Source organism: Mesorhizobium sp. 01N446 (assembly GCF_056399285.1).
In genome coordinates, this window is the sequence record NZ_JBFTRA010000002.1 from 557,758 (window position 1) to 671,580 (window position 113,823).

Sequence of the window (113,823 nt, forward strand, 5' to 3'; positions counted from 1 at the left end):
GCACATTGGCGCTGTCGGCCTGGTCGGACCCTTGCACCTTGTAGCCGAGATTGTGCAGCACCTCGGCGATGCCGCTCATGCCGATGCCGCCAATACCGATGAAATGCACAAGGCCGATGGTCTGCGGCATCTTCATGCTTGCGTGCCCTTCCTGAAATCCGAAACGGTTTTTTGGGACGCAATAGCCTCTGTGAGATCGGCGAGCAACCGTGCCGCGTCCGGCCTGCCGGCCGATTTCGCGCCCGCGGCCATCGCCGCCAGCCGCTCAGGCTTGTCCATCAGCCCGCCAATCAGGGTTGCGATGCGCTCGGGCGACAGTGTCGATTGCGGGTGAACCTCGCCGCCGCCGGCAGCGGCAAGGGCCGCCGCGTTCGCCGCCTGGTCATGGTCGAGCGCATAGGGATAGGGCACCAGCAGCGCCGGCCGGCCGATGACGGCGATCTCCGAGACGGTCGAGGCGCCGGAGCGCGAGATCACCAGATGCGCCGCCGCCATGCGCGCCGCCATGTCGGTGAAGAAGGGCGAGACCTCGACGGCGACGCCAAGGGCGGCGTAGGCCGCCTTCACCCGCGCCACGTCGTCGGCGCGGGCCTGCTGGGTGATCACCAGGCGCTTGCGCTGCGCGTCGGAAAGCAGCGCGATGGCGCCCGGCATGGCATCGGAAAAGAACTGGGCGCCCTGGCTGCCGCCGAACACCAGCAGGCGGAACGGCTCCTCGGCGGTCGACGCGACGTAAGGCGTCTTGGCTGCCTCCAGCACAGCCGGCCTGACCGGATTGCCCGTCGTCACCGTCTTTTCACCGGTGGCACTCGTATCCTGCGGCAGGAAGCCGCCGGCAATGGCATCGACGCGGCCGGCCAGCGCCCGGTTGGCGCGCCCCATCACCGCGTTCTGCTCATGGATCAGAGTCGGCACCTTGCGCCGCGTCGCCGCATAGAGCGGCGGCAGGGTCGGGTACCCGCCAAAACCGACCACCGCATCCGGCTTGATGCGGCCGATAATAGCGGAGGCCTGGCGCACGCCGCGCCAGATTTTCCAGAACGCGCCAAGCACGGCGATCGGATTCTTCGAGCCCATCGTCGCCGACTGGATCGGATGGACGGCGGCAGCCGGGAAATGACCGGCGAACCGCTCGGCGCGGTCGTCGGTCGCCAGATGCACCGTCCAGCCGCGCTCGTTCAGCTCGTGCGCCAGCGCCTCGGCCGGAAACAGATGTCCGCCGGTTCCGCCCGCCGCGAGAAGGATGACACCCCTCGCCATGTCACTCCGCCGGCAAGGCGCGCTGCGGCAGCGCAAAACCCATCTGCTTGCGCTTCTCCGGCCGCTTGCGCGTCAGCGCCAGCACCATGCCCATCGAGATGGCGATGGCGATCTGCGAGGAGCCGCCATAGGAGATGAAGGGCAGCGTCATGCCCTTTGCCGGCACCAGTTGCAGGTTGACGCACATGTTGATGACGGCCTGCAGGCCGAACACGGTGACGAGACCGCCGACCGCATAGCGGGTGAAGTCGTCATGTTCCTTCAGCGCCGTGTTGAGGCCGCGCAGCACGATGAAGGCGAAGATTGACATGATGAAGAAGCACATGATCAGCCCGAATTCCTCGCCCGCGACCGAGAAGACGAAGTCGGCATGGCTGTCGGGGATGACCCGCTTGACCGTGCCCTCGCCCGGACCGACGCCGAACCAGCCGCCATTGATCAGCGCGTCGCGTCCCATGTCGACCTGGAACGTGTCGCCCTCGCCGGTAAGGAACTTGTCGATGCGCAGTGCCACGTGCGGAAACACCGTATAGGCGGCGAAGACGCCGCCGACGCCGGCCGCGCCCAGCACGATGATCCACAGCCAGGGCAGCCCCGCCATGAAGAACATGATGCCCCAGGTGCCGGTCGTCAGCATGGTCTGGCCGAGGTCCGGCTGCGCCACCAGCAGCGACACCACCAGCACCAAAAGCAGCATGGCGAACAGATTGCCCGGAATGTCGGGCTGGCGCTTGTGCTCGGCGAACAGCCAGGCGCACATGATGACGAAGGCCGGCTTCAGGAACTCGGACGGCTGGATCGACAGGCCGGCGAGCGAAACCCAGCGCCGCGCGCCCTTCACCTCGACGCCGACATAGAGCACCGCCACCATCAGCACCAGCATCAGGCACAGCATGATCAGCGACATGCGCCGTATTTGCCTGGAATCGAGGAAGGAGACGGCCAGCATCACGCCGAGCGCCGGCACGGTGAAGATGATCTGCCTTGTGGCGAAGTGGAAACTGTCGAGGCCGATGCGTTCGGCCACCGCCGGGCTGGCGGCAAAGGACAAGACGATGCCCAGCCCCATCAGCGACAGGAATGCCGCCAGGAACCAGCGATCGATCGTCCACCACCAGGTTGCGACAGGACTTTTGTCGAGACGGCTCTGCATTATCGTGCCCCTCCGATGGGTTTGACGCCATCTATAGCGCTCGCAGCTTGCCTGAAGGCTTCGCCGCGAACTTCGAAATTCTTGAACTGGTCGAAACTGGCGCAAGCCGGCGACAACAGCACCACCACCTCGCCGCTGTCGTCCTTGGCCGCATCATGCGCGGCATGCTCCACCGCCGCCGCCAGCGTGCCCGAGATCTCGTAGGGCACCGTCTCGCCCAGCGTCGCCGAAAAGGCGGGTGCCGCCTCGCCGATCAGATAGGCCTTGGCGATGCGCGGGAAGAAGCCGCGCAGTGGCTCGATGCCGCCTTCCTTGGGCAGGCCGCCGGCGATCCAGTAGATGCGCGGAAAGCTCGACAGCGCCGGTGCTGCCGCGTCGGCATTGGTCGCCTTGGAATCGTTGACGAACAGCACATGATCCTTGCGGCCGACCTGCTCCATGCGGTGGGCGAGGCCCGGAAAACTTTCGAGCCCCGACTGGATTTCGCCGAGGTCGAGCCCGACCTTGAGGCAAGCGGCGACCGCGGCAAGCGCGTTCTGCGCATTGTGCTGGCCGCGCAGCGAGCCGATGCCCTCGAGGAAGGCGACCTTGCTGTAGCGGCCGTGCACGGCTTCCATCAGATTGGTGCCGTCGGCGAAATAGCCGTCGGTCAGCGGTAGCCGCTTGGAAATGCGGATGACCTGCTGGCCTGCCCGCTCCAGCCGCTCGGCGATCTGCGCGCACCAGGAATCGTCTATTCCGATGATCGCCGTCTCGCTGCCGGCCACCAGCCGCTCCTTGATCGAGGCGTAGTGCTGCATGGTGCCGTGGCGGTCGAGATGGTCCGGCGTCAGATTGAGCAGGATGCCGGCCGTCGGGTTGATCGAGGGCGCGAGGTCGATCTGGTAGGATGAGCACTCGACGACATAGTGGCGATCGGGGTTCGGCGGATCGAGCGTCATCACCGCGCGGCCGATATTGCCGCCCATCTGGGTGTCGCGGCCCGCCGATTTAAGGATATGCGCTGTCAGCGCCGTCGTCGTCGACTTGCCGTTGGTGCCGGTGATGGCGATGAAAGGCGCCGTCGGGGCTTGCAGAATCCGCTCACGGCAGAAAAGTTCGATGTCGCCGATCACCTCGACGCCGGCGCCCTTCGCCAGTTCCACCGTCCAATGCGGCTTGGGATGCGTCAGCGGCACGCCGGGCGACAGCACGAAGGCGGAGAAAACAGCCCAGTCCGCACCCCGCAGATCGGCGGTGGCGATGCCGGTGGCGGCCGCCTTGGCGACGCTGTCGGGATTGTCATCCCAGGCCAGCACCTGCGCCCCGCCCTCGATCAATGCCCGCGCGGTCGCGATCCCCGAGCCACCGAGCCCGAAGAGCGAAACATGCTTGCCTGCGAAGGATGCGGCGGGGATCAAGGAGGCTTCCTATCTCAGCTTCAGGGTGGAGAGGCCGACCAGCGCCAGGATGACAGCGATGATCCAGAAGCGGATCACGACCTGGCTCTCGGTCCAGCCGAGCTTTTCGAAATGATGGTGGATCGGCGCCATCAGGAACACGCGCTTGCCGGTCATCTTGAAGTAGCCGACCTGGATGATGACCGACAGGATTTCCACGACAAACAATCCGCCGACGATCACCAGCACGATCTCGTGCTTGGTCGCGACCGCGACGGTGCCGATCAGGCCGCCCATGGCCAGCGAACCGGTGTCGCCCATGAAGATCGCCGCCGGCGGTGCGTTGAACCAGAGGAAGCCGAGGCCGGCGCCGATGACGGCGCCGAGCACGACCGCCAGTTCGCCGGTGCCGGGAACGAAATGGATCTGCAGATACTCGGCGAACACCGCGTTGCCCGAGAGATAGGCGATGACGCCGAAGGACGCCGCCGCGATCATGATCGGCACGATCGCCAGACCGTCGAGGCCGTCGGTGAGGTTCACCGCATTGCCGGCGCCGACGATGACGAAGCAGGAGAACGGGATGAAGAACCAGCCGAGGTTGACGATGAATTCCTTGGCGAAGGGGAAGGTCAGCGATGACGAGAACGGCGCCTGGCCGTTGTGCATGATCACCCAGGCGGCGATGCCCGCGATGATGAATTCGAGCCCCAGCCGCGCCTTGCCGGAGAAGCCCAGATGCGACTGCTTGGTCACCTTCAGATAGTCGTCGTAGAAGCCGATCGAGCCGAAGCCCAGCGTCACCAGAAGCACCACCCAGACATAGATGCTCGACAGATTCGCCCACAGGAGCGACGAGCCGATGATGCCGGACAGGATCATCAGCCCGCCCATGGTTGGCGTGCCGGCCTTCTTGAAATGCGTCTGCGGCCCGTCGGCGCGGATCGGCTGGCCCTTGCCTTGCCTGAGCCGCAGCGAATTGATGATGGTCGGCCCGAAGATGAAGACGATCAGCGCCGAAGTGATCAGCGCTCCGCCGGTACGGAACGTGATGTAGCGGAAGACATTGAAGACCGAGATCTTGTCCGCGAAATCGACCAGCAGTGTAAACATGCGCTTTCGTCCCCCGACTTGACCTAGGTCAGTTTGCTGGTTGTCGTTTCAGCCGGATATTTGCCCAGCAGCGCATCGACCAGTTTTGCAAAACCGATGCCCTTCGACGATTTGATCATCACCACGTCGCCCGGCTTCAGCGCGGCAAGCAGCACCGGCTTCAATTCCTCGACGCCGGCGCGGTATTCCGTTTTGATGTCTTCAGGCAGCGCTTCCGCCAGCGCCCGCATTTCGGGGCCGCCGAGAAAGACCGTCTGCGTGCCGGTGCCGACGATGAGATCGGCAAGGGCGACGTGCAGCTTCGCCGAATGGTCGCCGAGTTCCAGCATGTCGCCGAGCACGGCGATGCGGCGCCCCTCGCCCGTCACCGGCGTCGCGTTGAGCAGCGCCATCGCCGCCGCCATCGAGGCCGGATTGGCGTTGTAGCTCTCGTCGATCAGCGTGATCGGGCCGCCGGGATGCCGCAACACATGGCGTTTGCCGCGGCCGCGCTCGGCCGAGAGATCGTTCAGCGCGATTGCCACCTTGTCGAGATCGGCGCCAACCAGCTGTGCTGCGCCCAGAACCGCCAGCACATTCTGCACCATGTGCCGGCCAGGTGCGCCGATGCGGGCGATCATGTCATGGCCGCCGATCCTGGCGGCGATGTCGGAATGGTCGGCGTGCAATTCGCATTTGGTCAGTTTGAAGGTCGAGCGCGCATTCTCGCCGAAGCCGTAGACATGCTCGACGCCGGCGGCATGCGCCATCTTGTCGAGAAGCTTGAAACGCGCATCGTCGCGGTTGAGGACGGCGGCACCTTCGGGCTCCAGCCCTTCGAAAATCTCGGCCTTGGCCTTGGCGATCTCGTCGAGATTGCGGAAGAAACCGAGATGCGCCGCCGCGATGATGGTGACGATGGCGACATGCGGCCGCACCATCTTCACCAACGGCCGGATCTCGTCGGGATGGTTCATGCCGATCTCGAAGATGGCATAGTCGCAATCCTCGGGCATGCGCGCGAGAGTCAGCGGCACGCCCCAGTGGTTGTTGAAGGACTGCGCCGAGGCATGCACCTTGCCGACGGCCGACAGCACATGGCGCAGCGCTTCCTTGGTCGTGGTCTTGCCCGCCGAACCGGTGACCGCGATGATCTTGGCCTGGGAGCGGGCACGCGCCGCGACGCCCAGCTTTTCCAGTGCGACCAGCACATCCTCGACGACGATGATCGGCGCCGTCAGCCGGCCGAGCGAAGGCAGCTTGCCTTCTGCCACCACCAGCACGCCGGCGCCGGCCTTGATGGCGGCGGTGGCGAAGTCATGGCCATCCATCGCCTCGCCCTTGATGGCGAAGAAGGCGTCACCCGGCTGCAGGCTGCGGCTGTCGATCGAAATGCCCGATATGCCTTCCGGCATAGGCCCGAGCGGCCGCCCGTCCATGGCGGCAACCAGCGCCTCGGAGGTCCACAGCAAACTCATGCGGCACGCTCCCGAAGCGCCGCGCGGACTTCCTCGTGGTCGGAGAAATGCAGGGTTTCGGAGCCGATCGTCTGGCCTTCTTCGTGGCCCTTGCCGGCGACGATCAGCGTGTCGCCGGCATGCAGCATGCCGACGGCCTCGTGGATCGCCTTGCGCCGGTCGCCGATCTCGATGGCGCCTGGGGCGGCGGCCAGAATGGCGGCGCGGATCGTCTCGGGCACTTCGGAGCGCGGATTGTCGTCGGTGACGATGACGACATCGGCAAGCCGGGTCGCGATCTCGCCCATGATCGGTCTTTTGCCCCGGTCGCGGTCGCCGCCGCAGCCGAAGACGACCATCACGCGGCCGGTGGTGAACGGCCGCACCGAAGCCAGCACGTTTTCCAGCGCGTCGGGCTTGTGGGCGTAGTCGACATAGACCGGCGCGCCGCTGGCGGTGGTGCCGACGAGGTCGAGCCGGCCCGGGGCACCCTTGAGTTTCTCCAAGGACATCAAGGCCTTGGCGACAGGTGTTCCGGTGGAAATGGCAAGTCCCGCCGAAACCAGCGCGTTCGAAATCTGGAAATCGCCGGCCAGCGGCAGGTCGATTTCGTAGAGCACGCCCTCGGCCTCGACCTCGGCGCGCTGGCGATGGCGTTCGTGCTCGACCCGCTTCAGCGTGAGGAAATCGCCATGGCGGCCAACCGTCAGCACCTTGAGCCCGGCAGCCTGTGCCGCCTGGATGGTCGGCGCCGACCACGGATCGTCGGCGAAGATAACGGCCGGCGCGCCCTTCGGCAGCAGTGTGTCGAACAGGCGCAGTTTGGCTCGATGATATTCCTCGACCGTCGGGTGATAATCCATATGGTCGCGGCCGAGATTGGTGAAGCCGCCGGCGGCGAGCTTCACGCCATCCAGGCGGCGCTGGTCGAGCCCATGACTGGACGCTTCCATTGAGGCATGCGTCACGCCGGCATCGGCCAATTCCCGCAGCAATTGGTGCAGGGCGACCGGATCGGGCGTGGTCAGCGAGCCATATTCGTTGCGGCCGGGCGCCACCACGCCGGTGGTGCCGATAGAAGCCGCGGCATAGCCCGCCTGCTCCCAGATCTGCCTGGTGAAGGCGGCGACCGAGGTCTTGCCGCTGGTACCGGTCACCGCGACCATGGTCTGCGGCTGCTTGCCGAAATAGCGGGCGGCACTCAGCGCCAGCGCCAGGCGCGGATCATCGACCGCCAGCACCGGAACCGGCAGTCCGGCGATGGAACCGCCCTTTCCTGCCACAACCGCCAGCGCGCCGCGCTTGGCCGCGTCGGCAGCATAGGCCGCACCGTCCGCCTTGGTTCCGGCGAGCGCAAAAAAGACGACGCCCGGTTTTACCTGGCGGGAATCGGACGAAATCCCGGTTACCTCCAGATCGGCGGAAGCTGTTCCTTCGACTGGCAGGACACCGGCTAGATCTCTGAGCTTCATCGAGTTCCGTTCACCGCAATAAAATAGCGCGCAGTCGCCGGCGCGCCCTAAGAATCACTCATAGGAAACCAACGTTGCACCATTTTCATGGCTGAAATCTGGTTTCACGCCAAGCATGGCCGCCGAACGCCTGATGATATTACCCGCCATGACCCCCGCATTCGCGGCCGCGACATCGGTCATCCCAGGCTTTTCCGGGTGCGGAGCATCGGCAATCGTAAACACCAGATATTGCGGGTCGTCCATCGGGAAGGCGGCGACAAAGGTGTTGAAATTCAGTTCTTTAGAGTAGCGGCCGTTGATGACCTTCTCGGCCGTTCCGGTCTTGCCGCCAACGCGGTAGCCAGGCACTCTGGCGTTTCTGGCCGAGCCCTTCTCGGCATTGAGCGAATAGAGGTAGCGCATGCCCTCGACCGTCTTTTCGCTCACAACTTTCTTGGCGGTTGCCATCGCTTCTTCCTGCGTACGCACCAGGAAGGTAGGATTCATAAGGAAACCGCCATTCATCAGCGCCGCGCAGCCGACAGCCGCCTGCAGCGGCGTCGTCGATACACCATGGCCGAAGGCGATGGTGAACGAGTTGACCTGTTTCCAGATCTTCGGCTCGGTCGGGCGGGCGACTTCAGGCAGCTCGGTCTGCATCCTTTCCAGAATGCCGAGGCGATGCAGGAATTCCCGGTGCCCCTCGATACCGACCAGTTCGGCCTCCCTGGCCGACCCGATGTTGGACGAATAGAGGAACACTTCAGGCAACGACAGCACACGGTTCTTGCCGTGGAAATCGTGAATGGCCTGATGGCCGACCCGGATCGGGTGCGAGGCGTCGAAACGACTGTTCATCGTCGCCTTGCCGGAATCGAGCGCCATGGCCGAGGTGAAGCTCTTGAAGGTCGAGCCCATCTCATAGAGGCCCGCCGACATCCGGTTCAGCCGGTCCTTTTCCTGTGCATTGTAGGGATTGTTCGGATCGAAATCCGGCACCGAGGCCATGGCCACCACTTCGCCGGTCTTGACGTTGAGCACGACGGCGCCGGCGCCGAGCGCGCGGTAGCGCTCGAGGCCGGCGGCGATCTCGTCGCGCACCACATGCTGGACGCGCAGATCGATCGACAGCTTCACCGGCTTGAGATCCTTGGCCACCGCCAGGCCCGACGCCTGCAGGTCGCTCAGGCCCTGCTCGTCGATATATTTCTCCATGCCGGAGATGCCCTGATTGTCGATGTTGGTCAGGCCGACAATGTAGGACGAGGTTTCGCCGCTGGGATAGAAACGGCGCTTCTCCGTGCGGAAGCCGAAACCGGGAATGCCGAGCTGCATGATGTCGGCCTGCTGCTTTGGCGTCAGCTGCCGCTGCAGCCAGACGAAGCCGGCGCCGCTCTTGAGCTTGTGGTAGGTCTGCTCGTAATCGATCTCGGGCAGCACGGTCGACAGCTTCTCGATCGCCTCGTCGGCATCGACGATGCGGCGCGGCTCGGCGAACAGCGACGCCGTCTTGATGTCGGTCGCCAGCACTTCGCCATTGCGGTCGACAATATCGGGCCGCGAGGCGGTGATCCGGCTCTGCGGGCCGCCCGACAAATCGGGGGTCTGGAAGCCGAGATAGACCAGCCGCCCGGAAATGGTCGAGAAGATGCCGAAGAACACCGCCATCGTCATCACGATGCGCGCCTTGCCCTTGCCGCCGGTCGCCTTGCGGGCGCCCTCGACGACGATCGATCCGTCTTCACCCGTCCTTGCGCGACGCTTCAGCAATTTGCCGATCATTGGGCGATGCCTCCGGTCACGACGGGATCCTTGCCGTCCGCGGGCGCCTTGTCGGAATTGTCGGCCATGCCGCCCTGGCGTCCGTTCAGAATGTCCTGGATGTCCAGGGCCTTGGCCGGCAGGTCGCTCAAGCCGACGATCTGGCGCGCGCTGACCGGCTCGAGCGCAAGCTGCGACTTGTATTGTTCGGCGAGCTTCTGCAGCCGCGACGGCTGGGTGAGCAGACTCCAGTCGGCCTTGAGGAGGTCGATCGTCTCCTCCTCGTAGCGTATCTGGTTATGGATTTTCTGCACCGCCGCCAACTGGTCCTCGGCCTCGCGCTTGGTCTTGTAGGTCAGGGCCGCCGCCGAAACCATGACGGCGATCAGGACAATGTCGCTGGTACGGAACACGTGCTTACCTCTCCCCCGGCGGGTTGATGCCGGGAAGCTTTGGAAGGCCGAAAATCGAAAAGTCGCCGGTGCGCGCCGGTGCCTCGGTGCGGATCGCCGCGCGCAGCCTGGCCGAGCGGGCGCGCGGATTGGCCGCGACCTCGGCGTCATCAGCCGTCACGCCGCCGCCGGCCTTGCGGAAGGTCGCGGTGCGCGCATGCGCCTCGGGCAGGTGACGCGAGCCAGTGGCGACGTCGGCCCGGTCGGCGATGAAGCGCTTGACGATGCGGTCTTCCAGCGAGTGGAAAGTCACCACGACGAGCCGTCCGCCGGGCTTCAGCGCGCGCTCGGCCGCGAACAGCGCCTTGGCCAGTTCGCCGAGTTCGTCGTTGACGTAGATGCGTAGCGCCTGGAAGACGCGGGTCGCCGGATGGATCTTGTCCTTCGGCGCGCGGCCGATATGCGTCTCGATGGCGTCCGCCAGTTCGAGCGTACGCTCGAACGGCCGCTTTTCACGGCGCGCCTCGATCATGCGGGCGATGCGCCCGGCATGTCGCTCCTCGCCGAGAAAGCCGAAGATGCGGGCGAGATCACCGGGCTTGAAGCTGTTGACGACATCGGCGGCGCTGAGGCCCGACTGCGCCATGCGCATGTCGAGCGGCCCATCGAAGCGGAAAGAAAAGCCGCGCTCGGCCTGGTCGAGCTGCATGGAGGAAACGCCAATGTCGAGCACGACGCCGTCGGCGCTCTCGACATGTTCGTCCAGCGTCGAGAACGGCGCCTGCACCAGTCTCAGCCTGCCGCCCGCTTGCGCCTCGAGATCGCGCCCGGCCGCGATCGCATCGGGATCGCGGTCGATCGCCACGACCGAAGCGCCCGTCGCCAGAATGGCCCTGGTGTAGCCGCCGGCGCCGAACGTGCCGTCGATGATGATGTCGCCCTCCTCCGGCGCCAGTGCTTCGAGCACTTCGCCAAGGAGGACCGGAATGTGGCGGACCGGTCCGCCAACGGCGTTCGTATCATCGCCGTGGCCCACCGTCATTCCGGTCGCTCCCCAGGCTTCGTCCCCTGCCGAAGCTGCAAAAGCCTGGCCCGCGCCTGCGCCCCATAGGCCGCAAGCCGTCCCGGCTCCCAGATCTGAAAGAAATTGCCGCGCCCGACAAACGCCACCTCCGCCGAGATGCCGGTATGCTCGCGGATGAAATCGCTCATCGTGATGCGGCCGTCCTGGTCGAGTTTCAGGAAGGTCCCATCGCCATGACAGAAGAACGACATGTCGTCCGCCGTCTGCAGGAAGGGATCTTCCAGCGCAATGCGCTGCTCGTAGCGATCGAGCAGATCGAGCCCGCCGACATCCATCGCTGGCAGGTCCAGGCAGCGCAGTGCGTAGAGTTCCGAATAGCCGCGCTTCTGCACGACGGCGCGGAAATGCGCCGGAACGGACACCCGTCCCTTCGCATCGATCCTGCTCACCGTGTTCGACAGAAACCGGTCCATTAAACGTTACAGCCGCTTGCGCCGCCGCACCCCTCTTCATTGTCTTGCACGCGCCACCGCCGCGCGTTCCCTGCCCCGTATCAGCCTCGCCCGCACGGGCAAAAACCGGCAAACGGGCAGCCGCCGCGGCTGCCCGATTGGCGTACGCTTTACCCTGACGCGGAACGAAGGCTTTGATGTCTTGATGGGATATCATGGGGTACTATGGGCGTCAACGGGAATGGGCTTCACAAACACGCGCAGCGCGACCAATCCGAGCAGCCGTTACGGCACGTCTCGTCTTTATGGATCATTAAGCCTAACGAAGCGTTTAGAGCCCTCTGGCCCAAAAGACTTGGGCTTGCCGCAAATCATCCGCCCGCATAGCGTCGAGCGGCGTCTTCCGCCCAAAAAAGCAAGGATCGAGCTCATGTCCGAGACGGCAAAGTCACGCGCCGCCGAACTGTCCCATTTGCGCAGCCGCGACTTCGCCAGCGGCGATCCGATCCCCTTGCCGCTGACCATGGCCTCGATCTTTCACACGCCGGGTGCCGAGACCGGTGTCGATCAATATGGCCGCTACGACAACCCGACCTGGCGCGCCGTGGAACACGTGCTCGGCCATCTGGAAGATGCGCAATGCGTGAGTTTTCCCTCCGGAATGGGCGCGATTTCGTCGGTGTTTTTCGCGCTGCTGAAATCGGGCGATCGCGTGCTCCTGCCCTCGGACGGCTATCACGCCACGCGTGCGATGGCCGAACGCTTCCTGAAGCCGCTCGGCATCACCTGCGACGTCAGGCCGACGCCGACCTTCCTCGATGGCGGCTTCGAAGGTTATTCACTGGTTTTCGTGGAAACCCCGTCCAACCCGCGGCTGGACATCTGCGACATCTCGGCCATCGCCAAGGCTGTCCACGAACAGGGTGGGATCCTTGTCGTCGACAACACGACGATGACACCGTTCGGCCAACGTCCGCTCGACTTCGGCGCCGATATCGTCGTCTCCGCCGACACCAAGGCGGTCAACGGCCACTCGGACGTGCTGTTCGGCCATGTCGCCAGCCGCAACGCCGACATCGTCACCAAGGTGACGGACTGGCGCAGCATTGTTGGCGGCATTCCCGGACCGTTCGAAGCCTGGCTGGTGCATCGCGGCCTCGAAACACTGGAGGTTCGCTTCGACCGCATGTGCGCGTCGGCCGAAACGATCGCGCAACGGCTGAAGCAACATCGCGCAGTGCGTGGCCTGCGCTTTCCCGGCCTCAACGGCGACCCATCGCACAACCTTGCCCACACCCAGATGGAACGCTTCGGCTTCCTCATCTCCTTCGAACTCGCCTCGGAGGAGAAAGCCGAGGATTTCATCAACAATTGCCAACTGATAGAGGCCGCAACCTCCTTCGGCGGCGTCCACACCTCGGCCGAGCGGCGCTCGAAGCGAGGCGATGCGGTGCCGCCGGGCTTTATCCGCCTCTCGGTCGGCTGCGAACCGGTGGAGGAGCTCTGGAAAGCGATTGAGGTGTCGCTGGACAGGGTCAGCGGTTGACGCCTTGGACGTGACGTCCTCGAGATTGACCAGCATCAGCGCTGTCACTGGTGATTTCGCCAACTACCAACGTTGAAGAAGGCATGCCGACATCGAAGCGCTCCCTTCTCCCCGTCACTATACGGGGAGAAGGTGCCGGCAGGCGGATGAGGGGCAGCGCCAACCTCCGAGGCGATAATTCTGTATCACTTCTGAAAGTCGCCGGCCTCGGTCACCGCGACATATTTGGTCCGCAAGCGGTCCATGAATTGAGGCCCGTCCACCATCGTCTCAAGGCCATTGAACAAGCTGTGCTTACGTGCCTCGGCCTTGATTTCATCCATCGATGCAAATCGACCCGGCCCACTGTCGATGCCTTCCTGCACCAGTCTGCGCAACTCCTCGATCGTATAGCCGAAGAGATCGCGGCGGTCCTTCCATTGCCGCAGCGCATCGCGGATCACTTCGCTCGCCGAGGCATATTCGCCGGCAGCAACCACATCGTCCACCGCTTGCGCCAGTTCCGGCGACAGCGTGATGCTGCGTTTGTCGACCTGTCCCATGAAAGGCTCCCGATATCGTCCTCGAACCATGGTACGATTTAATCGCACCAGGTTCAAGCATTCGGCCCGTACCAGACCACCAGGGATTGGCCAGAGAAGCTTGAATCGGCAGGCGCGCCCGAGGGCGCAACCTGCTGATCTCAAAAGATTTTCCTTCAGGGAAGAAACTGCCAGCTGGCCTGTAAGCCGGGTTCTGTATGGCCCTCGCCCCTTGCGGGACGAGAACGTGGCGGCCATTCATCTTGGGCGCATGTTGCCATGCGCCTCACGCAACCTACCCGGACGGTGAGCCGGAAACAGCCCTCGAGGGTTTCCCCTCGCACCGCCCCTATTCGGTTTTGCTCCCGGTGGGGTTTACCATGCCGCTCCTGTTGCCAGTCGCGCGGTGGGCTCTTACCCCACCCTTTCACCCTTACCCCGACAAAGTCGTGGCGGTTTGCTTTCTGTGGCACTTTCCCTGGGGTCGCCCCCGCCGGCCATTAACCGGCACCGTGTCTCCATGGAGCCCGGACTTTCCTCACTCGCGGCCTTTCGGCGTTTGCGAGTGCGGCCGCCCAGCCAGCTGGCTCGGCGTATAAAGGGGTTCAGCCGGGAAAACGCAAACGAAAAAGCCGGCTTGTCCGCCGGCTCTCGCACCTTGCGCTCAAAGCGAGGCCATCTGAACCTTGACCTTGCTGCAATAGGCGGCCGAGATCGGGTTCATTCGCGTCGCGGCATGGCCGGCATTGTATTTCAGGATCGTGCCACAGGTCGTGCCACCACCAAGGTTCTGCGCCAAGGCGAGATACTTCATCCCGTATTTGATGTTGGTGTCGGGATCGAAAAGGCCCTTGGCCGAGCCGTTGTAGCCCATCATCCGCGCCGTCGCCGGCTTGATCTGCATCAGGCCGATCTCACCGGCGCTGCCGACCATATTCGGCCGGTAGTTGCTCTCGATCTTGATGACGGCATTCGCCAGCGACACCGGAACGCCATAGCTTGCCGCATAGCGGGCGACGATCGCGGAATACTGGCCGCTGCTGGCCACCGCCGCCGTCGACGCGGCGACATTCCTGAGGCCGATCGATGCCGTTGTCGTCATGTCGACGGTCTTGCGGCCACGCTTCGTCTGCCTTTTGGCGGAGGATTTCTTCGCCTTGGTCCAGCTGGCCTTTTCCACCTTCGCGGAAGCCTGCTTCGCCATCGCCTTTGCACTTCTGCCGCTTTTGGCCGAAATGGCCTTGCCTTTGGCGGTCGCCGCGACGAGTCCCTGGTCGGCCCGTGGGCTCAACGGCGTGGCGTGAGCCGCGCTGAAGGCAAAAGTCATTACGCCGGCAGCAAGAGCTGCCGTAACAACGGTCAATTTCTGCATGTGATCCTGTTCTGTCTGGACCACGCGAAGATGTTCGCGCGGTGCGGCTTGACTACTATCGGAACATCCGGGGGGCTAGAGGTCCGACAAACTGTACGAATTGCCCTTTGGGGCCCGAATTGGCGCCAATGAAGGCGGGGCAAGTCACTTTGAGTGACAGTTTGTAACCTGGCGGGGAAAAAGATTACTTGGGCGGCGCCTCGCAGCCCGCGTTAGCCGCTCATCGAAGCAAGCAGCTTCCGCAGCGTGCGCATGGTCGAGCCATCGGCCAGCCCGTCGACCAGACGGGGCCGGAAATGCCGTTGGAAGGCCTCGACGACAATCCGTGTCTGATGGTCGAAAACACCCGATATCTCGACACCATAGCCGTAAAGCGCCAGCATCGACTGCAACGCCTCGACATCGGCACCGCTGTCGCCGGGCTTCAGCCCAGCCCCGCGCCTGATGGGTGCAGCCGGCACGAGATGGCCGACACCGGCCCTGAACAAGTCAGCCCACGGGAACTTCTCGCCCGGATCGATCTTGCGTCCCGGCGCCACGTCGGAATGCGCCAGCACCCGCATGGCGGGGATCGCGTGCCGCGCGGCAATCCCCTTGCAAAGGCCGATCACCGCCACGATCTGGCGCCGGGGAAACCCGGGATAGCCCAGCGAATGGCCGGGATTGACGATCTCGATGCCGACCGAGCAGGAATTGATATCGGTGCGTCCGAACCAGGAGCTCTTGCCGGCGTGCCAGGCGCGGTCGCTTTCCCGGACCATCTGCACGATGTGGCCATTCTCATGGACGAGATAGTGCGATGAAACCTCGCTCGCCGGATCGCACAGCCACGCCTCAGCTCCGGCTCCCGTCGCCATGCCGGTATAGTGCATCACGATCATGTCGGGCTTCGGCGTATCGCGCCTTGGTCCGAAATTCGGCGACACCCTGACCTCGGCGCTCGGCTCGTCGGGCAGGAAGCCGCTCATACGTGCCGCAGTCCCCGCTCGATCATCTCATAGGCGGCGTTGATCGCCGCGACCCTGGTCGTGGCAATCTTGATGAATTCCTGCGGCAGGCCGCGCGCGATCAGCCGGTCGGGATGGTTGTCGGAGACAAGCTTGCGGTAACGCTTCCTGACCTCCTCGAACGGCTTGCCGCGCTCGATGCCGAGCACGAGATAGGGATCGCCGGCGCCAAGATTGACGTGCCGGGCCAGGATCGATTCGTAATGCGCCTCGTCGATGCGGAAGATCTCGGCGATACGATGCAGGAAAATGCCTTCGCGCTCATGCACCAGCCCATCGGCCTTTGCGATGTGGAACAAGCCGTCAAGTATGTCTTCCAGCATCACGCAATTGGAATGGCCGGAACCGCACAATTGCGCCATGCGCTCGGCATAGGTTTCGAACCCAGCCACGTCCTGCTGGGCGAGATCGAAGAGCCTCGCGACATTGCGCGTCTCCTTCGGCGGCACTTCGAATATTTCCTGGAAGGCGCGCACCTCATCCTGTGTGACGATGCCGTCCGCCTTGGCCATCTTGGCCGAGAGCGCGATCATGGCCACCGAGAAAGCAACGCGGCGGCGCAGGTCCGCATCGCCGGAGAACACCGTGCGCACAGCCTCGACCACGTCGGCAACACCCGACGTCGCTGAAGACGATACCCGTGTGATAAACTCGCCGAGGCGGTCCCAAATCGACATGGCCCGCTTCATAGAACCAACCGGTCCCCGCTATCAAGCCATTAACGGCCTCTGTCAGGTTCGTGAAACAGAGGCGCCTTGGTCGGTCCCGGTGGCTGCCTTTTGCAAGAAAAGGCCGGCGAGACGCCGGCCCTTCCTCCCAAGACACGCTTTACAAACTACTGCGCGGGCGCAGGAGCAGGCGTTGCCGGAGCCGGCTCGGCAGGCTTGGTCGAATTATCGGTCGGAGCCGCAGGCTTCATCGGCTGCTCGGCAGCCGGCGGATTGGTGCTCTGCGTGGTGGTGGTGTCAGTTCCCTTGCCGCTGTCGCTACAGGCCGCGACGCCCAGCAGGGCAAGGGCGGACAAGGAAGCCAGAATGAGCTTTTTCATAATATCTCTCCTTCAACACACGCGCTCACGTTGCAGTGAACGGTTACAGAGGAAATGCGCCACGCGGCCATGAGTTTCGTAACGTTGCGTTTCCGCGTGTAACATCAACGGGATGCGTTGCTGCCGGCGCATTGGCGCATTAACAACGAAAGCTGAAAACGGAAAAATGTCGGAGACAGCCATGGCCGCGAAATGGGATTTCTGGATCGATCGCGGCGGCACCTTCACCGACGTCATCGGCCGCGACCCGCAAGGGGGGCTGCATCCGCGCAAGCTGCTTTCGGAGAATCCGGAAGCCTATGCCGATGCGGCCATCCAGGGCATCCGCGAGCTGCTCGGCCTGGAACCGGGCGCGGCGGTTCCGTCCGGCCTGATCGGCGACATCAAGATGGGCACGACGGTCGCCACCAACGCGCTTCTGGAGCGCAAGGGCGATCGCGTGCTGTTGCTCATCACCAAGGGGTTTCGCGATGCGCTCAGGATCGCCTACCAGGCGCGGCCCGACATTTTCGCCAAGGAGATCATCCTTCCAGAACAGCTCTATGAGCGCGTCATCGAAATCGACGAGCGCGTGCTCGCCGACGGCTGCGTCGAACGGCTGCTCGACATCGCTGCGTGCCGGCCGGCGATCGAGCAGGCGAAGGCCGACGGCATCGATGCCGTGGCCATCGTTTTCATGCATGCCTGGAAATACCCCGATCACGAGAAGGCGGTGGCCAAGGTCTGCCGCAAGATCGGTTTTGCCCAAGTCTCGGTCAGCCATGAGGTCTCGCCGCTGATCAAGCTGGTTGGCCGCGGCGACACCGCCGTGGTCGACGCCTATCTCTCACCCATCCTGTCGCGTTATGTGCAAAGGGTTGGCCAAGAGCTCGGCGTCCTCTCCCCCCTCGAGGGGGAGATGGCCGCAAAGCGGTCAGAGGGGGTCCTCTCAGAAGGCACCGCCAAAACGTCGAGCCGGGTCGATCCGACGCCACCCGGCGGCCTGGCCGCCACCCTCCCCTCGAGGGGGAGGGAAAGTCCCCATCTCATGTTCATGATGTCGTCGGGCGGCCTCACCGCCGCCGACATGTTCCAGGGCAAGGATGCGCTGCTGTCGGGTCCGGCCGGCGGCGTCGTCGGCATGGTCGAGACGGCGAAGCTCGCCGGCTTCGAAAAGGTTATCGGCTTCGACATGGGCGGCACCTCCACCGATGTCGCCCACTATGATGGCGAGTATGAGCGCGCCTTCGACACCGAAGTCGCCGGTGTGCGCGTCCGCGCGCCGATGATGCGCATCCACACCGTGGCCGCCGGCGGCGGTTCGATCCTGCACTATGAGGCCGGCCGTTTTCGCGCCGGACCGGATTCCGCCGGGGCCAATCCCGGCCCCGCCGCTTACCGGCGCGGCGGCCCGCTCGCCGTCACCGACGCCAATGTCATGCTCGGCAAACTACAGCCGGATTTCTTCCCGGCGATCTTCGGCCCCGACCAGGACCAGCCGCTCGACGTCGATACCGTGCGCACGAAATTCGCGGCACTGGCCGCCGAGATCGGCGACGGCCGCTCTCCGGAAGCGGTTGCCGAGGGTTTTATCACCATCGCCGTCGAGAACATGGCCAATGCCATCAAAAAAATCTCCGTGCAGCGCGGCTACGACGTCACCGAATATCTGCTCAACTGTTTCGGCGGCGCCGGCGGCCAGCACGCATGCCTGGTCGCCGATGCGCTCGGCATGGAAGCGGTGCTGATCCATCCCTTCTCCGGCCTGCTCTCGGCCTATGGTATCGGCCTCGCCTCGGTCTTTGCCTCACGCCAGCAGGCGCTGCTCAAGCCGCTTGCCGAGGAGTCCCGAACCGAGATCGCCAGCCTCATCGCCACCTTGAAAAAGGCCGTGATCGCCGAATTGGCGGTGCAAGGCATCGCCGAGGACGCGGTTGCCGCCAAGCCGGTGCTGCACATTCGCTACGACGGCACCGACACGACACTGCCGGTGAATTTCGAAAGCGACTCGATTTTCCAGGCAAAGCGCGATTTCGAAATCGCCCACAAGGCGCAATTCGGTTTCGTCTATGACGACAAGCCGATGATCGTCGAGACGGTTGGTGTCGAGGGCAGCGAAATCGGCGAAAGCAGCGCCGAGGCCTATGCGCCGGCCGGACCGGCAAGGATTGAAGCCGGCGCTTCTGGAACGCGGCGCATCTACACCGAAGGCCGTTGGCATGAAGCCGGCATCCATCGTCGCGAGAACCTGCGCCCATCCAATCTGGTCGCAGGCCCCGCTCTCATCATCGAACCGAACCAGACCATTGTCGTCGAACCGGGCTGGCGGGCTGAAATAACCAATTTCAATCACGTCGTGATCCGCCGCACCGAAAGGAAAGCCCGCGCCGCCGCTCTTGGCACGTCAGCGGATCCGGTCATGCTTGAGGTCTTCAACAACCTGTTCATGTCGATCGCCGAGCAGATGGGTGTCACGCTGCAGAACACCGCCTACTCCGTCAACATCAAGGAAAGACTGGATTTTTCCTGCGCCGTCTTCGACCACACCGGTGCGCTGGTCGCCAACGCGCCGCACATGCCGGTGCACCTTGGCTCGATGGACCGCTCGGTCGAAACCATCATCCGGCTGAACTCCGGCGACATCCACCCCGGCGACGTCTTTGCCCTGAACGCCCCCTACAATGGCGGCACGCATCTGCCTGACATCACCGTGGTGACGCCGGTCTTCGACGACGCCCAGAAAGAGATCCTGTTCTGGGCGGCCTCGCGCGGCCATCACGCCGACATCGGCGGCACCGCCCCCGGCTCGATGACGCCGCTCGCCACCACGGTCGACGAGGAGGGCGTGCTGTTCGACAATTTCCGCATCGTCGATCGCGGCAAGTTCCGCGAAAATGAGCTGCATGCGCTGCTTACCGACCACCGTTACCCGGCCCGCAACCCGCACCAGAACATCGCCGACCTCAAGGCGCAGATCGCCGCCAACGAGAAAGGCGTCGCCGAATTGCGCAAGATGGTCGCGCATTTCGGCCTCGATGTCGTCGAGGCCTATATGGGCCATGTCCAGGACAACGCCGCCGAGAGCGTGCGGCGCGTGATCGAGCGGTTGCCCGACACATCGGCCTATGAATATGCCACGGATACCGGCCAGGTGATCAAGGTGAAGATCTCGGTCGACCGGCAAAAGCGCGAAGCGACGGTCGACTTCACCGGCACGTCGCCGGTCATGAAGAACAATTTCAACGCGCCGGAGCCCGTTGCCCGTGCGGCGGTCCTCTATGCCTTCCGTGTGATGGTCGAGGACATGATCCCGATGAATGCCGGGTGTCTCAGGCCCATCAACATCGTCATTCCCGACGGCTGCATGCTGAAGCCCGCCTACCCCGCCGCCGTTGTTGCCGGCAATGTCGAGACCTCGCAGCACGTCACCAATGCGCTGTTCGGCGCCATGGGCGCGATGGCCAACGCGCAGGGAACGATGAACAACCTGACCTTCGGCAACAAGAAGTACCAGTACTACGAGACGATCTGTTCCGGTTCGCCGGCCGGCCACATGAACTCCGGCCGCGGCTTTGCCGGCACGTCGGGCGTGCACACGCACATGACCAATTCGCGCCTCACCGATCCGGAAGTGCTGGAATTGCGCTTCCCGGTCGTGCTGGAGGATTTCCACATCCGCGAGGGATCCGGCGGCAAGGGCAAATGGAACGCCGGCGACGGCACCAAACGCAGCATCCGCTTCCTCGAACAGATGGAATGCGCCATCCTGTCCTCGCACCGCAACCGCCCGCCGCAGGGGCTGGATGGCAGCGGCGACGGCGAGGTCGGCTCGACCAAGATTCGCCGCAAGGATGGCACGATCGAGGTGCTGAAAGCCTGCGACCAGACCGTGCTCGATGCCGGCGATGCCGTCATCCTGACGACGCCGACGCCGGGCGGGTTTGGTAAGCTGTAGCGCGCAACTTCGGATGGCGTCTGCCGGCTGAGGCCGGTGCGCCACGCGCTGCGGCAGGAATCAGGCGGCTGCCGACCTCGCTGCGACGGTCAGGGCAATAGCTGTTGTCTAACCATGTATGTGGTGACCATGGCCGCCCCGTCCGTCGTAAGGTGGCCGTAATCCCAGGATGTGAGCCTGGTCCGATTTGCCGGAACATGCGTCAAACAGCCGGCTTTGTTGCAAAAGAGATCAGCCAACGAAACATAGGAAACCCCTGCCGCCTTGGCGATATCAGCCATCTTGGCGCTGTTTTCAAAGATGTCCGCCTTGAACCCATGGCTCAGTCGGTCGGGCAATGACTTGCCGGAATCCCGCCATGACAAATATACGAGTTTCGGCAAGGCATCGGACCACACAGGCGCGGGTCCTACGACCACTATCTTCGCGGGCACGGATGCTTTTATCCCGGCAATGGTCTCCGCAAGATCGTGTCGAAGGGTGGCGCCATTTCCCCAATCTCCATACAGGCCCCAGACTGCGAAGAGTATGACCGTATCGGGATTGCTGCGTCGAATTTCATCGAGAACGGAGCGGTTACTGTCTCCGCATGGTCCGCTCAGATCCAGCAAGGGTGGACAACTGTCCTTGGTGAATTCTGCGATATCAACATCAGGCGGTAGTTCGGTTCTCATACCGGCATAAAGCCGGGCGGCATGGGAATCGCCCCACACAAGTAACCTTTTCTGTCCGCCGACCGACGGTTTGAGGGCGCACTCAGGGGCAAAAGCCGTGAACGGATCCTCGTTTCTTATCCAGCACTCCACGGCACGCCCGTCCTTGGCATGCTCATAGTGCCCGTAGGCGAGGACATCGCGAATTTCTGCTGGAAATCTCAGAGGAAACCCCTGTGTGAAAACGCCGGCAAACCCTGATAACCCCAGGAGCGCCGCGGCCGCCACCAGAGGCTGAAGGCTCCATCGCCTCCACGCTCCAAATCTGATGGGCTTTTCGACAAACCAATACGTCGCTGCCGCCAAACCAAGACTTGCCCCCAGACAGACAAATGTTTGCGGGGCAGAAAGCGGGCTGCCTTCATATGCTCTTGCGAAGACGAGGAGCGGCCAATGCCAAAGGTACAAGGGATAGCTGATCAATCCGATCGCGACCAACAGCCTGCCGCCAAGCATCCGGTTCACTGATCCGGACGAAGCCCAGATCAGCGCCGCGGTGCCCAGGGTAGCGGCGATATTCGGCAGAAGGGTTTTGGAGCCGAGGACAAACGCTGCCGCCGATATCGCCAGGATCGCGGCGATGCCGAGAAGATCTGCCCGGTAAGATGACGCGTGACGACCGCCAGCGCTGAAACTCGCGGTTGCGATAATCCCCCCCAACGAAAGCTCCCAAGCCCTCGACCACGGGGCATAGAAGGCAGCATTTGGATCTCGGACAGATAACCAGATACTGACCGCCAAGGACACCAGCGTAACCAGGATGAGAGGCGCCAAAACGGGCCGTTTCAACCAGACCAGGGCGCCTAAAAACAACGGCCAGACAACGTAGAATTGCTCCTCAACCCCCAAGGACCAAAGATGCAGCAGCGGCTTTGTTTCGGATGCGGCATCGAAATACCCGACTTCGCTCCAGAATTGAAAATTCGGAAAGAATAGCGATGAGGCCAGAATCGACTTGCTTAATCTGGCCATCTCTTCAGGGTCGAAGAGAAGCCACCCCAGAGCAAAAACGCTCGCCAACACCAGGACAAGCGCCGGAACTATCCGGCGGACGCGGTTTGCGTAGAAACGCTTGTATGTGAACGTGTCCCTGACAATGATCGAAGTGATCAGGTAGCCAGAGATCACGAAGAAGATGTCGACGCCGATGAATCCGTTTGGAACAAGAGCCGGGAAAGCGTGAAACGCCAGGACCAAGATGACGGCGACGGCACGTAACCCGTCTATGTCGCGTCTATAGCCGATCGCAGACGGCATCTTCACCGGTTCCCGCTTCTGCCGGGTCTCGACATCGCTGCCTGCCTGAACGCCGGCGGGCCTCTCGGAGTCGCCGCAACGCAATACTGAACTGTGAGACTCCCATCGGCCCGCTCCCGCGCAGACCATAACCAATCACCGTCTTGCTCCCATCCTTCGAATGAATATCCGAAAACAAGGTGGTACCAAATGACGTTGCGGTGAGGTGCCAACCGATCTTGCGTGCGACGGCTGTAAAGAACACGTCAACAGGCTGTCACCGGCCTGTCATGACCCTGGGTTACCCGCTTGCGCCAGAGCAAATGGGGAATCAATTTGTCATGACCGACGTCTCCTCGGATCTGGTTTTTCGCCGCGGCAAGGAAGTTGGAAAGGCCGTCTACCAGAACCGCGCGCTTTCCAAAGCCGGCATTTCCGAGCGGCTGTTCGCCTTCCTGTTTTCCGGTCTCGTCTACCCGCAGATCTGGGAAGACCCCGATGTCGACATGGAGGCCATGCAACTCGGCCAAAACCATCGCGTCGTCACCATCGCTTCCGGCGGCTGCAACATCCTGGCCTACCTCACCCGTTCGCCGGCAAGGGTCGACGCCGTCGACCTCACCACCGCCCATGTCGCGCTGAACCGCATGAAGCTTGAGGCGGTGCGCCGCCTGCCCTCGCAGGGCGATCTGTTTCGTTTCTTCGGGGCCGCCGACACCAGCCACAATTCGCAAGCCTACGATCGTTTCATCGCGCCGCATCTCGATCCGGTCAGCCGTCAGTACTGGGAGCGCCGCAACTGGCGCGGCCGCCGGCGCATCGGCGTCTTCGACCGCAATTTCTACCAGACCGGCCTGCTCGGCCTGTTCATCGCCATGGGCCACCGCACGGCGAAATTCTTCGGCGTCAACCCGGCCCGCATGATGGAAGCCAAAAACATTGGCGAACAGCGCCGCTTCTTCAACGATGAGCTGGCGCCGGTCTTCGACAGGAAGCTGTTGAAATGGGCGACCTCGCGCAAGGCTTCGCTTTTCGGCCTGGGCATTCCGCCGGCGCAGTATGATTCGCTGATCACATCAGGCGACGGCACCATGGCCAGCGTGCTGAAGGCCCGGCTGGAAAAACTCGCCTGCGATTTTCCCCTGGAAAACAATTACTTCGCCTGGCAGGCCTTTGCTCGCCGCTATCCCGAGCCCGGCGAGGCCGCCCTGCCCGCCTATCTGGAAAAGCAGAACTACGACACCATCCGCGGCAACATCGACCGCGTCGCCATCCACCACGCCAATCTGATCGAGTTCCTGGCCGGCAAGGATGCGGGCACCGTCGACCGCTTCATCCTGCTCGATGCGCAGGACTGGATGACCGATGACCAGCTCAATGCGCTGTGGTCGGAAATCAGCCGCACCGCCTCGACCGGCGCCCGCGTCATCTTCCGCACCGCCGCCGAGCCCAGCCTGCTGCCGGGCCGCGTCTCGACCTCGCTGCTCGACCAGTGGGATTATCAGGACGAAGCCTCGCGCGAATTCTCGGCCCGCGACCGTTCCGCCATCTATGGCGGCTTCCACCTCTATGTGAAGCGCGCCGCATGAGCACGACGGAACTGCCGGCCAGCCCCGAATTCAAGGCCAACCATGCCGAACTGATGGACGGCGTCTACCGCTGGCAGCGCCACATCTACGACCTGACCCGCAAATATTATCTGCTCGGCCGTGACCGGCTGATCGAGGGGCTTGAGGTACCACCAGGCGGCACCGTGCTGGAGCTTGGCTGCGGCACCGGCCGCAACATCATCCTGGCCGCCCGCCGCTACCCCGATGCCCGCTTCTTCGGCCTCGACATCTCGGCCGAAATGCTGGAGACGGCCGGCAAGGCGATCGACCGCGAAGGCCTGTCCGGCCGCGTCATGCTGGCACGAGGCGACGCCACCGATTTCGATGCGGGTTCCCTTTACGGCATCGAACGTTTCGACCGCGTCTTCGTCTCCTATTCGCTGTCGATGATCCCCGGCTGGGAAAAGACGGTGTCGGCGGCACTGGCGGCACTCGCCCCCAACGGTTCGCTGCATGTCGTCGATTTCGGCCAGCAGGAAGGTCTGCCGGGCTGGTTCCGGACGTTGCTGCGCGGCTGGCTCAGAAAATTCCACGTCTCGCCGCGTGAATCGCTGCGCGAAGTCCTGGAATCGGAATCTCGGCGAACCGGTGCAACCTTCCGTTTCCGCACGCTTTATCGCGGCTACGCCTGGCATGGCGTGATTGGACCGCGCAACCTCGCCTCCCCCTCGACGACGGAGATCGCGCCAAAGGCGCGGGTGGGGGTGAAGCGCTGAGGCACCCCACCCCGGCGCTACGCGCCGACCCTCCCCATCAAGGGGAGGTAAGGGAGCTAATGCAGCGCCTTCACCAGCGCGCCCACCATCGTCTGCGGGCGATAGCCTAGCTTGGCCGGGGTCAGCCCGAGCCGCACGATCACCAGTTGCTCCGAGGGAATGATGGCGACCGTCTGTCCGTCATGCCCTTCCATCCAATATGTGTCCTTGGGCAGGCCGGCAGCGACACCGGCGCCTGGATTTTCCTCGTCGCCAGGCGCCTCGATCCACAGCTGGCCCTTGCCATAGACTTTCGAAGCGGGCGCCGGCTCGCGCATCCAGTCAACGAAGCCGGCGGGCAGCACCTGGTTGCCGTTCCACACCCCGCCTTGCAGCAGGAACTGGCCGAAGCGAGCCCAGTCATGCGCCGTGGCGTAGAGATAGGACGAGCCGACGAACGTGCCCTGCTCGTCGGTTTCGAGCACGGCGCTGTGCATGCCGAGCGGCTCGAACAGCGCCGTGCGCGGCCATGTCAGGGCCTTGGCCTTGTCACCGATCGCGTCCTGCCACAGCCGCGACAGCATCACCGCCGTGCCGCTCGAATAGGAAAACACCTTGCCGACCTCGCCCGTCAGCGGCCTTGATTCGGCAAACCCCGCCATGTCGGGTTCGAGATAGAGCATGCGCGTGACGTCGGCGACGTCGCCATAATCCTCGTTGAACTCCAGCCCGCTCGACATCGCCATCATGTCGGCAAGGCTGATCGCCGCGCGGCCGTCCGCCTTCCACGGCGCGAACAGGCCCTTATTGTCGATGGCCATCTTGCCGTCCTTGACCAGCGTGCCGATGATGGCGGCGTTCACCGTCTTGGTCATCGACCAGCCGAGCAGCGGCGTCTTGGCGGAAAAGCCGTCGCCATAGCGTTCGGCGACGACACGGCCGTTCTTGACCACGACCACCGCGCGCATGCCGGTGCCGGTCAGCGCCGCATCGTCGAGCAGCTTGGCAATCACCGGATCCTGCGATGCCTCGACCCCATCGCCCTCGGGCCACAGCACATCCTGCTTGGTCGCCGCGGGTTCGACATGGATCGCCGTGCGCCGCGCCTTGCCGACATCGCCGTCGGGAACCGAGGCGCAGCCCAGCCCGTCACGGGAAACCGCCTCGCTCTTGCCGAGGAAGCCCAGCAGGCCCGCCGAAACCGTCCCCCGGTTCTTGTCGACCGAGACCCGCATCAGCCGCAGCAGCGGGTGGCCGGGCGCCTGCACGTCGACGGCAAGCACCTCATTGGCATCGCGCCCGGCGATGAAGACGTTGGAGCAGACGATCTTGGCCGAATAGCCCGAACCGACGCGGATCAATTCGGGCGGCGCGATGTAGAGCCAGGCAAACAGCGCGGCGACCGCCAGCACGATCAGGCCAAACAGCCATTTGACGATCTTGACGACGATGCGCATCTATTGCCTCCCGGGCTTTCGCCCGCCTCTTATGTCATCGAATTGCCGCCATTGCTTCCGCAAAATCGTGGCGCCTGTCGAGCGCCGTCAACGGATTATCAACCATGATCGGCGATCACATGGATGCATGTCGCCCAAAACTGCGCAGCGGTTTTGGCACAACGACATGCACAAAAAGGATATACTGGGCGATGCTGTGGGGCGATCGCCTGGAGGGGCTCGACCAATCGTCGGCCATCGGTTCACAGACCCATCAGCGACCGGCTGATTCCGGCTTGGAAGTTGTGATGCGCCGTCTTGCGGCCCTTTTCATGCTGACGCTGCTTGGCGCCTGCTCGACCGTGGACGATCTGTCGCCGCTGTCGCCGTCTTCATCCAGCAGCCCGACGGTCGCCGTGCGAGCGCCGCGCTTCGAGGATTCCAAGCCGCATGAATGGGACAGCGGCGCGCCGTGGAACTATGCCGTTCACGGCACCGACGTTTCCAAGTACCAGACCTCGGTCGACTGGCCGACGGCCAAGGCGAGCGGCATTTCCTTCGCCTTCATCAAGGCGACCGAAGGCGGTGACCGTTTCGACGAGTATTTCAACGAGCACTGGGCGCGCACGAAGGCCGCCGGTGTCCCCCGTGCGGCCTATCATTTCTTCTATTTCTGCACCCCGGCCGCCCAGCAGGCGCGCTGGTTCATCCAGAACGTTCCCGTCGACCGCTCGGCCATGCCGCCGGTTCTCGACATGGAATGGAACCCGAAATCGCCGACCTGCAGGCTGCGCCCCGACGCCGCCACGGTGCGCGCCGAGATGACCACCTTCCTCCAGATCGTCGAGCGCCACTACGGCAAGAAGCCGATCATTTACACCTCGGTCGACTTCTTCGACGACAACCAGCTGTCGACCTTCCGCGGCTATCCCTACTGGCTGCGCTCCGTCGCCGGCCACCCCCGCGAAAAATATGGCAGCCATCCCTTCACCTTCTGGCAATACACCGGAACCGGTATCGTTCCCGGCTTGACCGGCAAATCAGACATCAACGTCTTCAACGGCTCGGAAGCCGCATGGAATAAGTGGCTGCGGCAGAATACCCGTTGAACCGGGTTCAACGGCAGCACCAACCTAGATAATCATCGATCCAGCACAACTGCCGTTGAACCGGGCGACAGCGGCGTCGGCGGCAACAAGAGGCTGGTGGATAGAAGCTGACGATTGGTACCCGCCCAAGGCTGTGCGCACGCCTCCTTGAAGAGCGAAGCAGCTCTTCGCGCTAGCAGACGCTCGGACGGTCGCCGGAATTGTTACCAGTACTTGGCGTCCGCATCCGAACCTCCCTTGTAGGCTTCGCACGCCGGGCGCATCCTTATCGCCTCACAGAGGAGCGATATCCACCAAGGGCGAACTCGACATGGGAACCGCAACCATCCAGGGCCCGCTTTGGGGCGCGAAGGCTGAAGACTGGGCTCTCGTGCAGGAGCCTTATTGGCGCCCTCTCTATGACGAGGTGTTGCGCCAGACCCGCGCAGGAAGCCATACGCGCATGCTGGACGTGGGTTGTGGCGGCGGCGAAGCCCTCCTGGCGGCGCTTGAGCTGGGGGCCGAGCCAGTCGGGCTCGATGCGTCCGAGGCGCTTGTAGCGGTAGCGCGCCGTCGACTGCCGAAGGCGCGGATTGAGGTCGGTGAGATGGAGGCCCTTCCATTCCCTGACCGTCAGTTTGACCTGGTCACGAGTTTCAATGCGTTCCAATTCGCAGGCGACCTGCTCGGCGCCTTGACAGAAAGCAGCCGGGTCTGCCGACCGGGCGGCTCGGTTGTGATGTTTGTCTGGGGACCACCCACCGACTGCGACATAATCTCGAGGATCGTCCCCAAGGTGATGGCGCTGCTTCCGCCCGCGCCTGCCGGCGCCGCCACGGCTCCAGCCTTCCATCAGGAAGGCGTTATGGAAAGCTGGATGCGCAAGGTCGGCCTGTCGCCGATCGGCACCAAGGAAACCGACAGTGTGTTTGTCTATCCCGACTTGGAGACAGCCAGGCGCGCGATCGGCGCGGCCGCGCCCGTCACCCGCGCCGAGCGCCATGCCGGCGTCATCGCGGTGCAGGATGCGCTATGTGACGCGCTCACCCCTTTCCTCGATGGCGACGGATCGCTCCGTGTGAGAAACCGGTTCCGCTATGTGATCGCGCAGCAGCGGTCTTGAGGAATAAGGGGCTGCGGCAGAAGAACCGTTGACACCGGGCCTGCCGCCTGCTTTTCGACACAGCCAGCGGTAAAGAGTGCAACCGCCGGTAATTCAGGGCGTTGGGTTTCCAGCCAGCACGACAATGCCCTCTTCGTTTCGAAAGGAAGCTGATGCGACTGCGTTCCCAAGCCCTCGCGGCGCTATTCCTGTGCGCCACGGCCTTGCCGGCGATGGCGCAGCAATGCGGCGGCGACTTCGAAACCTGGAAACAGGGCGTGGCGGCGGAAGCCAAGGCGGCCGGTGTCGGCGCCGTCGGTCTCGACGCCCTGGAAGATGCCGCCTTCGACGAGCGGGCGCTGGCGCGCGACCGCGCCCAGGGCGTCTTCACCCAGACCTTCATCGAGTTCTCCAACCGCATGATCTCGGCCTACCGGCTGAAGCAAGGTGCGGCGAACATGAAGAAATACGCCGATATCTTCGCCCGTGCCGACCAGCAGTTCGGCGTGCAGGCGCCGGTCATCACCGCCTTCTGGGCGCTGGAAACCGATTTCGGCGCCGTGCAGGGCGATTTCCACACGCTGAGCGCGCTGGTGACGCTTTCGCATGATTGCCGGCGCCCGCAGTTGTTCCGCCAGCAATTGGTGCCGCTTCTGGAGTTGATCGATCGCGGCGTGCTGCCGGCCGACGTCAAGGGCGCCTGGGCCGGCGAGATCGGCCAGACGCAGATCCTGCCTTCGGACTATCTGGCCCGCGGCGTCGATGGCGACGGCGACGGCAAGATCGACCTGCGAAGCAGCGTGCCGGACGTGATCATGACCACGGCCAACAAGGTGCTGTCGCGCGGCTGGAAGCGCGACGAGCCCTGGATCCAGGAAGTGCGTGTGCCCGACGAGATGCCCTGGGACGAGACCGGGCGCACAAACAAATTGCCGCTGACGCAATGGGCGCAATGGGGCGTCACCAATCCCGACGGCTCGCCGCTCGTCGACAAGGGCCTGAAGGCCGGCCTGGCGCTGCCCATGGGCCGCAAGGGCCCGGCCTTCCTGACCTACGACAATTTCGACGTCTATCTCGAATGGAACCAGTCCTTCACCTACGCGCTGACCGCGGCGAACCTCGCCGCGCGGCTGGCGGGCGCGCCGCCGCTTGATCCGCGCAACCCGGAACAAGGCCTCAACAACGAGCAGATGAAGGCGCTGCAGACCAAGCTCGAAGCCCGCGGCTACGACGTCGGCACGGTCGACGGCATTCTGGGCACCAACACCCGGGAAGCCATCCGCAAGGAGCAGATGCGGCTTGGGTTGCCGGTGGACGGCTGGCCGACGCCGGAGCTGCTGGGGAAATTGTAGGGCAGTAGGGCAGTAGGGCAGTAGGGCAGTAGGGCAGTAGGGCAGTAGGGCAGTAGGAAAAGACTGGTCCGAAAGCAGATATTGTAAACGCCTTAATTCCCTTGTTTCCCCTACTGCCTTACTGCCGTATTCCCCTATTCCCCTATTCCCCTACTTCGTTAATCCGCCATGGTCTCCAGGCTGGCAAAGCCCTGCGGCGCGTCGCCCTCGTCGAACGGCGTGGTCACCTCGACGAATGTGTCGGGATAGAAGCCGTTGAAGCGGGTCCTGAGCGACAGCGAATAGGCGCCGATATGGCCGATCTCGATCCAGTCGCCGGTGTCGACGGTCTCCGGCAGCCAGAACGGCCGGGACAGGATGTCGACGGAATCGCAAGTCGCGCCGCACACCTTGAACGGCACGATGTTCTTTTCGACGCCATTGCGGGTCCTGATCGCCGGATCGGGAATGAAGCGCGCCGGCAGCGTGATCTTGCCGGTCCAAGAATCCGACAGCGACGCCCAGATGCCGTCATTGATGTAGAGCCGCTTGCCCTTGCGCAGGAGCACGCGCACAATCAGCGACAGGCAGCGCGCGACGATCACCCTGCCCGGCTCGGCCACCAGCGGCATCTGGTCGAACTGGTATTCCTTCAGATCGCCGGAAAGCCGTGACATGATCTGACCGAGCGACGGCATCTCGATCTGCTTGCGGTTGGGATCATGCCCGTATTCGGCCGGAAAGCCGCCGCCGACGTCGAGCCCGGCAATATCGAAGGTCAGCCGGTTGCGCACCCAGTCGGCCGAGGCCAGCGCCCGCTCATAGGTGTCGGGATCCTCGATCTGGCTGCCGACATGGAAACACAGGCCAACCTTGTAGCCGGTGCGGTTCAGCCGCTCGGCGAGTTCGACCGCATAGGCCGGCCCGGCGCCGAACTTCTTCGACAGTTCATAGGCCGCCGACCCTTTCGTCTGGATGCGCACGAACACGCTGATCGAACCCGGGTCGATGTCGAGTGCCCGCACCACCCGCGTCAGCTTGGTGATTTCGTCCTCATGGTCGAGCGAGATGACGCGGATGCCGTATTTCTCCAGCGCCAGCTTGATATCCGACTGCGCCTTGACCGGGTGCATGTAGAGCATCTCGGCATCGGGGGAGACCGCGCGCACGGCGGCGAATTCGCCAGGCGAAGCAACGTCGAAGGCGGTGACACCGGCCTCGACCAAGGTCTTCAGCACGATCTGCTCGCCATTGGTCTTGACCGCATAGGCGGTCTTGCCTGGGAACATGCCCATGAACTGCCTGGCATCGGCCTTCAGCACCTGCGGGCGGAAGCAATAGACCGGATCGTCAGGACGAAGCGCCAGTGCCGCCTCGCGGGCATTCTCGAATCGCTGCATTGACGAATCCTCGATCTCGGCTGCGCACAATTAATCCAAGCTAGCGGCTAATGAAAACAATTCTGTGTCTCGTGCCCCTGACGCATCGTCGCTAGTTTTTGGCGGTGTCGCTTGCCAGCAATCAGGTTTCGGGTGGCCCTTGCGATCAGACCGGCAATGCCATCTTCCTGATCGGCCGGCATTCGGGCCGGCATGTCGGCCATCGGGGGAGGACGATTCACATGGCAATAGCCTCTACATCCGCGCCACGCGGACCGATGACGCTCACCGACTGGGGGCAGTTGCTGCTGCTTGGCGCCATCTGGGGCGGTTCGTTCTTCTTCGCCCGCATCGCGGTTGCGGAACTTCACCCGCTGGTGCTGGTGCTGTTTCGCGTCGCCATCGCGGCAATCGCGCTGCAGATTTATCTTGGCTTGCGCGGTCCGTCCTTCCGCCTTGCCTTTCCCCATGCCGGCCTGTTCTTCCTGCTGGCCTTCACCAACAACGTCGTCCCCTTCTCGCTGATCTTCGCCGGCCAGACCGAGCTGGGCGCCGGCGTCGCCTCGGTGCTGAACGCAACGACGCCATTCTGGACGCTGATCCTCGCCAACGCGCTGACATCGGATGAAAAGCTGTCCTGGAACAAGCTGGCCGGCATCGGGCTCGGCGTCGCCGGCACCGCGGTTATGATCGGTCCCGGCCTGCTTGCCGGCCTCGGCGGCCCGGTCTGGGCGAAATTCGCGCTGATCGGCGCCTCTCTGTCCTATGGCGTCGCGCTGATGGTCGCCCGCCGCTTCAAGGGCGTGCCCTCGCCGGTCATCGCCACCGGACAGCTGACCGCTTCGACCATCATCATGATCCCGGTCGTGCTTTTGGCGCACGGACCCGCCGGCCTGTTTTCGGCCTCGCCGCCGGTCTGGGCGGCGGTGCTGGCGTTGGCGCTGCTGTCCACCGCTTTCGCCTACATCCTCTATTTCAACCTCGTCGCCTCGGCTGGCGCCACCAACGCCTCGCTGGTCACGCTGGTCGTGCCGGCCAGCGCCATGCTGCTCGGTTTTCTTTTCCTGGGCGAGYGGCTGGAACTGTTCGAGATCGGCGGCGTGGTGCTGATCGGCCTCGGTCTTCTCACAATCGACGGACGCGTCCTTGGAAGACGGTAGATCGAACCGCATTCTCGCGAAAGTCGAAGTCGACTTCCGCCGCGGTAGCGCTGCCATGACACAGCATCGACACGCCGCCGCCACAATTTATTCACAGGCGTGAAGCGGGTTTTTGCCGAAGAGTTTCAACGGCTAACGGCAAAACGCGGGTCGCAATTTTCACAATCACGTCGCAATGCAGCACATTTTCCGCTTGCCTGTGGCACAAATGAACCTAGACTCTCAGGCATAGCTCTTTAAGAGGAGGCTATGTCATGGGACTTACGAGGCCGATCAACGCATTGATGATTTGTGCTGCGTTTGCTTTCATCGGCGCCCTCATTATGGGCGTCCTTCCCTGAACCCGCCAAAACGGGGAAGACCAGCACCAGATAGTCTAAGCAATTCGAAAGGCCGGGTTTTTACCCGGCCTTTTGCTGTTCAGCCCGGTCTCACGCAGCGGCCGAGCCTGCCACCTCCGCTTCGTGCGAGCGGATGCCGATCATGTGGCAAATGGCGAAAACGAGGTCAGCGCGGTTCATCGTGTAGAAGTGGAAATCACCCACCCCGCGCTCGACCAGGTCGAGAACCTGTTCGGCGGCGACGGCCGATGCCACCAGCGCATGCGTCTGCGGGTCATTCTGCAGGCCGTCGAAGCGCTCGGCCAGCCATGCCGGCACCAGCGCGCCGCAGCGCGCCGAAAAATTGGCGACCTGGGTGAAATTGTGCACCGGCAGGATGCCCGGAACGATCGGGATGTAGATGCCGGCCCGGCGCGCGCGCTCGACATAGCGCTCGTAGAGGTCATTGTCGAAGAAGAACTGGGTGATCGCCCGCGTCGCGCCATTGTCGACCTTGCGCTTGAGCATGTCGATATCGGTGGCGAAGTCAGGGCTTTCCGGATGCTTTTCCGGATAGGCCGAAACCGAGATGTCGAAATCGCCGGCATCCTTGAGAGCTCCGACCAGTTCAGCGCCATTGGCGTAGCCGTCCGGATGCGGACGGTAGGCGGTGCCCACGCCCGCGGCCGGATCGCCGCGCAGCGCGACGAAGCGCTTGACGCCCATATCGGCGAATTCCTGGATCACCGCGTCGACCTGATGGCGGGCAGCATCGACGCAGGTCATGTGCGCGGCCGGCGTCAGGCTGGTCTCGTTCAGGATGCGGCCGATGGTGCGCGCCGTGCGTTCACGCGTCGAGCCGCCGGCGCCATAGGTCACCGAGACGAATTTCGGCTTCAGCGGCTCCAGCCGCGTGACCGTGTCCCACAACCTCGCCTCCATCTCGTCATTCTTGGGCGGGAAGAATTCGAAGGAAACCTTGACCTTGTCGCCAATGTCGGGGCGGCGGGAAAAGCGGAACTGGTTCATCAGGCGATTTCCCCTATCGAATTCACTTTGGTCTGTTGGCTGTCATTGGCAGGGTCGGCGATCAGCAGGCGCCGGTCGCGGCCAAGCCAGAGCTTGACGGTGAGCCTCGCCTCATTGCCGCCGCGCGGTTCGAATTCCTGGGCATCCTCGAGATCGAGGCCGGCCTCGGCAAACCATTCGCCGATCTGCCGGTCGGAAAAGCCGAGCCGCATATGTGCGTGCTCTTCGCGCAGGAATTCCAGCGTGTGCGGAGCGAAGTCGACGATGACCAGCCGCCCCGACGGCCGCAAAAGCCGCGCCGCCTCGTGGATGGCGCGGGCCGGATCGTCGAGATAGTGGAGCACCTGGTGGATGGTGACGAGATCGAAGGCATCGCGCTCGACTGGCGGCGAGAAGATATCGCCCTGCCGCACCTGCGCGTTCGAAACGCCGGCCTTGTCGAGATTGGCGCGCGCCACGGTCAGCATCTCGCGCGACATGTCGATGCCGACGCCGCGCCGGTAGAGCGGCGAGAAGATTTCGAGCAGCCGGCCGGTGCCGGTGCCGAGATCCAGCATCGACTGGAACGGCCGCTTGCCGACCAGCTTCAGCATCGCCGCCTCGACCGCGCGGTCCGGTACATGCAGCGAGCGTATATGATCCCAGCTTGCGGCATTCACCGAAAAATACTCCGCCGCCCGGTCCTGCCGCTTGCGCTTGACCGAGGCCAGCCGCTCGAGGTCGCGCTCGACCTGCGGGTCGGCGCCGCGAATGCCGGAAACCAGTCCCATCACGAAGTCGCGCGCCGAATCGGCATCCGACAGGCGAAAGAACGCCCATGACCCTTCCTGGTAGCGGTCGATCAGCCCGGCCTCGAGAAGCAGCTTCAAATGCCTGGAAACGCGCGGCTGCGACTGGCCAAGAATTTCGGTAAGATCGGAAACGGTGAGGTCGCCACGCGACAACAGTGCCAATATGCGCAGGCGGCTGGATTCGGCCGCCGCCTTCAGCGTATCCACCATGGTGTCGAGAGAGACATGCATCAGCGTATTCTCTTTTCAGCGCATTCACTTTGAAAAAGATATAAACATATGTTTATGTCGATTTTCAAAACCTTGCAAGCGCTATGTCGCTTCCGGACAAGAAAATGCCGCATGCGTGATTTTTCGGTGCGCACCGCCCAAGAATGTGGTGCGGTCTTCCGACAATGACAGGCACCAGCACAGAGATGGGCGGAATGACCGGACCGCGCGAAATGTTCGACGCACGCGAAGGCGAGCAGAGGTTGGAACAGGATCCGGCAACGATGCCGGCGGATGGCGGTGTCGTCTTCATCGGCCGCATCGCCTCGCCCTGGACGACACGGGAGACCTGCCCGAAGAACATGCGCACGGCCCGCGAGACCGGGCAGCCGGCGGTGCTGACCATCGACGCGCCATACCGCCGTGGCTTGCAGGGCCTGGAGCGCGCCAGCCATGTCATCGTCCTGTCCTGGCTGCATCACGCGCCGCGGAATCTGATTGTGCAAAAACCCCGCCATGCGGCTGAAGCCAAAGGCGTATTCGGCCTGCGCTCCCCTGCCCGGCCGAACCCGGTCGGCCTGCATGTGGCAAGGCTCGTTGGGTTGGACATCGCCACCGGACGCATCGATCTCGACGCCATCGACGTGCTCGACGGCACGCCGGTCATCGACATCAAGCCCTACTTCGCCTCGACAGACGCCATGCCGGAGGCGACCGTCGAAGGACGCGATGAACGATGACAGCACCAACCGGCCGCCGCCGCGCCATCGCCAAGGCGCTGACCGCCCTTCTGCCGCTGGCGCCCTACGCCGACATGGAGAAGATCCGTGCCGATGCCGGCGCGGTGCATATGAAGACCTTGCCGCCGGGCATTGCCGTGTGGCTGGCAACCATTGCCCACATCCGCCACATGCATACCGACTACGAAAAGCTGCTGGCCGAGGGCTACGACCGCGACTCCGCCCGCTTCTTCGTCATCGAGCAGACCAACATCGTGCTCACCCGCTGGCGCGCCACACGGCTGCTCGACGCCGACGACGAAGAGGAGTAAGGGCGGCTATTGCCGCGTCAGCACGGCGATCGCATTGTAGGGCTGGCCGTCGGCCTGCCCGACCCAGGTCCAGGACAGGTTTCCCTTGAAGAAGCGGACGGTAATGTCGCCGCCATCGATGCACTTGTCCTGGCCATAGGTGATGCTCTCGTGGAATTCCGCGGACGTCTCGTCCCGCGACGTCTGCGACAGCGATCCGCCGCAGCCAAGCGACGGATAATCGATCGACGCGCCGTCATCCCTGATCGTCATGGTGATCGACCAGTCGGCGCCAGCGTCACCCGCCGGGCTCTGGTGGCCGCTGCCGACCCAAATGCCGGTCAGCGTCGGCGCCGGCACGGTTACCGCGCAAGGGACATTCTGGAAGATCGGCGTCAGTTCGCTGCCGGTCTTCTCGCAGCGATAGGTCTGGCCGTTCTGGCAGAGTTCGTCGCCTTGTTTCACGCACTGCGCGCCGGCCTCGCCCGCGGCGGCGAAGATCACCGTGGCTGCGATGATGGTCCCAAGCCTGCCCATGTCCCCTCCCCATTCCAAGTCATCGGATCATAAGGCAATTCCAATCCAGTGTATCGGCCAGACCGTCATGGAGGACGAACAGCGCCTGATGGCTGGCTCTATGCCTTCCGTCAGGGGCCGGTAGGCTAACGATCAGCTCTGCGCGAGGAGGCCCCGATGGACCAGACGACGGCAACACAGGCTTCAAAGCCGCTGCCGGCGGTGAGCGATCGCCATATCGACCCGCATGCCTATCCCGAGGGCATTGCCTTCCTCGACGGCCAGTACCTGCCGATGTCGCAAGCCAAGGTCTCGGTACTGGACTGGGGCTTCCTGCATTCAGACGCCACCTACGACACGGTGCATGTCTGGGACGGCCGCTTCTTCCGCCTCGATCTGCATCTCGACCGCTTCTTCGGCGGGCTGGAAAGGCTGCGCATGACCATCCCCTTCGACAGGGACGGCGTGGCCGAGATCCTGCACAATTGCGTCGCCCTTTCGGGCCATCCCGCCGCCTATGTCGAAATGCTGTGCACGCGCGGCGCCTCGCCGACCTTCAGCCGCGACCCGCGCCAGGCGATCAACCGCTTCATGGCCTTCGCCGTGCCGTTCGGCTCGGTCGCCAATGCCGAGCAGCTGCGACGCGGCCTGCGCGTCGCCATCAGCGACAAGGTGCGCATCCCGCCGGCCTCGATCGATCCGGCGATCAAGAATTACCATTGGCTCGACCTGGTGCGCGGCCTCTACGATGCCTATGACCAAGGTGCCGAGACCGCGCTCCTCCTCGACTTCAACGGCAATGTCGCCGAAGGCCCGGGCTTCAACGTCTTTTGCGTCAAGGACGGCAGCCTGTCGACGCCGGCCATCGGCGTGCTGCCCGGCATCACCCGCCGCACCGTCTTCGATCTCTGCGCCGAGGAAGGTCTTGTCGCCGCCGCAGCCGATGTCAGCGTCGCCGCGCTCAAGGCGGCCGACGAAGTCTTCATCACCTCGACCGCCGGCGGCATCATGCCGGTGACCGAGATCGACGGCGTGGCGATCGCCGGCGGCAAGGTCGGGCCTGTCACCAGCCGGCTGATGGCGCTCTATTGGCAAAAACACGACGATCCGGCCTGGTCGTCTCAGGTGAAGTATCCCTGATCAAAGGGGCCGTTCAAAAAGATTCCCCCTCGCCTCTGGAAAATCACGGGACAGGCCGTATATGCCCGAAAGCGGAGAAGCCTCCGCTTTCACCCGAAATCACGCCCGCAGGGGCAAGGATTCCACATCATGACATCAAAGGTTTGGTTCATCACCGGATCGTCGAAGGGTTTCGGCCGCGTCTGGGCCGAGGCCGCATTGGCGCGCGGCGACCGCGTTGCCGCGACCGCCCGTGACGCCGGCACGCTCGCCGATCTGGTCGAGAAGTATGGCGACAACATCGCCGCGATAAAGCTCGACGTCACCGACAAGAAGGCCGTCGATGCCGCCGTTGCCGAAGCCCACAAACGCTTTGGCCGGCTTGACGTCGTCATCAACAATGCCGGCTACGGCCATTTCGGCGCCATCGAGGAAGTCAGCGAGGAGGAAGCCCGCGACCAGATCGAAACCAATGTGTTCGGCGCCCTCTGGGTCACCCAGGCCGTGCTGCCGATCATGCGGGCACAGCGATCCGGCCACATCATCCAGATCTCGTCGATCGGCGGCGTCAACGCTTTTGCCTCGCTCGGTCTCTACCACGCCTCGAAATGGGCGCTGGAAGCCTTCAGCCAGTCGCTCAGCATCGAGGTCGCGGAATTCGGCATCCATGTCACGCTGGTCGAGCCGGGCGGCTTCTCCACCGACTGGTCCGGCGCCTCGGCCAAGGTCTCCAAGCCGATCGAGGCCTACGCGCCCGCCCGCGCCAAGATGGCCGAGCGCCGCGCCAATTCGGTCGCCGGCGATCCCGAGGCCACCGGGCCGGCGATGCTGGTCATCGTCGACGCCGCCGAGCCGCCGCTGCGTGTATTCTTCGGCGATGGCGGCCTGCCGATGATCCGCCAGGAATACGCCAACCGCCTCGCCACCTGGGACAAATGGGACCACGTGTCGGTCATGGCGCAAGGCGCCAGGAAGAACCGAAAGGGCTGAGGCCCGGCGCTTCTGCTACGCCGTTCATCGGCGGCGTAGCCCTTTGGCCACGATGAGAACGCGCGGCTATGCCTGATAAATCCACTGTTCCGGCACCCGCGCCGAAATCTCTTCGCCGGCCCTGATCGTCCCCGGCTTCTCGACCCAGGCGACGACGCCGCGCAGCCGTTTGGCCACTTTCGGAAAGAGCAGTGCGCCGGCTTCGATGTCGGCCATCCCCGCATTTTCGGCGATCGATCGCCCGGCGATCCGGCACGGTCCGTTCTGGGCGTCGACCTTGAGGGTCACGCCATCGCTAAAGAACAGCAGCGTGCCGGCCGGCAGCATCGACAGATGCGGCACACCTTCGATCACCAGATTGGCGCCGATCCATTCCGGCTTGATTTGGGGAAGGCCCATCCGCTCGGCGACGATGGCCAGTTCGTCGGCAGCCACGATCGACAGCTGCCGCTCATTGCGCATTTCGGTGCCGCGCGGATACCAGGGTTCGCGCCCGCCCGAGCGCCGTGTCGATCCGGCGTGGAAATCGCCCAAAATGCCGTCGAAGCCGAGCCGCAGTTCCTCCACGGGTCTTGTCTGGAAATGATCCGATGGAGCGACATAGAGCGCCGCAGCGCGAGCGGAGAGCTTTTTCGCCGGGATGATTTCGACCGGCTTCTCGGCTTCAGGGAAGAGATCCAGCATGGCGTACCGTCCTTGAATCACGCTCCCCGTTTTTGCCCTTCGGGCGGCAAGGCCGCAAGAGCGGTTTGGGCCATAATGCGCAACTCTTCAGCCGACGCGCCGTCCCGCGCCTGGATCGACATGCCGTTCATGACACCGGCGATATATTTGGCGAAGCTCTCGACGGAGAGGTCTTCCGGCAGATCGCCCACCGCCTGGCCTTTGGCCACACGCTCCGCGATCGCCGCCTCGCTCGCCTTGCGATAGGCCTTGAGTTCATCGGCCACGGCTTGCGCCTGCGGCGAGGCCGCCAGCGCACCGCTGACGAAAAGGCATCCGCCCGGCTTGCCGGGCCTGGAATAGGCCTCCGCCGCGCCCAGCAGCAACCGACGGATCGCCTCGCGCGTCGGCACCGGCGCGCTCAGCGCGTCCAGCGCAAAGCCGATCTCCGTCTCGTGGTAGCGCGTCAGCGCCTTGCGGAACAAAGTCTCCTTGTCGGTAAAGGCATTGTAGATCTGCGGCGGCGTCAGCCCCATCGCCTCGCGCAGCATGGCCAGCGACGTCGCCTCATAGCCATGCTCCCAAAACAGATGCATCGCCGCATCCAGTGCCAGGTCGGGATCGAACGCGCGGGGACGACCACCCCTGGCCTTTTCCAAATTATCCATAGTGATCGATACGAAACCTGTTGACTTGCTCGGCGAGCATAACGTAACAATTGATACGAAACATGGCAAGCCGGAAGCTCCGGCAAGGCCGTGCAGCCCGAGGACAAGGAGAGACCGAATGCCCATCACCGTGACCGCGCCGGAAGGCGTCCTGACAGAGGCCGGAGAGCGCGAAATCCTGCCCCGCCTCAGCGCCGCCCTCATCGAAGCCTCCGGCGCCACCGGCAATCCGTTCTTCACCGCCATTGTCGGCGGCACGGTCCACATCCTGCCGTCCCGCCACATCTATGCCGGCGGCGCCAACAGGCCCGTCGTGATGGTTGAGTTGAAATTGCCCAATATCGGCCTTGGCTCAATCGAGGCCCGCAACGCCTTCATCGCCACGGCCGCCGGCATTGTCGCCGAACTCTGCGTGCCCGGCCACAAGCCCGAAAACACCTGGATCAACATCGTCAACGCGCCCGACGGCGGCTGGGGTATCGGCGACAGGCAATTTACCGGCGACGCTCTCATCGCCGCCGCCACCGCAGCCGCGCACTGATCTGACAGGGAAAAGACAGGATGCGGCTCTCCCCCTCGCTGTTCTTCACCACCAATTGCGAGCCGGCACTGGCCTTCTACGAACAGTGCGGTCTTGGCCGGGGAACGATCCTGTTGCGCTGGGGCGACAACGGCATGCCGGTGCGCACGGAAACCATGCGTGGAAAAATCCTGCATGCGCGCTTCGAAGGTTCGGGCGTGCTGTTCCATGCCTCCGACAATGACGATGCGGAGCCGATGAAAGGTTCCGCCATGATGCTGGAGTTTGATGACCTCGCGGCCATGCGGGACCTTTTCTCCCGCATGGCCGCCGGCGGCCGCATCACGGTTCCCCTGGCGCGGCAATGTTGGGGAACCAGTTTCGGCATGCTGGTCGACGCCTATGGCGTGCAGTGGATGTTCAGCAGCCCCGTTGAATGAAGCATCGCGCTGCCTTTTCTCGGCTATTTCTCGCGAGACCAGATCGCGCAATAGAACTTTTCGCCTGTACTCGGATTTCGGAAGGTCTTGATTTGCGTTCTGGGCATATCGACAGAGCGAGCGAATTTTTCTGCCTCGGCAATCCGCGCGGCGTCGCCAGCCTCAAACTGCCAAAACGGCTTGGGAAGCCTTGACTTCACATACTCAAGCTTGACGACAATGAGCAGTCCTCGGCCGAGTTTGCAATCTATCGACGTTGGCCGCATGCCGGCCTTGTCCATCCGTCTTGCTTCGCGGACGGCAGCATCAACGCTTTGCCATCTATCGCCGGATTTGGCCTGAGCAGTCGTCGTCCCAATGAACGGCAGCGCCAACGAACAGGCGGCGGCCAACACCAAAGACCTGGTGCCGATAATCCTTGCGCGACAAGCTTTCATCCCTCACCCCTCTCCGATGGAGCTTCAATCCTTGCATTGATGTTGCCCCGAAGGCCAGCGCAACGCCGCGGCTAGATCGTACGACATGCCATCGCGGCAGCTGCCAGCAACCGTTCGAAGCCCTTGCTAGGCAAACATTCGATCACGACCTTCTTACCGGAACGCCCGCCGCGCCGCATTGCCGCCGCGTCGGATCGCTTTCATGGTGGCGAGACACTGTGGAGGTTCTCATGCGACCGGCGACGGTGATCGCGCTGCTTTGGCTCGTCTGGGTGGTCACCTGGATTGCGGCCGCCACGTGGGCTGATCCGGCTCAAAAACGCGCCACCCTAGGCACGGAGGTCCGTTATCGTATCTTCTGGCTGGCAGGCACAGTCCTGCTGTTCGTTCCGGCGCACGGCTATGAAGGCATGTTGAGATTGTGGACTCCGACCCTGGCCGAGGCTTGGGCTTGCATTGCCCTGATCGCCATCGGCCTGATCTTCTCGTGGTGGGCGCGCATCCATCTGGGCAGGCTGTGGTCGGCCTCGATCACCGCCAAAGCCGACCACCGTGTGATCGATACCGGCCCCTATGGGCTGGTCCGTCATCCGATCTATACAGGATTGCTGCTGGCGCTCCTCGCCACCGTGGCGACGAAGGGCACCGTCTGGGGCATCGCAGGTGTCGCACTGCTCACCATCGGCATCGTCATGAAGGCAAGGCTCGAGGAGCGCTTCCTGCGCGGCGAACTTGGTCCCGCCTATGACGACTACGCGCGGCGGGTGCCGATGCTGGTTCCCTTTATGCCGGCCTGACACGCCAAGGTGCGTTGGAACGCCAGTTCAGCTTGATTTGCCGGTCGCGCTGCCTTGCCGAAAATGGTCGACGGCGCCGTCGATTTCTACCCAATCATGTTTCGATTGCTCGAAGATCGACCGGGCGGGCGGCGGGTATTTCGGGTCAACCAGGGCGCCGACGGCGACACCAATCAATGACGGCAGCCTGTCGGCTTTCCAATAGACCGTCGAGCCGCAGGCGGGACAGAAGTGGTTGCGCACCTTGCCGCCGCTTGCCGCTTCGCGGGTGAATTCTCTCGAGGTTCCTGAGATGGCGACAGTGTCGGCCGGATAAAAGGCGCCGACGCCGAAGGGCGCGCCGGTTCGGCGCTGGCAATCGAGACAGTGGCAGGCGACAACCAGTTTTGACGGTCCTGTCAGCGTCAGCGTGAGGGCACCGCAACTGCATCGGGCATCGACCATTGGAACTCTCCTTTCCGAAACGGATCGCGTCAATTCAAGCTGAGCCCCAACACAGGCTGTGTTGAGGGTCAGGTCAGGCTGGACGGGAGTGGAGGACGGCGCGAAGCGGCCGGGACGAGACGAAGGTCCCTTCAGGCCGGCGTCACCGCGATATGCCTAGAGCATTCGGATGAGCGCGCCGCCTATCGAATAGCCCGCGCCAAAGGCGCAGATCAAGCCGAAATCGCCGGGTTTCATGTCGGCATGGTTCTCCGACAGCGCAACGATGGCGCCGGCGCCCGCCGTGTTGCCCAGCCGCTCCAGCACCATCGGCGCACGGTCGTGATCGACATCGTGGCCGAACGACAGTTTCAGGATCATCGCATTCATGCGCGCATTGGCCTGGTGCAGCCAGAAGCGCCGGATCGCCTGCGGCGTCAGCCCATGCTCGGCCAGGAACTCGACGATGAATTTCTGGCCGGCGACGGTGACTTCCTTGAACACCTTGTTGCCGACCTGTTTGATCAGGTTGCCTTCCAGGTTGATCATGTAGGGATCGTCCTGGGCGGTGCGGGTGTGGTAGCCGAGATTGGTGCGGATGTTGTTCGACATCTGCGTCCACAGCCGCGTGTCCAGCACCTCGAAACGCCCCGGCCGCTTGTCGCCCTGGGCAAGTCCCTCCACCACCATCGACACCGAGGCGTCGCCGAAGATGAAATGCGTCTGCCGGTCGCGGAAATTGAGATGGCCGGTGATGATTTCCGGCGTGGTCACCAGGATGCGTTTGTGCGCGCCAGAGCGCACCAGATTGACCGCCATGTGAAGAGCGGCCGCCGCCGACGAACAGCCAAGCCCCATGTCGAAGCCGGCGCCGGTCGTGCCGAGCGCCTCCTGCATTTCGATGGCGATCGCCGGATAGGGGCGCTGATGGTGCGAGGCCGAGCAGATGATCAGGTCGATCTGGGACGGTTCAAGCCCGGCATGCTCGAGCGCCTTCCTGGCCGAAGCGATGCCGAACTCGGCCTCCAGCGACAGCGCATCGTCGGGCCGCGCCGGGATGCGCGGCGTCATGCGGGTCGGGTCGAGAATGCCTTCGCGCTCGATGACATGACGGGATTTCACCCCCGAGGCATGGACGATGAAGTCGCTGTCGGATTTCTGCAGCAGCGCCTCGCCGGTGCCCTGGCGGCGCGCATTCTCCGTGTCGACCCATCTGTTGAAGCTCTCGACCAGTTCTTCATTCGTGATGACAGCTTCAGGAATTTCAGCGCCGATGCCGCTGATGATGACGCGATGCATGTTTCAGTCCGTCCCATCCGCAGGCGTTGCGGCTTCATGTGGGCGCCGAAACGCTTCGGCGCAACACTTTTCTCACCAGGCCGGTTTACGCCGGCTTAAACCAAATGTTCAGGCCGGGTCGAACCAGGATTTCACCAGGCGCACACTTTGGTGTTTGTCTGCGGATTGTTCCAGCAGGCGCCGTCGTCGCGGCTGCGCACGAACTGGCCCGGCAGCGGCACGTTGCGGCGGCCGAGATTGACATAGCCATAGGCAAAGCCCGGCCCGTCGATCTCCAGCACATAGGTCGGGTAACCCGGCGCCGAGATGCGGAAGCTGCCTGCATCATCGATCGCGCGGTAGCTGCACGGGAAATAGCCGTCATCCGTGGTGAAGCAGCGCGCCCGCTTGGCTTCCGCCGAAACCGAGAACGCCAGAAGTGCCGCCGCGCACACGCCGCCGCCATAGAGCAACCTTTTCAAACGCAGTGTTTCCCCCCTGCCACGCGGCCATCATGGCCCAACGCCATGAATTGGGCATGACGGCGAAACGGGGTCAAGCCGCTGCAAAGGGCCGCACATAAAGTGGGTAATTCTTTCCTAGCCTGCCCGCTTGGCGACGATGAAAATGCGCGGGAAACGCAGAAGCACCTTGCCGTTGGCGGCCTTCGGATAGGCCTTGGCGATCTTTGCGGTGTAGCTGTCGAGGAAGATCTTGCGCTCGTCCGCGTCAAGCGGATCGAGGAAAGGCTTCAGCCCGGTCGACTTCACCCACTCGACGATCGCCTCGGCGTCGGCCAGCGGATGGTTGTAGGCCGTATGCCAGATATCCAGCCTATCGGAGAGCGGTGACAACAGGTCATAGTAGAACGACACCGGCGGCAACGGTCCGCGCGCCGCACCCTTCAGCTTCTCGGCGAACGGCATTTCGGCAGCGGTTTCCCGCATCATCTGATGCGAGGGCTCAAGCAAATTGTCCGGCATCTGCACGGCGAGCGCGCCTCCGGGCGCCAGAAAGCCCATCAGCCGCTGGAACACCGCCGGATGCGTAGGCAGCCACTGGAACACTGCATTGGCGAAGATCACATTGACCGGTTCGGCCGGCTGCCAGGTCGATGCATCGGCGAGGTCGAAGCTGACATTGGGCAGGCGCGCCCTCGCCTTCTCGATCATGTCGGGAGAGGTGTCGAAGCCGCTCACGGCAGCATCCGGCCAGCGTTCGACCAGAAGCTCGGTCGAATTGCCCGGCCCGCAGCCTATGTCGACGACCCGGCGCGGAAAATCGACCGGCACTTGCGCGACAAGGTCACGCGCCGGCCGCGTGCGCTCATCCTCGAATTTCAGATATTGGGCGGCGGACCAGTCGGCCATTTGAGCTCCTCATGTGGCTTTGAGAATTCACCGCCCGAACGATCCCCTACCGCGTCAGCCGCTTGTGCGTCATGCGGTGCGGGGCCGCCGCTTCGGCGCCCAGGCGCCGCAGCTTGTCCTTCTCATATTCCTCGAAATTGCCTTCGAACCATTCGACATGCGCGTTGCCTTCGAAGGCCAGCATATGGGTCGCCATGCGGTCGAGGAACATGCGATCGTGGCTGATGATGACGGCGCAGCCGGCATAGGCTTCGAGCGCGTCTTCCAGCGCTCCCAGCGTTTCGGTGTCGAGATCGTTGGTCGGTTCGTCGAGCAGCAGAACATTGCCGCCGTTCTTCAGCATCTTGGCCAGATGCACGCGGTTGCGCTGGCCGCCGGAGAGGTTGCCGACCTTCTGCTGCTGATCGCCACCACGGAAGTTGAAGGACGAGCAATAGGCGCGGCTGTTGATCTCGTGCTTGCCGAGCTTGATGATTTCGGCGCCGCCGGAGATTTCTTCCCACACGGTCTTGCTGCCATCCAGCGCATCGCGGCTCTGGTCGACATAACCGAGCTTGACCGTCTCGCCGATGCGAACGGTGCCCGCATCCGGCTTTTCCTGGCCGGTGAAGGTCTTGAACAGCGTCGTCTTGCCGGCGCCGTTCGGGCCGATGACGCCGACGATGCCGCCCGGCGGCAGCCGGAACGACAGGTTCTCGATCAGAAGCTCGTCGCCAAAACCCTTGTTGAGGCCTTCGACCTCGATGACCACGTTGCCGAGACGCTCGCTTGAGGGAATGACGATCTGCGTGTCGGTCGGCTTGCGGTTCTGCGACTGCTCGACCAGTTCCTCATAGGCCTTGATACGCGCCTTCGACTTGGTCTGGCGAGCCTTCGGCGAGGACTGGATCCATTCGCGCTCGCGCCAGATTGATTTCTGGCGGGCGTCATCCTCGCGGCCTTCCTGGATCAGGCGCTTGGCCTTAGCGTCGAGATATCTGGTGTAGTTGCCCTCATAGGGAATGCCGCGGCCACGGTCGAGCTCGAGGATCCAGCCGGTGACATTGTCGAGGAAGTAGCGGTCGTGGGTGATGATCAGCACCGAGCCCGGATAGTCGCGCAGGTGCTTTTCCAGCCATGCCGTGGTCTCGGCATCGAGATGGTTGGTCGGTTCGTCGAGCAACAGAAGGTCGGGCTGACGCAGCAGAAGCTGGCAAAGCGCGACACGGCGGCGCTCGCCGCCCGACAGGTTGGTCACTTCGGAATCGCCTGGCGGACACTGTAGTGCGTCCATCGCCATCTCGACTTGCTGCTCGAGATCCCAAAGGTTGAGCCTGTCCATTTCGTCCTGCAGCTTGCCGGACTCGTCCGCCGTCTCGTCGGAATAGTTCATCATCAGTTCGTTGTAGCGCTCGATGATGGCCGTCTTCCGTGCGACGCCTTCCATGACGTTTTCCATCACGGTCTTTTTGGGGTCGAGATGCGGCTCCTGCGCCAGGTAGCCAACGGTCGCGCCCTCGGCCAGCCATGCCTCGCCCTGAAACTCCTTGTCGAGCCCGGCCATGATGCGCAGGATCGTCGACTTACCCGAGCCGTTAGGCCCGAGAATGCCGATCTTGGCGTCCGGATAGAAGGACAGATGGACATTATCGAGCACCTTCTTGGTGCCGTAGGCCTTCGACAGGCCGGACATGTGATAGATGAATTGGCGTGCCACGCGCGCTTTCCCTGAAAAACTGACTGGATTTGCCGATTTGAATGGAGGTTGGCCGCTATGTAGGCGATGCGGCGGCGAACGGCAATCGCTTTTGCCGGATCAAGCCGAACACACGGACAAGTGTGCGCCGACCGACGAGTTTTCCAACGGTCACGAGGCGCGTTGAAATCTCCGGTTAACCCTTCCGCGTCAAAACAGGATCGGGGTGGAATCGCTGGCTGGCCACGATTCCTTTAGAGAAAGCGGATCGACGGCATTGCTGAACAGTTTCCTGCTCCTTGCCGAGGCGGTCGTCTACTTCAGCGTCATGGTGACGCTTTTCCGCTTCAGGAAGCGCATTGGTCTCGGCGTCTTCGTCTGCGCGCTCGGCGTCATGCATTTCCTGGAAACCTATCTCGCCAGCGTCTTTTATGTCGCGCTGCCGTTCGGCCTGGTCTCACCGGGCTCGGCTGTGCTGTTTTCGGGCAAGCTGGTGATGCTGCTCCTGCTCTACATCAAGGAGGACGCCGCCACCGTGCGCCAGCCCATCTACGGCCTGCTGCTCGGCAATGCGCTGATGATCGGGCTGGTGCTGCTGTTGCGCCTGCATGCCATCGCGCCGCTCCCCGACGGCAAGGTGCCAGACATCGGCTTCATCGACGAGATGGGCTGGCTGATGGTGTGGGGCACGACGCTTTTGTTCATCGACGCCATCCTGATCATCCTGCTCTATGAGAGACTCGGGCGTACCCTGCGCAAGGCGCAGTTCGCGCGCATCCTGATCTGCGTCGCCTGTGTGCTGACCTTCGACCAGGCGGGCTTCTTCACCGCGCTGCATTTCGTCGCCGGCGCGCCGATCGCCGTCTTCTTCGGCGGCTGGTTCGCCAAGATGGCGGCGGCGCTGGCCTTCAGCGGCATGCTCGTGGCCTACCTCAAATGGTTCGAGGCCCGCGACATTGCGCTGCCGCGTGGCCTGACCGACATTTTCGAAACGCTGACCTATCGCGAGCGCTATGAAGCGCTGGTCGAGCATGTCGGTCGCGACGGCCTGACCGGCCTGCTGCATCGCGGCCGCTTCGACGCCGACGGTGAAGCCGCCGTCGAGGTCAGCCTGCGCACGGCGAGACCTCTCAGCCTGCTGATCATCGATGTCGATCATTTCAAGTCCATCAACGACCGCTTCGGCCATGCCGAGGGCGACAAGGTGCTGAAAGCGGTGGCCGCCCTGCTCCGCGAAGTGGCGAGCGCCGAAGACCAGGTGTTCCGCATCGGCGGCGAGGAATTCGCCATCCTGAGTTCACGCCCGCATCCCGTCGCCAGGCTGTTTGGCGAGAGCATCCGCTACGCGGTCAAGGCATCGGCCGTCACCGGCCGTCTCGAGTTGACCGTCAGCGCCGGTGTTTCAACCGTCGGCGAAACGACGCGCTGCCTTGCCGATCTGTTCGCGCTTGCCGACCAACGCCTCTACAAGGCGAAGTCGACCGGGCGCGACCGCGTCGTCGGCGAACCGGCAAGCCATGAGCCGGACGCCGCCGTCGCCTGGACGAAATCGGCGCAGTTCTGATCTAGGATTTTCTCTGTCGCGCAATTCCGGTCAGCGTCGAGACCGCCATCAGCGCGATTGCCAGCCATTTCAACGCGGTGATGATCGGCCCGGCCTGGATGTCGTAGGCAATGAACAAAAGAATTCCCGGCACCAGCAGGCCGCACATAATCAGCATGATGCGGTTGATCTGCCAGGAGACTTTTGTGGCCAAGGCCTCGTCGCCCGATGCGGGGACCAGCGCCGCGCGCAGCGTCTTGCCGCCCACCAGCATGGCCGAGAGACGCATCGAGATCGGCAGGCCGAGGCCGATGATCAGGAAGGCGCAGGCGGCGAGCAGCAGCGAGAACTTCAGCGCGCTGGTTTCCGCCGGTATCGGGAACAGCAGCGTCGCCAGCGGCAGGAAGACGCCGAACATGCCGAGCGCCGCGATAGCGATAAAGATCGCCGCATTGACGATCGTGAACAGCTGATAGGTGCCGGGGCCGATCGGCTGCGACAGCGTGCGCATGCGCGCCCATTCGGTATCGGTATAGGAAAAGCCCGGCCACTCCATCCGGGCATTATTGATCGAAACCATGCCCTTGGCCCAGAAGGCCAGCCGCGCCAGCGCACTGCTTGTCATGCCATTCATTGCCGCCCCCGTTCAATGATGCCGGGACAGCATAGCATCACTTCACGGGCCGGCGACAGCCGTCGACGGCGTGTCGAAAGCCGCTGCTCCTTACTGGAACCCGATCGCGTCGACGGTGCCTATCGGGCAACCGGCCTTGTTGGTCGGCACCGAGGCCAGCAGCAGGTCCTTGAGCGAAGCGTTCGGGCCGATCGGGCCGGCAAGGCCAAGCGTCAGTTCGCCGATCAGCCGCCGGCCGTTCGACGGATCGATAACGCAGGACACCCGCACGCGATCCCCGGCCCCGGCGCCAAAGGCGGTGTCGAAGGCGCCACGGATCTGGTCCGCCGTCAGCTTGCCGCCAATGGTCTTGGCGAAGAGTTCGCGCACCGGCGAGGCATTGACCTGCCGCATCAGGCCGAGCGCGTCGGAAAAGTACTCCTGTTGGCTCTTGCCGTAGCAGGTGCCGTGCTTGATCCATTCATGCCGTTCGAGCTGGGAGGCCGTGCCCGGCATCACCTGATCGAGCTCCTTGCGCGTACCGGCGTCGAGATTGACCGGCGGCAGATCCTTCCAGTGAGCAGGATTGTCATTGGCCTTGTCGCTGGCCGCCACCTGGCAATAGAAATTGCCGTTCGGCTGCGGCCACAGCCCATGCAAGGTGAAGTTGGTGGCATCGAACTCGCCAGGGTTCTGCGCCTTGCATTCGGTCTTGCTGGACTTGGTCTCGCAGAAAGCCGGCTGCCAGCTCAGGGCGAAGACATATTCGGGTTTTCCCGACGCGGCGGGCTTGCCTTGTCCGCCAGGGTCTGCCGGCGCCGTCGCGGCATTGCTGCCCGACAGATGGCCGCAAGTGACCTTCACCCAGCGGCGCTCCGGATCGGCGCCCGGCACCAGGATCAGATAATGCGTCGGCGCGTCCTTGTTGCCGGCAAGCAGCTGGTAGCTCTGTCCGGCATCGGTCGAGACATTGCCGGGGTTCTTGCCGTTCTTGATGGCCTGTGTCGCCGGACAGGCGGCGTCGGCAACGAAGGTGCCGTTCATCTTGACGTCGGCATGCGCAGCATTGGCCAGCGATGCCGCCAGCATGGCCAATCCGAAAACGACACCAATGCGCATGAGAAATCCCCGGCTGAAGAAGTGGGCGACAGACTGAAGCTGTCTCCATGTCAGAATTGCGATATTTTGCTGGTCCGTGGCAAGAAAGATCGTCGCGCAAAAACAGTTGCTGTGGATTGACGCAAAACCGGCGTCAGCGCAAACAAAACCAATAACGACAAAATGAGGGAGAGAGGGCGGCCATGCCTTTCAATCAGCAACGCATGGTCCGCTCACCCACAGGCGCCGATCTCAATCTCCTCATCAGGCAGGCCGAAGGCCGGCCACGCGCCGTCGTCCAGATCAACCACGGCCTGGCCGAGCACGCGGCGCGCTATGCCCGCTTTGCCGATTTCCTCGCCGCGCGCGGCTTCCACGTCTATGTCCATGACCATCGCGGTCACGGCGCGACCAGGGCGCCCGACGCGCCGCTCGGTAAATTCGCCGACTGGGATGGCCGGGCCAAGGTGATCGCCGATGTCGATGCCATCCACGATCTCATCGCCAGCGAATGCCCAGGCCTGCCGGTTATCCTCTTCGGTCATTCGATGGGCGCGTCGGTGGCGCTGAACTACCTTTTGGAACACTCACCACGTGTCCATGCCGCCGCGATCTGGAACGGCAATTTTTCGCAAGGCCTGCTCGGCCAGGTGGCGCTCGGCATCCTCGCCTGGGAGCGGATGCGCCTAGGCTCCGACGTCCCGTCCCGCCTGCTGCCGAAACTCACCTTCCAGGCCTGGGGCAAGGCGGTGCCCAATCACCGCACGCTGTTCGACTGGCTGTCGCGCGACGAGGCGGAGGTGGCGAAATACATCGCCGATCCGCTGTGCGGCTGGGACGCTTCCGTCTCGATGTGGCGCGACGTGGTCTCGATGGCGCTCAACGGCGGCAGGGATGCCGCCTTCGCCGGCGTCCGGCGCGACCTTCCCGTCGCCATCGTCGGTGGCGAGAAAGATCCCGCCTCGGACTATGGCAAGGGCATCACCCACCTCGCCAATCGGATGCGCGCGATGGGCTTTTCGAATCTCGTTTCAAAGGTTCACGCCGACACCCGCCACGAAAGCCTGAACGAGGTGAACCGCGACATCATCATGAACGATTTCGCCGCCTGGGCCGATGGCGTGCTGAAATAGCGCCCCGAATCCCTTTGGAACCGGCCTGTTGGCCCATCGCAAGGGCCGTGACAGCCGGTGCCGGGCTTGATAGAGGCTCTGCTTTCGCGGCAATCACGGTGATTGCGGCAACCACGGTGACTTATGGCCGAACCACCCCTGAAAGGCGTCCGCGTCGTCGAACTCGCCCGCATCCTTGCCGGGCCATGGGCCGGGCAATTGCTTGCCGATCTCGGCGCCGACGTCATCAAGGTCGAAAGCCCCGATGGCGGCGACGACACCCGCAAATGGGGTCCGCCCTTCGTCATGAGCCATGACGGCGAGAACTTGTCGGCCGCCTACTACCATTCCTGCAATCGCGGCAAGCGCTCCATCGCCATCGACTTCTCGACGCCCGAAGGTGCGGAAACCATCCGCCGTCTGGTCGCCACATCGGATGTGCTGATCGAGAATTTCAAGCTCGGCGGCCTGAAGAAATACGGGCTCGACTATGACAGCCTGCACAAGATCAACCCGCGCCTCGTCTATTGCTCGATCACCGGCTTCGGCCAGGATGGGCCATACGCGCCGCGCGCCGGCTATGACTTCATCATCCAGGCCATGGCCGGCATGATGTCGATCACCGGCGAGGTCGGGCGCGAGCCGCAAAAGGCCGGCGTCGCCATCTCCGACATCTTCACCGGCCTCTATTCCGTTATCGCCATCCAGGCCGCGTTGCGGCACGCCGACCAGACCGGCGAAGGCCAGCATATCGACATGGCGCTGTTCGACACCCAGATCTCGGCGCTCGGCAACCAGAACCTCAACTATCTCGTCTCCGGCAAGTCGCCTGTGCAAATGGGCAACGCGCATATGAACATCGCGCCCTACGAGGTGGTGCCGGTACGCGACGGCCACATCATCCTGGCGGTCGGCAATGACGGTCAGTTCGCCAAATTCTGCGCCGCCGTAGGATTGGATGAGCTGTCGACCAATCCCGACTTCGCCACCAATCCGGCCCGGGTCGCCAACCGGGTGAAGCTGCGCGAACGCATTGTCGAGGCGCTGAGCACGGTCGATCGCGACCCGCTGCTGGCCAAGCTGGAAGCGGCAAGCGTGCCGGCGAGCCCGATCAACACGATCGGCCAGATGTTCGCCGACCCGCAGACCATCGCGCGCGGCATGCGGCTCGACCTCGACGACGGCCATGGCAATCTTCTGCCTTCGGTGCGCGCGCCGATGGTGATGTCGGGCACGCCCCTGGTCTACGAGCGCCCCTCGCCGCGCCTTGGCGAACACACGCAAGAAATCCTTGCCGAACTGGAGAGGTCCGGGAAATGAAGACCGGTGGACAACTGATCGTCGACGCGCTGGAAGCCAACGGCACCGACCGCATCTTCTGCGTGCCGGGCGAATCCTACCTGGCGGTGCTCGACGCGCTGCACGATTCATCGATCCGCACCATCGTCTGCCGCCAGGAAGGCGGCGCCGCGATGATGGCCGACTGCCAGGGGCGGCTGACCGGCCAGCCCGGCATCTGCTTCGTCACCCGCGGCCCCGGTGCCACCAACGCATCCGCGGGCATCCACATCGCCATGCAGGATTCGGTGCCGCTCATCCTGTTCATCGGCCAGGTCGCCAGCCACGCCAAGGAGCGCGAGGCGTTCCAGGAGGTTGACTATAAGAGGTTCTTCGGCGACATCGCCAAATGGGTGGTCGAGATCGACGACGCCTCCCGCATCCCCGAATTCGTCACCCGCGCCTTCGCGGTCGCGACGTCAGGCCGCCCTGGACCGGTCGTCATCTCGCTGCCCGAAGACATGCTAACCAGTGAAGTCGAGGCGCCGGAAGCCCTTCCCCACACGCCGGTCGAGACCTATCCCGGTGGGGCCGAACTCGATGCGCTGGAAATGCTGCTTGCCGGCGCCAAGCGACCCTTCGTCATCCTTGGCGGCACACGCTGGAATGAGGAAGCCGTTGCGCGCATGCGGGCGATATCGGAGGCATGGTCCCTCCCCGTCGGCTGCTCCTTCCGCCGCCAGATGCTGTTCGACCATCTTCATGCGAATTACGCCGGCGACGTCGGCATCGGCATCAACCCCAGGCTGGCGGCTCAGATCAAGGCGGCCGACGTCGTGCTCTTGATCGGCGGACGCATGGGCGAGATGCCCTCTTCCGACTATACGCTGCTGAAAAGCCCTTATCCCGACCAGGCGCTGGTGCATGTCCACGCCGACGCCGGCGAGCTCGGCCGCGTCTACCGGCCGACGCTGGCGATCAACGCCTCGCCCGCCGCCTTCGTCGAGGCCTTTGTCAAGCGCAAGCCAACCGACACGCCAACATGGGCGACTGAGACAGCGAAAGCGCATAGCGCCTATCTCGAGTGGTCGACGCCGCCGCAGACAGGCCCGGGCGACGTGCAGATGGGTCCGATCATGAACTACCTGGAAGAGGAACTGCCGCACGACGCCATCTTCGCCAACGGCGCCGGCAACTACGCCACCTGGGTGCATCGTTTCCACCGCTTCCGCCGTTTTGCGACCCAAGCGGCGCCGACCTCCGGCTCGATGGGCTACGGCACACCGGCGGCGGTCGCCGCCAAGGCGCTTTATCCGGATCGCACCGTGATCGCCTTTGCCGGCGACGGCTGTTTCCTGATGAACGGCCAGGAATTCGCCACCGCCGTGCAGTACGACCTGCCGATCATCGTGATTGTCGTCAACAACGGCATTTACGGCACCATCCGCATGCACCAGGAACGCGAATATCCCGGCCGCGTCGTCGCCACCAATCTCAGGAACCCCGATTTCGCGTCGCTGGCCCGCGCCTATGGCGGCCATGGCGAGACCGTGGAGAAGACGGCCGACTTCGGGCCCGCCTTCGAGCGAGCACAAGCCAGCGGCAAGCCGGCGATCGTCGAAATCAGGCTCGATCCCGAAGCGATCACGCCAACCCGCACGATGACGCAAATCCGCGACAAGGCATAATCCAAGAAAAAGGGGCGGGCGGCCGCCCCTTTTCCAGGCGGTTTGCGCTACTTCGCGGCCTCGATCTGACCGCGGATCTCGCCGTCCTTGTTGGCGGCGGTGTGGAGGTTGACATAGTAGTTGCCGGCTGCCAGGTCGGCGGCCTGCGCGTCCGTCAGCGTAGCCGAGCCCTTGATCGGGCTCTTGAGCTTGCCTTTGAACGGGATCACGGGAGCGGCATTCGCGCCCATCGCCGCCGGGCCGTGAATATGCGCTGCCGTCGCCGGCCCGCTGAGGCCGGAATATTTGACGTCCCAGCTGAGTTTCTTCTTGGTGGTGTCGAAGGTGAGCGTGGCGGTGCCTTTGCCCTTGGTGGTGACGGGCGGGCTCTGCTGGCCGCCATCGAGCGTCGCCTTGTACTTCACCACCTCGGCCATTGCTGGCGAAGCGAGCAGAAAGGCGGTCGAAACGGCCAGCGCCGAAAGCACCGGCAGGAAAGAATATGTGCGCATGAAGAACCTCCGATTGGCTGTGGCATGCGTCGCTGCTCCCCCGGAGCGCGCATGCCTCAACTGCAACGGCTGGGCGGCGCAATGTTTCCCTGAACACGGTTTTGTGACCGGAAAGCAAAAAAGGGCGATCGCTCGCTTCTTTCCAGCGTCCAGCTACGGTATGCACACATTTCCAAGCAGTTGGCCTTTGGCGATAGCGCGCATGGCAGCTTGGCGCATGCATTGTCTAATGCTGCGCTGGTCGACCCCCAGTCCGTCTCGGCTTCGCCGAGACACCAGCCGGGGCGAGCCACGGGTCTCGCCCGTCCTTCGGACCCCCCGATCGACGGGGTAGAGGAAGGGTGCCAGGTTTTTTGCCGTCAACGCTCGTCCAGCAACGCTCCCTTCCTTTCCCTCCGGAGGGGGGAAAGGTGGCGCTGCGAAGCAGCGACGGATTGGGGGAACCACGTGGCAATCAAGCCTCACGTCGATCAGTCACGCCAGTCACAGAATATCTGTGCATCCCGTAGAGCGCCCTGAGAGAGCCCTCAGACCGACGCCAGTGCCTGTGTCAGGTCGGCGATCAGATCGTCCGGATGCTCGACACCGATCGACAGTCTGACCGTGGTTTCCAGCACACCGATGCGCTGGCGCACGTCGAAGGGGATGCCGGAGTGGGTCATGGCCGCCGGATGGCTGGCGAGCGATTCCGTGCCGCCGAGGCTCACCGCCAGCTTGAAGATCTGCAGCGCGTTGAGAAAGGCGAAGGCCGCCTTCTCCCCGCCCTTGATGTCGAAGGAGAAGGTCGAGCCGGCGCCGCTGCATTGCCTCGAATAGGCGCGCCCCGCCGGCGTGTCCTCGCCGAGGAACGGCAGATAGTGCACCTTCTCGACCTTGGCATGATCGCGCAGGAATTCCGCGACCAGGCGCGCATTGTCGTTGGCCCGCTCCATGCGGATCGACAGCGTCTCCAGCGAACGGCCGAGCATCCAGCAGGAATGCGGATCGAGCTGCGTGCCGATCGCGCCGCGCAGCGCCTTGATCGGCTTGGTGACCGCCTTGCTGCCCATGGCCGCGCCGGCGATCAGGTCGGAGTGGCCGCCGACATATTTGGTCAGCGAATAGACGGAGACATCGGCGCCGTGCTCGATCGGCCGCTGGAACACCGGGCCGAGCAGCGTGTTGTCGCAGACGATGATCGGCGTCGAACCCTGGCGTGCGCCGATCTCGTCGGCGATCGTCCGCATCAGCGCGATATCGACCAGGCTGTTGGTCGGGTTCGATGGCGTCTCGATCAGGATGACCGAAACGCGCCCCTTCGCCACCGCGGCATCGGCCGCCGCCCGCACCGCCTTCTCGTCGACACCGTCGGCGAAGCCGACGGCACCGATGCCGAAGCCGGACAGCGTGCGCGTCAACAGCGTCTCGGTGCCGCCATAGAGCGGCTGCGAATGCAGGATGACATCGCCCGGACGGGCATAGGCGAGCAAGGTCGTGGCGATCGCCGACATGCCAGAAGAAAACAGGATGCAGGCATCCGTGCCTTCATAGATTGCCAGCCGATCCTCGACGATCTCGCTGTTGGGGTGGTTGAAACGCGAATAGACCAGGCCCGACGCCGTGCCGCTCGGCGGCTCCTTGCGCCCGGACGTGTAGTCGAAGAAGTCGCGCCCCTCTTCCGCCGATTTGAACACGAAGGTCGATGTCAGGAACACCGGCGGCTTGACCGCGCCTTCCGAAAGCTGCGGATCGAAACCATAGCTCAGCATCAGCGTCTCGGGATGGAGCTTGTGGTTGCCGATATGGGTTTTCGACGGGCGTGGCGCGGTCATGGCTTTTCCTGCGTTCGAGGGATGTCGCGCCGCAATTTATGCGATCCCGATCAGCCGGTCCTTGCTATTTTCGACCCAGCATGGCTGCTTGGCAGCAAGAAACTGCCCAAGGGAATAAAAATTGCAGCAGAAGATAGCCGATGATTTCGACCTCAGGATTCTCAGGGAACTGCAGGCCGACGCCCGCATCACCAACAATGAGCTTGCCGAGCGCATCGGCCTGTCGCCGTCGCCTTGCCTGAGGCGCGTGCGGCGGCTGGAGGAGACGGGCGTCATCAGGGGCTACACCACGCTGGTCGACCCCGCCGCCTTCGGCTGGAGCATGGTCGCCATCGCCACCATCCGGCTCAGCCGCCAGAACGAGGACGAGATCGTCATGTTCGAGGAGGCGATCCGCGGCTGGGAAGAGGTGCTGGAGTGCCACCTCGTCACCGGTTCGCGCGACTATGTGCTGAAGGTGGTGACCGGCAGCCTCGAACAATATGAGCGCTTCATCAAGGAAAAGATCGCGCGGCTGAAATGCGTCGCCTCGATCGAAACCAGCTTCGTCATGAACACCATAAAGGAACGGCGCCTCTGAGGGCGCCGTTCCAATTTACGTCAGAGCATGATCCTTCGGGACCACGCCCCAACAGGCTTACTTGATCGCCTTGTCGGTGATGGCGGTGGTGTAGGCGCCCTTCGGCTCCTTGGTGATGATCTTCTGGTCGAGCAGCGCCTTGGCAGTGCGCTCATAGGTCGCCGGATCGAGCTTGCCGTCGGCATTGTCGATCAGCTTGGCGACTTCGCTCATCATCCGCTTCTGGTGGTTCTCGTCCTGGCCGCCGCCGTCCATGACGATGCCCGCGGCTTCGTCATTGTTCTCGACGGCGTATTTCCAGCCCTTCATCGACGCGCGCACGAAACGCACCATCTTGTCCTCGAAGGCCGGATCCTTGAGCTTGTCTTCCGACGCATAGAGCCCGTCCTCGAGCAGGTCGTTGCCCATCGCCGAGTAGTTGAACACGGTGAGCTGTTCCGGCTTGTAGCCGGCGTCGATCAGCTGCCAGTACTCATTGTAGGTCATGACCGAGATGCAATCCGCCTGCTTCTGGATCAGCGGCTGCACGTCGAAGCTCTGCTTCAGCACTGTGACGCCGTCCGGACCACCTTCGGTCTTCAGGCCAAGCTTGTTCATCCACGCATAGAACGGATATTCGTTGCCGAAGAACCAGACGCCGAGCGTATGGCCTTTGAAGTCGGCTTCGGTCTTGATCGGGCCGTCCTTCGGGCAGACCAGCTCCATGCCGGCCTTCTTGAACGGCTGGGCGATGTTGACAAGCGGCACGCCCTTTTCGCGTGCGGCCAGCGCTCCACCCATCCAGTCGACGATGACATCGGCGCCGCCGCCGGCGATCACCTGCTCGGGCGCAATGTCCGGGCCGCCCGGCTTGATGTCGACGTCGAGGCCTTCGGCCTCATAGAAACCCTTGGCCTTGGCGACATAGTAGCCGGCAAACTGCGCCTGGGTGACCCATTTCAGCTGCAAGGTCACCTTGTCGGCGGCCATTGCCTGGAACGCGGCCAGCGACATTGCGCCGGCCAGAACGGGAATAATCAGCTTTTTCATTCTTTTACCCTCTGGAGTTAGTGCCCTTAAACCCACCGCCCCTATCCACCACGGACAGAGGGATGCCAAAACGTGACGGCTCTTTCGACAAGAGCGACCACGCCATAAAAGACCGAACCCGCAAGTGCTGCAACTGCGATTTCGGCCCAGACCATGTCGATGTTCATCCGCCCGACCTCGGTCGAGATACGGAAGCCCATGCCGACAACCGGCGTGCCGAAGAACTCGGCGACGATGGCGCCGATCAGCGCCAGCGTCGAGTTGATCTTCAGCGCGTTGAAGATGAAGGGGGCTGCAGCCGGCAGCCTGAGCTTGATCAGCGTCGGCCAGTAGCCCGACGCATAGGTGCGCATCAGGTCGCGCTCCATATGGCCTGATGCGGCCAGCCCTGCGACCGTGTTCACCAGCATCGGGAAGAACGTCATGATGATGACGACCGCCGCCTTGGACTGCCAGTCGAAACCGAACCACATCACCATGATGGGCGCCACGCCGATGATCGGCAGCGCCGAGACCATGTTGCCGATCGGCAAGAGCCCGCGCCGCAGGAACGGCACGCGGTCGGCGAGGATGGCAACGATGAAGCCGGCGCCGCTGCCCACGACATAGCCGAACAGCACCGCCTTGAAGATGGTCTGCCGCACATCGGCGCCAAGTATAGGCAGCGAACTGACGATGCGCACGCCGATGGCGCTGGGCGGCGGCAACAGGATGAAGGGAATGCCGGCGCCCCGCGTCACGGCTTCCCAGATGATCAGGATCCAGGCGCCGAAGATGGCCGGGATGATCAGGCGCAGCGCGTTCCGGGCCGAACCCGCCATAGGGCGAAGCCCCGACAGCACCGCCACGCAGCGCCAGCCGAGCAGCCAGGCGGCCGTGAGCAGCAGGAAGTACGGCGCCAATGCCGTGCCTTCGAACCCCGCAATGCCCGAGATCAGCAGCCAGGCAACGAGATGGGCGCCGACGAACAGCACGACGGCTTCCGCAAGCGATGGAATCCGGATCATCGAGACCAGCGCCGCCACGATCGCCAGGCAGAGCATCAAGCCCTTGGTTCCGAGATAAGGGTAGTTGATGCTGGCCGCCGGGTCCGCAAGAGCTGCTGCTTCCGGCTTCGACATGGCGCCGAGCGCCACCGCGATCAGGCACAGCACGATCGCCAGCACGGCTTGCCAGGAAGGTTTCAGCCAGTTCATGCCGGCCTCCCGCCCATGGCGCGATCGACGAGGCGGCCGGCAATACCAACCACCATGACCAGCAGTGCCGCCACGATCGAACCGGCGACCAGCGCCGACCAGATGTCGATGGACTGGCTGTAGTAGGCGCCGGCAAGCAGCTTGGCGCCGATGCCGGCGACCGCGCCCGTCGGCAGTTCACCGACGATGGCGCCGACGAGGCTCGCCGCCACCGCCACCTTCATGGAGGTGAACAGGAACGGCACCGAGGCCGGCACGCGCAGTTTCCAGAAGGTCTGCGAGGGGCTGGCATTATAGGTGTGCATCAGATCGAGATGCATGATCTCGGGCGAGCGCAGCCCCTTCACCATGCCGACGGTGACCGGGAAGAACGACAGATAGGTCGAGATCATCGCCTTCGGGATCAGGCCGGTGACGCCGATAGCCGCGAGCACCACGATGATCATCGGCGCCACCGCCAGGATGGGGATCGTCTGCGAGGCGATGATCCAAGGCATCAGGCTGCGGTCGAGCGTCGCCACATGCACGATGCCGACGGCGATGATGATGCCAAGCGCGGTACCGAAGGCAAAGCCGAGCAGCGTCGACGACAGGGTCACCCAGGCGTTGTAGACGAGGCTGCGGTTTGAATTGATGGGCCGCAGGAACGTGTTCTCGAAGAAGTTCACCGCCACCTGGTGCGGCGCCGGCAGCGTCGGCTTCGGCTGCGCAAGCGTCTTGCCGATGAATTCGACGGCGCCGGGCGTTTCGTTGGCACGGGTGTCGAGATCGCGCTGGAACGGCGCGTTGAGGATGACGGCGAAGACATACCAGAGGACGACCACCCCCAACAGGATGGAGGTGACCGGGATGAGCTTGTCGCGGAAGGAGTCCATCTAGCGGGCCGCCTCAATCATCATAACTGTGCCCTGCCCTCAACCCATCCCGCACGCGCGCCGCGATCGCCAAAAACTCCGGCGTTTCGCGGATGTCGAGCGGCCGCTCCTTGGGCAGCGTCGATTCGATGATGTCGCTGACCCGGCCAGGCCGTGGCGACATGACGACGATGCGCGTCGACAGATACACCGCTTCCGGGATGGAGTGGGTGACGAAGCAGATGGTCTTGTTGGTGCGTGCCCAGAGCTGCAGCAATTGCTCGTTGAGGTGATCGCGCACGATCTCGTCCAGCGCGCCGAACGGCTCGTCCATCAAGAGCAGGTCGGCGTCGAAGGCCAGCGCGCGGGCGATCGAGGCGCGCTGCTGCATGCCGCCGGAGAGCTGCCAGGGATATTTCTTCTCGAAGCCTGACAGATTGACGAGGTCGAGCGTGCGCTTGATACGCTCCGCCTGCTCCGCCCTGGACAGGCCCATGATCTCCAGCGGCAGCGCGACATTGCGTTCGATGGTGCGCCACGGAAACAGCGCGGCGGCCTGGAAGACATAGCCATAGGCGCGTTTCTCGCGCGCCTGCTCCGCGGTCATGCCGTTGACCGAGATCGTCCCCGAGGTCGGCTTCTCCAAATCGGCGATAACGCGCAGCAAGGTGGTCTTGCCGCAGCCCGACGGCCCGATGAAGGACACGAACTCTCCCTTGCCGATGGTCAGGTCGACATTGGACAGCGCCTGGACCGGCCCGTCATTGGTCTGGAAGGTGAGGCCAAGTTTGCTTGCCGCAACGACGGCTGGCGAAATCCCTGTCATCGGCCGTTGCCTGCCTGTTCTCGCCACAGGGGCGCCGGCCGGATTCCGATTGCTTTTATCGCGATGTTGTTTTCCACTTACCCTGTCCCATTTGGCCCTGTCCCACCAAGCCTGTCCCACTCAAATCGACGCCCGGAGTTCCCCGATGTCGCCCAAACCCACTTGTCATCTTATCCGCCCTGAAAGCACTTATGAAGGCAAGCAGGGTTTAACCTATTTCGCCGGCATCGCCACCGAGTCGGTCGGCTCCTCCGGTATCTGCATGCATGTTCTCACCATGCCGCCCGGCGCCCGCGCCAAGGCGCATCTGCACGAGAACCACGAAACGGCGATCTACGTGCTCTCCGGCGAGGTCCATACCTGGTATGGCGACCGGCTCGAGCACCATATCGTCGTCAAGGCCGGCGACCTCTTCTACATTCCGGCCGGCGTGCCGCATCTGCCGGCCAATCTGAGCAATGCCCCGTCCTCGGCCGTCATTGCCCGCACCGATCCCAACGAACAGGAAAGCGTCGTCCTGCTGCCGGAACTGGATGCGCTGGTCGCCTGAGGTCGACGGGATCGCCGTCATTTGCACCGCGAGACTTCCCCCATCACATTGCCGTCCGCATCGGCGATCGTCAGCTTCTTGGCGTTCTTGGCACTGCGCTTGATGGTGAAATTGGTCGGCGCCTGTCCGTCTTCGCCTTCCGCCTCGCATGTCGCCGTCACCACCAGCGATCCGTCAGCCTGCGCTTGCGTCTTCGTGAAGGTGCAGGCGCTGGCCGCGGTGATCAATTCCTTGTCGGTCAAGAGCAGCATCTGATCGGCGGCGACTTCCTGGCCGTTGCGGTTGATGCAGCCATATTTGTCGCCATAGGGCTTCGACAGGTCGATGCCTGCCGCGAAGGCCTGACCGGCGGCCAAAACGACGACCATCGCAACACACAGACCAAAACCGCGCATGCCCATCCCCCAGATCCCAATGCTCAAAACGTCACGAACATGATTGCAATGGTCCCATTTCCTCAAGGCCGGGAATGGTGACGAAGAGGCCATCCGCACCCTTGTTGGTGACCAGAATTGTTTCGATCGTCGTTCCCGCTTCGCCCTCGGCCGAACAGGTCGAACGCAGCGATTGCGTGCCCGGCGCCGATGTCAATTGCTGTTCGAACCGGCAGCCACTGCCATAGGTCTCGATGCCTTCGGCGGTCAGCAGGATATAGGCATCGCTGTCCTGATAACCGGCCTTCACGCCGGCACAGCCGACATCATTGCCCCAGGAGCCGGCCAGCACGCCGGCCGCGATTGCCGGGCCAGTGACAAACGCCGCCAAGACCAACAGGGTGAGCGCGGTGGAACGCGCCAAGCTCAAACCCCCGTCGCCGGGATGCCTGAGCGTTCCACCTTGCGCGGCGCCGTGATCTCTTTCCACGTCGACAGCGCCCGGTTGACAGCGGCGTTCGGCTCACGGCCGACGAACTGGCCATGGCCGGGCTTGGTCTTCACTTCGGCCTCCTCGATCGACAGTTCGCCGCGCGAGAAGACGAAGCGCGGCAGTCCGGTCACCTCGACGCCCTCGAAGACATTGTAGTCGATGACCGACTGCTGCTTCTTCGAAGAAATCGTCTTCTTGCGCTTCGGATCCCAGACGACGATGTCGGCATCCGCACCTTCGACGATGGCGCCCTTCTTCGGATACATGTTGAGGATTTTTGCGATGTTGGTCGAGGTCACCGCGACGAACTCGTTCATCGTCAACCGACCGGTGTTGACGCCCGTGGTCCACAGCATTGGCAAGCGGTCCTCGAGGCCGCCCGTGCCGTTTGGGATCTTGGTGAAATCGCCGATGCCGTTGCGCTTCTGCTTGGTGGTGAAGGCGCAATGGTCGGTCGCCACCACTTGCAACGATCCCGCCTGCAGGCCGGCCCATAGCGAATCCTGGTGCAGCTTGTTGCGGAAGGGCGGGCTCATCACGCGGCGCGCCGCGTGGTCCCAGTCCTTGTTGAAATACTCGGTCTCATCCAGCGTCAGGTGCTGGATCAGCGGCTCGCCGAACACCCGCATGCCCTTCTGCCGCGCCCGGCGGATGGCCTCGTGGCTCTGCTCGCAGGAGACATGCACGACATAGAGTGGCACGCCCGCCATGTCGGCGATCATGATGGCGCGGTTGGTGGCCTCGCCTTCCACTTCCGGCGGCCGCGAATAGGCATGGCCCTCAGGACCATTGTTGCCCGCGGCGAGCAGCTTTTGCGAGAGTGCTGCAACCACATCGCCATTCTCGGCGTGCACCAGCGGCAGCGCGCCAAGGTCGGCGCAGCGCTGGAACGACGCGTACATCTCGTCGTCATCCACCATCAGCGCGCCCTTGTAGGCCATGAAGTGTTTGAACGAGGTGATGCCCTTGTCGACGACGGTCGCCATCTCGTCGAACACCTGCTTGCCCCACCAGGTGATGGCCATGTGGAAGGAATAGTCGCAGGCAGCCTTGGACGTCTTGTTGTCCCACATCTGCAGGGCTTCGAGCAGCGACTGCTGCGGCGCCGGCAGGCAGAAATCGACCACCATCGTGGTGCCGCCTGCGAGCGCCGCCCGCGTGCCGGATTCGAAATCGTCGGCCGAATAGGTGCCCATGAACGGCATTTCAAGATGGGTGTGCGGGTCTATGCCACCGGGCATGACATAGCAGCCGGTGGCATCATACTCGTGATCGCCGTGCAGGTCCGAGCCGATGGCGACGATCTTGCCGTGGCTGAACAGCACGTCCGCCTTCCACGAGCGGTCGGCGGTGACGACGGTGCCGTTCTTGATGACTTTGGTCATTTTCTTGTTCCCTTGTTCTCTTCGCGCTTCTTTATGAGCGGCGTTTGGAATCTAGATGTCTAAGTTCACTCCACGATGACGGCCGTCTCCACAACCGCGTGGAACAGCACGTCGGCACCGGCCGAGGCCCATTCCTTGGTGATCTCTTCCGCTTCGTTGTGGCTGAGGCCATCAACGCAGGGGCACATCACCATGGCCGTCGGCGCCACGCGGTTGATCCAGCAGGCGTCATGGCCGGCGCCGGAGACGATGTTGCGGTGAGAGTAGCCAAGCCGTTCGGCGGCATCGCGGATCGCCTTGACGCAGCCCTTGTCGAAGGTCACCGGATCGAAATGGCCGACCTGCTCGATCTTGTATTTGATGTCGAGCGCATCGCAGATCGTGTCGATGCCTTCGCGGACACGCGCATCCATGGCGTCGAGCACTTCCTTCTCCGGCGACCGGATGTCGACGGTGAAGACGGTTCGCCCGGCGATGATGTTGCGCGAATTGGGATAGGCTTCCATATGGCCGACCGCCCCGACGGCGTCGGGCTGGTAGTCCATGGCGATCTCGTGCACCAGTTCGATCACCCGGGCCATGCCGAGCCCGGMATTGCGGCGCTTGGGCATCGGCGTCGAGCCGGTATGCGCTTCCTTGCCGGTCAGCGTCACCTGCAGCCATTTCAAGCCCTGGCCATGGGTGACCACGCCGATGTCGATGTCTTCGTCCTCGAGGATCGGCCCCTGCTCGATATGCAGTTCGAAGAAGGCGTGGATCTTGCGATCGCCGACCTTCTCGGTGCCCTTCCAGCCGATGCGCTCCAGTTCCTCGCCGAATTTCTTGCCGTTCTTGTCCGTGTGCTCATAGACGTCGGCCTGGTCGAGCACGCCGGCGAACACGCCCGACGCCATCATCGCCGGCGCAAAGCGCGCGCCTTCTTCATTGGTCCAGTTGGTGACGACGATGGGATGTTTGGTCTTGATGCCGAGATCGTTGAGCGAACGCACCACCTCCAGCCCGCCGAGAACGCCAAGCACGCCATCATATTTGCCGCCGGTCGGCTGCGTATCGAGATGGCTGCCGACATAGACCGGCGGCAGGCTGGGATCGGTGCCTTCACGGCGGGCAAACATGGTGCCCATCTCGTCGACGCCCATTTCGAGCCCGGCATCATCGCACCAGCGCTTGAACAGATGCCGTCCCTCGCCGTCCTCGTCGGTCACCGTCTGGCGATTGTTGCCGCCGGCAATGCCGGGGCCGATCTTCGCCATTTCCATCAGCGAATCCCACAAACGGTCTGAATTGATTCGCAGATTCTCGCCGGGTGCGGCCATTCAAAGTCCTTCCATTTCATGATCTGGGCGGGTGGCGGTTCCCATCGCCACCCGCCCAGATAAAAGCGAGTTTAGTCTATCGACCGCAGCACTTCACGCACATGGTCGATCAGTTCGTTGATCTGGCCCTTGGTGATGATCAGCGGCGGCGACAGCGCGATGATGTCGCCGGTGGTGCGGATCAGCGCGCCGCGCTCGAACGCCTTGACGAAGGCCGAGAACGCGCGCTTGGTCGGGCTGCCGGGGATCGGCGCCAATTCGATCGCGCCAATCAGGCCGATGTTCCTGATGTCGATGACATGCGGCTCGCCCTTCAGCGAGTGCAGCGCGTCCTCCCAATAGGGCGCCAGTTCCTCGCCCCGGGTGAGCAGGCCCTCTTCCTTGTAGGTGTCGAGCGTGCCCAGGGCAGCGGCGCAGGCAATCGGGTTGCCCGAATAGGTGTAGCCGTGGAAGAACTCGATCATGTGCTCGGGGCCGGTCATGAAGGCGTCGTGGATTTCCTTCTTCACGAACACCGCGCCCATCGGGATGACGCCGTTGGAGACGCCCTTGGCGGTGGTCATGATGTCGGGCGTGACGCCGAAATAATCGGCCGCGAACGGCGCGCCGAGACGGCCAAAGCCGGTGATGACCTCGTCGAAGATCAACAGGATGCCGTGCTTGGTGCAGATTTCGCGCAGCTTCTGCAGATAGCCCTTGGGCGGCAGGATGACGCCGGTGGAGCCGGCGACCGGCTCGACGATGACCGCAGCGATGGTCGAGGCATCATGCAGGGCAACGATGCGCTCCAGTTCGTTGGCGAGTTCCGCGCCATATTCCGGCACGCCTTTCGAGAAAGCGTTCTTTTCCGGCAGATGCGTGTGCGGCATGTGGTCGACGCCGCCCAGCAGCGTGCCAAACATCTTGCGGTTGGAGACGATGCCGCCGACCGAGATGCCGCCGAAATTGACGCCATGATAGCCGCGCTCGCGGCCGATCAGGCGGGTGCGCGCGCCCTCGCCTTTCATGCGGTGATAGGCGATCGCCATTTTCAGCGCGGTCTCGACCGATTCGGAACCGGAATTGGTGAAGAAGACATGGTCCATCCCCTTGGGCGCGATGTCGACCAGGCGGTTCGCCAGCTCGAACACGATGGGATGGCCCATCTGGAAGGCAGGGGCGTAGTCGAGTTCGGCGGCCTGGTGCTGGATCGCTTCGGTGATCTTCGGACGGCAGTGGCCGGCATTGACGCACCACAGACCCGCGGTGCCGTCCAGCACCTTGCGGCCATCGCTGGTGGTGTAATGCATGTCCTTGGCGGACACGAACATGCGTGGCGCCTGCTTGAACTGCCGGTTTGCCGTGAACGGCATCCAGAAGGCGCTGAGATCGTTCGGCGTGACTTTCAGCCGGTTGGACATGACCAAGACTTCCCCTTGTAATCTGTTTCGGTGCGTCCAACGCTTGGTCTTTGCGCCGTTTTCATGCTACGCAAATTTTGACCGATTGGACAAACGTTAGCACCGCCCTGTCGGCGGTCAAGGGATTACTAGCGGAAATGCGGCTCCTGAAGTGCGTTCCACAGCCCGGGGAAAAACTGGTCCAGAGAATTGGTCCAGATGCCCCTGAACGCGAGATTTGGCAACGTGAGGGTTCGCAACGGTGAACACCGGCACGGAAGCCCCTCGCCGCACCCGCATCCAGCAGGAAAAGCGCGAACTTATCCTGGAGGCGGCACTCGAAGTGTTCTCCACCCATGGCTTCCGCGGCTCGACCATCGACCAGATCGCCGAAGCCGCCGGCATGTCGAAGCCGAACCTGCTCTATTACTTCCGCCGCAAGGAAGACATTCACGAGACGTTGATGCAGCGCCTGCTCGACACATGGCTGGCGCCGCTGCGCGAACTCGACGACATCGGCGATCCGATGACCGAACTCAGGAGCTACATCAGGCGCAAGCTCGAAATGGCGCGCGATTTCCCGCGCGAGAGCCGGCTGTTCGCCAACGAAATCCTGCAAGGCGCGCCGCGCATCATGCCGCTGCTGGCCGGTGAGCTGAAAACGCTGGTCGACGAGAAGGCCGCCGTCATCAAGGGCTGGATGCGCGCCGGCAAGATCGCCAAGACCGACCCCTGGCACCTGATCTTCTCGATCTGGGCAACGACGCAGCATTATGCCGATTTCGACGTGCAGGTCCGCGCCGTGCTCGGGCCGAACCGCGGCGGCGACGGCCGCTTCGAGGACGCGGCGAGGTTTTTGGAGCAGTTGTTCCTGGATGGGCTGAAGCCGAAGGGCTGACTGTCGCGAAGGCTCAGGCGCTGCGCCGCTCGGCCGGAAGGTCGTCGAGCAGTTTCTGCAGCTTGGCGATCGAGTTCTGCTCGGCCATCGGCGTGTAGACGACCAGCCTCATGTCAGACCCATCGTCGATCGACAGGCTCATATGCTCGAATGTCATCGGACCCGCAATCGGGTGCCGGACGTGCTTCAGCCCGGTCAGCCTTCGTGCCACGTCCCTTAGAGGCCACCAGTCACGGAACTCGGGGCTCGAGCGCATCATCAGCGCGATCAGCCGGTCGAAATCGGGATCACCGACATATTTGGCGCTCTCCGCGCGAAACGAAGCGAGCACCACGCGGGCAAGCTCTTCCCAGTCGACCAGCAAACGGCGGTGATGCGGGCTGGTGAACACCATGTGGACGATGTTGCGGGCGTCGCCCTCCAGCAGGCCGTAGTCGCCGAACACCGCGACGGCCGCGTCATTCCAGGCGAGCACGTCCCAGCGCCGGCCAACGACGTAGGCGGGTTGCAGGACAAGGCTTTGCAACATGTGCAGCAAGGGACCATCGGCTTTTTCCGGCGCGGCGACGCGGCGCTCCGGCTGCTGGCGTCCGGCAAGGATGAACAGATGCCGCTTCTCGACGGCGTCCAGGCGCAGCGCCTGGCTGAGCGCGGTCAGCACCTCCACGGAAGGCCGCACGTCCCTGCCCTGCTCCAGCCAGGTGTACCAGGTGGTGCCGACACCGGCGATCATTGCCACCTCCTCGCGGCGCAGACCCGGCGTGCGGCGCCTGAGGCCGGTCGAGATGCCGGTGGCCGAAGGTGTCAGCCTTTCGCGCCGCGAGCGCAGGAAAGCGCCGAGCTCGCGCCGGCGGCTGTCTTCAGCGGAATGAGAGGGAGCGTCCATGAAGCTACTATAGCAGTACTGATACCAGGATAAAGTTTGAACTGTTTGAGATCGACCCCACGGCCCATCTTGGGTTCAGAGCAGCAGACAGGAGGCTCCAAGAATGGACCTGAAAGACAAGACAATCCTCATCACCGGTTCGACCGACGGCGTCGGCCGCGTCGTCGCGCAGCGACTGGGTGCCGCCGGCGCCCGCCTGCTGGTGCACGGCCGCGATGCTACGCGCGGAAAGGCCATCGTCGACGAGATCGAAGCGGCCGGCGGTAAAGCCGAGTTCTTCGCCGCCGACCTTGCTTCGCTAGCGGAGGTTCGCCGCCTCGCCGAGGCCGTGCGTCGCCGAACGGACCGGCTCGATATCCTCATCAACAATGCCGGCATCGGCACGGCCGGCGCCAAGAGACAAGTCAGCGCCGACGGCTACGAACTGCGTTTCGCCGTCAACTATCTCGCCGGCTTCCTGCTGACCTCGGAGCTTCTGCCGCTGCTGAAGGCCAGCGCCCCTGCGCGCATCGTCAATGTTGCCTCGGCCGGCCAGCAGGCGATCGACTTCGGCGACGTCATGCTGACGAATGGCTATAGTGGCGTGCGCGCCTACTGCCAGAGCAAGCTGGCGCAGATCCTGTTCACCGTCGATCTGGCGGAACAGCTGAAAGGCACCGGCGTCACCGTCAACGCGCTGCATCCGGCGAGCTACATGAACACCACCATGGTCCGGCAGGCCGGCGTGACGCCATGGAGTTCGGTCGAAACCGGCGCCGAAGCCATCGTCAATCTCGCCGCCTCACCCGCGCTCGAAGGCCGAAGTGGCCTCTATTTCGACGGCCTGCGCGAGGTCCGTGCCGACGCCCAGGCTTACGACGCCGAGGCCAGACAGCAATTGCGAAGCCTGAGCCTCGACCTCGTCGGCCCAGCCTCCCCGAAATCCAGGGAACAGCATTCATGACCAGCAAAACCGAACACACAGTCATCATCGGCGGCTCGTCCGGCATCGGCCTGGCAGCCGCGCGAAAACTGCTTGGCCCAGGCATGAAGGTGACGATCACCGGGCGCAACCAGGACAGGCTCAACAGCGCCTGGAAAAGCCTTGGCGGCGCCGCCGACAAGGCTGCATTCGATGCGTCGAAGCCGGACGAGGTGCGTCAATTCTTCGAGCGCCTCGGTCCGTTCGACCACCTCGTTCTGGCCGCGAGCGGCGGCAAGGGCCTCGGCCCGTTCGAGACGCTCGACCTTGCCGATCTCGGCAGCGGCGTCGAGGAGAAGGTGCGGCCGCAACTGTCCTGCCTGCAGGCCGCCTTGCCGACGCTAAGCAAATCGGGATCGGTGACCTTCATATCGGCGGTGTCGGCCCAGGTCTCGATGCCTGGTGTGGCCGGCATCGGCGCCATCAACGGCATGCTCTTGACCGTCGCGCCGATCCTGGCGGTCGAACTGAAGCCGCTGCGCGTCAACGTCGTGGCGCCCGGCGTCATCGACACGCCGTGGTGGGACTTCTTGCCCGACGAACAGCGGCAGGCGGTCTTTGCCGAATATGCCGGCAAGACACCGGTCGGTCGCATCGGCCGCGCCGAGGATGTCGCCTCGGCGATTGCCTTCCTCGTTTCCAACGGCTTCATGACCGGCCAGGTGCTGACCTGCGATGGCGGGTTGCGGTTCGCGGCCTAGAGCAATTCCAGGAAAAGTGTGGAGGGGTTTCCCGTCCGGAATTGCGTCAAGCAGAGAGCCAGAGCGGTTCGCCGCTCTAGCTTCGCCCTTCAGAGCGACTGCGCGATGAGCGTCAGGAACCCTCCGCTCAGCGCGACATTGCCGACGAAGCCGTTGATGCGCGCCGCACGGTCCGGGCCCTGATGATCCCAGAAATTGTGGAACATCGGCGTGGCGACGATCAGGAACAACACCAGCACCGCGCTGGCGATTGCCACCCATAGCCCGCCCATCACCAGGGCGCCGGCAATGATCTGGAGCACTATGCCGGCCCACAGCGCCGGCCGTGCCTGCGGCACGCCGCGCGCGGCCATCAGCCCGGTGAGGAAGGCCGCATTCTGGACATTACGCAGGCCGGCGAAGACGAAGGCGCCGCCGAGCAACAGGCGGCCAAGAAACAACAGGCTTGAAGGCAAATCGGCAGGCATGAAACACTCCCTTTGAAAAACAGGGAGCGCCGCCTCCTCGACGGCGCTCCCATGGCGATAAAAATCAGGCCGCCTTGGCGGCCGGCATCGGGTGAATGGCCTGGAACGGAATGCACAGCCGGTTCCAGGTGTTGATCATGCCGAGCGCAACGGACAGCTTCACCAGTTCCTCTTCCGAGAAATGCTCCAGCGTGCGGGCATAGAGTTCGTCCGACACGCCATTGTCGGCAATCAGCGTCACCGCTTCGGTCCAGGCGAAGGCGGCGCGCTCGCGCGGGGAAAACAGCGGCGATTCCTTCCAGGCCGCGACGAGATAGAGCCGCTGTTCGGTTTCGCCGTCACGCCTCGCTTCGCGGCTATGCATCTCCACACAGAAGGAACAGCCATTGATCTGCGAGGCCCTGAGCTTGATCAGGTGCAGCAGGCTGACCTCCAGCCCGCATTCGTCGACCGCCTTGTTGAGCGCCGACACCGCCTTCATGATCTCCGGCGCCTTGGCGAAGAATTGCATCCTCTGTTTCATGGTCTGTCCTTTCACAATTGCTTTGGAGGGGTTGAACTGGATTTCTGCGGCCGCTGGTGGCGCGCCACGAAGGCGCAGCTCGCGGCATAGGATCTCGGATCGCCTTCGGCCGCGTAGTCCACCACGACATCGGACAGCTTCACTTCGGCCAGCGCTGTCCGATAGGCGCGCTCAGCTTTCAGCATCGCGGCATTGATGCCGCAGGGTTTGACATAGGCCGAGGCATCGATCTTGACCGGACCGTTGCGGCGGATTTCGCCGCAGCGAAACGCCGGCTCCCGCCCTTCGACCGCCAGCACGATGTCGAGTAGGGTGATGCGCTCGGCCGGCCGGGCCAGCCGGTAGCCGCCCGCCGGGCCCGGCACCGATTCCAGGATGCGCTCGGCGGTCAGCATGTTGAGATGCTTCAGCAGATAGCTCGGCGACAGGCCGAAACACTCAGCCAGGGCCGCGCCCGGCATGGTGCTGTTGCCCTCCACGCTCGCCAGCGTGGCCGCGCAATGGATGGCCGCCTCAACGCCCTCGCCCAGCTTCATGGTGCCAATCTCCTATTCATGGATATCTTTTATCGTGGATAATTCTTATCTGCAATAAGAAAGTGCAGCCCCCTGCTTTTGAAACGAGAATACGTCGGTGATTGGCGAAATCGGCGATGACAGCGTCTTTCTCCCCGTCACTATACGAGGAGAAGGGAGCTGCCGCGCCCTCGGCGCCCTTGTCGTGACGAAACCCTACTCCGCGGCCACCTTGGCCATCGGGTTGTTCGGGTGCGTGGTCCAGTTGGCGTAGACCGGCGACACCGGCTTGCCGGTGCGCTCGTCCATGGCACCCGCGGCCAGCGGCTCCATGGTGATGCAATTGTCGACCGGGCAGACATTGACGCAGAGATTGCAGCCGACGCACTCGGCCTCGATCACCTCGAAATGCCTGACGCCATTGACCATGTTGGTGATCGCCTGGTGCGAGGTGTCCTCGCAGGCGATATGGCAGCGGCCGCATTTGATGCAGGCGTCCTGGTCGATACGCGCCTTGGCGACATAGTTGAGGTTGAGATACTGCCAGTCGGTGACGTTGGGCGTGGCGCGGCCGATGATGTCGTCGAGCGAGCGGTGACCCTTCTCGTCCATCCAGTTTTCGAGACCGGCGATCATCTCCTGCACGATCTTGAAGCCGTAGGTCATCGCCGCCGTGCAGACCTGCACATTGCCGGCGCCGAGCGCCAGGAATTCGGCCGCGTCGCGCCAGGTGGTGATGCCGCCAATGCCCGAGATCGGCAGGCCGCGCGTTTCGGGATCGCGCGCGATCTCGGCCACCATGTTCATTGCGATCGGCTTCACCGCCGGGCCGCAATAGCCGCCATGCGAGCCCTTGCCGTCGATGGTCGGCATCGGCGCGAAACTGTCGAGGTCGACGCCCGTGATCGAGTTGATGGTGTTGATCAGCGACACCGCGTCGGTGCCGCCGGCATGCGCGGCCCGCGCCGGCTTGCGGATGTCGGTGATGTTGGGCGTCAGCTTGGTGATGACGGGCATGCGCGTATACTGCTTGCACCAGCGTACCACCATTTCGATATATTCCGGCACCTGGCCGACGGCGGCGCCCATGCCGCGTTCCGACATGCCGTGCGGGCAGCCGAAATTGAGCTCGATGCCGTCGGCGCCGGTCTCCTCGACCAGCGGCAGGATGGCTTTCCAGCTTGCCTCTTCGCAAGGAACCATGATCGAGGCGATGAGCGCGCGATCGGGCCAATCCATCTTGACCTGCTTCATCTCGCGCAGATTGGTCTGCAGGTCGCGGTCGGTGATCAGCTCGATATTGTTGAGGCCGAGCAGGCGCCGGTCGGCGCCCCAGATCGCGCCATAGCGCGGACCGTTGACGTTGACCACCGGCGGGCCTTCCTCGCCAAGCGTCTTCCACACCACGCCGCCCCACCCTGCCTTGAAGGCGCGGATGACATTGTAGGCCTTGTCGGTCGGCGGCGCCGAGGCCAGCCAGAACGGATTTGGCGATTTGATGCCGACGAAATTGTTGCTGATATCTGCCATGACAGGTCCCTTTCAGCCGAGACGAAGAAGCAGTTCGACGGGTGCGAGAATGCCGCCTTCAAGCGCGGCGGTGAGATTGGCGATCTTGGTGCGGGCGTCTTCGCCCATGACGAGGCCGACGCCGGGCGGCGGCTTCTTGCCCTCGGCCTGCGCGGCGGCCATCCGCGCGCGTATCGCGGCGAAGAATTCGACGGCGAAAGCGCCGCGCTGCCGCTCAGTGATTACGGAAAACACCGCGGCCGTGGCGGCCGAGCGATAGTCGTCGGGCGTGGCGACGAAGGACATGGTCTCGTTGGAGGCCCACGGCAGCGGATAGGTCAGCGCGCCGTCCTTCAACCGCATCACGTCGTAGACGGCGAAGACACCGCCCGGCCGCAGCACGCGCGCGGCCTCGCTCATCAGCTTTTTCTTGTCGGGAAGGTTCATGCCGACATGCAGGATCATGGCGGCGTCGAAGCTGGCATCGGCGAACGGCATGTCCAGCGCGCTGCCCTGCACGAAGTGCGTCTTGTCGGCCATTCCCGTGCGCTTCGACAGGCTGGTCGCGATGTCGACATAGCTTTGCGTGAGATCGATGCCGGTGACATCGGCGCCGGCATCGTTGGCGGCAAAGCGGGCCGGACCGCCCACGCCGGAACCAATGTCCAGAAGCCTGGCTCCAGGTTTCAAACCCATCTGGCCAAGCAGTTCTTTTGTGGCGGCGATGCCGCCAATGTGGAATTCGTCGACCGCTTCGAGATCACCGGCACGCAAATGAGCAATGTCCACGCCAGTGTCAGCAAGCGCGGCAAGGATGCGCTGCTCAAGACCTGCTATGTCGTAGTGACGGGCGATGCCCGGTTCCACCGTCGCCATGATCCTTATCCCTGCGTCAGACTCCTGTGTATGCTCTCCGCGGCATCGCGGCCCTGCGCGACCGCCGAAACCGTCAGGTCATCGCCGCCAAAGATGCAGTCGCCGCCGGCCCAGACTTTCGCCAGCGAGGTGCGCCCTTCCGCATCGACCTTGATACGGCCGGCTTCGAGTTCGATCGCGGCGCCGCTGCCATTGAGCGCGGCCGGGACAAAACTCTGGCCGATGGCCTTGAACACCTGGTCGGCGACGAGTGTCAGGGTCTCGCCGGTGCCGGCAAGCTTGTCGCCTTTCAATGCCGTGTACTCGAGTTCGATGCCCGACACCTTGCCGGCCTCGGCGATCACCCGCTTCGGCTGCAGCCAATGGCGGATGGTGACGCCGTTGGCGGCGGCCAGATCCTGTTCGAACCCGGAGGCGTTCATGTGCTCCTGGCCGCGCCGGTAGCAGATCGTCACCTCCTCGGCGCCGAGCAGCTTCGACTGCACGGCGGCGTCGATCGCCGTCATGCCGCCGCCGATGACGACGACGCGGCGGCCAACCGGCAGGCCGGAGAGATCGCTGGCCTGGCGCAATTCGGCGATGAACTCCACCGCATTGGTGACGCCAGCGGCATCCTCGCCATCGGCGCGCAGCGCATTGACGCCGCCAAGCCCCATGCCGAGGAACACCGCGTCATAGTTGCGGATCAGGTCGGAGAGTTGGTAGTCGCGGCCGAGCGCCTTGCCGTTCTGGATGTCGATGCCGCCGATCGCCGTGACGTAGTCGACCTCGGCCTGGGCGAAATTGTCGACGCTCTTGTAAGCGGCGATGCCGTATTCGTTGAGGCCGCCGGCCTTCGGCCGCGCCTCCAGTATGGTGACGTCATGGCCATGGCGGGCGAGCCGGTGCGCGGCGGCAAGGCCGGCCGGGCCGGCGCCGACCACGGCGACCGTCTTTCCGGTCGCTTCCGGGCGCGCATAGAACTGCTTGTTCTCTGCCATGGCGACATCGGTGGCGTAGCGCTGCAGGCGGCCGATCTGTACCGGCTTGCCTTCCGCCACCTCGCGCACGCAGACCTCCTCGCACAGCGTCTCGGTCGGGCATACGCGGGCGCACATGCCGCCAAGGATGTTCTGGTCGAAGATGGTCTTGGCCGAGCCGATCGGATTGCCGGTCGAGATCTGGCGGATGAACAGCGGAATGTCGATCGAGGTCGGGCACGCGTTCATGCATGGCGCGTCGTAGCAGAAATAGCAGCGGTCGGATTCGACCAGCGCCTCATGGTGATCGAGCGGCGGATGCAGGTCGGAGAAATTATCCGCGTACTGCTCGGCGGCAAGCCGCCCGCCGACGATACCTTCCTTGAACTGGCCTTCTGGCATTGTCAGTTCCCCATGTTTTCGTTTTGGGGAAGGCTAGCACGTTTTATTTTTTTATCAATTGGTCAATTTTCAGCGCAAGTCGCTGAAAAGGCTCGATAAAAACATGATTTTTTTACTCATGTTATGCTATGGAGGGCTGCTCTTGCCGAGATCGATGGTCCTCGCCGGCCGGCCGGCCATAGAGCGCCCGGACCTCGTCCGCCACCAGTTCCTGCAGCCGCCACAGATTGCGGTCATGGATGCCGAACGCTTCGAGGTGGCTGACCGTGTTGTAGAGATATTCCGCGCCCGAGCCTATATGGCCGCAGGCCCGGGCCAATATGCCGGCCACTCTGTCCAGTGGTTGGCCGAGCGACGTTCCCCGCCCCTTGACGCCAACCCAGAAACCCAGCACCCGCAGCCCGCCCTGCGCCGTATGCACCGGCAGCCAGCGGACCGAACTGACGCTCTCATGGTCGCTGATCTCGCGCCGCAGCAGCCTTTCGATCTGGGCCGGCTTTTCGCCCTCCGGCAAGCGGTAGATCACCCCGTTGCAGCGTCCGCCTCGTTCGAGCGCCATCATTAGCCCCGGCTGTGCGGCGCTGCCGCGCCAGCGCACCATGTCGAGGCAGAAGGAGCGGTGCCAGCCGAACGCCGTGGCGAGCCGTTGCTCGACCGATTCGAATTCCGGTTTCCAGATCAGCGAGCCGTAGGCGAACACCCAGAGCGGCCCCTCGTCCGCTTCCGCGGAAAGCCGTATTGCAAGCGTCCGGAAATCCTCGTCAGTCAGCTCGGTCCAGCTCGGGTCAGGGCCGGGATCGGCTTCTTCCCTGTGGCACAGTGCGACAAGCTCAGGCGTGAGCGACATCTGGCGTGGCAGCGACATCTGGCGCATGAACAACCCCCTTGCCGTACAGAAATCGAAAAACGTGGAATACGCAACCGGGGAACGCATGTCATGGACAAGGCATTATTGTGCGGGCGGTTGTCGGATGTCCGCCTCCAGGATCGTCCTGCGGTGGATCGGACAACGATCGATGCTGAACGGTGAGGAGACCGACCATGCCGAAATCCCCAATGCCCTTCTTCTGGTACGAGCTGATGACTTCGGACCTCGACGCCGCCGAGGCCTTCTACACCAAGGTTGTCGGCTGGACGGCGCAGCCCTTCGACAAGGCGCCCGGCATGCCGCGTTACATCGTCATGAATGTCGGCGAGCGCGGCGTCGGCGGGCTGATGACCATGCCCGAGGATGTCAAGAAGATGGGCGCTCCACCGGCCTGGCTCGGCTATATCCACACCAAGGACGTGGACGCCTCGACGAAATCCCTGAAAGCCGCGGGCGGCGGCGTCCACTGTGAACCCAGCGACATTCCGGGTGTCGGCCGCTTCGCCGTCGTCGCCGACCCGCAAGGCGCGACCTTCATGTTCCTGCAACCCAACCGCCCCGACCAGCCCGTTGTGCCGGCCAGCACGCCCGGCCATATCGGCTGGCACGAGCTTTACACCAGCGACTGGAAGGCCGCGTTCGACTTCTATTCCGGCCAGTTCGGCTGGGCCAATGCCGGCGATTTCGACATGGGCCCGATGGGCACCTACCAGACGTTTACCGCCGGCCCCGAATCCGGCGGTGGCATCATGAACAAGCCGCAGCAGATTCCGGTTCCGGTCTGGCAGTTCTATTTCAACGTCACCGGCATCGACGCGGCGGCGAAGCGCATCACCGACAATGGCGGCAAGATCCTGATGGGGCCGATGGAAGTCCCCGGCGGCAGCTGGATCGTGCAGTGCCAGGACCCGCAAGGCGCGCATTTCGCGCTGATGGCGCCGGTGCGCTGACGGCAACTCCGCAGGCTCGAAGCGACGGCCTTTCATCGCACCACCGGTGAAAGGCCGCACCCTCTGCTTGGCCGTCTTACTCCGGCGTCAGCACCGCGACCTTCAGCTCGGCCTTTTTCGCGCCACTGAACTGGACAGTGGCCGGGCCGGCCGCAAGCTTGAAGCGCACGCTCTTGCGGATGCCGGGGCAGGTTTTCACACCGCTGTAGCCCGCCGACTTGATGGCCTTGCCGTCCTGGATGACATCGATCCAGGCCTCGCCCGACAGGCTGATCTGGATGGCGCCTTCGGCCGGCACGTCCACACTGGCGACAGCACCGAACGTGCCCTCTGCCGGCGCGCGCTCGGGGGGCAGCGTAAAACCGGCTTTTTCCGCCGGAACCAATGCCAGGTCCGCGGCGGCGCCCACCGCCAGTTCCGCTCCAGCCGGCGTCGCGGGCGCCGCGGCAAACAGCGCCTGTTCCCGCGTCACAGGCCATTTGAAAGCCTCGCAGCCGGCGTCCTCGGCCATGGCGAGGCTGGTGCCTGCAAGGAGTGCGAATAGGCTGACGACGACTTTTTTCATGGCAAGGGAACCCACAGGTTTAGAGTGTCCATATCAATACAACCATAGCGATACAAATGCAACCCTGGCGAGAGTGATATGAAAGGACATACCGGGGAACATTTCCAATCACCGATTGTTGATGGCGCGCCATGGGAAGTGAATGGTCCATCGCCGGGCAACAATCTATGGCCGGACCGGGAGGGTGAAAATGGAGTTTCAGATGAAGCTTTTCGAAAGCCTCTCCCGATACCGACCGCAGGCGCTCGGCGTGCTGCGCATCATGACCGCGCTGCAATTCATCGAGCATGGCAGCCAGAAACTGTTCAACTTCCCCTTCAGCGCCCAGCCCCATACCCTCACCGGGCTGACGACGGCGGCCGGCATCCTCGAATTCGCGGGCGGCATCCTGCTGGCTCTCGGCCTGTTCACGCGGCCCGTCGCGTTCCTGCTGGCCGGCGAAATGGCGATCGCCTATTTCATGGCGCACATGCCGCGCGACTTCTTCCCGGCCAACAATGGCGGCGACGCGGCGATCTCCTTCTGCTTCATCTTCCTCTATCTGGTCTTCGCAGGCGCCGGCGCCTTCGCGCTGGACAATCGCGGCAAGGCCTGACGTCCCCGCGGGGATGAGCCATCATCCCCGCATCCGTTCGAAATTCGCATCGAACAGCGGTGCCGCCTGGATGCGCGCCGCATGGCGTTTGCCCAGCAATTCGATCTCGAAGCCGTCGCTTTCGTCGGCAATCTCCTTCGGCACATAGCCGACGGCGACCGATTTTTTCGAATGATGGGCATAGCCGCCCGATGTCACCCAGCCGCGCACCGTGCCGCCGAACCAGATCGGCTCGTCGCCGATGACGTCGGCATCGTCCGCGTCGACGATGAAGGCGCGCAGCCGCAGTTTGCCGCCTTGCTTGCGCTCGGCCAGCGCCGCCGCCTTGCCGATGAAATCGGCCTCCTTGCCATAGGCGACAAAGCGGTCGAGCCCGGCCTCGAGCGGCCCGTAGATCGGCCGGTATTCGCGCCCCCATGAGCCGTAGTTCTTCTCGAGCCGCAGCGCATTGAGCGCCCGTGAGCCGAACAGGCCGATGCCGAGTTCCGCGCCCGCCGCCATCAACGCATTGAATGCCGCGCGCTGGTATTCCGGCGCCACCCAGATCTCGTAGCCGAGGTCGCCGGTGTAGCTGACGCGGCCGACCAGGCACGGCGCCATGCCGATATCCATCCTGGCCATCGCCATGAACGGGAACGCCGCGTTGGAAACATCAGCGCGGCTGACCTTGGCCAGGACCTCCCGCGCTTTCGGCCCGGCAATCGCAAGGCCGGTGAGTTTCGCGCCCAGCGCCTCGATCCGGACCGAGCCGTCGCCAGGCAGATGCGCCTCGAACCAGCGCATATGGTACTGCTCGGCAATGCCCGAGCCGGCGAGGAACCAGCCATCGCCGCCTAGGTTGGCCAGCGTGAAATCGCCGATCAGCCTGCCGTCGTCTTTCAGCATCGGCGCCAGCGTCATGCGGCCGGGTTTCGGCAGTTTGCAGGCAAGCATACGGTCAAGCCAGGCCGCTGCCCCCTCGCCTGTTACCTTGTATTTGGCGAAGCTCGAAATCTCCGCCAGGCCAACGCCGTCGCGCACCGTCGCGACCTCCCTGGCGACATGGGTGAAATCGCTCGACCGCCGCCAGGAGAATTCGTCCTTCACGCCTTGCGGCGCGTACCAGAGCGGCACTTCCAGCCCATAGGCGACACCCCATTGCGCGCCCTTGGCCGACAACAGATCGTAGACGGGCGTTGTCTTGAGCGGCCGCCCGGCCGGCAGTTCCTCATTGGGGAAGCGGATCGAAAACCGCCTGGAATAGTTTTCGCGAACCTTGGCGTTGGTGTAGGCCATCGTCGCCCAGTCGCCGTAGCGCGCCACATCCATGGCCCAGATATCGGCGCCGGGATCGCCCTCGATCATCCAGTTGGACAGTGCCAGCCCGACGCCACCGCCTTGGCTGAAGCCAGCCATGACGCCGCAGGCGACCCAGAAGCCCGGCAGGCCGCGCACCGGCCCGACAAGCGGATTGCCGTCGGGCGCGAAGGTGAAGGGGCCGTTGATGATCTGTTTGATGCCGGTGTTCTGGAAGGCCGGAAAATGCCGGAAGCCGACCTCCAGCGACGGCGCGATGCGGTCGATGTCGGGCGCCAGCAATTCATGGCCGAAATTCCACGGCGTCTGGTATTCCGACCACGGCTTGTTGGCCTTCTCATAGGTGCCCATCAGCATGCCGCCGCGCTCCTGGCGCAGATAGAGCTCACCGTCGAAATCGACGGCGTGGATGATCTCCGTGCCGGTCTTGGCGTTCCAGTCGGCGACTTCCGGCATATCCTCGGTGATCAGGTACATGTGCTCCATGGCCAGCACCGGCAATTCGAGCCCGACCATGCGGCCGACCTCGCGCGCCCACAGGCCGCCGGCATTGACGACATGTTCTGCCACCACCTCGCCCTTGTTGGTGATGACGCGCCATAGGCCGTCGGGCCGCCGCACAATGTCCTCGACCTTGGTGAAGCGTTCCACCTCGGCGCCAAGTTTGCGCGCGGCCTTGGCATAGGCGTGTGTGACGCCGGAGGGATCGAGATGCCCGTCCTCCTTGTTGCGGACAGCGCCGACGAACTGCTTGGGGTCGAGCAACGGCATCAGTTCGGCCGCCTCTTTCGCCGAGATCACTTCCAGGTCGATGCCGAGATAGCGGCCCTTGGCGACGACACCGCGCAGCCAGTCCAGCCGCGCCTCGGTCGCGGCGAGCAGCACGCCGCCGGTCAGGTGCACGCCGGTCGCCTGTCCAGACAGTTCCTCGATCTCCTTGTAGAGGCTGATCGTGTATTTCTGCAGCTTGGCGACGTTGGGGTCGCCATTGATCGTGTGCATGCCGCCCGCCGCATGCCAGGTGGAACCCGAGGTCAGTTCGTCGCGCTCCAGCAGCACCACGTCGGTCCAGCCATGGCGGGCCAGATGGAACAGAACAGAACACCCGACGACACCGCCGCCAATGACCACGACCTTTGCATGCGATTTCATGGATTTTTCTCTGATATCAGTGAGTTGGATGGGTAAGTGGATTCAAGACGGGAGGCGTCACGGCTCGCCTTGCCCGATCGCTTCCTTGCGCCTGGCGACATAGGCCTCCAGCGCCTCGCGCACGGCGATGTCCATCGCCGGCTCGACATAGTCTTCCAGCGCCTTCTTCCACAGCCGCGTCGCACGTGCGGTGGCGTCGAGGCTGCCAGCCTCCTGCCAGGCTTCGAAATTCTGCCAGTTGGACAGCATCGGCTGGTAGAAGGCGGTGGCGTAGCGCTCCAGCGTGTGCGGCTCGCCGAAGAAATGGCCGCCGGTCGGCACCGCGCCCAGCGCCTCGACTGCCAGTTCCGCCTCGTCGACCACGATCGGCCGCAGGAACTCCATCATGTGCTGGATCATCTCGACATCGATGATGAATTTTTCGAACGACGCCGTCAGCCCGCCCTCCTGCCAGCCTGCGGCATGGTAGACGAGGTTGCCATGGCCGAGCACGGCGCCCCACAGCGCCATCAGCGTCTCATAGGCGCCTTGCGCATCCGCCGCGTTGGAGGCCGAGCCCGGCGTCGTCCGGTAGGGCAGTCCGTAGCGCCGCGCCAATTGCCCCGAAGCGATGTTGGCCTTGGTGTTTTCCGGCGTGCCGAAGGCCGGAGCGCCCGACTTCATGTCGACATTGGAGGTGAAGGCGCCATACATGACCGGCGCGCCCGGCCGCACCAACTGCGTCAGCACGACGCCGAACAGCGCCTCAGCGTTCTGCTGCGCCAAGGCGCCCGCCAGCGTCACCGGGCTCATCGCCCCCATCAGCGTGAACGGCGTCACCGCCACCGACTGGCCGAATTCGGCCATGGTCATCAGCCCCTCGGCCATCATCTCGTCGAAGCGGCGCGGCGAGTTGACGGAGATGATGGTGGCGATGCCCGGATCGTCGCGCATCTGGTCCAGCGTCAGACCGCGCGCGATCGCCATCATCTCGATGCCGTCCAGCGCCCTGCCCCGGCCGATCGCCGAGACATGGAAGCTTTTGTCGGTCAGCGTCAGATTGGTGAAATATGTGTCGAGATGGCGCGAATTTGCCGGCAGCTCGACCGGCGCGCAAACCTGGTTGCCGAGCATATGAATGCAGTTGAAATGCTGCGCCAGCCGGGTGAGATCGGCGTAGTCGCGCAAATTGCCGGCGCGGCGGCCGCGCTCCATGTCGTGCACATTGGGCGGCCCGGCKACCAGCGTGAAATTGATGGTGTTGCCGCCGAGATGGATCGTGTTGGCCGGGTTGCGTGGCGTCAGCGTGTAGTTGGAGCGCGTCGTCTTCAGCGCCTCGTCGACCATGCCGCGATCGATGCGGACATTGGCCGAGGCGTGATCGACCCTGGCACCCGCCTTCTCGAACAGCGACAGCGCCCGCGGGCTCATCACCTCGATGCCGAAATTCTCCAAGATATGCATCGAAGCCTGGTGGATCGCCTCGATCTGCTCTGGAGACAGCAGATCCATCGGCGGATAGGGATTGGTCACCCGCCTTTGCGGCAGCTGCGGGATGGGCGCCGGCCCCCGGTTGCTGGTGCGATCGGCGCCGCGCTTGCGTCTTGGTTCGTTCATGCCCGGCATCAAAGCCTCGGCCAGCCAGGCAAGCTGTCAGAAATACGCCGTTTGCGGGCGTGATTTTAGCCAAGGCGGCATTTGCGCAGCGTCACTGTATAAAAAGCGGCAGAAAGCGTCGGAATATCAACATGGCTTTTTCCTGCGCGCTCGCGCCGGCGAAGCGTTAACGGCGGCAGCAAGACTCCTTTTATGATTTCGGCCTATTGCTCACCCAATGCGTAGGTCGAGTTTTAGTAGAATTGTAGCGATTGGCGTGTTGCTGGCACTTTCGGCCTGCGCGACCGCGCCCAGTCACATCAACAATGTCTGTGCCGTCTTCGACCAGAATGACGGCTGGTTCGACAATTGGCAGTCGGCGGCCGAACGCACCGAGCAGAAATATGGCGTGCCGGTCCCGGTGCTGATGGCGACGGTGCGCAAGGAATCCGGCTTCAAGAGCAATGCCCGGCCGCCGCGCACCAAGCTGCTCGGTTTCATTCCCTGGAAGCACGTCTCTTCCGCCACCGGCTTCTCGCAGGCGCTCGACGGCACCTGGTCGCAATATCAGCGCGAAACCGGCAACTGGGCCGCGCGGCGCACCAAATTCGCCGACGCCGTCGATTTCGTCGGCTGGTATCATTCCAAGACCGCGGACACCTACGGCGTCGCGCGCAACGACACCTACAATCTCTACCTCGCCTACTATCTCGGCTGGACCTCCTATGGTCGAGGCAACCGCGGCGACGCCGGCGTGCAGGGCTATGCCCGGGCCACCGACAAGATGGCGCGGGACTATGCTGAACAACTGCGGCAGTGCGGCTCCTGATACCTGCCTAGGGTTAGTGCCGCTTCGTCGTGTCTTTCGGCTTCGAAACACCGGTTTCGGAAACCTCGTCGCGCACTTCGTGGCGACGGGCTCGCATGCCGGCCTCGCTTTGCTCCACGGCTTCCCCGATCTGGTCGGCTTCCGCGCTGCCCGTTTTGCCACGCGGCCGCTTGGGCGCCGATCCAGTCGGACCCGGTCCGCCGCCATGCGGCGCATTGTCCGGCACCCCCTCATGGGCTGCGTGTTCCTTGTCGAACTTGATCACCGGCTCCATCTTGGCCAGCACGTCGTCGGATAGCCAGCACAGGCTCATATGGCCATCGCCAAGATGCTTGACCGGCGGAACCTTGGTCTCGCACAGATTGTCCGGCACCAGCTTCTTGTAGCCGCAGCGTGTCTGGAACGGACAGCCGGACGGCGGGTTCATCGCCGAGGGGATGTCGCCTTCGAGCACAATGTGCTTCTTGACCACGCTGGTATCGGCGATCGGGATCGCCGACAAAAGCGCCTCGGTATAGGGATGATAGGGCGGCGCGAAGATCTGGTCGGTCGTGCCTTGCTCGACGATGTAGCCGAGATACATGACGACGACGCGGTCGGCTATGTAGCGCACGACCGACAGGTCGTGGCTGATGAACAGCATCGTCGTCTTGTTCTTGCGCTGAATGTCCATCAGGAGTTCGGTCACCGCCGCCTGCACCGACACGTCGAGTGCCGAGACCGGCTCGTCCGCCACCACCACCTTGGCGTCGCCGGCAAAGGCGCGCGCCACGCCGATGCGCTGCTTCTGGCCGCCGGACAGCTGGCGCGGCTTGCGGGTCTCGAAGGCGCGCGGCAGCTTCACCAGGTCGAGCAGTTCCAGCATGCGCTTGCGCCGGTCCGCGACCGTCTTGCCGACATTGAACTTCTCCAGCGTGCGGATGATCTGCGAGCCGACCGAATGGCTGGGATTAAGCGTATCGAACGGGTTCTGGAACACCATCTGGATCGACGACACGGTGTCGACGCTGCGGCTCTCGATGCCGGTCGACTGGATCTGCTTGTTGCCCAGCGTGACCGTGCCTGAACTCGCCGTCTCCAGGCCGAGCAGCACCTTGGCCAGCGTCGACTTTCCGCAGCCGGATTCACCGACGATGGCGACGGTCTCGGATTCGCGCGCCATGAAGGAGATGGTCTCGTTGGCCTTGACGACACGGCCCTCGCTCGAGCCGAACACCTCGCTGCCGCCGACCTTGTAGTATTTCCGCAGATCCTCGATCTTGAGCACCGGCGCGCCGGGCACGACGCGCTCATTGACCTTCTTGGCGCCGGGCGGCAGTGCCTCCCAGTCGATCTCGTTGAAGCGCACGCAGCGCGAGAAATGGCCCTCGTGGCCGGCGACCTCAATCATCGGGATTTCGGCGGCGTTGCAGACTCCCTCGACGAAATGGTGGCAGCGCGGACCGAAATTGCAGCCCTTGGGCCGCTCATGCGGCAGCGGCAGCTGGCCGGGGATGGCAATCAGCGGCCGCGAATTCTTGTCGGCGCCCGGCAGCGGGATCGAACGGAACAGCCCTTGCGTATAGGGGTGCCGCATCCGGTCGAACACGTCCTTGATCTTGCCGGTCTCCACCGCCTCGCCCGAATACATCACGGTGATGCGGTCGCAGGTTTCGAGGATGAGGCCGAGATTGTGCGACACGAAAATCATCGAGGTGCCGAACTTTTCGCCTAGCCCCTTGACCAGCTCGACGATGCCCGCCTCCACCGTCACGTCGAGCGCCGTCGTCGGTTCGTCGAGCAGAAGCAGCGCCGGCTTCGACAGCAGCGCCATGGCGATGACGATGCGCTGCTGCTGGCCGCCGGAGAGCTGGTGCGGATAGGAGCGCATCATACGCTCGGGATCGGGCAGCTTGACCGCGCGCACCATTTCAAGCGAGCGTTTGTAGGCCTCTTCCTTCGACACCTTGTCGTGGATCAGCGGCACTTCCATCAATTGCTGGCCGACCTTCATCGCCGGATTGAGGCTGGCCATCGGCTCCTGGTAGATCATCGCGATCTTGTTGCCGCGGATGGCGCGCAGCTCCTCCTCGGAGAGCTCGCCCATGTCCTTGCCCTGGAACTTGATCTTGCCGCCGACGATCTTCCCGATATTGGAGAGGTCGCGCATGATGCCCAGCGACACGGTCGACTTGCCGCAGCCGGATTCACCGACGATGCCCATCGCCTCGCCAGGCATGACCGTGCAGGAAAAATCCATGACCGCCGGTATTTCGCCCTTGCGGGTGAAGAAGGAGATCGACAGGTTTTCGATCTCGATGATCGGCTCTGCGGGATTTCGAACTGCCTCGTTCATGGGTCGCTCCAATCCAATTTTACCAGATGCGGGCCAGAGCCCGTCAATCAATCTTTCATCGATTGTTCACGCAGCGAGTCGGCCAACAGGTTGAGCCCCAGCACGAACGACATCAGCGCGATCGTCGGCGGCAGCGCCGGATGGATGAAGGAGCGCAGCAGCCGGCTGGCATCCTTGATCGCCGTGCCCCAGTCGGGGCTTTCCGGCGCCAGGCCGAGGCCGAAATAGCCCAGCGTGCCGAGCAGGATGGTGGTGTAGCCGATGCGCAGGCAGGCGTCGACGATCAGCGGTCCGCGCGCATTGGGCAGGATCTCCCACAGCATGATGTACCAGGGCGATTCACCGCGCGTCTGCGCCGCCGCCACATAGTCGCGCGTCTTGATGTCCATCACCAGGCCGCGCACGATGCGGAACACGCCGGGGCTGGAGGCAAACACCACCGCCACGAAGATGTTGAGCTGGTTGGGATCGATGTGGACGATGTGCAGCGGGTCCTTGTCGAACACCAGGCCCAGATAAATCCAGCCGCCGACGATCAAGGTGATGCCGAGCAGGATGTACAGCCGGTCGGGCCGGTTCTTGTAGCGCGTCCAGAACAGCACGCTGAAGAAGATGATTGGAAACAGGAAGAACACGCCGGCCATGGCATAGGGGATTGGCGTGTCCATGATGCCCGGCGTCACCAGCAGGTAGAACAGCAGGATCACCGGGAACGCCAGCACGAGGTTGGCCAGGAACGACAGTACGGTGTCGATCTTGCCGCCGTAATAGCCGGCAGGCAGGCCAAGCGTGATGCCGACCATGAGCGCGAAGCCGGTCGCCGCCGGCGCGATGATCAGCACGATCTGGCTGCCATAGACCATGCGCGAAAACACGTCGCGCGCCAGCTTGTCGCCGCCGAACAGATAGACCAGACCCGACTGCGGCTCGACCGCGCCCGGCAACACGTCCTTCATCACGGGGACCTGGGCCAGCGGATCGAAGGGCGAGATGGTCGCCGCGAAGATCGCCGTGAACAGCCAGAACAGGCAGATACCGACGCCGACGATGCCGACGCCGCTGTCGAACAGCTGTCCGTAGAGCGCGAGCTTCTTCTTGTAGGCGAAGCTCGCGCCCATGACGATGATGAGCGCGATCCACACCGGCCAGAAGCGCGACAGCACTTCGAGAACGACGGTGAAGGCACTGATATATTGGACCTGCATCCGCTTCGCCCCCTACTGAACTCTGATACGCGGATTGAGAAACGCGTAGCCGACATCGGAAATGAGCTGCGTGATCAAGACGATGAACACCGAGACCAGCGAGCAGCCGAGCAAAAGGTCGATGTCGTTGTTGCCGGCGGCCTCGACCAGCGTGTAGCCGAAGCCCTGGTAGCGGAACATCACCTCGACGATGACGACGCCGGTGAGCAGCCAGGGAAACTGCAGCATGATGACGGTGAACGGCGCGATCAGCGCGTTGCGCAGCGCGTGCTTGACCACCACGCCGCGGAAGGAAAGGCCCTTCAAGCGCGCGGTGCGGATATATTGCTGCGTCATCACCTCGACCATCGAGGCGCGCGTCATGCGGGCGATGTAGCCGATGCCGTAGATTGCCAGCGTCATCACCGGCAGGGTGAAATTGTAGAAGGTGATGCCCTGGCTCGCCGAGGCGGCGGAGCCGTTCAGCCAGCCGAGCCATGAGGCGAAGATGACGGTGAAGATGACGCCCGACACATATTCCGGTGTCGCCGTCGAGGCGATCGAGGCCACCGAAAGCACCCGGTCGGTTCGCGACCCCTCGCGCATGCCGGCCAGGATGCCGATCAGGAGCGATACCGGCACCATCACCGCCAGCACACAGAACATCAGGATGCCGGTGGCGCCAAGTGCCGGGAACAGCTTGGAGGCGACGGTCGTCTTGAACTTGGTCGAGCAGCCGAAATCCCCTTCGAGGACGCCGGCGAAGGTCGGCACGACCGGATCGTTGCAGAAAGTGAAACGCTGCGTCGGCTTACCCGTTGCCGGGTCGGTCACCGGCTGCTTGGGCAGCAGGCCCAGCCACTGTCCGTAGCGGGCGAAGAAATTCTGCCGGTAGCCATGGTTGACCAGCCAGTCCTCCAGCTGCTCGGCCGACGTGTGCATTTCGGTCTGGCTGATCGCCAGCTTCTTCAGATTGGGTTCGAGGTTGATCAGGAAAAAGACGATCATGGTCAGGCACAGCATCGTCAATGCCATGGTGCCAAGGCGCCTGATAATGAAGGAAAGCATGGCGGCCCCCTGCCGGTCTGGTTGGGGTTGGAGCCTATTGAAAAACCACTTCGGCCGCGATGGCGGAACTGGCTGTCAAACAAGCCCTCGGATGCAATCAACCCAGTTTATTGCACGACCTCGCCAGAGGAGTCCGCAACTTTTGCTGCGCCGACTTCTGGTTTTGGAATCATGCGGAGAGCGGGAGGAAGGGGCGAGCCGCCCCTTCCTCCACTTGGCCTGATCACGCCTGGTCGAGCCAGACCTTGCCGTAGTCACGCTCGAAGGTCGGATGCATCTTGTAGTTTTGCACCGCCTTGACCGAGTGGCTGTAGAGCTTGCGCCAGTAGGGCTGGATGATGATGCCGGAATCCTGCAGGATCTGCTCGATGTCCTTCATCATTTCCTTGCGCTTGGCCGCGTCGGCGACCGCAAGCGCGGCATTGAGCTTGGCATCCCAGTCGGGATTCGACCAGCCAGCCTCGTTCCAGGCCTCACCGGTGCGATAGGCGATGGCCAGAACCTGGACGCCGAGCGGGCGCATGTTCCAGTTGGTCATCGACAGCGGATACTTCGTCCAGTCGTTCCAGAACGTCGAGCCCGGCAGCACCGTGCGCTTCACCTTGATCCCGGCATCGCGCAGCTGGGCGGCGATCGCGTCGCCGGTGTTCTTGTGCCAGTCCTCGTCCACCGTGATCAGCTCGTGTTCGAAGTCGGCTTGGCCGGCTTCCGCCATCAGCGCCTTTGCCTTGGCCGGATCACGGGCAATCTTCGGCAGTTCGTAGTATTCCGGATGGATCGAGCAGACATGGTGGTTTTCGGCGACCGAGCCGGCATTGCCATAGCCGAGCTGCAGGACGACATTGTTGTCGACCGCGAGCTGCAGCGCGTTGCGCACCTTCTGCTCGCCATAAGGCTTGTTGTTGACGTTTGTGCGGCAGACGATGGTCGAAGCCGTGACGATCTCCGACTTGACCAGGTCCATCTTGTCGAGGATCGACACATAGTCGGCCGACGTTTCGAAATTGGTATGCACTTCGCCAGCCTCGAAAGCGCTGACCATGGCCGCCGGATCGGTGCCGTAGTCGATGAATTCGATGCCGTCGAGGAACACTTCGCCGTCCCACCACTTGTTGTCTTCGCGGCGCTTGTAGACGACTTTCTGGCCGACGTCGTAGGAGACGAGCTCGAATGGACCGGTGCCGATCGGGCAGGCCTTGAAGTCGCCGCCCTTCTCGTCGAAAGTCTTGTGGACGATCAGGCCGGGATAGTCGCACATGTTGGGGATCAGCGCGATGTCAGGCTTGCCGAGCTTGAGCACGACGGTGTGGTCGTCCGGCATGGTCACGGCGCTTTCGTCGAGCTTGTCATCCTTGACCAGCGAGCCGAGGCGGCCGGGCATCGAATTGCCTTCGGCCTTCTTGTCGGCCCAGCGCTTCAGGTTGAAGACGACATCAGAGGCCGTGAAGGGGTCGCCGTTCGACCAGGTCACGCCCTTGCGCACATGCAGCGTGTACTGGGTGGCGTCGTCGTTCACGTCCCAGCTTTCCAGCAGATAGGGGCGGAACGTATATTCGCTCGTGTACTTGACCAGCGGCTCGAGTGCCTGGCGTTCGGCATTGGCAATTTCCGACCAGTCGGCCTTGCGAGGATCCTTGGGATCCTTGATCCACTGCGCGACCTTCAGCGTGCCGCCTTTCTTGCCTTTTACCTCTTCCGCCCTTGCCGGCGTCGGATCGGCGAGACCGAGAAGGCCATAAGCCATCGCCGTCGAGGCGCCGAAGACGCTGGCCATGGCCAGAAATTCGCGGCGATCGACCTTACCTGCCTTGGCTTCTTCGGCCATGGCCAGGATGTGATCCGGAACGCGATCGCCATTACTCTTGTAGATCGTCATGACTAACTCCCATTGTTGGCTTTCCGCCGATTAACATTCCGCATCCAGGCCATCATGTCAAAGACAGCTTGGATTGGGAACATGTTGGAGAATGTGCAACTTTGAAAAGGGAGCGGTACGCGCGATAGCGACAGTCTTGACGCAAAATTGCTAGTGCGCCCAGATTTCGCCAAAATCTACTCAAGGCGATTAAACTGAGACATTGGCGCGGGTTGCGACAGCGCCAGCCCTGGCCATGGTGAGGGCCAGGCCCTCAATATTCCTTTTCGTAGAAGATGCCGCCCTTGGCCTCGCCGGCATCCGTCGCCTCGCCACGCAACTTGACGCCACGCCCGACATTGAGGTCGATGGTCGCCTTGCCCGAACCGGGCTTGTCGCCCTTCTGGATGGTCACATAGGTGCGGTCGTTGAGGTACTTGCCGGCCGAGACCGCGGTGCCGCCCTGGTCGTCGGTGGTGACGTCGAGATCGTCGACGCCGATGGCGCTGCGCAGATTCTCCAGCAGCGACGTCGAGCCGCCGACACCGGCCAATTGCCCGGCCGCCTCGGCCAGCTGCGCGATCTGCAGCGGCGACAGGTTCGACATGGACCGGCCGAAGATCAATTGCGCCAGCACCTCGTCCTCCGGCAGTGCCGGCACCGAGGAGAAGGTGAATTTCGGATTGGTCGCCTCGCCCGACACCACGATGGTGACCGTGGCGCTGGTCGTCGTCGTGGTCGCCGTCAAATTGAGATAGGGCACCAGCGAGCCGGAGAAGCCAACAGTGCCTTCGGTGAAGGTCAGCCGCTTGCCCAGGATCGACAGCCTGCCGCGCTGCAAGGTGAAGGTACCGACCGCCTGCGGCGACGAGGCCGGGCCGGTCAATCTCAGCGAGCCGCCCAGTTCGGCATCGACGCCCCTGCCCTGGATGAATATCTGGTTCGGCGCGTTGACGGTGACGTCGAGCGCAAGCCCGCTGCCGCCGCTCTTGCCTGACGTCGTCGCCGGGCGCAGCGCCTTGTCCTGCGCCCTCACCGCGCCGGGCGCATTCTTGTGCTTGACGTCGAGCGCCGAGAGCGAGCCCGGCAATTTATCCGGAACCGTGATGACGGTCTTGGCCAGGTTGACGGTGCCGGCAATCACCGGTGCCGATACCAGCGGCCCCTTGATCGTCAGGTCGCCGCCGAGATTGGCGGTCACCACGCGTCCGTCCGTATAGCGCCCGTCGGTGAGCTTGATCGACAGGTCGGCGGGAAAACCTTGCGCCGGGTTGATGCCGACCGTGCCGCTGGCCGACAGGCTGCCGCGCGTCGACAATGTTCCGGTCAGCCGGTTGATCCTGGCCACGCCGCCGCCAATCGAGACGTCGGCCGTGAGATCGTTGACGGCCAAGCCCGAGCGCGCATCGACCAGCCGCGCACCGGAAGTGCTGACGCTGCCGCCGATGACGGGCGACGTCGCCGGACCGCGCACCTGGACGTTGACGTTGGCCGTCCCCGTCAGCGCCAGGCCCTGCGCGGCAAGTTTCTGGCTGAGCATGCCGAACGGAACGGCGCCATTGAAGTCGAGCACCAGCGCCGGCGTGCCCGCCGTCGTCACCGTGCCGCCGCCCTTGAGGCCAAGGCCGGCGCCGTCGCTGACATTGGCGTTGAACGTCAGCCTGTTGCCGGCAAAAGTGCCGGACGACGACACCCCCACCGCGCCGACACCGGCACCGCGGGTCTGCGACGTCTGCACGCCCGCCGCGTCAATATTGAAGGCAACGGAAGGGCTCGCCGGCGCACCGGTCACCTTCACCGTCCCGGAAATCGAACCGGCGGCGTCGAGCCCGCGCGAAAAACTGTTGGCGAGCGACATTGGCACCTTGGCCAGCGTCGCATTGATGTCGAGCGCCTGCCCGACCTTGCCGGTCACCGTCGCCGTGCCGCCGCCAAGGTTGAGCACCAGCCGGTCCAGCGTCGTCGTGCCGTTGGCAATGCTGACCGTCGAAGCCTGGGCGATGGCCGCCTTGATGCCCTGGACAGTCGCCTCGCCGGAAGCGAGTTCTATGGTGGTGGTGCCATTGGCCACCTTCACGCGGCCCGCGGCCTTGGCGGGAATGCCCTTGACCGTGGCGCCGCCTGAAAAGCCGGTCCAATCGCCGTCTCGCTTGAGATCGACATCGATGCCGCTGATCACGGTGCCGCCCGATGTGACGGTGCCGGCGCGGATCTTGCCCGAGATCACCGGTGCGGCGAGATAGTTGGCGATCAGCGCGTCGATGGAAACCGCCTTCGCCTGCAGGTCGCCCCGCGTGATCGAAGCGGTGGCCGCCTTGATGGCGACCTGGGGTGCCGCGCCATTCCTGGTGAAGGCGATCGTGCCGCGCACGTCGCCCTCCGCCTTTTCCAGCGCCAGTGCGGCGAGCGGGCCGATATCGGGCAGGTCGAGCGAGATGGTGCCCTCAGGCACGAATTTGTCGTCAAGCGCCAGATCGCCCGAGATCTTGTTCTTGCCCAGCGACAACAACAGGCCGTTGATGGCGCTCTTGCCGTCCGCCGTCGCCAGCACGGCGCTGCCTTGCAAGGCCTGTCCCGCGACATTGCCGGTCAGCTGCACATTCGCCGCCGGGTTCGCGGCATCCGCCTTGCCGGTGGCCGTAAGCTTCAACCCGGTGATCTCGCGCGACGCAACCAGCAGCCGATCGCTGTTGACCGTCAGCGACAGATCCGGCGCGATGGCCGGCCCCTGGACATTCAGTGCAAAGGCGATGGCGCCCTTGGCGTCTTTCGACAGCGGCGAGATATCGGCAAGGGCGCCGGTGATGTCGGCTGCCAGTTTGTTGTCGGCAAGGCTCGCTTGCCCCTGCGCGGTCAGTCCGCCCGAGACCAGCTTCAGCCCGTCGACATTGATGCTGCCATTGGGATCGCGCTTCAGCGTGGCGCTGATCTCAGCGCGTTCGCCAAGCATGCCGCGCGCCGCCGCCGGCAAGGCCGATGACGGGGCATCCGCGTTCAGCTTGAGGTCGATGGCACCGTCACGCAGGGACACATGGCCGGCGACCTGGCTGTTCAGCGCATCGCTCTTGAGCGAGCCGCTGTCGATGGCGACGCCGTCCGACGTCAGCCGGGCGTTGAGCGCGGCCGTCACCTTGCCGGCGATCAGCGGTGCGATGGCGGCATTGTCGAGACCGACCTTGTCCACCGACACCGTGCCGGAAACCGGTCCGGCGCGGTTCTTGAGGTCGAACGCATCCGAATGCAGTGCGAGCACCAGTCCGTCCACCTTCGCCGGGCTGGTGGTCACCGAAGGCAGGATCGCGGAGACGTCCAGGCGGGCCTGCGTGCTCTCGCCCGCCACCTTTGCAGACAAGGACCGGATCTCGATCTTCACCGGGCTCGCGGCGCTGCCGACCGACAGGGGCAGGCTTGGTCCCGACGATGTAAGGTCGAGGGCAAAATCGCTGGCGCCGTTCGGATTGATGGTGCCGGAGGCCGTGCCTGAAATCTTGTCGCCGGAGAGCGTCGCATGGTCGAGGGCGACGCCGCCGGCCAAGGTATAGGCGCCAGCCGCATCGACAGCGAGCGGCCCGAGCCCTGCCTGGCGGGTCTGGCTGGTTTCGACGCCAGCCAACTGCGCGTTGAATCGAACTTCGGGGGCGGCCGGCGTTCCCGTCACTTGCGCCGTGCCACCGAGCGTGCCTACGGCATCGAGGCCTGGCGCAAAATCATTGGCGAACGCCGCCGGCAGCGCGGAAAACTGTGCCGCGAGATCGAGCGTCTGGCCGGCGCTGCCCGACAGCGTCACCGAACCGCCGCCGACATCGAGCGCCAGTTTTTCGATGCTGGTCGTGCCATTGGCGATGCTCAGCGTCGAGGGCGCAGCGATTGCCGCCTTGATGCCGCGAACCGTCGCCTCCCCCGAGGCGATCTCGACGCTGGTGGTGCCCTCTGCGATCTTGACCCGGCCGGCGGCGGTCGCCGGAATGCCAGCGATGGTGGCGCCGCCGGTGAAATTGGTCCAGTCGCCGTCACGCTTCAGGTCGACGCCGATGCCGCTGATTTCGGTGGCGCCCGAGGTGACGCTGCCGGCCTTGATGGTGCCCGAGATCGCCGGCGCCTTGAGATAGTTGGCGATCAGCGCGTTGACCGCGATCGTCCTGGCCGTCACCTCGCCGCGCGCGATCGAGGTGCTCTTGGCGTCGATGGTGACGGAGGGCGCATCACCTTCCTTGGCGAACAGGATGGTGCCGTTGATGTCGCCGGTCACGGCCTGGCCGGCAAGTGCCGCAAGCTGGTCGATCGCGGGTGCGGCGAGCGTCAGCGTGCCGAGCGGCATGAACTTGTCATCGAGCGCCAGGTCGCCGGAAACCTTGTTGTCGCCGAGCGAGACCAGGAAACCGTTGATCGAGCGCTTGCCCTCGCTGGTCACCAGCGCCGCCTTGACGTCGAGCGGCTGGTCGTTGACCGCGCCGGTCAGCGAGACGTTGGCCGAGGGGCTGGCTATGTCGGCCTTGCCGCTTGCCGTCAGCTTGATCGCCTTCACCGTGCGTCCCGAGGCGGTCAGGCTGTCGCTGTTGGCGGAAACGGTGAAATCCGGCGCCGTCCTGGCGCCGCTTGCCGACAGCGCGAAATCGACGCCGCCGGCGACCGGCACGCCGACCATCGGCGACAGCACCGAAACGTCGCCCAGCGTGCCCTTGATGTCGGCCTGGATGTCGCTGCCTTGCGCACTGGCGGTGCCGCTGGCGCTGAGCGAGCCCGAGGTCAACGAGATCGAATTGGCGGCAAAGGCCCCTTGCGGGTCGCGCGTCGCGGCGGCCGAGAATTTCACCCGCTCGCCGAGCACCGAACTGATCTGCGGCGGCAAGGCGGTCGACACCGCATCGGCATTCATCTTGAGCTGCATCGACAGATCGGCAAGCGCCACCGTCATGGTCAGCGAGGCGTTCAGCGCATCGGAGCGAAGCGTGCCCTGATCGATGGTGATGGCGTCCTTGCTCAGCGATCCACCGAGGTCGACATCGACCTTGCCGGTGATCAGCGGCGCCAGCGTCGCCACATCGGTTTTCAGCCCGCCTGCCGTCAGCTTGACGGCAAACGGCCCGGCGCGGTTCTGGATGTCGAAGCCGTCGGAATGGACCTGCGCCGAAATATCGTTGAGCTGGGTGCCGCCCGCCACCACCGAAACCAGCGCGGCGCCGATGTCGATGATCGGCGCCTTGCCGTCGCCAAAGGCGCGGGCGGTGATGTTCCTGATGACCACCGTGATCGGCTGTGCCGCATTGCCCACCGTGATCGGCACAGGTGCGCCTTTGGCCGCGATTTCAACCGACAGGTCGCTTGCGCCGGCCGGGTCGGCTATGCCGGTCGCGGTGCCGTGGATGGCATCGCTCTCGATGTTGGCGCGGTCAACACTGATGCCGCCGGCCGACGTCGCGGTGCCCGCGACATCGAAACTGGTCTTGCCGGTAAACAGCGGCCGCAGATTTTCCGGAAGGAAAGGCGCGAACGCGCCGTCGCCCTTGGCCTCGACGTGATTGCCCTTGTCGGTGAGTTGATGGCGGCCGGTCAGCTGTGTGACGATCTTGCCATCGACCATGAACGTGGCGATGCCGTTCCAGTTGGCAAGCGGTCCCGTGCCCGAGACGGCTATTTCGACCGGTGGCGCATCGGGCAGCTTGAGCAGATTGGCAATGATGCCTCCGGCCGGCTCCGACGCCTTGAGGTCGAGGTCGAGCCTGTTGTCGGCAGGCGCAAAATGGATCTTGGCGTCGACATTGCCTTGCCTGCCGTCATGGCGGGTGACGTTGAGCACCGTTTCGACCGCCAGCGGCGCCGCGTCGGCCTTGAGCATTCCCTTGGCGGCGAGTTCGGCGATGCCGCTGCCAGCCAGTTGCTGGCCAAGCGCGATTTCCGGCAGGTCGATCTGCCGGATGTCGATGGAAACCGGCAGCGTTGCGCCGCCACTCGGTGCCGGCTGCGGCTCGCCGGCAACCGGCAAGCGTGCCAGTTCGACGCGCTCGGCCGCGATGCGGTCTGCGTTGAAGCTCTTCGACAGCAATGCAAGCGGCGACCAGTCGACGGCGACCTTGCGCGCCACCAGCCACGCACCCTGGCGGTCTTCCAGCACCACATGGTCGACGCTGAGCGCCCCCGACCAGATGCCGTCAATGCCACTGACCGTGACCTTGCGGTCGTCACTCGAGGCCAGCCGCGAAATGATGCCGGCGAGATTGTCGCGTCCACGCTCGGTCTTGGTCAGGACAATGAGCGCGCCGATCGCGCCCGCGACCACGATCAGCAGCGTGTAAAAGACAATGCGAAGGATGCGCCACACCGTCTTCATGTCAGAACGCCTGCCCGATACCGGCATAGATGCCGAAACGCGGATCGCCGGGATCGCGGTTGAGCGGCACGGCCGCATCGATGCGCAGCGGCCCGAACGGCGTGACGTAACGCAGGCCGACGCCGGCGCCGACCTTGACGTCGGAGAAATTGGGCATCGATTTGGTCGACACCGTGCCGGCATCGACGAACGGCACGATGCCGATCGTATCGGTGACGGCGATGCGCATTTCAACCGAGGTCTCGAAGAAGGACAGGCCGCCGATCGGCTGGCCGGTGAAGTCTTTCGGGCCGATGCCCTGATAGGCATAGCCGCGCACCGAACCGCCGCCGCCGGAATAAAAACGCCGGTCGGCGGGAACGTTCGCCAGCCCGGTGCCGACGATCGAGCCGATGGCGACGCGCTCGGCCAGCACGAATTTCGAGGCCGTATCCAGCGACTGGTAGGCCGATCCCTCGCCCTTCAGCTTGAGGAAGGCGGCACCGCTCATGATGTCGTAGCTCGGTTCGGCATAGGCCAGCACCCGGAAGCCCCTGGTCGGGTTCAGCCTGCTGTCCCTGTTGTCATAGACATATTGCAGCGGAATGCTGGCGATCAGATAGGTGTGTTTGCCGAACGCATCCGTGATCCTGGGATAGTCGAGCGCCACTTCCGCCGAGACGGTCTGCTTCTTGTCGAGTTCATAGGACAGGCCGGTGCTGCCCTTGACCGAGAAATGGTCGTACGCGTCCGGATGCTCGAGCACGGTCTTGAAGCTGGCAAAGAATTTCGACGACGGCCCGATCACGCCGGGTTTCTCGAACATGATGCCGGCATTGTAGTTCAGATCGGACAGATTGTTGCTGCCGATGCCGCTGATGGCGCCGTCGATGCGCAGCTTTTCCGCGTGACCGAACAGGTTACGGTGCCCCCAATAGCCTTCGAGGCCCAGGCCCTCCGTGTTCGAGAAGGTGCCGCCCAGGCCGAAATAGCGCGGCTTGCGCTCGCTGACCTGGACGCCGATCGGGATGTTGCCGTCGGCGTCGAGCTTGTCGGCTTCCTTGAACGTCACGCTGTTGAAGACTTCCAGCGCCAGCAGCCTGTCGCGTGCGTCGCTGATCTCCTGCGGCGAGTACTGTTTGCCGCGCTTCAAGCCCGTCATGTACTCCGTGAAGTCGCGGTCGACCTTCTCGGTGCCTTCCACAGTGGTCGCGCCATAGCCGGCGACCGGCCCGGCCGCGACCGTCAGCGTCACGTCGAGCGTCGAGGTGGCATGGTCGGCGACGATCTGCCGGTCGGTCACCTTGGCGAGCGGCCTGCCCTGCTCCTTCAGCGTCCGCACGATCAGCGCCTCGGCCTTGAGCACCGCGCCCGACCCGGCGTCGCCGCCCGATATCAGGCCGTAGTCGGCGCTCATCAACCCCGCCGCGTCGCCCTCCAGTCGGATAGTGCCAAGCGTGAATCTGGGGCCGACGGCGACGGTGACCACCACCGGAATGGGCTGCGGTCCCTTGAACTCGGCGTCCGGCGGAAGTTCGTCGAGCGACTTGCCGTCGATGGTGATGGTGACCACGCCTTCGTAGCGGGCATCGGCGTAGAGGGCGGCGACCAGCTGTTCACGGTCGCTGCGCGCCTTGGCCATCAACCCGAGCGAACCCGAGACCGGGCGGTCCTCGTCGCCCTTCAGCGCCGAGGCGTTTTCCAGCTTCTTGACCAGATCCTTGTCGGCATCGGGCGCCGTGATGGTCACGGCATAGCGCAGCGGATCGACTATATCGGCGTCCTCGTCGTTGGACGATCCCCACAGCTTGATGCCGAAAAGCTCGAAAGCGGCCGCAGGCGGTGATTCGGCGACCAGCGCGGTCGCGCACATCAACGCCAAAAGCAGGGCGCGCGGAAGCACGCGCCCTGGCGCGGCCCCCCCTGACATCTGCTCTTCATGCGCCGGCATTAAGACAACCTAGGTTACAAAACTAAAATTGGAATGAAGTTCTGAAGCGCTCGTAAAGGGGCCACAATCCAATTGTCTGAAATAGGACGGGCTTGGAATTCACACCTTTTGCGTCGCCGCAAGAATGCGTGATCCCCTGTCCTATGGAGGTACTACCGGTCATCGGCCGGAAAGGAAACCGTTGGCAGGCGGAACCCTGCCGCGTCCTGTGTTGACAAGCCTGACTGAAGCTTGAACATGCCTGGACGTCTGCAATTGTCTGGAGGGTGTTATGGCAATGCGCGCGGCTCGTGGTCTGTCGATCCTGATCCTTCTCTTCTTCGCCTGGGCCAATGTCTTAGCCTGGAATAGTGTCGCGCAAGCGGCCGAGGCCCGGCGAATCGCAACGACCGACAATTCCGACTATTTCGGCTTCGACCTCAGATCCGACCAGAATGTCACCCTCGACCAGTGCAAGACGACATGCCTTGGTGACCCGGCCTGCCGCGCCTTCACCTACAACACCAAGGCCAAATGGTGCTTTCTCAAATCCGACTACAACCAGCTCAAAGCGTTCAACGGCGCGGTTGCCGGCAAGGTCGTCAACATTGACGGCGATCCCGATATCGGCGCGCCGCCGGAACTGACCTTCTTCCCCAACTGGATGGCCGACCAGGCCCAGCAATACCGCAACAGGCTGCTTGGCCCGGCCTTTGACAAGCCGACCGAAGGCATGGCGGCCCTGATCAGCTCGGCCGAGCAGGCCATGCTGACCGGCGACCATCGCTCCGCCATGCAGAAATACGAGGCCGCGGTCTCGGTGATGCCCGACGATGGCCAGCTCTGGCTCAATCTGGCGCGCGAAACGCTGGCCGTGCAGCCCGCAGCCAACACCTCCGAAGCGTCTACTTTGCCGATGAACGCCACCTCGGCCGCCTTCAACGCCTATAAGCTCTTGCGCACCACCAAGACGCGCGCGGACGTGCTGGCCCTGCTTGGCGCCGGCCTCGACAAGCGTGATCTCTACCGCCCGGCGCTGCAGGCCTATGAGGCGAGCCTTGCGCTCGTGACGTCGCCCGCCGTGCAGGCCGACTATGCCGATCTCAAGGCCCGCAAGGGCTTCCGCGTCGTCGACCACAGCGTCGACGCCGACACCAGCGCGCCGCGCATCTGCGCGCAATTCTCCGAGGACCTGGTCAAGACCGGCGTCGACTACGCGCAGTTCGTGACCGTCGACAACGCGCCGCCGAAGGGCGTCGAGGCCAAGGACAAGCAGATCTGCGTCGAAGGGCTCGAACACGGCCAGCATTACGATGTCACTTTCCGCGCCGGCCTGCCGGCGGCAATCGGCGAAGTGACCGCCGCTCCCGTGGTGCTGTCGATCTATGTGCAGGATCGCGCCCCGTCGGCCCGCTTCACCGGCGACAGCTTCGTGCTGCCGGCCGGCGCGCGCCGCGGCATTCCGGTTGTCACCGTCAACATGAACGCCGCCGAGATGAAGCTCTACCGCATCGGCGACCGTTCGCTGGCTCAGCTTCTGTCGGGCTACCAGTTCCTGCACCAGCTCGACAGCTACGACATCTCCAACATTTCCGAGCAGATGGGCGCGCCGGTCTGGCAGGGCCAGCTCGACATCGTCAACGACCTCAACAAGGAGGTCACCACCTCCTTCCCGGTCGACGAGGCGCTGCCGCAGCGCAAGCCCGGCGTCTATGTGCTGACCGCACAGGCCGTCAACGGCAAGGGCGATGACTACAATTCGCTGGCCACGCAGTGGTTCGTCGTCTCCGACATCGGCCTGTCGACCTATACCGGCCAGGACGGACTCAATGTCTTTGCCCGCTCGCTCGGCTCCGCCAAGCCGATCGCCGGCGCCGAACTGACGCTGGTTGCCCGCAACAACGAGATTCTCGGCACCGCCACGTCGGATGCCGACGGCCACGCCGTCTTCAATCCCGGCCTGACGCGCGGCGACGGCGGCATGGTGCCGGCCGTGCTGATGGCCAAGCAGGGCGACAATGATTTCGTCTTTCTCGACATGTCCAAGGCCGGCTTCGACCTGTCCGACCGCGGCGTCACCGGGCGCGCGGCGCCCGGTGCGCTCGACGTTTACGCCTGGACCGAACGCGGCATCTACCGCGCCGGCGAGGATGTCCATGTCGCCGCCCTTGCCCGCGATGGCGCCGCCAAGGCGGTCGAGAACCTGCCGCTGACCTTCATCTTCTCGCGCCCCGACGGCGTCGAGGACCGCCGCATCGTCAGCGACGGCGCTTCGGCCGGCGGCCACGCCGTCGACCTGCCGCTCGAACCCAATGCCATGCGCGGCACCTGGTCGGTGTCGATCTACACCGATCCGAAGCAGCCGGCTGTGGCCACCCAGATGTTCCTGGTCGAGGACTTCGTGCCGGATCGCATCGAATTCGACATGAAGGCCGACAAGCAGGAAATCGAGCGCGGCGAAACCGCCAACATCAACATTGACGGCCGCTTCCTCTATGGCGCGCCGGCGGCGGGCCTGGCGCTGGAAGGCGAACTGACGCTGTCGACGGCGCGCGACTGGGACCGCTTCCCCAACTTCTCCTTCGGCCTCGCCGATGAGCAGTCGGGCGAGCCCACGGTCACGCCGCTGACCAATCTGCCGGTGGTTGGCGATGACGGCAAGGCGACCTTCCCTGTTACCGTCGACCAGTTGCCCTCGACCACCAAGCTGGTCAACGGCAAGGTGACGGTGCGCATGCGTGAAACCGGCGGCCGCGCCATCGAGCGCTCGCTCAACATCGGTATCCGCCCGCAAGGCCATATGATCGGCATCCGTCCGGACTTCGCCGACGATGAGGTGCCGCAGGGCGGCACGGCCAAGTTCAGCCTGATCGCCGTCGATCCGTCCGGCAAGCGCGAGGCGCTGAAAGGCGCGCAGTGGACGCTGGTCAAGGTCGAACGCAATTACCAGTGGTACCGCTCCAACAATTCGTGGAGCTACGAACCGGTCACCTTGACCAAGTCGATCGCCAACGGCCAGATCGACCTTAGCGCCGACGGCGACGCCACCGTCTCCGTGCCGGTCGATTGGGGCCAGTACCGGCTCGAGGTCGAGACCTCCGATCCGGAGGGACCTGCCACCAGCTATGAATTCGACGCCGGCTGGTATGTCGCCTCGACCACCACCGAAACGCCCGACGGCCTGGAGATCGCTCTAGACAAGGACAATTATGCCGCGGGCGAAGTGGCCAAGCTGAAAGTCTCGCCGCATTTTGCCGGCGAACTTCTCATCAATATCGGGTCCGACAAGCTGTTGAAGACCATCACGGCCACCGTGCCGGCCGGCGGCAGCACCGTCGACATCCCGGTCGGTGACGATTGGGGCGCCGGCGCCTATGTCACGGCGACCCTGTTCCGGCCGGGCGATGCTCAGGAAACGCGCATGCCGGCCCGCGCCATCGGCGTGAAATGGCTGACGGTCGATCCGGGCGCCAAGAAGCTCGCCGTCACCCTGACCCCGCCGGACAAGACCGTGCCGCGCCAGCAGCTGTCGATCCCGGTTTCCGTGGCCGGCGTGCAGCCAGGCACCAACGCCTATGTCATGGTCGCCGCCGTCGATGTCGGCATCCTCAATCTCACCAACTACAAGGCGCCGGACCCTGAGAACTGGTTCTTCGGCCAGCGCATGCTGGGCATGGAGATCCGCGACATCTATGGCCGCCTGATCGACGGCTCGCTGGGCACCACCGGCAAGCTCAGGACCGGCGGTGACGGCGCCAACATGCAGGCGCAAGGCAGCCCGCCGACCGAAAAGCTGGTCGCCTTCTTCTCCGGTCCGGTCCAGCTCGACGCCGACGGCAAGGCGCGGATCGACTTCGACATTCCGCAGTTCAACGGCACCGTGCGCGTCATGGCCGTCGCCTGGACCAAGGAAGCGGTCGGCCATGCCCAGTCCGATGTCATCGTGCGCGACCCGGTGGTCATCACCGCCGGCCTGCCGCGCTTCCTGGCGCCCGGCGACAACGCCGTGATGCGGCTCGACGTGGCCGACACCGACGGCCCGGCCGGCGACTATGCCTTCTCGATCGACACGACAGGCGACCTGTCGACGGGCGACAAGCCCCTGCCCCAGAAGCTGACGCTCGCCCAAGGCAAGCGTCAGACGCTGACGGTGCCGCTGATTGCGAAGACGCCTGGCAATGCCTCGCTCACCATCAAGCTGGCGCATGCCGACGGCACCAAGGTCGAGCAGACGCTCTACGTGCCGGTGCGCCCGGCGCAATTGCCGGTCACCACGCGCCTTGTGGTCGACCTCAAGGGCAATGGCGGCGCGCTGCGCGTCGACAAGGAGCTGCTGGCGGCAAGCCTGCTGGAAGGCGCTTCCGTCAGTGTCGGTGTTTCGCAGGCGGCGGCCTTCGACGTGCCCTCGCTGCTGATGACGCTCGACCGCTACCCCTATGGTTGCGCCGAGCAGACCACCAGCCGCGCCATGCCGCTTCTCTATGTCAACGAGATGGCCTCGGGCGTCGGCATGGAAAGCGATCCCGACCTGCATGGCCGCATCCAGGATGCCATCTACAAGGTGCTGAGCTACCAGTCCTCGAGCGGCAGCTTCGGCCTGTGGGGTCCGGGCTCCGGCGATCTGTGGCTCGACGCCTATGTCAGCGAGTTCCTGACCAGGGCGCGCGAGCAGAAATATGACGTGCCGGCGCTGGCCATGAACCAGGCGCTGAGCAACCTGCAGAACTCGCTCGGCTACGACCAGAGCGTCCAGGACCGCGGCAGCGAGATCGCCTACGCCCTCTACGTTCTGGCCCGCAACAAGAAGGCCTCGATCGGCGACCTGCGCTACTACGCGGACACCCAGCTCGAAGCCTTCTCGAGCCCGATGGCCGTTGCCCAGCTGGCGGCGAGCCTGGCGCTCTACGGCGACACCCAGCGCTCGGAAGCGACCTTCAAGACCGCGCTGCAGCTCGCCAAGTCGCAGACCGACTACGACTGGTACCGCTCCGACTACGGCTCGGCGCTGCGTGACGGCGCGGCGATGCTGTCGCTCGCGGCGGAATCGAAGCCGGTTTCGACGATCGTGCCGGAGCTGATCAAGCTGGTGACCAGGGAACGCGCCGAAGTCCGCTGGACCAGCACCCAGGACGATTCCTGGATGCTGCTGGCGGCCCGCGCGCTGAAGGAAGGCAACGACTCGATCACGCTGACCGTCAACGGCGCGCCGCATTCGGGCGGCTATTCCAACCAGGTCAACGGCTCCGAACTGGTCGACAGCCCGCTCGAAATCGCCAACACCGGCAAGACCCCGCTGCAGGCTGTCGTCACCACCGTGGCGTCGCCGATCCAGCCCCTGCCGGCCGGCGGTGACGGCTTCACCATCGACCGCACCTACTACAAGCTCGACGGCACCGAAGCCAATGTGACGGAGGCAACCCAGAACGAGCGCTATGTCGTCGTGCTCAAGGTCACCGAGCAGAACAGCTGGCCGTCGCGCCTGCTGGTCACCGACCTTCTGCCCGCCGGCTTCGAGATCGACAATCCAGGCCTCGTCTCCAGCGCCCAGTTGACGAATTTCTCCTGGCTGGCACAGACCGACGCGGCGCACCTCGAATTCCGCGACGACCGTTTCGTCGCGGCGTTCAACCCGGCCGATGGCGACCACGACCACAACCTGACGCTCGCCTATGTCGTTCGCGCCGTGACGCCGGGCACTTACGCCCATCCGGCGGCAACGGTGGAAGACATGTACCGGCCGCAATACTCGGCCCGCACCGCCACCGGCATGATGGAAATCAAGGCGCCGTAAGGCGCCGTTGGTGACGATCATGCAGATGGCGATTGTGCAGACGACAGCCCCCTTCTCCCCGTCACTATACGGGGAGAAGGTGCCGGCAGGCGGATGAGGGGCGGCGCCATGCTCTCCAAGAAATTCCTCCGTCGCGCCGCCATAACCGCAGCTTCCTGCCTGGGTCTCTTGGCTGTTTCCGCCGCCACTTTGTGGGAACTCGACCGCGCCTTCCCGCCGCCGCTGCCGGCGGAACTCACGGTCTCGACCGAAGTCCAGGACCGCGATGGCCAGCTGTTGCGCGCCTTCGCCACGCCGGATGGCTACTGGCGGCTCGAAACCCGGCTCGACCAGGTCGACAAGCAGTTCGTCGACATGCTGGTGACCTATGAGGACAAGCGCTTCTGGGATCATCAGGGCGTCGACGTGCTGGCGCTTGGCCGCGCCGCCGGCCAGCTTATCACCAGCGGCCATATCGTCTCCGGCGGCTCGACCCTGTCGATGCAGCTTGCCCGCCTGATCGAGCCGCGCGAAAGCCGCAGCCTCGGCTCCAAGATCAAGCAGATGCTGCGCGCCATCCAGATCGAGCGGCGGCTGTCCAAACGCGAGATCCTCGAGCGCTATCTGACGTTGGCGCCCTATGGCGGCAATCTCGAAGGCGTACGCGCCGCCTCGCTCGCCTATTTCGGCAAGGAGCCGAAGCGGCTCACCGTCTCGGAAGCCGCCCTGCTCGTAGCGCTGCCCCAATTGCCGGAAAAACGCCGGCCCGACCGCAACCTCGCAATCGCCCACGCCGCCCGCGACCGCGTGCTGACCCGCATGGTCTCGTCGGGCCTGATCGGCGAACGCGAGGCCGCGCGCGCCGCCCTCGACGACGTATCAGGCCTGCGCCGCACTCTGCCGGCGCTTGCCCCGCATGCCGCCTATGCGATGCTGCCCAGGGCCGTTCCCGGCCAGCCGCTCAAACTGACCATCCGCAAGAGCGTCCAGGAAGGGCTGGAACAGGTGGCGCGCGATGCCGCCACCAAGCTTGGGCCGCGCCTGTCCGTCGCCATGGTACTGGCAGATTCCCGCACCGGCGACATTCTGGGCGAAGTCGGCTCGGCCAATTTCTTCGACGCCAGCCGTTCCGGCTGGATCGACATGACCAAGATCGTGCGCTCGCCCGGCTCGACGCTAAAACCGTTCATCTATGGCCTCGCCTTCGAACAGGGGTTGGTGGCGCAGGAAACGCTGATCGAGGACAGCCCGGTCGATTTCGGCGGCTACCGGCCCAAGAATTTCGACATGGGCTATCAGGGCGATGTCAGCGTCCGCCAGGCGCTGCAATTGTCGCTCAACGTGCCGGCGATCCGCGTGCTCGATGCGGTCGGCCCGGCGCGGCTGACCGCGCGCTTCCGCCAGGCCGGCGTCAACCCGATCCTGCCAGTCAACGAGGCGCCGGGCCTTGCCATCGGCCTTGGCGGCGTCGGCGTCACGCTGCGCGACCTCGTCCAGCTCTATACGGGGCTCGCCAATGGCGGCAAGACGCACACGCTGCATGACGGCACCGAGCCGGCCAATGCGGAGCGCACCACCGCCACCATCCTCAATGACCAGGCGAACTGGCAGATCATCGACATCCTCTCCGGGGTAAAACCGCCGGAAGGCGCCTTGCAGCGCGGCATCGCCTACAAGACCGGCACCTCCTACGGCTACCGTGACGCCTGGTCGGTCGGCTTCGACGGGCGCTATGTGCTGGGCGTCTGGGTCGGCCGCCCCGACGCCAGCGCCGTGCCGGGCCTCTCCGGCTATGTCTCGGCCGCCCCGATCCTGTTCGAGGGCTTTGTCCGCTCGGGCCTCGCCACCGTGCCGCTGCCGGGCAAGCCGCCCGGCGCCTTCACCCCCAAGCGCGAGGACCTGCCGGTGACCCTTGCCCGCTTCGGCGCCGGCGCCGATGGCCTGGTGCAGGCAACACCGACCGAACCGGCCCCGACGATCATCTTCCCGCCGGACGGCGCCCGCGTCGACCTTGCCACCAACTCCGCCGACGCGACGCCGCTGGTGCTGAAACTGCAAGGCGGCCGGGCGCCGTTCCGCTGGCTGGCCAACGGCAAGCCGCTGGTCGGCCTCGACCGCCGCCGCACCGCGACCTGGCAACCGGACGGCGCCGGTTATTCGACGCTGACCGTGATCGACGCGGCGGGACGCGCGGCCAGCGTGAAAGTGTTCGTCGAATAGGATGCGGCAAGCGATTCAGGGTGTTGCGCTTTTTCGTCTGAGGTTCGGTGCGAGGCCTCCCTCTCTGGCCTGCAGGGCAGGGAGTGGGGCCTCGCACCGACTTGTGTTGGGAGCATTCTTCACAGCGCTTGCGTTAGCAATCGCGAGCCCTCTCCCTGCACATGCCGACCCTCTCCCCGCCGGTTTCGTCCGCCTCGCCGATATCGCCCCGTCGATCCGCCAGGACATCCGCTACGCCGGCGCGGGCAATTTCCTGCACCGGAAGGTGAATGGCTACGACGCACCGGTCTGCATTCTCACCTTGCAGGCGGCGCGGGCTCTTGCCGGCGTCCAGCAGGCAATCGCCGCGAAGGGCCTGATACTGGTCGTCTTCGACTGCTACCGCCCCGCCCGCGCCGTGGCCGACATGGGAGACTGGACGCGAGAGGGCGGACCGTCCGATCCGCAATGGTATCCCAGAGTTCGGCGTGGCGACCTCATCGCCAAGGGTTATGTCGGTGAACTGTCGACCCATTCGCGCGGCTCGACCGTCGACGTCGCGATTGCGCGGGCCGACCGCCCATCCGTCGCCAAACCGGCCTGCGGCGCCGGCGATGCCGACACGCTCGACTTCGGCACCGGTTTCGACTGTTTCGACCCGATGAGCGAGACGGCGCACCGCCCGCTCGGCAGTGAAGCGACAGCAAACCGCAAGCTGCTTGTCGAGGCCATGCGTGCCGGCGGATTCAAGAATTACGCGCGCGAATGGTGGCATTTTACCCTTGGGCATGAGCCCTTTCCCACCCAGCGCTTCGATTTCCCGGTGGGCGCCGAGTAATGGCCGGACCATGCCCCAAGCGACCTTGCCTCGGCATCGCACGTCCCTAGATAGACCTCGAATCCGCGCTTGGCACCTGCGAGGAAAATATTTCCTCATGCAGCGGAAGATCATCGAAGATTTTCTTCAGGAGGGCAAAAAAGGCAACATTCGATGCATCTAATTTCTATCAATTCGCTAGATTTGGCGCGGGTTCAACGGAGGCAGAAATGACCAAACCTCATTTCCGGAAACTGCTCGGCGCACTGGTCGCCACATCTGTCCAGTTCGGCACGCTCGGTTTCGCGTTCGCCGACACCACCATCCTCAACGTGTCCTACGATCCGACGCGTGAGCTCTACAAGGCCTATGACGAGGCTTTCGCAGCGCATTGGAAGGCCGAGACCGGCGAGACGGTGACCATCCAGCAGTCCCATGGCGGATCGGGCGCCCAGGCGCGTGCCGTGATCGACGGCCTTGACGCCGACGTGGTGACGCTGGCGCTCGAGGGTGACATCAACGCCATCGTCTCGAAATCGAAGAAGATCAATCCCGACTGGCGCAAGAAATTCGAAAACAATTCAGCGCCTTACACCTCGACCATCATCTTCCTGGTCCGCAAGGGCAATCCCAAGGGCATCCACGACTGGAGCGACCTCGTCAAGGACGGCACCCAGGTGATCACGCCCAACCCGAAGACCTCCGGCGGCGCGCGCTGGAACTATCTGGCGGCCTGGGCCTACGCCAACGCCAATGACGGCGGCGACGAGGCCAAGACCAAGGAATTCGTCGGCAAGCTCTACGCCAATGCCCCGGTTCTCGACACCGGTGCGCGCGGCTCGACCGTCACCTTCGCGCAAAAGGGCATCGGCGACGTGCTGATCGGCTGGGAAAACGACGCCTATCTGGCCCTCGACGAATTCGGCGCCGACAATTTCGAGATCGTCTATCCGCCGACATCGATCCTGGCCGAACCGCCGGTGGCCATCGTCGACGCCAATGTCGACGCCAAAGGCACGCGCAAGGTGGCCGAGGCCTATCTCGGTTGGCTCTATTCCAAGGAAGGCCAGACGATCATCGCCAAGAACCACTATCGCCCGGCCAAGCCTGAACTGGTGGCGCCGGCGGATCTGCCCAAGACCCCCGACATCAAGCTGATCTCCATCGACGATCCGCTTTTCGGCGGCTGGAAGAAGGCCCAGCCTTATCATTTCGGCGACGGTGGTATATTCGACCAGATCTACAAGCCGGCCCAGTGAGGTTGGGCAGTGCCTGAAGAAGCCAGCGAATGGGCTTCTTCAGCGACAATCTGGTTGAGTAAGAAGGGACGATCCAGAATTCCATGAGCACAGCACCCGCGCAGGCGGGGTGGCGATTCAGGCAGCCGAGTGTCATTCCGGGTTTCGGATTGACGCTCGGCTTCTCGCTTGCCTACCTCACCCTCATCATCCTCATTCCGCTGTCCGGGCTGATCTGGCGCTCGGCCTCGCTCGGCTGGGCTGACTTCTGGGCGATCGCCAGCGACCGCCGCACCATCAACGCGCTGGAAATCAGCTTCGGCACCGCCTTCCTCGCGGCGGCCGTCAATGTCGTCTTCGGCACACTGGTCGCCTGGGTGCTGGTGCGCTACCGCTTTCCCGGCCGTCGCATCGTCGATGCCATGGTCGACCTGCCCTTCGCCCTGCCGACCGCGGTGGCCGGCATTGCGCTGACCACGCTCTATGCGCCGAACGGATGGATCGGCAAATTGCTGATGCCGCTCGGCATCAAGGTCGCCTATACGCCGCTCGGCATCGTCGTCGCGCTGGTCTTTATCGGCCTGCCCTTCGTCGTGCGCACCGTGCAGCCGATCATGGAGGAGATCGACAAGGAGGTGGAGGAAGCCGCGGCCACGCTTGGCGCCAGCCGCTTCCAGATCATCACCCGCGTGCTGTTTCCGGGCCTGGCGCCGGCCATCATCACCGGCTTTTCGCTGGCCTTTGCCCGCGGCGTCGGCGAATACGGCTCGGTCATCTTCATCGCCGGCAACCTGCCTTACAAATCGGAGATTGCACCGCTTTTGATCGTCATCCGGCTGGAGGAATACAACTACCCGGCGGCGACCGCGATCGCGGCGATCATGCTCGCCTTGTCCTTCGTCATGCTTCTGGTCGTCAATCTCGTGCAGACATGGAGCCGCAAGCGCTATGGCTGACCCTGAAATCAAATCCTACGAACCGTACCATGAGAGCCGCTCGGCAGCGGTGACGGAAAGCCGGCCCGCGCAAGCCGTGCTGATGGCCATTGCTTTCGTCTTCCTCGGCGTCTTCCTGCTTTTGCCGCTGATCATCGTCTTCCATGAGGCGCTGGCAAAAGGCATAGGCGCCTATACGCAGGCGCTGGGCGAGCCGGACGCACGCTCGGCCATCCACCTGACACTGCTCGTCGCAGCGATCTCGGTGCCGCTCAATGTCGTCTTCGGCATTTCCGCCGCCTGGGCCATCGCCAAGTTCGAATTCAAGGGCAAGGCGTTTCTCACCACGTTGATCGACCTGCCCTTCTCGGTCTCGCCGGTCATCTCGGGCCTGGTCTATGTGCTGCTGTTTGGCGCGCAAGGCTTGCTCGGCGACTGGCTGAAGGGGCACGGCATCCAGATCCTGTTCGCCGTGCCGGGCATTGTGCTGGCCACCGTCTTCGTCACCTTCCCCTTCGTCGCCCGCGAACTGATCCCGCTGATGCAGGAACAGGGTAATGGCGACGAGGAAGCAGCGCTTTCGCTCGGCGCCAATGGCTGGCAGACCTTCTGGTATGTGACGCTGCCCAACGTCAAATGGGGCCTGCTCTACGGCGTGCTGCTGTGCAACGCGCGCGCCATGGGCGAATTCGGCGCGGTGTCGGTGGTGTCGGGCCATATCAGGGGCCTGACCAACACCATGCCGCTGCATGTCGAAATCCTCTACAACGAGTACAACGCGGTCGGCGCTTTTGCCGTCGCCTCATTGCTTGCCGGGCTGGCGCTCGTCACGCTGGTCTTGAAAACACTGCTCGAGATGCGCTACGGCGCCGAGCTTGCCGCGACGCGCGGACACTGACAGAGGGATTTGTATGGAAGTTCGCGTTGCCAATGTGCGCAAGGAGTTCGAGCGGTTTCCGGCGCTCCACGACGTGTCGCTCGACATCAAGTCGGGCGAACTGATCGCCTTGCTGGGGCCGTCCGGTTCCGGCAAGACGACGCTGCTCAGGCTGATCGCCGGGCTGGAGCGGCCGACGCGCGGCAAGATCTTCTTCGGCGACGAGGATGCTTCGCAGAAGTCGATCCAGGAGCGCAATGTCGGCTTCGTCTTCCAGCATTATGCGCTGTTCCGGCACATGACCGTGGCCGACAATATCGGCTTCGGCCTGAAAGTCCGGCATGGGTCCTCGCGGCCGCCGGCGCAGGAAATACGCCGCCGCGCCTCCGAGCTTCTCGATCTCGTCCAGCTTTCGGGGTTGGAGAAACGCTATCCGGCGCAGCTCTCGGGCGGCCAGCGGCAGCGTGTCGCGCTGGCGCGCGCCATGGCCATCGAACCCAAGGTGCTGCTGCTCGACGAACCGTTCGGTGCGCTCGACGCTCAGGTGCGCCGGGAACTGCGCCGCTGGCTGCGCGAGATCCATGACCGCACCGGCCACACCACCGTCTTCGTCACCCATGACCAGGAAGAGGCGCTGGAGCTTGCCGACCGCGTCGTGGTGATGAGCCAGGGCCGCATCGAGCAGGTCGGCACCGCCGACGATATATACGACACGCCGAACTCGCCTTTCGTCTACGGCTTCATCGGTGAATCGAGCTCGCTTCCCGTCAAGGTCGAGAATGGCGAGATCTGGCTCGCCGATCGCCCGATCGGGCTGTCGGCGCCGCATGCGCCCGAGGGCGAGGCGACGCTCTATTTCCGCCCGCACGATGTCGAACTGCTCGACGGCTGCAGCGGCTGCATCGCCGGCACGGTCGCCGCCAGCCGCCGCGTCGCGGGAACACGGCGCGTCGAGCTTGAAATCGGCGGCGAGCGCCAGCGGGTCGAGATTGAGCTGCCGGTCGGCCATCCCGCCGCGCAGAAAAGCCGGGTGGCGTTCCGCCCGGGGCGTTGGAAGCTGTTTCCGGCGGCCTGATCTCGAGGTCGGCGCTATTCCAGCCAGTTCTCGACCTTCAGCTTCCGTATCCGGGTGAACTCCCCGATGCTGGCCGTCACCAAAATGGCGCCTAACACGCAGGCGTGAGCGGCAATGAAAAGGTCATTGTGGCCAATGGGTTGGCCAACGGCCTCCAGCTCGGTGCGAAGCGCGCCGTACTCGGCGTCCACCGGCCCATCGAGCGGCAAGACAGGGATTTCAGCCAGCAGGTCCTCGACCTTCTTGAGCAGCTTGGCCGAGCCTTTCCTGGCGCAGCCATACCGCAATTCAGAGGCGACGACGATGCTGGTACACACAGCGGCGTCTCCCTCGCGCACCATTGCACTGGCAGCCTTGCCAGCCGGGTTCCGGATCATGTCGCTGATGATGTTCGTATCCAGCATGAACCGCATCAAAAAATGTCCTCGGCTTCGACAGGCGCATCGTCGATCTCGGGAGAGTCGTCCTCAGGACCAAGCGGCGCCTCTTTCGCCCATTGGGCGAGCAGCGCGGCAAGGCCGGGTTTGCGGACCGGCTCAATGATCAGGCGGTCGCCTTCACGGCTGATCAGAACCTTGTCGCCAGGGAGCTCGAATTCGACAGGAATGCGCACCGCCTGGCTGCGGTTGTTGCGGAACAGTTTCGCCTCCTTCGGTGGCGGCGTTGCTGTGTGGCGATGCTGGGGCATGACTGCCTCCGTTTGTATATGCCATATGTATATGCCAAACAGCAGCTCCCGGCAAGCGACAGCAAAACGCAGGCCGAAGTCTGGAACAGAATTCTAAGGAACCGTAGTGTTGGCCATATCTTTTCTCGTGGCAAGGTCGCGGAGCCATCCCCCATACCTCGCCCCGCCCCCTGCGCCACGGCTATGGTCGAGCCATAACGCATTGCATCCGGAGCCTTTTTCATGAAGCGATTTTTCCTCGGCGTTGCCACTGTTGCCGGCCTGGTCCTCGCATCCTCCCAAGCCTGGTCGGCCGACAAGCTGCTCAACGCCTCTTATGACGTCGGCCGCGAACTGTTCGTCCAGGTCAACAAGGCCTTCGTCGCCGGCCATCCAGGCGTCACCGTCGACCAGTCGCATGCCGGCACCTCGGCGCAGGCGCGCGCCATCGCCGAGGGCCTTGGTGCCGATGTCGTCACCTTCAACCAGGTCACCGACATCGATTTCCTGGTCAAGAAAGGGCTCGTCTCCGCCGACTGGCAGAAGGACTTTCCCGACAACGCCTCGCCCTTCTATTCGCTGCCTTCGTTTCTCGTCCGCGCCGGCAACCCCAAGCACATCAAGGACTGGAACGATCTGGTGCGCGACGACGTGCAGGTGATCTTCCCCAATCCGAAAACCTCAGGCAATGCGCGCTACACCTATCTGGCGGCCACCGCCTACGCCAAGGAGGCCTTCAAGGGCGACGACGCCAAGGTGAAGGAGTTCATCACCAAGCTGTTCAACAACGTGCCGATCTTCGACACGGGCGGACGTGCGGCGACCACCACCTTCGTGCAGCGCGAGATCGGCGACGTGCTGATCACCTTCGAATCCGAGACGCGCGGCATCCGCAAGGAGTATGGCGACGACAAGTTCGAGCAGGTCACGCCCTCGGTCAGCCTGCTCGCCGAATTCCCGGTGGCGATCGTCGACAAGGTCGCTGACCAGCACGGCACGCGCGATCTGGCGAAGACCTATCTCGACTTCCTCTACACGCCGGAAGGCCAGGAAATACTTGCCCAGAACGGCAACCGGGTGCGTGACGCAGCCGTCGCCGCCAAACACAAGGCCGACTTCCCGGAGGTGCGCCTGCTGACAGTGGAAGATGTCTTCGGCGGCTGGGACAAGATCCAGAAAGAGCATTTCGCCGCCGGCGGCCTGCTCGACCAGGCCTATGGCAGCCGCTGACGGCTACAGTACGCAAGAACAGATGCGGGAAAGCCGGCAACAAGCCGGCTTTCTTCGTTTTTGCCATCCGCCAGGGCGAATGCGACGCCCTACCGGCAAAACGTTACAAAGAATCAACGCGTTTGTGCCTAACGTGCCACTTGGCGTCTTGTGTCGCGAAACGCCACCGCGTGGCGAAACCGTCATCATTTGCACACAAACAGCCGCCAGATGCGGGGTGGTTGGGGCTTTAACGGGTTGACTCGGGCATGCTGACAAAAAAAGGCAAATACGGCCTCAAGGCCCTCGTGCATCTTTCCAGTCTTCCGGTTGGCCAACTGGCCTTCGTCAACGACATCGCGGTCGCCAACAACATCCCGAAGAAATTCCTCGACGCCATCCTGGGCGAATTGCGCAATGCAGGCTTCGTCCAGAGCCGCAAGGGCAAGGAGGGCGGCTATCGCCTCGCCCGCCCGGCCTCCGAGATCAAGATCGGCCATGTCGTGCGCGTGCTGGACGGGCCGCTGGCGCCGATCCCGTGCGCCAGCCGCACGCAATACCAGCGCTGCGAGGATTGCGACGAGGCGACCTGCCAGGTCCGGCATATGATGCTGGAAGTCCGCCAGGCTATCGCCGAGGTGCTCGATAACAGAAGCCTCGCCGCCATGCGCGATGCCGACAACGACGATTTCCCGGTCGAGTTGTCGTCGCAGATCTAGATCGACGGCCGGCGGGCGGCGTTGGTCATCGTAAGATTCCATGATCGCGCAGGACGATGTCGTGGCAGCCAACGATGCCGGCTCATGTCCCGGTCAGCAGATGCATTGCTTCCGCGAGGACATCCGCGACAGGGCGCGTCGCGTCGATCGTCAGCGCCCGCTCATCCTTCCCCGGCGGCTCGAGAATGGCGAACTGGCTGTCGACCAGGCTTGCCGGCATGAAATGGCCCTTCCGGCTGGCGACCCGCTGACGCGCCGTCGCCGGGTCGATTTCCAGATAGAGGAAGACGATGTCCGGGCAAAAGCCGCGCAGGCGTTCGCGATAGCTGCGCTTCAGCGCCGAGCAGGCCGCGACCACGCCCTGCCCTTCGCGGACCGACGCCGCGATACGCTCCCCGATCGCATCGAGCCAGCCTTCGCGCAACTGGTCGGTAAGCGGCTCGCCGCTCGCCATGCGCGCCACATTCTCCGGCGGATGCAGCCTGTCGCCTTCGATAAAGACGGCATCCAGCGCGGCCGCCAGCGCGATGCCGACAGCCGACTTGCCGCAACCGGCGACGCCCATCACCACGATCGCCGGAGGCGCGGAGCCGGGAGCGCCCGCCGGCGCCTGTACT

The 113,823-nt window shown here is 63.9% G+C and carries 100 protein-coding genes and 1 other RNA gene (2 of these 101 cut by a window edge); 37 read left to right on the top strand and 64 right to left on the bottom strand.

The window, feature by feature from the left end; genetic code table 11:
* The 11 genes in view from murC to mraZ are tightly spaced (at most 54 nt apart) and all read right to left on the bottom strand, a layout consistent with a single transcriptional unit that may run on beyond the window.
* A protein-coding gene (murC, locus tag AC1DPX_RS11020; RefSeq protein WP_477236521.1) for a UDP-N-acetylmuramate--L-alanine ligase crosses the window boundary here: on the bottom strand, window positions 1–136 show its start. It extends 1,265 nt beyond the left edge of the window; 136 of the gene's 1,401 nt are visible here — the first part of the coding sequence; its start codon is at window positions 134–136; the stop codon falls past the left edge of the window.
* Complete coding sequence (murG, locus tag AC1DPX_RS11025) at window positions 133–1,260, bottom strand: undecaprenyldiphospho-muramoylpentapeptide beta-N-acetylglucosaminyltransferase (protein WP_477236523.1); 1,128 nt, start codon at window positions 1,258–1,260, stop codon at window positions 133–135. The genes murC and murG overlap by 4 nt, the downstream gene beginning before the upstream one ends.
* A 1-nt stretch (window position 1,261) precedes the next feature.
* On the bottom strand, window positions 1,262–2,413 hold the full coding sequence (ftsW, locus tag AC1DPX_RS11030; protein WP_202359054.1) for a putative lipid II flippase FtsW: 1,152 nt from the start codon (window positions 2,411–2,413) through the stop codon (window positions 1,262–1,264).
* Window positions 2,413–3,813 carry a UDP-N-acetylmuramoyl-L-alanine--D-glutamate ligase gene (gene murD, locus AC1DPX_RS11035; protein ID WP_477236525.1) on the bottom strand — a complete coding sequence of 467 codons (1,401 nt, stop codon included), beginning with the start codon at window positions 3,811–3,813 and terminating at the stop codon, window positions 2,413–2,415. Before murD ends, ftsW begins: the two co-directional genes overlap by 1 nt.
* A 9-nt stretch (window positions 3,814–3,822) precedes the next feature.
* Window positions 3,823–4,905, bottom strand: a complete 1,083-nt coding sequence (gene mraY / locus AC1DPX_RS11040; protein WP_096447448.1) for a phospho-N-acetylmuramoyl-pentapeptide-transferase — start codon at window positions 4,903–4,905, stop codon at window positions 3,823–3,825.
* Window positions 4,906–4,928: 23 nt separating this feature from the next.
* Window positions 4,929–6,362 carry a UDP-N-acetylmuramoylalanyl-D-glutamyl-2,6-diaminopimelate--D-alanyl-D-alanine ligase gene (locus AC1DPX_RS11045; RefSeq protein WP_477236527.1) on the bottom strand — a complete coding sequence of 478 codons (1,434 nt, stop codon included), beginning with the start codon at window positions 6,360–6,362 and terminating at the stop codon, window positions 4,929–4,931.
* Window positions 6,359–7,813 (bottom strand): UDP-N-acetylmuramoyl-L-alanyl-D-glutamate--2,6-diaminopimelate ligase, encoded by a 1,455-nt coding sequence (locus tag AC1DPX_RS11050; RefSeq protein ID WP_477236529.1) that lies wholly within the window; start codon window positions 7,811–7,813, stop codon window positions 6,359–6,361. The genes AC1DPX_RS11045 and AC1DPX_RS11050 overlap by 4 nt, the downstream gene beginning before the upstream one ends.
* A gap of 54 nt (window positions 7,814–7,867) precedes the next feature.
* Window positions 7,868–9,577, bottom strand: a complete 1,710-nt coding sequence (locus AC1DPX_RS11055) for a peptidoglycan D,D-transpeptidase FtsI family protein (protein WP_202359050.1) — start codon at window positions 9,575–9,577, stop codon at window positions 7,868–7,870.
* On the bottom strand, window positions 9,574–9,969 hold the full coding sequence (ftsL, locus tag AC1DPX_RS11060) for a cell division protein FtsL (RefSeq protein ID WP_202359049.1): 396 nt from the start codon (window positions 9,967–9,969) through the stop codon (window positions 9,574–9,576). The genes AC1DPX_RS11055 and ftsL overlap by 4 nt, the downstream gene beginning before the upstream one ends.
* Window positions 9,970–9,973: 4 nt before the next feature.
* On the bottom strand, window positions 9,974–10,990 hold the full coding sequence (gene rsmH / locus AC1DPX_RS11065; RefSeq protein ID WP_477236531.1) for a 16S rRNA (cytosine(1402)-N(4))-methyltransferase RsmH: 1,017 nt from the start codon (window positions 10,988–10,990) through the stop codon (window positions 9,974–9,976).
* A complete protein-coding gene (gene mraZ, locus AC1DPX_RS11070) occupies window positions 10,987–11,445 on the bottom strand; it encodes a division/cell wall cluster transcriptional repressor MraZ (protein ID WP_056582893.1) in 459 nt (152 codons plus the stop codon). Before mraZ ends, rsmH begins: the two co-directional genes overlap by 4 nt.
* 409 nt (window positions 11,446–11,854) lie before the next feature.
* Between mraZ and AC1DPX_RS11075 the strand changes: the two genes are divergently transcribed.
* The gene (locus tag AC1DPX_RS11075) at window positions 11,855–12,970 is read left to right on the top strand and encodes a cystathionine gamma-lyase (RefSeq protein ID WP_477237487.1); all 1,116 of its coding nucleotides are present in this window, start codon (window positions 11,855–11,857) and stop codon (window positions 12,968–12,970) included.
* 185 nt (window positions 12,971–13,155) lie between these two features.
* On the opposite strand, the gene AC1DPX_RS11080 is transcribed toward AC1DPX_RS11075, so the two are convergent.
* From AC1DPX_RS11080 to AC1DPX_RS11105, 6 genes are all read right to left on the bottom strand, one after another.
* On the bottom strand, window positions 13,156–13,512 hold the full coding sequence (locus AC1DPX_RS11080; protein ID WP_477237489.1) for a type II toxin-antitoxin system ParD family antitoxin: 357 nt from the start codon (window positions 13,510–13,512) through the stop codon (window positions 13,156–13,158).
* Window positions 13,513–13,678: 166 nt separating this feature from the next.
* Window positions 13,679–14,078, bottom strand: an RNA gene (rnpB, locus tag AC1DPX_RS11085) — RNase P RNA component class A.
* 77 nt (window positions 14,079–14,155) lie between these two features.
* On the bottom strand, window positions 14,156–14,863 hold the full coding sequence (locus tag AC1DPX_RS11090; RefSeq protein WP_477236533.1) for a lytic transglycosylase domain-containing protein: 708 nt from the start codon (window positions 14,861–14,863) through the stop codon (window positions 14,156–14,158).
* Window positions 14,864–15,075: 212 nt separating this feature from the next.
* Window positions 15,076–15,831, bottom strand: a complete 756-nt coding sequence (locus AC1DPX_RS11095) for a peptidoglycan recognition protein family protein (protein WP_477236535.1) — start codon at window positions 15,829–15,831, stop codon at window positions 15,076–15,078.
* Window positions 15,828–16,547, bottom strand: coding sequence for a J domain-containing protein (locus AC1DPX_RS11100; RefSeq protein WP_202359044.1), 720 nt, complete (start codon window positions 16,545–16,547; stop codon window positions 15,828–15,830). The genes AC1DPX_RS11095 and AC1DPX_RS11100 overlap by 4 nt, the downstream gene beginning before the upstream one ends.
* Before the next feature lie 158 nt (window positions 16,548–16,705).
* Window positions 16,706–16,918 (bottom strand): hypothetical protein, encoded by a 213-nt coding sequence (locus tag AC1DPX_RS11105; RefSeq protein ID WP_477236537.1) that lies wholly within the window; start codon window positions 16,916–16,918, stop codon window positions 16,706–16,708.
* Between the two features lie 181 nt (window positions 16,919–17,099).
* On the opposite strand from AC1DPX_RS11105, the gene AC1DPX_RS11110 reads away from it, so the two are divergent.
* Complete coding sequence (locus AC1DPX_RS11110) at window positions 17,100–20,852, top strand: hydantoinase B/oxoprolinase family protein (RefSeq protein ID WP_477236539.1); 3,753 nt, start codon at window positions 17,100–17,102, stop codon at window positions 20,850–20,852.
* A gap of 89 nt (window positions 20,853–20,941) precedes the next feature.
* Here the strand turns inward: AC1DPX_RS11110 and AC1DPX_RS11115 are convergent, their stop codons facing one another.
* Window positions 20,942–22,822 (bottom strand): acyltransferase family protein, encoded by a 1,881-nt coding sequence (locus AC1DPX_RS11115; protein WP_477236541.1) that lies wholly within the window; start codon window positions 22,820–22,822, stop codon window positions 20,942–20,944.
* A gap of 269 nt (window positions 22,823–23,091) precedes the next feature.
* Here AC1DPX_RS11115 and AC1DPX_RS11120 point away from each other — a divergent pair, with 269 nt between their 5' ends.
* Window positions 23,092–24,390, top strand: coding sequence for a BtaA family protein (locus AC1DPX_RS11120; protein WP_477236543.1), 1,299 nt, complete (start codon window positions 23,092–23,094; stop codon window positions 24,388–24,390).
* Window positions 24,387–25,127: a class I SAM-dependent methyltransferase gene (locus AC1DPX_RS11125; protein WP_477236545.1), complete on the top strand. Its 741-nt coding sequence runs from the start codon at window positions 24,387–24,389 to the stop codon at window positions 25,125–25,127. The genes AC1DPX_RS11120 and AC1DPX_RS11125 overlap by 4 nt, the downstream gene beginning before the upstream one ends.
* A 56-nt stretch (window positions 25,128–25,183) precedes the next feature.
* On the opposite strand, the gene AC1DPX_RS11130 is transcribed toward AC1DPX_RS11125, so the two are convergent.
* Window positions 25,184–26,563: a serine hydrolase domain-containing protein gene (locus AC1DPX_RS11130; RefSeq protein WP_477236547.1), complete on the bottom strand. Its 1,380-nt coding sequence runs from the start codon at window positions 26,561–26,563 to the stop codon at window positions 25,184–25,186.
* A gap of 287 nt (window positions 26,564–26,850) precedes the next feature.
* Between AC1DPX_RS11130 and AC1DPX_RS11135 the strand changes: the two genes are divergently transcribed.
* The 3 genes from AC1DPX_RS11135 to AC1DPX_RS11145 all read left to right on the top strand — a co-directional run bounded on the left by AC1DPX_RS11135 (window position 26,851) and on the right by AC1DPX_RS11145 (window position 30,084).
* Window positions 26,851–27,651, top strand: coding sequence for a glycoside hydrolase family 25 protein (locus AC1DPX_RS11135; protein ID WP_477236549.1), 801 nt, complete (start codon window positions 26,851–26,853; stop codon window positions 27,649–27,651).
* Between the two features lie 310 nt (window positions 27,652–27,961).
* Window positions 27,962–28,753 carry a class I SAM-dependent methyltransferase gene (locus AC1DPX_RS11140; protein ID WP_477236551.1) on the top strand — a complete coding sequence of 264 codons (792 nt, stop codon included), beginning with the start codon at window positions 27,962–27,964 and terminating at the stop codon, window positions 28,751–28,753.
* A gap of 152 nt (window positions 28,754–28,905) precedes the next feature.
* Complete coding sequence (locus AC1DPX_RS11145) at window positions 28,906–30,084, top strand: lytic murein transglycosylase (protein ID WP_477236553.1); 1,179 nt, start codon at window positions 28,906–28,908, stop codon at window positions 30,082–30,084.
* 158 nt (window positions 30,085–30,242) lie between these two features.
* Here the strand turns inward: AC1DPX_RS11145 and AC1DPX_RS11150 are convergent, their stop codons facing one another.
* Window positions 30,243–31,463 (bottom strand): alanine racemase, encoded by a 1,221-nt coding sequence (locus AC1DPX_RS11150; RefSeq protein ID WP_202359034.1) that lies wholly within the window; start codon window positions 31,461–31,463, stop codon window positions 30,243–30,245.
* Between the two features lie 221 nt (window positions 31,464–31,684).
* Here AC1DPX_RS11150 and AC1DPX_RS11155 point away from each other — a divergent pair, with 221 nt between their 5' ends.
* The gene (locus AC1DPX_RS11155; protein WP_477236555.1) at window positions 31,685–32,602 is read left to right on the top strand and encodes a DMT family transporter; all 918 of its coding nucleotides are present in this window, start codon (window positions 31,685–31,687) and stop codon (window positions 32,600–32,602) included.
* 431 nt (window positions 32,603–33,033) lie between these two features.
* On the opposite strand, the gene metF is transcribed toward AC1DPX_RS11155, so the two are convergent.
* Window positions 33,034–33,951 carry a methylenetetrahydrofolate reductase [NAD(P)H] gene (metF, locus tag AC1DPX_RS11160; RefSeq protein ID WP_477236557.1) on the bottom strand — a complete coding sequence of 306 codons (918 nt, stop codon included), beginning with the start codon at window positions 33,949–33,951 and terminating at the stop codon, window positions 33,034–33,036.
* Window positions 33,951–34,973 carry an ArsR/SmtB family transcription factor gene (locus AC1DPX_RS11165; protein ID WP_202359032.1) on the bottom strand — a complete coding sequence of 341 codons (1,023 nt, stop codon included), beginning with the start codon at window positions 34,971–34,973 and terminating at the stop codon, window positions 33,951–33,953. The genes metF and AC1DPX_RS11165 overlap by 1 nt, the downstream gene beginning before the upstream one ends.
* 194 nt (window positions 34,974–35,167) lie before the next feature.
* Between AC1DPX_RS11165 and tsaA the strand changes: the two genes are divergently transcribed.
* Entirely contained in the window at window positions 35,168–35,692 is a 525-nt protein-coding gene (tsaA, locus tag AC1DPX_RS11170) for a tRNA (N6-threonylcarbamoyladenosine(37)-N6)-methyltransferase TrmO (protein WP_477236559.1), read from the top strand.
* Entirely contained in the window at window positions 35,689–36,003 is a 315-nt protein-coding gene (locus AC1DPX_RS11175) for a DUF2293 domain-containing protein (RefSeq protein ID WP_115144289.1), read from the top strand. Before tsaA ends, AC1DPX_RS11175 begins: the two co-directional genes overlap by 4 nt.
* A 6-nt stretch (window positions 36,004–36,009) precedes the next feature.
* Here AC1DPX_RS11175 and AC1DPX_RS11180 read toward each other — a convergent pair whose 3' ends face one another.
* Window positions 36,010–36,519 (bottom strand): hypothetical protein, encoded by a 510-nt coding sequence (locus AC1DPX_RS11180; protein ID WP_477236561.1) that lies wholly within the window; start codon window positions 36,517–36,519, stop codon window positions 36,010–36,012.
* A gap of 156 nt (window positions 36,520–36,675) precedes the next feature.
* Here AC1DPX_RS11180 and AC1DPX_RS11185 point away from each other — a divergent pair, with 156 nt between their 5' ends.
* Both AC1DPX_RS11185 and AC1DPX_RS11190 read left to right on the top strand, forming a co-directional pair.
* Complete coding sequence (locus AC1DPX_RS11185; protein ID WP_202359029.1) at window positions 36,676–37,638, top strand: D-amino acid aminotransferase; 963 nt, start codon at window positions 36,676–36,678, stop codon at window positions 37,636–37,638.
* A 129-nt stretch (window positions 37,639–37,767) separates the two neighbouring features.
* Window positions 37,768–38,607, top strand: coding sequence for an SDR family oxidoreductase (locus tag AC1DPX_RS11190; protein WP_477236563.1), 840 nt, complete (start codon window positions 37,768–37,770; stop codon window positions 38,605–38,607).
* A 66-nt stretch (window positions 38,608–38,673) separates the two neighbouring features.
* Here the strand turns inward: AC1DPX_RS11190 and AC1DPX_RS11195 are convergent, their stop codons facing one another.
* Complete coding sequence (locus AC1DPX_RS11195; protein ID WP_477236565.1) at window positions 38,674–39,291, bottom strand: MOSC domain-containing protein; 618 nt, start codon at window positions 39,289–39,291, stop codon at window positions 38,674–38,676.
* A 17-nt stretch (window positions 39,292–39,308) separates the two neighbouring features.
* Window positions 39,309–39,866: a TetR/AcrR family transcriptional regulator gene (locus AC1DPX_RS11200; protein WP_477236566.1), complete on the bottom strand. Its 558-nt coding sequence runs from the start codon at window positions 39,864–39,866 to the stop codon at window positions 39,309–39,311.
* A gap of 190 nt (window positions 39,867–40,056) precedes the next feature.
* Here AC1DPX_RS11200 and AC1DPX_RS11205 point away from each other — a divergent pair, with 190 nt between their 5' ends.
* Complete coding sequence (locus AC1DPX_RS11205) at window positions 40,057–40,479, top strand: tautomerase family protein (protein ID WP_477236568.1); 423 nt, start codon at window positions 40,057–40,059, stop codon at window positions 40,477–40,479.
* Between the two features lie 20 nt (window positions 40,480–40,499).
* Window positions 40,500–40,898 carry a VOC family protein gene (locus AC1DPX_RS11210; protein ID WP_477236570.1) on the top strand — a complete coding sequence of 133 codons (399 nt, stop codon included), beginning with the start codon at window positions 40,500–40,502 and terminating at the stop codon, window positions 40,896–40,898.
* A 23-nt stretch (window positions 40,899–40,921) separates the two neighbouring features.
* On the opposite strand, the gene AC1DPX_RS11215 is transcribed toward AC1DPX_RS11210, so the two are convergent.
* Entirely contained in the window at window positions 40,922–41,335 is a 414-nt protein-coding gene (locus AC1DPX_RS11215) for a hypothetical protein (protein ID WP_202359024.1), read from the bottom strand.
* A gap of 230 nt (window positions 41,336–41,565) precedes the next feature.
* Here AC1DPX_RS11215 and AC1DPX_RS11220 point away from each other — a divergent pair, with 230 nt between their 5' ends.
* Window positions 41,566–42,132 (top strand): methyltransferase family protein, encoded by a 567-nt coding sequence (locus AC1DPX_RS11220; protein ID WP_202359023.1) that lies wholly within the window; start codon window positions 41,566–41,568, stop codon window positions 42,130–42,132.
* A 27-nt stretch (window positions 42,133–42,159) separates the two neighbouring features.
* On the opposite strand, the gene AC1DPX_RS11225 is transcribed toward AC1DPX_RS11220, so the two are convergent.
* From AC1DPX_RS11225 to ettA, 5 genes are all read right to left on the bottom strand, one after another.
* Window positions 42,160–42,576: a GFA family protein gene (locus AC1DPX_RS11225; RefSeq protein WP_202359022.1), complete on the bottom strand. Its 417-nt coding sequence runs from the start codon at window positions 42,574–42,576 to the stop codon at window positions 42,160–42,162.
* Window positions 42,577–42,732: 156 nt separating this feature from the next.
* Window positions 42,733–43,854, bottom strand: a complete 1,122-nt coding sequence (locus AC1DPX_RS11230) for a beta-ketoacyl-ACP synthase III (RefSeq protein ID WP_477236572.1) — start codon at window positions 43,852–43,854, stop codon at window positions 42,733–42,735.
* Between the two features lie 131 nt (window positions 43,855–43,985).
* Window positions 43,986–44,315 (bottom strand): hypothetical protein, encoded by a 330-nt coding sequence (locus tag AC1DPX_RS11235; protein WP_477236574.1) that lies wholly within the window; start codon window positions 44,313–44,315, stop codon window positions 43,986–43,988.
* 117 nt (window positions 44,316–44,432) lie between these two features.
* A complete protein-coding gene (gene tam / locus AC1DPX_RS11240) occupies window positions 44,433–45,203 on the bottom strand; it encodes a trans-aconitate 2-methyltransferase (RefSeq protein WP_202359019.1) in 771 nt (256 codons plus the stop codon).
* A gap of 46 nt (window positions 45,204–45,249) precedes the next feature.
* Window positions 45,250–46,899 (bottom strand): energy-dependent translational throttle protein EttA, encoded by a 1,650-nt coding sequence (gene ettA / locus AC1DPX_RS11245; protein WP_202359018.1) that lies wholly within the window; start codon window positions 46,897–46,899, stop codon window positions 45,250–45,252.
* A gap of 256 nt (window positions 46,900–47,155) precedes the next feature.
* Here ettA and AC1DPX_RS11250 point away from each other — a divergent pair, with 256 nt between their 5' ends.
* Window positions 47,156–48,442 carry a GGDEF domain-containing protein gene (locus tag AC1DPX_RS11250; protein ID WP_477236576.1) on the top strand — a complete coding sequence of 429 codons (1,287 nt, stop codon included), beginning with the start codon at window positions 47,156–47,158 and terminating at the stop codon, window positions 48,440–48,442.
* Between the two features lies 1 nt (window position 48,443).
* Here the strand turns inward: AC1DPX_RS11250 and AC1DPX_RS11255 are convergent, their stop codons facing one another.
* Together AC1DPX_RS11255 and AC1DPX_RS11260 are read right to left on the bottom strand one after the other, a co-directional pair.
* The gene (locus AC1DPX_RS11255; RefSeq protein ID WP_477236578.1) at window positions 48,444–49,055 is read right to left on the bottom strand and encodes a hypothetical protein; all 612 of its coding nucleotides are present in this window, start codon (window positions 49,053–49,055) and stop codon (window positions 48,444–48,446) included.
* Window positions 49,056–49,145: 90 nt separating this feature from the next.
* Window positions 49,146–50,153 (bottom strand): ribonuclease T2 family protein, encoded by a 1,008-nt coding sequence (locus AC1DPX_RS11260; protein WP_477236580.1) that lies wholly within the window; start codon window positions 50,151–50,153, stop codon window positions 49,146–49,148.
* Window positions 50,154–50,335: 182 nt separating this feature from the next.
* On the opposite strand from AC1DPX_RS11260, the gene AC1DPX_RS11265 reads away from it, so the two are divergent.
* From AC1DPX_RS11265 to AC1DPX_RS11275, 3 genes are all read left to right on the top strand, one after another.
* Window positions 50,336–51,265 carry an alpha/beta fold hydrolase gene (locus AC1DPX_RS11265; protein WP_477236582.1) on the top strand — a complete coding sequence of 310 codons (930 nt, stop codon included), beginning with the start codon at window positions 50,336–50,338 and terminating at the stop codon, window positions 51,263–51,265.
* 123 nt (window positions 51,266–51,388) lie between these two features.
* Window positions 51,389–52,564: a CaiB/BaiF CoA transferase family protein gene (locus AC1DPX_RS11270; protein ID WP_477236584.1), complete on the top strand. Its 1,176-nt coding sequence runs from the start codon at window positions 51,389–51,391 to the stop codon at window positions 52,562–52,564.
* A complete protein-coding gene (locus AC1DPX_RS11275; protein ID WP_477236586.1) occupies window positions 52,561–54,210 on the top strand; it encodes a thiamine pyrophosphate-binding protein in 1,650 nt (549 codons plus the stop codon). Before AC1DPX_RS11270 ends, AC1DPX_RS11275 begins: the two co-directional genes overlap by 4 nt.
* 47 nt (window positions 54,211–54,257) lie before the next feature.
* On the opposite strand, the gene AC1DPX_RS11280 is transcribed toward AC1DPX_RS11275, so the two are convergent.
* Both AC1DPX_RS11280 and AC1DPX_RS11285 read right to left on the bottom strand, forming a co-directional pair.
* Window positions 54,258–54,701 carry a CHRD domain-containing protein gene (locus AC1DPX_RS11280; protein WP_202359011.1) on the bottom strand — a complete coding sequence of 148 codons (444 nt, stop codon included), beginning with the start codon at window positions 54,699–54,701 and terminating at the stop codon, window positions 54,258–54,260.
* Window positions 54,702–55,228: 527 nt separating this feature from the next.
* Window positions 55,229–56,512, bottom strand: a complete 1,284-nt coding sequence (locus AC1DPX_RS11285) for a cystathionine gamma-synthase family protein (protein ID WP_477236588.1) — start codon at window positions 56,510–56,512, stop codon at window positions 55,229–55,231.
* Between the two features lie 121 nt (window positions 56,513–56,633).
* Here AC1DPX_RS11285 and AC1DPX_RS11290 point away from each other — a divergent pair, with 121 nt between their 5' ends.
* Window positions 56,634–57,092, top strand: coding sequence for an Lrp/AsnC family transcriptional regulator (locus AC1DPX_RS11290; RefSeq protein ID WP_202359009.1), 459 nt, complete (start codon window positions 56,634–56,636; stop codon window positions 57,090–57,092).
* A gap of 57 nt (window positions 57,093–57,149) precedes the next feature.
* Here AC1DPX_RS11290 and AC1DPX_RS11295 read toward each other — a convergent pair whose 3' ends face one another.
* The 4 genes from AC1DPX_RS11295 to AC1DPX_RS11310 are packed head-to-tail and all read right to left on the bottom strand — an operon-like array spanning window position 57,150 to window position 60,997.
* On the bottom strand, window positions 57,150–58,121 hold the full coding sequence (locus tag AC1DPX_RS11295; protein ID WP_202359008.1) for an ABC transporter substrate-binding protein: 972 nt from the start codon (window positions 58,119–58,121) through the stop codon (window positions 57,150–57,152).
* A gap of 41 nt (window positions 58,122–58,162) precedes the next feature.
* Complete coding sequence (locus tag AC1DPX_RS11300) at window positions 58,163–59,317, bottom strand: ABC transporter permease (protein ID WP_477236590.1); 1,155 nt, start codon at window positions 59,315–59,317, stop codon at window positions 58,163–58,165.
* Window positions 59,314–60,192 carry an ABC transporter permease gene (locus AC1DPX_RS11305; RefSeq protein WP_477236592.1) on the bottom strand — a complete coding sequence of 293 codons (879 nt, stop codon included), beginning with the start codon at window positions 60,190–60,192 and terminating at the stop codon, window positions 59,314–59,316. The genes AC1DPX_RS11300 and AC1DPX_RS11305 overlap by 4 nt, the downstream gene beginning before the upstream one ends.
* Window positions 60,193–60,205: 13 nt before the next feature.
* Entirely contained in the window at window positions 60,206–60,997 is a 792-nt protein-coding gene (locus tag AC1DPX_RS11310) for an ABC transporter ATP-binding protein (RefSeq protein ID WP_056571950.1), read from the bottom strand.
* 145 nt (window positions 60,998–61,142) lie between these two features.
* Between AC1DPX_RS11310 and AC1DPX_RS11315 the strand changes: the two genes are divergently transcribed.
* Window positions 61,143–61,547, top strand: a complete 405-nt coding sequence (locus AC1DPX_RS11315) for a cupin domain-containing protein (RefSeq protein ID WP_015317160.1) — start codon at window positions 61,143–61,145, stop codon at window positions 61,545–61,547.
* Between the two features lie 17 nt (window positions 61,548–61,564).
* Here the strand turns inward: AC1DPX_RS11315 and AC1DPX_RS11320 are convergent, their stop codons facing one another.
* From AC1DPX_RS11320 to aptA, 5 genes are all read right to left on the bottom strand, one after another.
* Entirely contained in the window at window positions 61,565–61,942 is a 378-nt protein-coding gene (locus AC1DPX_RS11320) for a hypothetical protein (RefSeq protein ID WP_477236594.1), read from the bottom strand.
* A gap of 31 nt (window positions 61,943–61,973) precedes the next feature.
* Window positions 61,974–62,345: a hypothetical protein gene (locus tag AC1DPX_RS11325; RefSeq protein WP_477236596.1), complete on the bottom strand. Its 372-nt coding sequence runs from the start codon at window positions 62,343–62,345 to the stop codon at window positions 61,974–61,976.
* Window positions 62,346–62,347: 2 nt separating this feature from the next.
* The gene (hydA, locus tag AC1DPX_RS11330; protein WP_477236598.1) at window positions 62,348–63,799 is read right to left on the bottom strand and encodes a dihydropyrimidinase; all 1,452 of its coding nucleotides are present in this window, start codon (window positions 63,797–63,799) and stop codon (window positions 62,348–62,350) included.
* 65 nt (window positions 63,800–63,864) lie between these two features.
* Window positions 63,865–65,115: a Zn-dependent hydrolase gene (locus tag AC1DPX_RS11335; protein ID WP_477236600.1), complete on the bottom strand. Its 1,251-nt coding sequence runs from the start codon at window positions 65,113–65,115 to the stop codon at window positions 63,865–63,867.
* 71 nt (window positions 65,116–65,186) lie between these two features.
* On the bottom strand, window positions 65,187–66,515 hold the full coding sequence (aptA, locus tag AC1DPX_RS11340; RefSeq protein WP_477236602.1) for an omega-aminotransferase AptA: 1,329 nt from the start codon (window positions 66,513–66,515) through the stop codon (window positions 65,187–65,189).
* A gap of 241 nt (window positions 66,516–66,756) precedes the next feature.
* Here aptA and AC1DPX_RS11345 point away from each other — a divergent pair, with 241 nt between their 5' ends.
* On the top strand, window positions 66,757–67,392 hold the full coding sequence (locus AC1DPX_RS11345; RefSeq protein ID WP_202359000.1) for a TetR family transcriptional regulator C-terminal domain-containing protein: 636 nt from the start codon (window positions 66,757–66,759) through the stop codon (window positions 67,390–67,392).
* Window positions 67,393–67,405: 13 nt separating this feature from the next.
* Here AC1DPX_RS11345 and AC1DPX_RS11350 read toward each other — a convergent pair whose 3' ends face one another.
* Entirely contained in the window at window positions 67,406–68,278 is an 873-nt protein-coding gene (locus tag AC1DPX_RS11350) for a helix-turn-helix transcriptional regulator (protein ID WP_202358999.1), read from the bottom strand.
* Between the two features lie 103 nt (window positions 68,279–68,381).
* On the opposite strand from AC1DPX_RS11350, the gene AC1DPX_RS11355 reads away from it, so the two are divergent.
* On the top strand, window positions 68,382–69,221 hold the full coding sequence (locus AC1DPX_RS11355) for an SDR family oxidoreductase (RefSeq protein WP_477236604.1): 840 nt from the start codon (window positions 68,382–68,384) through the stop codon (window positions 69,219–69,221).
* Complete coding sequence (locus tag AC1DPX_RS11360; protein WP_477236606.1) at window positions 69,218–69,940, top strand: SDR family oxidoreductase; 723 nt, start codon at window positions 69,218–69,220, stop codon at window positions 69,938–69,940. The genes AC1DPX_RS11355 and AC1DPX_RS11360 overlap by 4 nt, the downstream gene beginning before the upstream one ends.
* A gap of 89 nt (window positions 69,941–70,029) precedes the next feature.
* Here the strand turns inward: AC1DPX_RS11360 and AC1DPX_RS11365 are convergent, their stop codons facing one another.
* From AC1DPX_RS11365 to AC1DPX_RS11395, 7 genes are all read right to left on the bottom strand, one after another.
* Window positions 70,030–70,407, bottom strand: a complete 378-nt coding sequence (locus tag AC1DPX_RS11365; RefSeq protein ID WP_477236608.1) for a DoxX family protein — start codon at window positions 70,405–70,407, stop codon at window positions 70,030–70,032.
* Between the two features lie 64 nt (window positions 70,408–70,471).
* Window positions 70,472–70,930, bottom strand: a complete 459-nt coding sequence (locus AC1DPX_RS11370) for a carboxymuconolactone decarboxylase family protein (protein WP_477236610.1) — start codon at window positions 70,928–70,930, stop codon at window positions 70,472–70,474.
* Window positions 70,931–70,941: 11 nt separating this feature from the next.
* A complete protein-coding gene (locus tag AC1DPX_RS11375) occupies window positions 70,942–71,466 on the bottom strand; it encodes an RrF2 family transcriptional regulator (protein ID WP_477236612.1) in 525 nt (174 codons plus the stop codon).
* Between the two features lie 195 nt (window positions 71,467–71,661).
* Window positions 71,662–72,975 (bottom strand): NAD-dependent dihydropyrimidine dehydrogenase subunit PreA, encoded by a 1,314-nt coding sequence (preA, locus tag AC1DPX_RS11380; protein ID WP_477236614.1) that lies wholly within the window; start codon window positions 72,973–72,975, stop codon window positions 71,662–71,664.
* Between the two features lie 12 nt (window positions 72,976–72,987).
* Entirely contained in the window at window positions 72,988–73,830 is an 843-nt protein-coding gene (locus AC1DPX_RS11385; RefSeq protein WP_477236616.1) for a class I SAM-dependent methyltransferase, read from the bottom strand.
* A 5-nt stretch (window positions 73,831–73,835) separates the two neighbouring features.
* Window positions 73,836–75,191: an NAD(P)-dependent oxidoreductase gene (locus AC1DPX_RS11390; protein WP_477236618.1), complete on the bottom strand. Its 1,356-nt coding sequence runs from the start codon at window positions 75,189–75,191 to the stop codon at window positions 73,836–73,838.
* A gap of 121 nt (window positions 75,192–75,312) precedes the next feature.
* The gene (locus tag AC1DPX_RS11395; RefSeq protein ID WP_477236620.1) at window positions 75,313–76,065 is read right to left on the bottom strand and encodes a gamma-glutamylcyclotransferase; all 753 of its coding nucleotides are present in this window, start codon (window positions 76,063–76,065) and stop codon (window positions 75,313–75,315) included.
* 167 nt (window positions 76,066–76,232) lie between these two features.
* On the opposite strand from AC1DPX_RS11395, the gene AC1DPX_RS11400 reads away from it, so the two are divergent.
* Window positions 76,233–77,009, top strand: a complete 777-nt coding sequence (locus AC1DPX_RS11400) for a VOC family protein (RefSeq protein WP_477236622.1) — start codon at window positions 76,233–76,235, stop codon at window positions 77,007–77,009.
* Window positions 77,010–77,085: 76 nt separating this feature from the next.
* On the opposite strand, the gene AC1DPX_RS11405 is transcribed toward AC1DPX_RS11400, so the two are convergent.
* Window positions 77,086–77,589, bottom strand: coding sequence for a hypothetical protein (locus AC1DPX_RS11405; protein WP_477236624.1), 504 nt, complete (start codon window positions 77,587–77,589; stop codon window positions 77,086–77,088).
* A gap of 187 nt (window positions 77,590–77,776) precedes the next feature.
* Between AC1DPX_RS11405 and AC1DPX_RS11410 the strand changes: the two genes are divergently transcribed.
* A complete protein-coding gene (locus tag AC1DPX_RS11410; RefSeq protein ID WP_202358989.1) occupies window positions 77,777–78,169 on the top strand; it encodes a DoxX family protein in 393 nt (130 codons plus the stop codon).
* Between the two features lie 21 nt (window positions 78,170–78,190).
* Here the strand turns inward: AC1DPX_RS11410 and AC1DPX_RS11415 are convergent, their stop codons facing one another.
* Entirely contained in the window at window positions 78,191–80,617 is a 2,427-nt protein-coding gene (locus AC1DPX_RS11415; RefSeq protein WP_477236626.1) for a GcvT family protein, read from the bottom strand.
* A 57-nt stretch (window positions 80,618–80,674) separates the two neighbouring features.
* Window positions 80,675–82,213, bottom strand: coding sequence for a trimethylamine methyltransferase family protein (locus AC1DPX_RS11420; RefSeq protein ID WP_477236628.1), 1,539 nt, complete (start codon window positions 82,211–82,213; stop codon window positions 80,675–80,677).
* Here AC1DPX_RS11420 and AC1DPX_RS11425 point away from each other — a divergent pair.
* Together AC1DPX_RS11425 and AC1DPX_RS11430 are read left to right on the top strand one after the other, a co-directional pair.
* Entirely contained in the window at window positions 82,212–82,409 is a 198-nt protein-coding gene (locus tag AC1DPX_RS11425) for a hypothetical protein (RefSeq protein WP_477236630.1), read from the top strand. The genes AC1DPX_RS11420 and AC1DPX_RS11425 overlap by 2 nt on opposite strands.
* Window positions 82,410–82,430: 21 nt before the next feature.
* The gene (locus AC1DPX_RS11430; protein WP_477236632.1) at window positions 82,431–83,021 is read left to right on the top strand and encodes a transglycosylase SLT domain-containing protein; all 591 of its coding nucleotides are present in this window, start codon (window positions 82,431–82,433) and stop codon (window positions 83,019–83,021) included.
* Between the two features lie 13 nt (window positions 83,022–83,034).
* On the opposite strand, the gene AC1DPX_RS11435 is transcribed toward AC1DPX_RS11430, so the two are convergent.
* From AC1DPX_RS11435 to AC1DPX_RS11460, 6 genes are all read right to left on the bottom strand, one after another.
* Entirely contained in the window at window positions 83,035–85,356 is a 2,322-nt protein-coding gene (locus AC1DPX_RS11435; protein ID WP_477236634.1) for a dipeptide ABC transporter ATP-binding protein, read from the bottom strand.
* Between the two features lie 47 nt (window positions 85,357–85,403).
* A complete protein-coding gene (locus AC1DPX_RS11440) occupies window positions 85,404–86,561 on the bottom strand; it encodes an ABC transporter permease (RefSeq protein ID WP_202358984.1) in 1,158 nt (385 codons plus the stop codon).
* Window positions 86,562–86,573: 12 nt separating this feature from the next.
* Window positions 86,574–87,608: an ABC transporter permease gene (locus tag AC1DPX_RS11445; protein WP_477236636.1), complete on the bottom strand. Its 1,035-nt coding sequence runs from the start codon at window positions 87,606–87,608 to the stop codon at window positions 86,574–86,576.
* Window positions 87,609–87,831: 223 nt separating this feature from the next.
* Window positions 87,832–89,484, bottom strand: coding sequence for an ABC transporter substrate-binding protein (locus AC1DPX_RS11450; protein ID WP_477236638.1), 1,653 nt, complete (start codon window positions 89,482–89,484; stop codon window positions 87,832–87,834).
* A 253-nt stretch (window positions 89,485–89,737) separates the two neighbouring features.
* Complete coding sequence (locus AC1DPX_RS11455) at window positions 89,738–95,791, bottom strand: translocation/assembly module TamB domain-containing protein (protein WP_477236640.1); 6,054 nt, start codon at window positions 95,789–95,791, stop codon at window positions 89,738–89,740.
* Between the two features lies 1 nt (window position 95,792).
* Window positions 95,793–97,721 carry an autotransporter assembly complex protein TamA gene (locus AC1DPX_RS11460; RefSeq protein WP_477236641.1) on the bottom strand — a complete coding sequence of 643 codons (1,929 nt, stop codon included), beginning with the start codon at window positions 97,719–97,721 and terminating at the stop codon, window positions 95,793–95,795.
* Window positions 97,722–97,992: 271 nt separating this feature from the next.
* Between AC1DPX_RS11460 and AC1DPX_RS11465 the strand changes: the two genes are divergently transcribed.
* The 7 genes from AC1DPX_RS11465 (at window position 97,993) to AC1DPX_RS11495 (ending at window position 110,611) form a co-directional block, all read left to right on the top strand.
* Entirely contained in the window at window positions 97,993–103,491 is a 5,499-nt protein-coding gene (locus AC1DPX_RS11465; protein ID WP_477236643.1) for an alpha-2-macroglobulin family protein, read from the top strand.
* 108 nt (window positions 103,492–103,599) lie between these two features.
* Window positions 103,600–105,690: a penicillin-binding protein 1C gene (gene pbpC / locus AC1DPX_RS11470; RefSeq protein WP_477236645.1), complete on the top strand. Its 2,091-nt coding sequence runs from the start codon at window positions 103,600–103,602 to the stop codon at window positions 105,688–105,690.
* Between the two features lie 106 nt (window positions 105,691–105,796).
* The gene (locus AC1DPX_RS11475; RefSeq protein ID WP_477236647.1) at window positions 105,797–106,507 is read left to right on the top strand and encodes a M15 family metallopeptidase; all 711 of its coding nucleotides are present in this window, start codon (window positions 105,797–105,799) and stop codon (window positions 106,505–106,507) included.
* Between the two features lie 209 nt (window positions 106,508–106,716).
* Window positions 106,717–107,745, top strand: coding sequence for a sulfate ABC transporter substrate-binding protein (locus tag AC1DPX_RS11480; protein ID WP_202358976.1), 1,029 nt, complete (start codon window positions 106,717–106,719; stop codon window positions 107,743–107,745).
* 83 nt (window positions 107,746–107,828) lie between these two features.
* Entirely contained in the window at window positions 107,829–108,680 is an 852-nt protein-coding gene (cysT, locus tag AC1DPX_RS11485; protein ID WP_202358975.1) for a sulfate ABC transporter permease subunit CysT, read from the top strand.
* Window positions 108,673–109,557, top strand: a complete 885-nt coding sequence (gene cysW / locus AC1DPX_RS11490) for a sulfate ABC transporter permease subunit CysW (RefSeq protein WP_477236649.1) — start codon at window positions 108,673–108,675, stop codon at window positions 109,555–109,557. The genes cysT and cysW overlap by 8 nt, the downstream gene beginning before the upstream one ends.
* A 13-nt stretch (window positions 109,558–109,570) precedes the next feature.
* Window positions 109,571–110,611 (top strand): sulfate/molybdate ABC transporter ATP-binding protein, encoded by a 1,041-nt coding sequence (locus AC1DPX_RS11495; RefSeq protein ID WP_010910344.1) that lies wholly within the window; start codon window positions 109,571–109,573, stop codon window positions 110,609–110,611.
* A gap of 14 nt (window positions 110,612–110,625) precedes the next feature.
* Here the strand turns inward: AC1DPX_RS11495 and AC1DPX_RS11500 are convergent, their stop codons facing one another.
* On the bottom strand, window positions 110,626–111,024 hold the full coding sequence (locus tag AC1DPX_RS11500; RefSeq protein WP_477236651.1) for a PIN domain-containing protein: 399 nt from the start codon (window positions 111,022–111,024) through the stop codon (window positions 110,626–110,628).
* Window positions 111,024–111,299, bottom strand: coding sequence for an antitoxin (locus AC1DPX_RS11505; protein ID WP_477236652.1), 276 nt, complete (start codon window positions 111,297–111,299; stop codon window positions 111,024–111,026). Before AC1DPX_RS11505 ends, AC1DPX_RS11500 begins: the two co-directional genes overlap by 1 nt.
* Before the next feature lie 222 nt (window positions 111,300–111,521).
* Between AC1DPX_RS11505 and AC1DPX_RS11510 the strand changes: the two genes are divergently transcribed.
* Together AC1DPX_RS11510 and AC1DPX_RS11515 are read left to right on the top strand one after the other, a co-directional pair.
* Complete coding sequence (locus AC1DPX_RS11510; RefSeq protein ID WP_202358971.1) at window positions 111,522–112,508, top strand: sulfate ABC transporter substrate-binding protein; 987 nt, start codon at window positions 111,522–111,524, stop codon at window positions 112,506–112,508.
* A gap of 248 nt (window positions 112,509–112,756) precedes the next feature.
* Complete coding sequence (locus tag AC1DPX_RS11515; protein WP_010910348.1) at window positions 112,757–113,206, top strand: RrF2 family transcriptional regulator; 450 nt, start codon at window positions 112,757–112,759, stop codon at window positions 113,204–113,206.
* Between the two features lie 82 nt (window positions 113,207–113,288).
* Here AC1DPX_RS11515 and AC1DPX_RS11520 read toward each other — a convergent pair whose 3' ends face one another.
* Window positions 113,289–113,823: the 3' portion of a gluconokinase gene (locus AC1DPX_RS11520; protein WP_202358970.1), read on the bottom strand. 14 nt of this gene lie beyond the right edge of the window; 535 of the gene's 549 nt are visible here — the last part of the coding sequence; its start codon lies beyond the right edge, outside the window; its stop codon occupies window positions 113,289–113,291.

What these genes read in the sequence shown, in the direction of transcription:
- AC1DPX_RS11135 (WP_477236549.1), top strand. Translation starts at nt 26,851, where the DNA reads ATGCGCCGTCTTGCGGCCCTTTTCATGCTGACGCTGCTTGGCGCCTGC.
- AC1DPX_RS11050 (WP_477236529.1), bottom strand. Translation starts at nt 7,813, where the DNA reads ATGAAGCTCAGAGATCTAGCCGGTGTCCTGCCAGTCGAAGGAACAGCT.
- AC1DPX_RS11295 (WP_202359008.1), bottom strand. Translation starts at nt 58,121, where the DNA reads ATGAAAAAGCTGATTATTCCCGTTCTGGCCGGCGCAATGTCGCTGGCC.
- AC1DPX_RS11140 (WP_477236551.1), top strand. Translation starts at nt 27,962, where the DNA reads ATGGGAACCGCAACCATCCAGGGCCCGCTTTGGGGCGCGAAGGCTGAA.
- AC1DPX_RS11215 (WP_202359024.1), bottom strand. Translation starts at nt 41,335, where the DNA reads ATGAAAGCTTGTCGCGCAAGGATTATCGGCACCAGGTCTTTGGTGTTG.
- AC1DPX_RS11120 (WP_477236543.1), top strand. Translation starts at nt 23,092, where the DNA reads ATGACCCTGGGTTACCCGCTTGCGCCAGAGCAAATGGGGAATCAATTT.
- AC1DPX_RS11515 (WP_010910348.1), top strand. Translation starts at nt 112,757, where the DNA reads ATGCTGACAAAAAAAGGCAAATACGGCCTCAAGGCCCTCGTGCATCTT.
- AC1DPX_RS11210 (WP_477236570.1), top strand. Translation starts at nt 40,500, where the DNA reads ATGCGGCTCTCCCCCTCGCTGTTCTTCACCACCAATTGCGAGCCGGCA.
- AC1DPX_RS11180 (WP_477236561.1), bottom strand. Translation starts at nt 36,519, where the DNA reads ATGGGCAGGCTTGGGACCATCATCGCAGCCACGGTGATCTTCGCCGCC.
- AC1DPX_RS11300 (WP_477236590.1), bottom strand. Translation starts at nt 59,317, where the DNA reads ATGAACTGGCTGAAACCTTCCTGGCAAGCCGTGCTGGCGATCGTGCTG.
- aptA (WP_477236602.1), bottom strand. Translation starts at nt 66,515, where the DNA reads ATGTCCAACCGGCTGAAAGTCACGCCGAACGATCTCAGCGCCTTCTGG.
- AC1DPX_RS11390 (WP_477236618.1), bottom strand. Translation starts at nt 75,191, where the DNA reads ATGCCAGAAGGCCAGTTCAAGGAAGGTATCGTCGGCGGGCGGCTTGCC.
- AC1DPX_RS11315 (WP_015317160.1), top strand. Translation starts at nt 61,143, where the DNA reads ATGTCGCCCAAACCCACTTGTCATCTTATCCGCCCTGAAAGCACTTAT.
- ftsW (WP_202359054.1), bottom strand. Translation starts at nt 2,413, where the DNA reads ATGCAGAGCCGTCTCGACAAAAGTCCTGTCGCAACCTGGTGGTGGACG.
- AC1DPX_RS11375 (WP_477236612.1), bottom strand. Translation starts at nt 71,466, where the DNA reads ATGAAGCTGGGCGAGGGCGTTGAGGCGGCCATCCATTGCGCGGCCACG.
- AC1DPX_RS11130 (WP_477236547.1), bottom strand. Translation starts at nt 26,563, where the DNA reads ATGCGCATCGTCGTCAAGATCGTCAAATGGCTGTTTGGCCTGATCGTG.
- AC1DPX_RS11045 (WP_477236527.1), bottom strand. Translation starts at nt 6,362, where the DNA reads ATGAGTTTGCTGTGGACCTCCGAGGCGCTGGTTGCCGCCATGGACGGG.
- AC1DPX_RS11285 (WP_477236588.1), bottom strand. Translation starts at nt 56,512, where the DNA reads ATGACCGCGCCACGCCCGTCGAAAACCCATATCGGCAACCACAAGCTC.
- AC1DPX_RS11365 (WP_477236608.1), bottom strand. Translation starts at nt 70,407, where the DNA reads ATGCCTGCCGATTTGCCTTCAAGCCTGTTGTTTCTTGGCCGCCTGTTG.
- AC1DPX_RS11460 (WP_477236641.1), bottom strand. Translation starts at nt 97,721, where the DNA reads ATGCCGGCGCATGAAGAGCAGATGTCAGGGGGGGCCGCGCCAGGGCGC.
- AC1DPX_RS11150 (WP_202359034.1), bottom strand. Translation starts at nt 31,463, where the DNA reads ATGCAGCGATTCGAGAATGCCCGCGAGGCGGCACTGGCGCTTCGTCCT.
- AC1DPX_RS11275 (WP_477236586.1), top strand. Translation starts at nt 52,561, where the DNA reads ATGAAGACCGGTGGACAACTGATCGTCGACGCGCTGGAAGCCAACGGC.
- tam (WP_202359019.1), bottom strand. Translation starts at nt 45,203, where the DNA reads ATGGCCGACTGGTCCGCCGCCCAATATCTGAAATTCGAGGATGAGCGC.
- AC1DPX_RS11395 (WP_477236620.1), bottom strand. Translation starts at nt 76,065, where the DNA reads ATGCGCCAGATGTCGCTGCCACGCCAGATGTCGCTCACGCCTGAGCTT.
- AC1DPX_RS11425 (WP_477236630.1), top strand. Translation starts at nt 82,212, where the DNA reads ATGCCCGGCATCAAAGCCTCGGCCAGCCAGGCAAGCTGTCAGAAATAC.
- AC1DPX_RS11270 (WP_477236584.1), top strand. Translation starts at nt 51,389, where the DNA reads ATGGCCGAACCACCCCTGAAAGGCGTCCGCGTCGTCGAACTCGCCCGC.
- murG (WP_477236523.1), bottom strand. Translation starts at nt 1,260, where the DNA reads ATGGCGAGGGGTGTCATCCTTCTCGCGGCGGGCGGAACCGGCGGACAT.
- preA (WP_477236614.1), bottom strand. Translation starts at nt 72,975, where the DNA reads ATGGCAGATATCAGCAACAATTTCGTCGGCATCAAATCGCCAAATCCG.
- mraY (WP_096447448.1), bottom strand. Translation starts at nt 4,905, where the DNA reads ATGTTTACACTGCTGGTCGATTTCGCGGACAAGATCTCGGTCTTCAAT.
- AC1DPX_RS11265 (WP_477236582.1), top strand. Translation starts at nt 50,336, where the DNA reads ATGCCTTTCAATCAGCAACGCATGGTCCGCTCACCCACAGGCGCCGAT.
- AC1DPX_RS11145 (WP_477236553.1), top strand. Translation starts at nt 28,906, where the DNA reads ATGCGACTGCGTTCCCAAGCCCTCGCGGCGCTATTCCTGTGCGCCACG.
- AC1DPX_RS11280 (WP_202359011.1), bottom strand. Translation starts at nt 54,701, where the DNA reads ATGCGCACATATTCTTTCCTGCCGGTGCTTTCGGCGCTGGCCGTTTCG.
- pbpC (WP_477236645.1), top strand. Translation starts at nt 103,600, where the DNA reads ATGCTCTCCAAGAAATTCCTCCGTCGCGCCGCCATAACCGCAGCTTCC.
- AC1DPX_RS11465 (WP_477236643.1), top strand. Translation starts at nt 97,993, where the DNA reads ATGGCAATGCGCGCGGCTCGTGGTCTGTCGATCCTGATCCTTCTCTTC.
- cysW (WP_477236649.1), top strand. Translation starts at nt 108,673, where the DNA reads ATGGCTGACCCTGAAATCAAATCCTACGAACCGTACCATGAGAGCCGC.
- AC1DPX_RS11260 (WP_477236580.1), bottom strand. Translation starts at nt 50,153, where the DNA reads ATGCGCATTGGTGTCGTTTTCGGATTGGCCATGCTGGCGGCATCGCTG.
- AC1DPX_RS11105 (WP_477236537.1), bottom strand. Translation starts at nt 16,918, where the DNA reads ATGAAAAAGCTCATTCTGGCTTCCTTGTCCGCCCTTGCCCTGCTGGGC.
- AC1DPX_RS11195 (WP_477236565.1), bottom strand. Translation starts at nt 39,291, where the DNA reads ATGCTGGATCTCTTCCCTGAAGCCGAGAAGCCGGTCGAAATCATCCCG.
- AC1DPX_RS11225 (WP_202359022.1), bottom strand. Translation starts at nt 42,576, where the DNA reads ATGGTCGATGCCCGATGCAGTTGCGGTGCCCTCACGCTGACGCTGACA.
- AC1DPX_RS11205 (WP_477236568.1), top strand. Translation starts at nt 40,057, where the DNA reads ATGCCCATCACCGTGACCGCGCCGGAAGGCGTCCTGACAGAGGCCGGA.
- AC1DPX_RS11440 (WP_202358984.1), bottom strand. Translation starts at nt 86,561, where the DNA reads ATGCAGGTCCAATATATCAGTGCCTTCACCGTCGTTCTCGAAGTGCTG.
- AC1DPX_RS11185 (WP_202359029.1), top strand. Translation starts at nt 36,676, where the DNA reads ATGGACCAGACGACGGCAACACAGGCTTCAAAGCCGCTGCCGGCGGTG.
- AC1DPX_RS11400 (WP_477236622.1), top strand. Translation starts at nt 76,233, where the DNA reads ATGCCGAAATCCCCAATGCCCTTCTTCTGGTACGAGCTGATGACTTCG.
- AC1DPX_RS11500 (WP_477236651.1), bottom strand. Translation starts at nt 111,024, where the DNA reads ATGCGGTTCATGCTGGATACGAACATCATCAGCGACATGATCCGGAAC.
- metF (WP_477236557.1), bottom strand. Translation starts at nt 33,951, where the DNA reads ATGAACCAGTTCCGCTTTTCCCGCCGCCCCGACATTGGCGACAAGGTC.
- AC1DPX_RS11090 (WP_477236533.1), bottom strand. Translation starts at nt 14,863, where the DNA reads ATGCAGAAATTGACCGTTGTTACGGCAGCTCTTGCTGCCGGCGTAATG.
- AC1DPX_RS11095 (WP_477236535.1), bottom strand. Translation starts at nt 15,831, where the DNA reads ATGAGCGGCTTCCTGCCCGACGAGCCGAGCGCCGAGGTCAGGGTGTCG.
- AC1DPX_RS11115 (WP_477236541.1), bottom strand. Translation starts at nt 22,822, where the DNA reads ATGCCGTCTGCGATCGGCTATAGACGCGACATAGACGGGTTACGTGCC.
- AC1DPX_RS11075 (WP_477237487.1), top strand. Translation starts at nt 11,855, where the DNA reads ATGTCCGAGACGGCAAAGTCACGCGCCGCCGAACTGTCCCATTTGCGC.
- AC1DPX_RS11505 (WP_477236652.1), bottom strand. Translation starts at nt 111,299, where the DNA reads ATGCCCCAGCATCGCCACACAGCAACGCCGCCACCGAAGGAGGCGAAA.
- AC1DPX_RS11080 (WP_477237489.1), bottom strand. Translation starts at nt 13,512, where the DNA reads ATGGGACAGGTCGACAAACGCAGCATCACGCTGTCGCCGGAACTGGCG.
- rsmH (WP_477236531.1), bottom strand. Translation starts at nt 10,990, where the DNA reads ATGACGGTGGGCCACGGCGATGATACGAACGCCGTTGGCGGACCGGTC.
- hydA (WP_477236598.1), bottom strand. Translation starts at nt 63,799, where the DNA reads ATGACCAAAGTCATCAAGAACGGCACCGTCGTCACCGCCGACCGCTCG.
- AC1DPX_RS11305 (WP_477236592.1), bottom strand. Translation starts at nt 60,192, where the DNA reads ATGGACTCCTTCCGCGACAAGCTCATCCCGGTCACCTCCATCCTGTTG.
- AC1DPX_RS11455 (WP_477236640.1), bottom strand. Translation starts at nt 95,791, where the DNA reads ATGAAGACGGTGTGGCGCATCCTTCGCATTGTCTTTTACACGCTGCTG.
- AC1DPX_RS11495 (WP_010910344.1), top strand. Translation starts at nt 109,571, where the DNA reads ATGGAAGTTCGCGTTGCCAATGTGCGCAAGGAGTTCGAGCGGTTTCCG.
- AC1DPX_RS11175 (WP_115144289.1), top strand. Translation starts at nt 35,689, where the DNA reads ATGACAGCACCAACCGGCCGCCGCCGCGCCATCGCCAAGGCGCTGACC.
- AC1DPX_RS11200 (WP_477236566.1), bottom strand. Translation starts at nt 39,866, where the DNA reads ATGCATCTGTTTTGGGAGCATGGCTATGAGGCGACGTCGCTGGCCATG.
- AC1DPX_RS11165 (WP_202359032.1), bottom strand. Translation starts at nt 34,973, where the DNA reads ATGCATGTCTCTCTCGACACCATGGTGGATACGCTGAAGGCGGCGGCC.
- AC1DPX_RS11320 (WP_477236594.1), bottom strand. Translation starts at nt 61,942, where the DNA reads ATGCGCGGTTTTGGTCTGTGTGTTGCGATGGTCGTCGTTTTGGCCGCC.
- AC1DPX_RS11385 (WP_477236616.1), bottom strand. Translation starts at nt 73,830, where the DNA reads ATGGCGACGGTGGAACCGGGCATCGCCCGTCACTACGACATAGCAGGT.
- AC1DPX_RS11435 (WP_477236634.1), bottom strand. Translation starts at nt 85,356, where the DNA reads ATGAACGAGGCAGTTCGAAATCCCGCAGAGCCGATCATCGAGATCGAA.
- AC1DPX_RS11480 (WP_202358976.1), top strand. Translation starts at nt 106,717, where the DNA reads ATGACCAAACCTCATTTCCGGAAACTGCTCGGCGCACTGGTCGCCACA.
- AC1DPX_RS11350 (WP_202358999.1), bottom strand. Translation starts at nt 68,278, where the DNA reads ATGGACGCTCCCTCTCATTCCGCTGAAGACAGCCGCCGGCGCGAGCTC.
- AC1DPX_RS11410 (WP_202358989.1), top strand. Translation starts at nt 77,777, where the DNA reads ATGAAGCTTTTCGAAAGCCTCTCCCGATACCGACCGCAGGCGCTCGGC.
- AC1DPX_RS11430 (WP_477236632.1), top strand. Translation starts at nt 82,431, where the DNA reads ATGCGTAGGTCGAGTTTTAGTAGAATTGTAGCGATTGGCGTGTTGCTG.
- AC1DPX_RS11360 (WP_477236606.1), top strand. Translation starts at nt 69,218, where the DNA reads ATGACCAGCAAAACCGAACACACAGTCATCATCGGCGGCTCGTCCGGC.
- AC1DPX_RS11355 (WP_477236604.1), top strand. Translation starts at nt 68,382, where the DNA reads ATGGACCTGAAAGACAAGACAATCCTCATCACCGGTTCGACCGACGGC.
- tsaA (WP_477236559.1), top strand. Translation starts at nt 35,168, where the DNA reads ATGACCGGACCGCGCGAAATGTTCGACGCACGCGAAGGCGAGCAGAGG.
- AC1DPX_RS11310 (WP_056571950.1), bottom strand. Translation starts at nt 60,997, where the DNA reads ATGACAGGGATTTCGCCAGCCGTCGTTGCGGCAAGCAAACTTGGCCTC.
- AC1DPX_RS11100 (WP_202359044.1), bottom strand. Translation starts at nt 16,547, where the DNA reads ATGTCGATTTGGGACCGCCTCGGCGAGTTTATCACACGGGTATCGTCT.
- AC1DPX_RS11220 (WP_202359023.1), top strand. Translation starts at nt 41,566, where the DNA reads ATGCGACCGGCGACGGTGATCGCGCTGCTTTGGCTCGTCTGGGTGGTC.
- AC1DPX_RS11125 (WP_477236545.1), top strand. Translation starts at nt 24,387, where the DNA reads ATGAGCACGACGGAACTGCCGGCCAGCCCCGAATTCAAGGCCAACCAT.
- mraZ (WP_056582893.1), bottom strand. Translation starts at nt 11,445, where the DNA reads ATGGACCGGTTTCTGTCGAACACGGTGAGCAGGATCGATGCGAAGGGA.
- AC1DPX_RS11110 (WP_477236539.1), top strand. Translation starts at nt 17,100, where the DNA reads ATGGCCGCGAAATGGGATTTCTGGATCGATCGCGGCGGCACCTTCACC.
- AC1DPX_RS11450 (WP_477236638.1), bottom strand. Translation starts at nt 89,484, where the DNA reads ATGACGATCTACAAGAGTAATGGCGATCGCGTTCCGGATCACATCCTG.
- AC1DPX_RS11510 (WP_202358971.1), top strand. Translation starts at nt 111,522, where the DNA reads ATGAAGCGATTTTTCCTCGGCGTTGCCACTGTTGCCGGCCTGGTCCTC.
- AC1DPX_RS11230 (WP_477236572.1), bottom strand. Translation starts at nt 43,854, where the DNA reads ATGCATCGCGTCATCATCAGCGGCATCGGCGCTGAAATTCCTGAAGCT.
- cysT (WP_202358975.1), top strand. Translation starts at nt 107,829, where the DNA reads ATGAGCACAGCACCCGCGCAGGCGGGGTGGCGATTCAGGCAGCCGAGT.
- AC1DPX_RS11415 (WP_477236626.1), bottom strand. Translation starts at nt 80,617, where the DNA reads ATGAAATCGCATGCAAAGGTCGTGGTCATTGGCGGCGGTGTCGTCGGG.
- AC1DPX_RS11055 (WP_202359050.1), bottom strand. Translation starts at nt 9,577, where the DNA reads ATGATCGGCAAATTGCTGAAGCGTCGCGCAAGGACGGGTGAAGACGGA.
- AC1DPX_RS11255 (WP_477236578.1), bottom strand. Translation starts at nt 49,055, where the DNA reads ATGAATGGCATGACAAGCAGTGCGCTGGCGCGGCTGGCCTTCTGGGCC.
- AC1DPX_RS11190 (WP_477236563.1), top strand. Translation starts at nt 37,768, where the DNA reads ATGACATCAAAGGTTTGGTTCATCACCGGATCGTCGAAGGGTTTCGGC.
- AC1DPX_RS11445 (WP_477236636.1), bottom strand. Translation starts at nt 87,608, where the DNA reads ATGCTTTCCTTCATTATCAGGCGCCTTGGCACCATGGCATTGACGATG.
- AC1DPX_RS11370 (WP_477236610.1), bottom strand. Translation starts at nt 70,930, where the DNA reads ATGAAACAGAGGATGCAATTCTTCGCCAAGGCGCCGGAGATCATGAAG.